89 protein-coding genes and 7 pseudogenes are annotated in these 99,556 nt (G+C 61.9%); 47 read left to right on the top strand and 49 right to left on the bottom strand.

Annotated features, from left to right (window positions below; genetic code table 11):
• Positions 1-355 precede the first annotated feature (355 nt).
• The 5 genes from FJ548_RS21000 to FJ548_RS21020 all read right to left on the bottom strand — a co-directional run bounded on the left by FJ548_RS21000 (position 356) and on the right by FJ548_RS21020 (position 5,719).
• On the bottom strand, positions 356-1,132 hold the full coding sequence (locus FJ548_RS21000) for an ATP-binding cassette domain-containing protein (protein ID WP_140610573.1): 777 nt from the start codon (positions 1,130-1,132) through the stop codon (positions 356-358).
• Positions 1,129-2,148, bottom strand: a complete 1,020-nt coding sequence (locus FJ548_RS21005; protein WP_181165640.1) for an ABC transporter ATP-binding protein — start codon at positions 2,146-2,148, stop codon at positions 1,129-1,131. Before FJ548_RS21005 ends, FJ548_RS21000 begins: the two co-directional genes overlap by 4 nt.
• The gene (locus FJ548_RS21010; RefSeq protein WP_140610574.1) at positions 2,145-2,975 is read right to left on the bottom strand and encodes an ABC transporter permease; all 831 of its coding nucleotides are present in this window, start codon (positions 2,973-2,975) and stop codon (positions 2,145-2,147) included. Before FJ548_RS21010 ends, FJ548_RS21005 begins: the two co-directional genes overlap by 4 nt.
• The gene (locus tag FJ548_RS21015; RefSeq protein WP_140610575.1) at positions 2,972-3,958 is read right to left on the bottom strand and encodes an ABC transporter permease; all 987 of its coding nucleotides are present in this window, start codon (positions 3,956-3,958) and stop codon (positions 2,972-2,974) included. The genes FJ548_RS21010 and FJ548_RS21015 overlap by 4 nt, the downstream gene beginning before the upstream one ends.
• A gap of 150 nt (positions 3,959-4,108) precedes the next feature.
• On the bottom strand, positions 4,109-5,719 hold the full coding sequence (locus FJ548_RS21020) for an ABC transporter substrate-binding protein (RefSeq protein WP_140610576.1): 1,611 nt from the start codon (positions 5,717-5,719) through the stop codon (positions 4,109-4,111).
• A 373-nt stretch (positions 5,720-6,092) separates the two neighbouring features.
• Between FJ548_RS21020 and FJ548_RS21025 the strand changes: the two genes are divergently transcribed.
• Entirely contained in the window at positions 6,093-7,283 is a 1,191-nt protein-coding gene (locus tag FJ548_RS21025) for a Xaa-Pro peptidase family protein (RefSeq protein ID WP_140610577.1), read from the top strand.
• 210 nt (positions 7,284-7,493) lie between these two features.
• Here FJ548_RS21025 and FJ548_RS21030 read toward each other — a convergent pair whose 3' ends face one another.
• From FJ548_RS21030 to FJ548_RS21040, 3 genes are read right to left on the bottom strand one after another with little or no spacing between them, the layout of a single operon-like run.
• The gene (locus tag FJ548_RS21030; RefSeq protein WP_140778855.1) at positions 7,494-7,910 is read right to left on the bottom strand and encodes a cupin domain-containing protein; all 417 of its coding nucleotides are present in this window, start codon (positions 7,908-7,910) and stop codon (positions 7,494-7,496) included.
• Between the two features lie 6 nt (positions 7,911-7,916).
• The gene (locus tag FJ548_RS21035) at positions 7,917-8,783 is read right to left on the bottom strand and encodes a phosphoenolpyruvate hydrolase family protein (protein ID WP_140778856.1); all 867 of its coding nucleotides are present in this window, start codon (positions 8,781-8,783) and stop codon (positions 7,917-7,919) included.
• A 6-nt stretch (positions 8,784-8,789) separates the two neighbouring features.
• Positions 8,790-9,986 (bottom strand): Tm-1-like ATP-binding domain-containing protein, encoded by a 1,197-nt coding sequence (locus FJ548_RS21040; RefSeq protein ID WP_140778857.1) that lies wholly within the window; start codon positions 9,984-9,986, stop codon positions 8,790-8,792.
• A gap of 123 nt (positions 9,987-10,109) precedes the next feature.
• On the opposite strand from FJ548_RS21040, the gene FJ548_RS21045 reads away from it, so the two are divergent.
• The 7 genes from FJ548_RS21045 to FJ548_RS21075 all read left to right on the top strand — a co-directional run bounded on the left by FJ548_RS21045 (position 10,110) and on the right by FJ548_RS21075 (position 16,800).
• Entirely contained in the window at positions 10,110-10,793 is a 684-nt protein-coding gene (locus tag FJ548_RS21045; RefSeq protein ID WP_140778858.1) for a TetR/AcrR family transcriptional regulator, read from the top strand.
• 357 nt (positions 10,794-11,150) lie between these two features.
• A complete protein-coding gene (locus tag FJ548_RS21050; protein ID WP_140609332.1) occupies positions 11,151-12,467 on the top strand; it encodes an extracellular solute-binding protein in 1,317 nt (438 codons plus the stop codon).
• A gap of 64 nt (positions 12,468-12,531) precedes the next feature.
• Entirely contained in the window at positions 12,532-13,437 is a 906-nt protein-coding gene (locus FJ548_RS21055) for a sugar ABC transporter permease (RefSeq protein ID WP_140764555.1), read from the top strand.
• Positions 13,438-13,440: 3 nt separating this feature from the next.
• Complete coding sequence (locus tag FJ548_RS21060; protein WP_140778859.1) at positions 13,441-14,397, top strand: carbohydrate ABC transporter permease; 957 nt, start codon at positions 13,441-13,443, stop codon at positions 14,395-14,397.
• Positions 14,394-14,612, top strand: a complete 219-nt coding sequence (locus tag FJ548_RS21065; protein ID WP_140744967.1) for a hypothetical protein — start codon at positions 14,394-14,396, stop codon at positions 14,610-14,612. Before FJ548_RS21060 ends, FJ548_RS21065 begins: the two co-directional genes overlap by 4 nt.
• A complete protein-coding gene (locus FJ548_RS21070) occupies positions 14,612-15,715 on the top strand; it encodes an ABC transporter ATP-binding protein (RefSeq protein WP_140778860.1) in 1,104 nt (367 codons plus the stop codon). Before FJ548_RS21065 ends, FJ548_RS21070 begins: the two co-directional genes overlap by 1 nt.
• A complete protein-coding gene (locus FJ548_RS21075) occupies positions 15,715-16,800 on the top strand; it encodes an ABC transporter ATP-binding protein (RefSeq protein WP_140778861.1) in 1,086 nt (361 codons plus the stop codon). The genes FJ548_RS21070 and FJ548_RS21075 overlap by 1 nt, the downstream gene beginning before the upstream one ends.
• Positions 16,801-16,836: 36 nt before the next feature.
• On the opposite strand, the gene FJ548_RS21080 is transcribed toward FJ548_RS21075, so the two are convergent.
• Positions 16,837-17,823 (bottom strand): AraC family transcriptional regulator, encoded by a 987-nt coding sequence (locus FJ548_RS21080; protein WP_140778862.1) that lies wholly within the window; start codon positions 17,821-17,823, stop codon positions 16,837-16,839.
• A 181-nt stretch (positions 17,824-18,004) separates the two neighbouring features.
• Between FJ548_RS21080 and FJ548_RS21085 the strand changes: the two genes are divergently transcribed.
• Positions 18,005-19,219 carry an MFS transporter gene (locus tag FJ548_RS21085; protein WP_140778863.1) on the top strand — a complete coding sequence of 405 codons (1,215 nt, stop codon included), beginning with the start codon at positions 18,005-18,007 and terminating at the stop codon, positions 19,217-19,219.
• A gap of 127 nt (positions 19,220-19,346) precedes the next feature.
• On the opposite strand, the gene FJ548_RS21090 is transcribed toward FJ548_RS21085, so the two are convergent.
• On the bottom strand, positions 19,347-19,694 hold the full coding sequence (locus FJ548_RS21090; protein ID WP_140778864.1) for a GFA family protein: 348 nt from the start codon (positions 19,692-19,694) through the stop codon (positions 19,347-19,349).
• Between the two features lie 119 nt (positions 19,695-19,813).
• On the opposite strand from FJ548_RS21090, the gene FJ548_RS21095 reads away from it, so the two are divergent.
• A complete protein-coding gene (locus FJ548_RS21095) occupies positions 19,814-21,109 on the top strand; it encodes an amidase (RefSeq protein ID WP_140778865.1) in 1,296 nt (431 codons plus the stop codon).
• Positions 21,110-21,133: 24 nt separating this feature from the next.
• On the opposite strand, the gene FJ548_RS21100 is transcribed toward FJ548_RS21095, so the two are convergent.
• From FJ548_RS21100 to FJ548_RS21115, 4 genes are read right to left on the bottom strand one after another with little or no spacing between them, the layout of a single operon-like run.
• The gene (locus FJ548_RS21100; protein ID WP_246678725.1) at positions 21,134-22,126 is read right to left on the bottom strand and encodes a hydroxyacid dehydrogenase; all 993 of its coding nucleotides are present in this window, start codon (positions 22,124-22,126) and stop codon (positions 21,134-21,136) included.
• A gap of 2 nt (positions 22,127-22,128) precedes the next feature.
• Entirely contained in the window at positions 22,129-22,848 is a 720-nt protein-coding gene (locus FJ548_RS21105; protein ID WP_140764570.1) for a FadR/GntR family transcriptional regulator, read from the bottom strand.
• A 2-nt stretch (positions 22,849-22,850) separates the two neighbouring features.
• Positions 22,851-24,020, bottom strand: a complete 1,170-nt coding sequence (locus tag FJ548_RS21110) for a mandelate racemase/muconate lactonizing enzyme family protein (RefSeq protein ID WP_140764573.1) — start codon at positions 24,018-24,020, stop codon at positions 22,851-22,853.
• 60 nt (positions 24,021-24,080) lie between these two features.
• Positions 24,081-24,968, bottom strand: coding sequence for a sugar phosphate isomerase/epimerase (locus FJ548_RS21115; protein ID WP_140609308.1), 888 nt, complete (start codon positions 24,966-24,968; stop codon positions 24,081-24,083).
• Between the two features lie 396 nt (positions 24,969-25,364).
• On the opposite strand from FJ548_RS21115, the gene FJ548_RS21120 reads away from it, so the two are divergent.
• The 3 genes from FJ548_RS21120 (at position 25,365) to FJ548_RS21130 (ending at position 28,737) form a co-directional block, all read left to right on the top strand.
• Entirely contained in the window at positions 25,365-26,420 is a 1,056-nt protein-coding gene (locus tag FJ548_RS21120; protein WP_140778866.1) for a sugar phosphate isomerase/epimerase, read from the top strand.
• A 114-nt stretch (positions 26,421-26,534) separates the two neighbouring features.
• The gene (locus tag FJ548_RS21125; RefSeq protein WP_140609304.1) at positions 26,535-27,722 is read left to right on the top strand and encodes a Gfo/Idh/MocA family oxidoreductase; all 1,188 of its coding nucleotides are present in this window, start codon (positions 26,535-26,537) and stop codon (positions 27,720-27,722) included.
• A gap of 163 nt (positions 27,723-27,885) precedes the next feature.
• Entirely contained in the window at positions 27,886-28,737 is an 852-nt protein-coding gene (locus tag FJ548_RS21130; protein ID WP_140778867.1) for a sugar phosphate isomerase/epimerase, read from the top strand.
• A 245-nt stretch (positions 28,738-28,982) separates the two neighbouring features.
• On the opposite strand, the gene phnE (FJ548_RS21135) is transcribed toward FJ548_RS21130, so the two are convergent.
• The 13 genes from phnE (FJ548_RS21135) to phnG form a co-directional block, all read right to left on the bottom strand.
• On the bottom strand, positions 28,983-30,350 hold the full coding sequence (gene phnE / locus FJ548_RS21135) for a phosphonate ABC transporter, permease protein PhnE (protein ID WP_140609300.1): 1,368 nt from the start codon (positions 30,348-30,350) through the stop codon (positions 28,983-28,985).
• Between the two features lie 157 nt (positions 30,351-30,507).
• On the bottom strand, positions 30,508-31,464 hold the full coding sequence (gene phnE, locus FJ548_RS21140) for a phosphonate ABC transporter, permease protein PhnE (RefSeq protein WP_140778868.1): 957 nt from the start codon (positions 31,462-31,464) through the stop codon (positions 30,508-30,510).
• Positions 31,465-31,519: 55 nt separating this feature from the next.
• Positions 31,520-32,428: a phosphonate ABC transporter substrate-binding protein gene (gene phnD, locus FJ548_RS21145; RefSeq protein ID WP_140609296.1), complete on the bottom strand. Its 909-nt coding sequence runs from the start codon at positions 32,426-32,428 to the stop codon at positions 31,520-31,522.
• A gap of 147 nt (positions 32,429-32,575) precedes the next feature.
• Positions 32,576-33,433 (bottom strand): phosphonate ABC transporter ATP-binding protein, encoded by an 858-nt coding sequence (gene phnC, locus FJ548_RS21150; protein ID WP_140695407.1) that lies wholly within the window; start codon positions 33,431-33,433, stop codon positions 32,576-32,578.
• A gap of 136 nt (positions 33,434-33,569) precedes the next feature.
• Positions 33,570-34,280, bottom strand: coding sequence for a DUF1868 domain-containing protein (locus FJ548_RS21155; protein WP_140778869.1), 711 nt, complete (start codon positions 34,278-34,280; stop codon positions 33,570-33,572).
• Between the two features lie 86 nt (positions 34,281-34,366).
• Positions 34,367-34,984, bottom strand: coding sequence for a DapH/DapD/GlmU-related protein (locus FJ548_RS21160; protein WP_140778870.1), 618 nt, complete (start codon positions 34,982-34,984; stop codon positions 34,367-34,369).
• The gene (gene phnL / locus FJ548_RS21165; RefSeq protein ID WP_140778871.1) at positions 34,981-35,688 is read right to left on the bottom strand and encodes a phosphonate C-P lyase system protein PhnL; all 708 of its coding nucleotides are present in this window, start codon (positions 35,686-35,688) and stop codon (positions 34,981-34,983) included. The genes FJ548_RS21160 and phnL overlap by 4 nt, the downstream gene beginning before the upstream one ends.
• A 223-nt stretch (positions 35,689-35,911) precedes the next feature.
• On the bottom strand, positions 35,912-36,688 hold the full coding sequence (gene phnK, locus FJ548_RS21175) for a phosphonate C-P lyase system protein PhnK (protein ID WP_015315654.1): 777 nt from the start codon (positions 36,686-36,688) through the stop codon (positions 35,912-35,914).
• Entirely contained in the window at positions 36,685-37,584 is a 900-nt protein-coding gene (locus tag FJ548_RS21180; RefSeq protein ID WP_140609286.1) for an alpha-D-ribose 1-methylphosphonate 5-phosphate C-P-lyase PhnJ, read from the bottom strand. Before FJ548_RS21180 ends, phnK begins: the two co-directional genes overlap by 4 nt.
• Positions 37,581-38,000, bottom strand: coding sequence for a FosX/FosE/FosI family fosfomycin resistance hydrolase (gene fosX / locus FJ548_RS21185; protein ID WP_140609284.1), 420 nt, complete (start codon positions 37,998-38,000; stop codon positions 37,581-37,583). The genes FJ548_RS21180 and fosX overlap by 4 nt, the downstream gene beginning before the upstream one ends.
• Positions 37,997-39,109 carry a carbon-phosphorus lyase complex subunit PhnI gene (locus FJ548_RS21190; RefSeq protein WP_140609282.1) on the bottom strand — a complete coding sequence of 371 codons (1,113 nt, stop codon included), beginning with the start codon at positions 39,107-39,109 and terminating at the stop codon, positions 37,997-37,999. The genes fosX and FJ548_RS21190 overlap by 4 nt, the downstream gene beginning before the upstream one ends.
• 1 nt (position 39,110) lies before the next feature.
• Positions 39,111-39,722 carry a phosphonate C-P lyase system protein PhnH gene (gene phnH, locus FJ548_RS21195; RefSeq protein ID WP_140609280.1) on the bottom strand — a complete coding sequence of 204 codons (612 nt, stop codon included), beginning with the start codon at positions 39,720-39,722 and terminating at the stop codon, positions 39,111-39,113.
• Positions 39,722-40,183, bottom strand: a complete 462-nt coding sequence (gene phnG, locus FJ548_RS21200) for a phosphonate C-P lyase system protein PhnG (RefSeq protein ID WP_140609278.1) — start codon at positions 40,181-40,183, stop codon at positions 39,722-39,724. Before phnG ends, phnH begins: the two co-directional genes overlap by 1 nt.
• 120 nt (positions 40,184-40,303) lie before the next feature.
• On the opposite strand from phnG, the gene phnF reads away from it, so the two are divergent.
• The gene (gene phnF / locus FJ548_RS21205) at positions 40,304-41,056 is read left to right on the top strand and encodes a phosphonate metabolism transcriptional regulator PhnF (protein WP_140609276.1); all 753 of its coding nucleotides are present in this window, start codon (positions 40,304-40,306) and stop codon (positions 41,054-41,056) included.
• Positions 41,057-41,433: 377 nt separating this feature from the next.
• Here the strand turns inward: phnF and FJ548_RS21210 are convergent, their stop codons facing one another.
• From FJ548_RS21210 to FJ548_RS21235, 6 genes are all read right to left on the bottom strand, one after another.
• On the bottom strand, positions 41,434-42,450 hold the full coding sequence (locus FJ548_RS21210; RefSeq protein ID WP_140778872.1) for a zinc-binding alcohol dehydrogenase family protein: 1,017 nt from the start codon (positions 42,448-42,450) through the stop codon (positions 41,434-41,436).
• Positions 42,451-42,524: 74 nt separating this feature from the next.
• Complete coding sequence (locus FJ548_RS21215; protein WP_140695436.1) at positions 42,525-43,493, bottom strand: ABC transporter permease; 969 nt, start codon at positions 43,491-43,493, stop codon at positions 42,525-42,527.
• On the bottom strand, positions 43,490-45,043 hold the full coding sequence (locus tag FJ548_RS21220; protein WP_140778873.1) for a sugar ABC transporter ATP-binding protein: 1,554 nt from the start codon (positions 45,041-45,043) through the stop codon (positions 43,490-43,492). Before FJ548_RS21220 ends, FJ548_RS21215 begins: the two co-directional genes overlap by 4 nt.
• Before the next feature lie 164 nt (positions 45,044-45,207).
• A complete protein-coding gene (locus tag FJ548_RS21225; RefSeq protein WP_140609268.1) occupies positions 45,208-46,203 on the bottom strand; it encodes an ABC transporter substrate-binding protein in 996 nt (331 codons plus the stop codon).
• A gap of 333 nt (positions 46,204-46,536) precedes the next feature.
• Positions 46,537-47,535, bottom strand: coding sequence for an aldo/keto reductase (locus FJ548_RS21230; RefSeq protein WP_140778874.1), 999 nt, complete (start codon positions 47,533-47,535; stop codon positions 46,537-46,539).
• A 94-nt stretch (positions 47,536-47,629) separates the two neighbouring features.
• Positions 47,630-49,135 carry an altronate dehydratase family protein gene (locus FJ548_RS21235; protein WP_140778875.1) on the bottom strand — a complete coding sequence of 502 codons (1,506 nt, stop codon included), beginning with the start codon at positions 49,133-49,135 and terminating at the stop codon, positions 47,630-47,632.
• A 252-nt stretch (positions 49,136-49,387) separates the two neighbouring features.
• Here FJ548_RS21235 and FJ548_RS21240 point away from each other — a divergent pair, with 252 nt between their 5' ends.
• The 6 genes and pseudogenes from FJ548_RS21240 (at position 49,388) to gndA (ending at position 55,308) form a co-directional block, all read left to right on the top strand.
• Positions 49,388-50,287: a GntR family transcriptional regulator gene (locus tag FJ548_RS21240; protein ID WP_140609262.1), complete on the top strand. Its 900-nt coding sequence runs from the start codon at positions 49,388-49,390 to the stop codon at positions 50,285-50,287.
• 119 nt (positions 50,288-50,406) lie between these two features.
• A complete protein-coding gene (locus FJ548_RS21245) occupies positions 50,407-50,763 on the top strand; it encodes a DUF2946 family protein (protein ID WP_140609260.1) in 357 nt (118 codons plus the stop codon).
• Positions 50,764-50,858: 95 nt separating this feature from the next.
• A complete protein-coding gene (locus FJ548_RS21250; protein ID WP_140609258.1) occupies positions 50,859-51,398 on the top strand; it encodes a copper chaperone PCu(A)C in 540 nt (179 codons plus the stop codon).
• 38 nt (positions 51,399-51,436) lie between these two features.
• Positions 51,437-51,955, top strand: a complete 519-nt coding sequence (locus tag FJ548_RS21255; RefSeq protein WP_140778876.1) for a YcnI family protein — start codon at positions 51,437-51,439, stop codon at positions 51,953-51,955.
• A gap of 139 nt (positions 51,956-52,094) precedes the next feature.
• Positions 52,095-53,647, top strand: a pseudogene (locus FJ548_RS21260) (copper resistance CopC/CopD family protein).
• A 233-nt stretch (positions 53,648-53,880) separates the two neighbouring features.
• Positions 53,881-55,308 carry an NADP-dependent phosphogluconate dehydrogenase gene (gene gndA / locus FJ548_RS21265; RefSeq protein ID WP_140778877.1) on the top strand — a complete coding sequence of 476 codons (1,428 nt, stop codon included), beginning with the start codon at positions 53,881-53,883 and terminating at the stop codon, positions 55,306-55,308.
• A 12-nt stretch (positions 55,309-55,320) separates the two neighbouring features.
• Here the strand turns inward: gndA and FJ548_RS21270 are convergent, their stop codons facing one another.
• On the bottom strand, positions 55,321-56,364 hold the full coding sequence (locus tag FJ548_RS21270) for a LacI family transcriptional regulator (protein WP_140778878.1): 1,044 nt from the start codon (positions 56,362-56,364) through the stop codon (positions 55,321-55,323).
• Positions 56,365-56,775: 411 nt separating this feature from the next.
• Here FJ548_RS21270 and FJ548_RS21275 point away from each other — a divergent pair, with 411 nt between their 5' ends.
• The 19 genes from FJ548_RS21275 to FJ548_RS21365 all read left to right on the top strand — a co-directional run bounded on the left by FJ548_RS21275 (position 56,776) and on the right by FJ548_RS21365 (position 80,875).
• Positions 56,776-58,032, top strand: coding sequence for an ABC transporter substrate-binding protein (locus FJ548_RS21275; RefSeq protein ID WP_140778879.1), 1,257 nt, complete (start codon positions 56,776-56,778; stop codon positions 58,030-58,032).
• A 96-nt stretch (positions 58,033-58,128) separates the two neighbouring features.
• Complete coding sequence (locus tag FJ548_RS21280) at positions 58,129-59,025, top strand: sugar ABC transporter permease (RefSeq protein ID WP_140778880.1); 897 nt, start codon at positions 58,129-58,131, stop codon at positions 59,023-59,025.
• Between the two features lie 29 nt (positions 59,026-59,054).
• The gene (locus tag FJ548_RS21285; RefSeq protein ID WP_246678729.1) at positions 59,055-59,951 is read left to right on the top strand and encodes a carbohydrate ABC transporter permease; all 897 of its coding nucleotides are present in this window, start codon (positions 59,055-59,057) and stop codon (positions 59,949-59,951) included.
• The gene (locus FJ548_RS21290; protein ID WP_181168864.1) at positions 59,951-61,051 is read left to right on the top strand and encodes an ABC transporter ATP-binding protein; all 1,101 of its coding nucleotides are present in this window, start codon (positions 59,951-59,953) and stop codon (positions 61,049-61,051) included. The genes FJ548_RS21285 and FJ548_RS21290 overlap by 1 nt, the downstream gene beginning before the upstream one ends.
• A gap of 52 nt (positions 61,052-61,103) precedes the next feature.
• Positions 61,104-61,850 (top strand): sugar phosphate isomerase/epimerase, encoded by a 747-nt coding sequence (locus tag FJ548_RS21295; RefSeq protein ID WP_140778882.1) that lies wholly within the window; start codon positions 61,104-61,106, stop codon positions 61,848-61,850.
• Positions 61,851-61,861: 11 nt separating this feature from the next.
• Entirely contained in the window at positions 61,862-63,007 is a 1,146-nt protein-coding gene (locus FJ548_RS21300) for a Gfo/Idh/MocA family oxidoreductase (RefSeq protein WP_140778883.1), read from the top strand.
• Positions 63,008-63,134: 127 nt separating this feature from the next.
• A complete protein-coding gene (gene mgrA / locus FJ548_RS21305) occupies positions 63,135-64,181 on the top strand; it encodes an L-glyceraldehyde 3-phosphate reductase (RefSeq protein ID WP_140609238.1) in 1,047 nt (348 codons plus the stop codon).
• A 450-nt stretch (positions 64,182-64,631) separates the two neighbouring features.
• The gene (locus tag FJ548_RS21310; protein WP_140778884.1) at positions 64,632-65,036 is read left to right on the top strand and encodes a Fur family transcriptional regulator; all 405 of its coding nucleotides are present in this window, start codon (positions 64,632-64,634) and stop codon (positions 65,034-65,036) included.
• A gap of 100 nt (positions 65,037-65,136) precedes the next feature.
• A protein-coding gene (locus FJ548_RS21315) for an IS630 family transposase (protein ID WP_140778885.1) occupies positions 65,137-66,094 on the top strand; the annotation gives its coding sequence in 2 pieces (ribosomal slippage) (positions 65,137-65,487 and positions 65,489-66,094; 957 coding nt in all).
• Positions 66,095-67,566: 1,472 nt separating this feature from the next.
• Positions 67,567-68,997, top strand: a complete 1,431-nt coding sequence (locus FJ548_RS21320) for a phosphomannomutase (RefSeq protein ID WP_140778886.1) — start codon at positions 67,567-67,569, stop codon at positions 68,995-68,997.
• Entirely contained in the window at positions 68,994-70,409 is a 1,416-nt protein-coding gene (locus FJ548_RS21325; protein WP_140778887.1) for a mannose-1-phosphate guanylyltransferase/mannose-6-phosphate isomerase, read from the top strand. Before FJ548_RS21320 ends, FJ548_RS21325 begins: the two co-directional genes overlap by 4 nt.
• Positions 70,410-70,460: 51 nt before the next feature.
• Positions 70,461-71,447: a GDP-mannose 4,6-dehydratase gene (gene gmd, locus FJ548_RS21330; protein WP_140778888.1), complete on the top strand. Its 987-nt coding sequence runs from the start codon at positions 70,461-70,463 to the stop codon at positions 71,445-71,447.
• 36 nt (positions 71,448-71,483) lie between these two features.
• Complete coding sequence (locus FJ548_RS21335) at positions 71,484-72,428, top strand: GDP-mannose 4,6-dehydratase (RefSeq protein ID WP_140778889.1); 945 nt, start codon at positions 71,484-71,486, stop codon at positions 72,426-72,428.
• 28 nt (positions 72,429-72,456) lie between these two features.
• Complete coding sequence (locus tag FJ548_RS21340) at positions 72,457-73,242, top strand: ABC transporter permease (RefSeq protein ID WP_140778890.1); 786 nt, start codon at positions 72,457-72,459, stop codon at positions 73,240-73,242.
• Between the two features lie 2 nt (positions 73,243-73,244).
• The gene (locus tag FJ548_RS21345; protein ID WP_140778891.1) at positions 73,245-74,480 is read left to right on the top strand and encodes an ABC transporter ATP-binding protein; all 1,236 of its coding nucleotides are present in this window, start codon (positions 73,245-73,247) and stop codon (positions 74,478-74,480) included.
• Positions 74,477-75,337 carry an FkbM family methyltransferase gene (locus tag FJ548_RS21350; RefSeq protein WP_140778892.1) on the top strand — a complete coding sequence of 287 codons (861 nt, stop codon included), beginning with the start codon at positions 74,477-74,479 and terminating at the stop codon, positions 75,335-75,337. Before FJ548_RS21345 ends, FJ548_RS21350 begins: the two co-directional genes overlap by 4 nt.
• Positions 75,337-76,866 (top strand): FkbM family methyltransferase, encoded by a 1,530-nt coding sequence (locus FJ548_RS21355; RefSeq protein ID WP_140778893.1) that lies wholly within the window; start codon positions 75,337-75,339, stop codon positions 76,864-76,866. The genes FJ548_RS21350 and FJ548_RS21355 overlap by 1 nt, the downstream gene beginning before the upstream one ends.
• Positions 76,863-79,730, top strand: coding sequence for a glycosyltransferase family 1 protein (locus FJ548_RS21360; RefSeq protein WP_140778894.1), 2,868 nt, complete (start codon positions 76,863-76,865; stop codon positions 79,728-79,730). The genes FJ548_RS21355 and FJ548_RS21360 overlap by 4 nt, the downstream gene beginning before the upstream one ends.
• Before the next feature lie 74 nt (positions 79,731-79,804).
• Positions 79,805-80,875: a class I SAM-dependent methyltransferase gene (locus tag FJ548_RS21365; protein ID WP_181168865.1), complete on the top strand. Its 1,071-nt coding sequence runs from the start codon at positions 79,805-79,807 to the stop codon at positions 80,873-80,875.
• A gap of 22 nt (positions 80,876-80,897) precedes the next feature.
• On the opposite strand, the gene FJ548_RS21370 is transcribed toward FJ548_RS21365, so the two are convergent.
• The 5 genes from FJ548_RS21370 to FJ548_RS21390 all read right to left on the bottom strand — a co-directional run bounded on the left by FJ548_RS21370 (position 80,898) and on the right by FJ548_RS21390 (position 86,845).
• Positions 80,898-82,949, bottom strand: a complete 2,052-nt coding sequence (locus FJ548_RS21370; RefSeq protein WP_140778896.1) for a glycosyltransferase family 39 protein — start codon at positions 82,947-82,949, stop codon at positions 80,898-80,900.
• Between the two features lie 334 nt (positions 82,950-83,283).
• On the bottom strand, positions 83,284-84,288 hold the full coding sequence (locus tag FJ548_RS21375) for an FkbM family methyltransferase (protein ID WP_140778897.1): 1,005 nt from the start codon (positions 84,286-84,288) through the stop codon (positions 83,284-83,286).
• The gene (locus FJ548_RS21380; protein ID WP_246678727.1) at positions 84,281-85,219 is read right to left on the bottom strand and encodes a hypothetical protein; all 939 of its coding nucleotides are present in this window, start codon (positions 85,217-85,219) and stop codon (positions 84,281-84,283) included. The genes FJ548_RS21375 and FJ548_RS21380 overlap by 8 nt, the downstream gene beginning before the upstream one ends.
• Positions 85,180-85,821 (bottom strand): class I SAM-dependent methyltransferase, encoded by a 642-nt coding sequence (locus FJ548_RS21385; RefSeq protein ID WP_140778898.1) that lies wholly within the window; start codon positions 85,819-85,821, stop codon positions 85,180-85,182. Before FJ548_RS21385 ends, FJ548_RS21380 begins: the two co-directional genes overlap by 40 nt.
• Positions 85,822-85,825: 4 nt before the next feature.
• Positions 85,826-86,845 carry a glycosyltransferase family 2 protein gene (locus FJ548_RS21390; protein ID WP_140778899.1) on the bottom strand — a complete coding sequence of 340 codons (1,020 nt, stop codon included), beginning with the start codon at positions 86,843-86,845 and terminating at the stop codon, positions 85,826-85,828.
• A 194-nt stretch (positions 86,846-87,039) separates the two neighbouring features.
• Between FJ548_RS21390 and FJ548_RS21395 the strand changes: the two genes are divergently transcribed.
• Both FJ548_RS21395 and FJ548_RS21400 read left to right on the top strand, forming a co-directional pair.
• Positions 87,040-88,164 carry a glycosyltransferase family 1 protein gene (locus tag FJ548_RS21395; protein ID WP_140778900.1) on the top strand — a complete coding sequence of 375 codons (1,125 nt, stop codon included), beginning with the start codon at positions 87,040-87,042 and terminating at the stop codon, positions 88,162-88,164.
• Positions 88,161-89,303, top strand: a complete 1,143-nt coding sequence (locus FJ548_RS21400) for a glycosyltransferase (RefSeq protein WP_140778901.1) — start codon at positions 88,161-88,163, stop codon at positions 89,301-89,303. The genes FJ548_RS21395 and FJ548_RS21400 overlap by 4 nt, the downstream gene beginning before the upstream one ends.
• A 95-nt stretch (positions 89,304-89,398) precedes the next feature.
• Here FJ548_RS21400 and FJ548_RS30530 read toward each other — a convergent pair.
• Positions 89,399-89,800 (bottom strand): annotated as a pseudogene (locus FJ548_RS30530) (transposase); the annotation flags it as partial.
• On the opposite strand from FJ548_RS30530, the pseudogene FJ548_RS21410 reads away from it, so the two are divergent.
• A pseudogene (locus FJ548_RS21410) lies at positions 89,799-90,086 on the top strand (transposase); the annotation flags it as partial. The pseudogenes FJ548_RS30530 and FJ548_RS21410 sit on opposite strands and share 2 nt — an antisense overlap.
• A pseudogene (locus FJ548_RS29955) lies at positions 90,086-90,247 on the top strand (hypothetical protein); the annotation flags it as partial. The pseudogenes FJ548_RS21410 and FJ548_RS29955, both read left to right, overlap by 1 nt.
• 86 nt (positions 90,248-90,333) lie before the next feature.
• Here the strand turns inward: FJ548_RS29955 and FJ548_RS21415 are convergent.
• The 3 genes and pseudogenes from FJ548_RS21415 to FJ548_RS21425 form a co-directional block, all read right to left on the bottom strand.
• Positions 90,334-90,807 carry a type II toxin-antitoxin system VapC family toxin gene (locus FJ548_RS21415; protein ID WP_140778903.1) on the bottom strand — a complete coding sequence of 158 codons (474 nt, stop codon included), beginning with the start codon at positions 90,805-90,807 and terminating at the stop codon, positions 90,334-90,336.
• A complete protein-coding gene (locus FJ548_RS21420) occupies positions 90,804-91,106 on the bottom strand; it encodes a type II toxin-antitoxin system Phd/YefM family antitoxin (RefSeq protein ID WP_140778904.1) in 303 nt (100 codons plus the stop codon). The genes FJ548_RS21415 and FJ548_RS21420 overlap by 4 nt, the downstream gene beginning before the upstream one ends.
• A gap of 272 nt (positions 91,107-91,378) precedes the next feature.
• Positions 91,379-91,738 (bottom strand): annotated as a pseudogene (locus FJ548_RS21425) (transposase); the annotation flags it as partial.
• 108 nt (positions 91,739-91,846) lie between these two features.
• On the opposite strand from FJ548_RS21425, the gene FJ548_RS21430 reads away from it, so the two are divergent.
• The 3 genes and pseudogenes from FJ548_RS21430 to FJ548_RS21440 all read left to right on the top strand — a co-directional run.
• Positions 91,847-92,098 (top strand): hypothetical protein, encoded by a 252-nt coding sequence (locus FJ548_RS21430; RefSeq protein ID WP_140778905.1) that lies wholly within the window; start codon positions 91,847-91,849, stop codon positions 92,096-92,098.
• Entirely contained in the window at positions 92,098-92,343 is a 246-nt protein-coding gene (locus tag FJ548_RS21435; RefSeq protein ID WP_140778906.1) for a hypothetical protein, read from the top strand. Before FJ548_RS21430 ends, FJ548_RS21435 begins: the two co-directional genes overlap by 1 nt.
• A 356-nt stretch (positions 92,344-92,699) precedes the next feature.
• Positions 92,700-93,194, top strand: a pseudogene (locus tag FJ548_RS21440) (DUF6101 family protein); the annotation flags it as partial.
• A gap of 455 nt (positions 93,195-93,649) precedes the next feature.
• Here FJ548_RS21440 and FJ548_RS21445 read toward each other — a convergent pair.
• From FJ548_RS21445 to FJ548_RS21470, 6 genes and pseudogenes are all read right to left on the bottom strand, one after another.
• Entirely contained in the window at positions 93,650-94,135 is a 486-nt protein-coding gene (locus FJ548_RS21445) for a helix-turn-helix transcriptional regulator (protein ID WP_140778907.1), read from the bottom strand.
• Between the two features lie 39 nt (positions 94,136-94,174).
• Positions 94,175-95,428, bottom strand: a complete 1,254-nt coding sequence (locus tag FJ548_RS21450) for a CapA family protein (RefSeq protein ID WP_140778908.1) — start codon at positions 95,426-95,428, stop codon at positions 94,175-94,177.
• Between the two features lie 79 nt (positions 95,429-95,507).
• Positions 95,508-96,307, bottom strand: a pseudogene (locus FJ548_RS21455) (transporter substrate-binding domain-containing protein).
• A gap of 93 nt (positions 96,308-96,400) precedes the next feature.
• Positions 96,401-97,150, bottom strand: a complete 750-nt coding sequence (locus FJ548_RS21460) for an ABC transporter permease subunit (protein WP_140778909.1) — start codon at positions 97,148-97,150, stop codon at positions 96,401-96,403.
• A gap of 10 nt (positions 97,151-97,160) precedes the next feature.
• Entirely contained in the window at positions 97,161-97,820 is a 660-nt protein-coding gene (locus FJ548_RS21465; RefSeq protein WP_140778910.1) for an ABC transporter permease subunit, read from the bottom strand.
• 327 nt (positions 97,821-98,147) lie between these two features.
• Positions 98,148-98,369 carry a helix-turn-helix transcriptional regulator gene (locus FJ548_RS21470; RefSeq protein WP_140778911.1) on the bottom strand — a complete coding sequence of 74 codons (222 nt, stop codon included), beginning with the start codon at positions 98,367-98,369 and terminating at the stop codon, positions 98,148-98,150.
• Positions 98,370-98,539: 170 nt separating this feature from the next.
• Here FJ548_RS21470 and FJ548_RS21475 point away from each other — a divergent pair, with 170 nt between their 5' ends.
• Positions 98,540-99,457: a LysR family transcriptional regulator gene (locus tag FJ548_RS21475; protein WP_140778912.1), complete on the top strand. Its 918-nt coding sequence runs from the start codon at positions 98,540-98,542 to the stop codon at positions 99,455-99,457.
• The last annotated feature ends 99 nt before the right edge of the window (positions 99,458-99,556 follow it).

Here is a 99,556-nt window from a genome sequence, read left to right on the forward strand (position 1 = left end):
ACAGCCCGCATGGCATGGCACCAAGCCGGCGGCCGGTTTGATCTGGGAGCCGATGATGGTCGCCAATGAGGGGAAAGCAGAACCGGAGCGCCTTGATGGGCAAGAGCCTTCCCAAATGTAAGCTTTCGCTAACAATCTCGTACGCGGCGACTTCACGCCGCTTCAATGCGGCGCGCCCCGTTTCTTCTCGGCCGCGGCCAGCAGGTTCAACGAAGGCGCGTACCTTGGCGGGCCGGAACCGGGCGGGCGGAAAGACGGCATGGATGCCGCCTGTCGAAGGTCCATTTGGCAAAGACCGGCACAGGACGCAGGCATGGGCGGCCGGGCTCTTGTCACATCCTGTTCGAAGACGGGATCATGGGTTACTTCTGTTCAATCTAGGCGCAGCGGCCACCAGCGCCCTGCCGATGGCCGATCGGGGTGCGTCAATGACGGCACGGGCATCGCCGCTCTCGGCAATCCGCCCGGCGTCGAGAAGGATGACACGGTGGGCGACCGCGCGGGCGACGCCGAGATCATGTGAAATGAAGAGATAGGCGATCTGGTCCTGGCGTTGCAGGTCGAGCAGAAGGTCGAGGATCTGGCCGCGCACCGAGACGTCGAGTGCCGACACCGCCTCGTCGAGCACGATCAGCGACGGCTTCGTAGCGATGGCCCGGGCGATGGCCACACGCTGTCGCTGGCCGCCGGAGATTTCGTGTATGGCGCGCGGCGCGAGATCGGCCGCCAGCCCGACGCGTTCGAGCAGGACGGCGATACGGCGCGGACGCTCGGCGCGCGACGCGATGCCATGGATGCGCAAGGGATCGTCGAGAACGCGCGCTACCGTGGCGCGCGGATTGAAGGCGGCCAGCGGATTCTGGAATACCATCTGCAGGCGGGCGCGGCGGGCGCGCAGGACCGCACCGCGCAAAGCCAGGAAATCGTCACCTTCGAATTCAATGCGCCCGGCGTCCGGCTCGATCAGGCGCAGCACGAGCCGTGCGATCGTCGATTTGCCGCTGCCGGAGGGGCCGGCCAGCGCCAGCGTTTCGCCCGGGCCGATGTGAAAGGAAACGTCGTCGACAGCGGCTATCGCCTTGCCGCCTCGTCGGTAGATCTTGGAGAGATTGGAGACCGCGAGCAGGCTCATGCGTGGAACTCGCTGCGATTCAACAGCGGGTCAGCATCGAGGCCGATATGAGCGTCGAGCAGGGCACGTGTGTAGGGTTCGGTCGGTGCATTCACAATCCGCGCCGTCGTGCCAAGCTCGATCAGTTTGCCGTGCCGAAACACGGCAATGCGCTCGGCGAGTTCGGCCGCCAGCGCGATGTCGTGACTGATGAACAGCAGCGTCATGCCGTCCTCCGCAACCAACCGGCGGATCAAGGCGACGATCTCGGCCTGCACGATGGTGTCGAGTGCGCTGGTCGCCTCGTCGGCGATCAGCAATCTCGGCCCGGCGGCGATCGCAGCCGCAATTGCCGCGCGTTGCTTCTGGCCGCCGGAGAGTTGATGCGGGAAGGATCGCAGGGCTGCGTCCGGATCGGGCAAGCGGACGCGTTCGAGCAGGGTTTTGGCTCTCGCATATGATGCCCGCCAGTCGAGGCCGAGATGTGTGTGCGCCACTTCGGCGATTTGTTTGCCGATGGTCATCACGGGATCGAGGCTGGCGGACGGATCCTGGAACACGAAGCCGATGTCGCGGCCGCCGAGGGGTGCCAGGCTTTGTTTGGACACAGACTTTTGCGCTCGGCGCTCTAGGAAGCCCCCCTCTGTCCTGTCGGACATCTCCCCCTCAAGGGGGGAGATCAGGCCCGCATGTCGACCTTCGCCAACTACGTCGGCAGCAAGGGGGGAACCGACAGTGGAACTGCTAATTTCCCCCCTTGAGGGGGAGATGTCCGGCAGGGCAGAGGGGGATGCCTTGGCACCAAAGGACGGCGATGATGGCAAGGACCACTCGATGAGGCCTCCAACCTTGGCGGTTGCCGGCAGCAATCCTGCAATCGCCAGCGCCAGCGTGCTTTTGCCGGAACCGCTCTCACCGAGGATCGCCAGACGTTCTCCTGCGGCGATCTCCAGGCTGATCCCCTTCAGCGCCGCCACCTCGGCACCTTCGCGTCGATAGCTAACCGCCAGGTCGCGGATCGAAGCCAGCGAGGTCAAGACAGGCCTTTCTTGACCGCTGTCGTCTCGACGATGCCTTCACCGGCGAGATAGACGCCAAGCACGGTCAGCACCAAGGCGATACCCGGAACGATCGACAGGAAGGGTGCGGTGCGCAGCACCGTGCGGCCTTCCGCGATCATGCCACCCCAGGTGACGCGGTTGGGGTCGCCAAGGCCAAGGAAGGACAAGGCCGCTTCGGTCAGGATCGCCGCGGCGACGATCACCGACGACATCGCCAATACCGGCGGCAAGGCATTGGGCAGCACCTCACGAAAGGCGATTTCCAGGGGATGCATGCCGATGACGCGAGCGCCGGCGACATAATCGCGTTCACGGATGGAGAGGACTTCCGCACGCGCGACACGCGCCGGTCCGGTCCAGGTGCCGAGCGCGATGGCAATTACGACGATGCCGAGCGACGGTCCGACGACGCTGACGAAAGCCAGTGCCAGCAGGAAGCTGGGCACGGTCTGGAAAGCATCGGTGACGCGCATCAGCACCTCGTCGAGGAGGCCGCCGGCAAAGCCGGCCAGCGTGCCGACCACGGCGCCGATCGCGAGTGCCGCCGCCGCTGCCGCCAGGCCGACAGCCAGCGAAGTGCGGGCGCCATGGAAGAGCTCGGCCAGCACGTCACGGCCGAGCCGGTCGGTGCCGAGCGGCAGCGACCAGTCCTGGAAGGGCGGCAGCAGCGCCGGGCCGGCGATGGCTTGCGGGTCGCCGGGAAACAGCAGCGAGGCGGACAGCGCCATCGCGGCCAGTGCGCCCAGAAGAATGGCGCCGGCGATTGCCTCAGGCGTGCGCAGGAAACGGCGGAGCGGGTTCATGCGCCGGCCTCTCCGGCGCCGACGCGCGGATCGAGCAAGGCGTAGGCGATGTCGACGAGGAGGTTGATGACGATGACAAGGACGGCGCTGGTGAGGATGATGCCGAGCAGCAATGGCGTGTCGCGCGCCGCGACGGCTTCCTGCGCCAGCCGGCCGAGGCCCGGAACGGAAAAGACGCTTTCGATGACGACGCTGCCGCCAAGCATCTGCGCCGACTGCAGGCCGAGCATGGTGACCAGCGGCAGCAATGCGTTGCGGGCGACGTGGGCGAGCACGATGCGGCGGCGCGAAAGGCCCCTGGCGCGGGCGGCCAGCACGAAGTCCTGCCGCCAGGCTTCCGCCATGCCGGCGCGCATCATGCGCAGATAGAGGGCGAGGTAAATGAAGCCGAGTGCTGAGACCGGCAGCACCAAATGGATGGCGATGTCGGCGACGCGGTCGAGGCCGGTCCTGTCCGAAGCCAGGGTCTCGATGCCGCCGATCGGCAGCCAGCGCAGGTCGACGGCAAAGATCACGATCAGCACCAGGCCGAGCCAGAAACCCGGCACGGCATACAGCGCCAGCGAGCCGATCGACAGGAAGCGGTCGCGGAAGCTGCCTGGCCGTGCGCCGGCATAGATGCCGAGGGTGGAACCCAGCCCGAAGGAAAGCGCGGTGGCGCTGACCATCAGCAGCAGCGTGTTGGGCAAGCGCTCGAGGATCACGTCGCGGATCGGCCTGGAGAACGTCACCGACTGGCCGAGATCGAGATGCAGCAGCGCCCAGAGATAGTTGGCGAGCCGCGTCACCTCGGATTGGTCGAGACCCCAGCGGTGGCGCAGCAGCTCGATCATGCCGGCATCGCCGCCGGTGGAGACGATGTAGGCATCGACCGCATCGCCGGGGGCGGCTTCGAGAAGCAGGAAGGTGCCGATGATGACGATCAACAGCACGAAGATGCTGCCGACGAGGCGACGGCGGAGGAGGATGAGGGCGCGGGTCATGTGCGCCCCCAAGGTGTGGCGATACGCTGGTCAGGATTGCGCCTAGGCACCCCCCTCTGTCCGGCCGGACAGAGGGGGGTGTGAAGAAACCCGGCCGTAGGCCATGTCTCAACACGGATTTCTTCGCGAACTTTCATCCGCGCAAATCTGTCACGATTCCAAATATGTGTCCGCCCAGTTCGAAACCGCCCAGCGTGGATTGTTGGCGATGTTGCCGACCTTGTCACTCGCGACGCTGATGAAGCTCCATTCGGCGACGTTGATCAACGGCAGGTCGGCGGCGACCTCCTTCTGGAACTGCTTATAGAGGTCGGTACGGGCTGATGTGTCGAGCGTCTCCGACGCTTTGGTGATCAGCGCGTCGAGGGCGTCGTTCTTGTAGCCGCCCTGGTTGGAGAATGGCACGCCGTCTGGAATGCCGCTCTGCACCAGTATGGTGGTCGAGATCGCGGGGTCGCCACGGAACACAGGCGGGCCGACGGCGAGGTCGAAGGCGTGGTCGGTGTAGACGGCCTTGATGTGCGCGGCGGAGTCGTTGTTGACCAGCTGCGCGTCAATGCCGATGGCGGCAAGCGCCTGACGCAGATAGTCGCCGAACTGTTTCGTCTCGTTGAAATAGGGCGCCGGCAGCAGCTTGAGCGAGAAGCGGTTGCTGTCGGCACCCCTTTTGTAGCCGGCCTCGTCGAGCAGCGCGTTGGCCTTGGCGACGTCGAATGGATAGGTCGGCACGTCGGCGGTGTAGAATTGCGGATCGTTCTTCGGCACCGGGCCGGTGGCGGTGGCGGCATAGCCGAGGAACACCGTCTTGACGACGAAATCCTTGTCGATGGCATGCGCGATTGCCCGGCGCACCTTGAGGTCGGCCAGTTCCTTGCGGCGATGGTTGATCTCGACCACGAGCTGATAAGTTAGACCTTCATAGCCCTTGGTGATGACCTTCAGACCCGGCACCTTCGAAATACGGTCGAGGTCTGCCAGCGGCACCGCCGAGAAGGCGGCGAGTTGGATTTCTTCGGCTTCCAGCGCGCTCGCTGCCGAGGTGCGGTCGGGCAACACCTGATAGATGATCTCGTCGAGATAGGGCTCGTCCTTGCCCCAGTAGTCGGTATTCCTGGTCAGGCGGTAGTACTGGCCGGCCTTGTATTCACCGAACTTGAACGGGCCGGTGCCGATCGGCGCGGTGTTGGCCGGGTTGTCCTCGATCTTGCCGACCTCGTAGATGTGCTTGGGCACGACGCTGCTCAGGGCCGGCAGCGCGTTGCGGATCAGCTGGAACGGCGTTGGCTTGGCGAACTTGAAGATTGCGGTCAGATCGTCGGGGGTGTCGACGGCGGCGAGGTCCTTGAACACCGTGCGGCCGAGATTCTGCAGCGGCTTCCAGATCTGCAGCGCCGAGAAGGCGACGTCGGCCGAGGTGAACGGCTTGCCGTCGTGCCATTTGACGCCTTCGCGCAGCTTGAAGGTCGCCGACAGCCCGTCGGCCGCACTTTCCCAACTCACGGCCAGGCGGGGGGCAAGCCCATCCTTGCCATCGAAGGAGGCTTCGGCCAGCGTTTCCACGATCTTGCTGGAAATGAAGAAGACGCCGTTGGAGGCGACGATCGCCGGGTTGAGGTTGCGTGGCTCGGAATCGGCGGCGAGCACCAGCCGGCCACCCTTCTTCGGCGTCTGTGCCCAGCCGAGCGACGGCATGGCCGTGGAGGCCAGCAGCATCGCCGAGCCGGCAAGCATCTTGCGTCTCGAAATCGTGAAATCCGACATGATTTAACTCCCTCCTCTGCGCGACCCGCGTGGCGCGACAAGTCCCCTCGGATGCCGGCAAGCGCATCGGTATCCTCGCGGCGGCGATTATGAGCCTTGCCGAGGGTTTCGCCAGAGACGGAATTGGCGCACCCTCGCTTGGCTTTGAAATTTTCGTCCGCTGGACCAGTTTCGTCGCGCGGGTGCATTTTTGCCTATCTGGCAGGACCAAATTGACAGGATAAAAGGCGAATGGCGACTTATCTATCCTCAATCCGGTCTGTTCGCGTATTCTGGATAGACCAGAGAAGACAAAATGGTGCAGATTTGGCCGCGCGCCATCGGATCGGGAGCGGAGCCGCGCCGATCACGGGCAATTCAGGGAGATAGAGAGATGAACGTTGCGCCGGGCAAGAATGCCGTCAGCACTGTCCCGTTCGACCAGGCGAGAGTCGACCGGCTGTTGGAGGAGGCCGGCATCGATGTGCTGCTCGCGACCTCCAAGCACAACACGCAGTATCTGCTCGGCGGCTACAAGTTCATCTTCTTCGCCGCCATGGATGCGATCGGCCACAGCCGCTATCTGCCCGTTGTCATCTACGAGAAGGGCGGACCGGAGCACGCGGCCTATATCGGCAATAAAATGGAAGGCGGCGAGCACCAGAACCATCCGTTCTGGACACCGACACTGCATGCCGCCTGCTGGGGCACGCTAGACGCCGCGAACCTTGCCGTCGAGCATTTGCAGAAGATCGGCAAGGCAGGTGCGCGCATCGGCATCGAGCCTGCCTTCCTGCCGTCCGACGCCTACACGCTGATCCGCAAGGCGCTGCCGGACGCCAGGCTTGTCGATGCGACCGACATGCTGGAGCGCATGCGCGCCATCAAGACCGATGCCGAGCTGGAGAAGCTGCGCATGGCCTCCGAACTGATCACCGATTCCATGCTGGCGACCATCGCCTGGGCACGCGAAGGCACGAGCAAGGCCGAGATCATCGAGCAACTGCGGCGCGAGGAGACCAATCGCGGCGCGCATTTCGAATATTGCCTGCTGACGCTGGGCTCCAGCCACAACCGCGCTTCATCAGGCCAGGCGTGGAAGAAGGGCGAGGTGCTGTCGATCGATTCCGGTGGCAATTATCACGGCTATATCGGCGACCTCTGCCGGATGGGCATTCTTGGCGAACCGGATGCCGAGCTCGAGGATCTCCTGGCCGAGGTCGAGATGGTGCAGCAGGCGGCGTTCTCGAAGGTCAAGGCGGGCACGCTGGGCGGCGACATGATTGCCCACGCGGAAGGCGTGCTAAAAGCCTCGAAGGTCGCGGCCTATACGGATTTCTTTGCCCACGGCATGGGCCTGATCACGCATGAGGCGCCGTTCCTGATGACCAACCATCCGGTGACCTATGAAGGCACCTACGCGGCCAAGCCGCTGGAGACGAACATGGTGCTGTCGGTTGAAACGACCATGCTCCACCCGACGCGCGGGTTCATCAAGCTGGAGGACACGCTTGCCGTAACCGCGACCGGATATGTGATGTTTGGGGATCGGGGCAGGGGGTGGAATAGAGGCGGGGTTCTGTAGGAGACGAACGCCGGCGCCGCCCCTCATCCGCCTGCCGGCACCTTCTCCCCGTATAGTGACGGGGAGAAGGAGCTGTCGCAACCTCGGCGCTCGTCTTGCAACGCTGAAAATCGGCGGGTGCGCTGATGAAAGCATCTTTCTCCCCGTCACTATACGGGGAGAAATGTCCGGCAGGACAATGAGGGGCGGCGCTACCCTTGAATAAATTCATCACCGTCCCGCCGGAATCAATCTGAAATCCGGCAGTTCCCGCAGCGCCAATTCCGGACCTGCCGGCGAGTAGACGACGAACAATTGCATCGGACCATCGCCGGTGTTCAGCGTCGAATGGAACCGGCTTTCCGGCACGTGGATGGTGCAGCCGGGGCCGACCTTCGCCACCACCGGGTTGCCTTGCTCGTCCTCGATCATCTGTTCGCCGTGGCCTGAGATGACGAAGATGATTTCCTCGGCGCCCGGGTGGTTGTGGCGCGTATGGCCCTTGCCCGATGGCAGGTCGACGACGCCGCCGGAAAAGCGGGTTGCGCCATTCACCTCCGGCGCCACCGTCAACGACAATTTTCCCCAGTCGAAGCCGAAGGCGCTGACATCCTTCGGGTAGACAAACACCTTGCTCTTGTCGGTCATCTCCCATCATCCCTTCTTTTTCTTCGCGGTCGCTTTGTCGTCGCCCAGCGTGACGGTCTTGAAATCGGCCGTCTGTCTGGCGATCGCGGCTTCCGCCGGCAGCCGCTCCATTGAGCTCGCGCCATAGAAGCCGTGCAGACCTTTGCAGCGGTCGAGGATGTAGCGGGCATCCTCCGGCATCGAGATCGGGCCGCCATGGCAAAGCAGGATGACGTCCTTGCGCACCGCGCGGGCGGCCTCGGCGATGGCGTCGATCGCGACGATGCAGTCGTCGAGCGACTTGGCCGAGGTGGCGCCGATCGAGCCGCCAGTGGTGACGCCCATATGGGCGACGACGATATCGGCGCCGGCCTTGGTCATGGCGCGCGCTTCGTCGGGATTGAAGACATAGGGTGTGGTCAGCAGATCGAGCTTGCGCGCCTCGGCGATCATGTCGACTTCCAGCCCGAAGCCCATGCCGGTCTCCTCGAAACTCTGGCGCATGGTGCCGTCGAACAGGCCGATGGTCGGAAAATTCTGTACGCCGGAAAAGCCCATTGTCTTCAGCTCGGCCAACAGCAGCGGCATGATGACGAACGGATCGGTGCCGTTGACGCCGGCCAGCACCGGCGTGCGCTTGACCACCGGCAGCACCTCGTAGGCCATTTCCTTGACGATCTCGTTGGCATTGCCATAGGCGAGCAGCCCGGCGGCCGAGCCGCGTCCAGCCATGCGGTAGCGGCCGGAATTGTAGATGATGATCAGATCGATGCCGCCGGCCTCCTCGGCCTTGGCCGACAGGCCGGTGCCGGCGCCGCCGCCGACGATCGGCACGCCCTCGGTTATCATCTTGCGGAATTTCTCCAGGATATTCTTGCGCGGGATGGCGGCCATCGGGTCTCACTTCTTGGCGATGTCGAGAAAAGCCGCGACCGCGGCTTTGGCGAATTTGGGGTCGTTGATGTGCAGCGGCAGGCGCATCACCGTGCGCGTTCCGTTCGGCATGATGGTGCGCTCGATGGCCTCGAAAAGCGCCGCATCGGCCTTCGGATCGAAGAAGGCGCCGTCTTCGATGTCGAGCGCCGAGACGCCTTTTTCCGGAATCAGGAAGCGGATCGGACCTTCGCAGCGCGCCAAGCGGCGGCCGATCCATTCACCGATCTGGCGGCATTCCTCGACGGTAGTTCGCATCAGCGTGACATTAGGATTGTGTTCGTAGACCAGCCGCGCGCGATAGCGCTCAGGAATTGTCGGCGGCGCCCGGAAATTGACCATGTCGAGCGCGCCGACCGAGCCGACATAGGGCAGCTTCGTGCGGACAATGGCGCCGAAGCGGTCCTCCGTTGCTGGCAATACGCCGCCGAACAGCAAGTCGCAGACCTCGGTCGTGGTGATGTCGATGACGCCTGCCAGCAGGCCGCTGTCGGCCAGCTTCTCCATCGAGCGGCCGCCGGTGCCTGTGGCGTGGAAGACCATGCAGTCGTAAGTGGCGCGCAGCTGCTCGGCGATGGCAGTCACGCAGGGCGTGGTGACACCGAACATGGTCAGCCCGATCGACGGCTTGCCGTCGGACGGAGGCGCTGGCCTGGCCGCCATGCCTGCGATCGCCTGAGCCGCATTGTGCAGCACGGTGCGGGACAGCCGGTTCAGCCCGGCCATGTCTGTCACCGATGGCATCATGATGATGTCGGAAACATCGACGTAAGGGGCTGTGTCGCCGGAGGCGAGCGTCGAGACCATGATCTTGGGCAGGCCGAGCGGCAGCGCGCGCATGCCCGAGGTGATGATCGAGGTGCCACCGCCACCGCCAATACCGATCACGGCTGATATGTCGCTTCGTGACTGGATGAAGCGAGCGAAGGCGACGCCCATGGCTGCCACCGCTGTGCCGCGATCATTGCCGCCGAGCACGGCTTCGGTGCCGGCGGGATGATGGCCGGCAATTTCCTTGGCGGTGATGTCTACGGATATGGTCGCGTCGCGCGTTCCGACATCGACCCGGGAAACGCCAGCGCCGCTGGCGGCGATCGTGTCGGCCAGGAAGGCGAGCTCCTCGCCCTTGGTATCAGCGGTGCCCACGACATAGATGCGTTTCATGGGCCGCCCTGTGTTGGTTGGCTCGGCAGCGGCACTGTTCAGTGGATGAAGACCTTGGTGCTTTACCGCGCCGTGACAAAGCGAGGTCGTTGCAAATTTTTGAGACGAGCGTATCATATTGACATGGATATCTCACGTCAACAAGCGACGACGAACGATGACACAGGCGAGAGGGCCGAGCGTGGACCCCGGGCGCGCACCAAACGGCTGATGCTGGAGACGGCGACGAGGCTTATGCAGGCGGGCGTCACGCCGTCGGTCAGCGAAGTTGCCGAGGCGGCTGAGGTATCCCGAGCCACCGCCTATCGCTATTTCCCGAGCCAGGCGGCACTCGTGCAGGCCGTCGTCGACGAGGGGTTGGGCCCAATCCTGACCTGGCAATCGACCTCCGACGATGCCGAGCGCCGGGTCGCCGACCTGTTCGACACCGCCATGCCACGCATTGAGGCCTTCGAGGCGACGTTCAAGGCGGCGCTGAAACTGTCACTCGATCAGTGGGCGAGGCGCCAGGCCGGCACGCTGGGCGGCGAACCGGCCTTCACGCGCGGCCATCGCGTCGACCTGCTCAAGGAAGCGATCGCTCCGCTCAAGGGCCGTTTGCCGCCGCGCGATTTCAACCGGCTGGCGCAGGCGCTGTCGCTGATCTTCGGCGTCGAGGTGCTGATCGTGCTCAAGGACATCTGGGGGCTCGACAGCCGCGGGACGCGGTCCGTTGCGCAATGGGCGGCTGGTGCGCTGGTGCGCGCGGCGGTGACGGATTCGATCGACGGTGGAGATGGTGCCAATACGGCGGCAGTGGTGAAATAGCCTATGTCTGGTTCGACCAGATTTGCATGCCAACTATTGATCTTAATTGCGGTGCCGGGCTTCACACAAGGCCACTGCGTATCATTGAGTAGGAAAATCATGTGAAAACAGTCAGGTAAACCTGCAATTCGACTGTGATGATCCGATCTGGCTCTCAAGAAAGGGCTTGACCAGGGTGCAAAATTGGTAATACCAGATCAGAAAAGAAAAGTGGATCAAAAGCGAGGGCTTCGATCCATTTTCCGGCAGGGCGAGGAGGCCCGGAACCGGAAAGGTGCGAGCAAGGGAGGAACTACCAGGGCCGGCTCCGTCGTCGGCTCGCATGACAGGTAGAATGCGCACAAGGGAGGAATCATTATGCGCAAGTTAGTGACCAGCGTGCTTGCTGGTATCGGCCTGACGCTTGCCTACGGAACGTCCGTCCACGCGCAGGACAAGGAACTCACCATTTTCTGGGCGGAATGGGACCCTGCGAACTATCTGCAGGAGCTCGTGAACGACTATACGGCCGAGACCGGTGTGAAGGTCACGGTGCAGACCACGCCATGGCCCGATTTCCAAACCAAGGCCTTCACCGAGTTCAACGCGCATGGCGACGCTTACGATCTGGTCGTCGGTGACTCGCAATGGCTGGGCGCCGGTTCGACGCAGGGCCACTATGTCGACCTGACCGACTTCTTCAACCAGCACAAGCTCACCGACGTGATGGCACCCGCGACCATCAAGTATTACGCCGAATACCCTGGCGGTTCCGGCAAATACTGGGCGATCCCGCTGGAAGGGGATGCGATCGGCTGGTCCTATCGCAAGGACTGGTTCGAGGACCCAAAGGAGAAGGAAGCCTTCAAGGCGAAGTACGGTTACGACCTCGATGTGCCGAAAACCTATGCGCAGTTGCGCGACATCGCCGAGTTCTTCCACCGTCCGGACCAGAAGCGGTACGGTGTCGCCATCTACACCGACAATTCCTATGACGCGATGGCGATGGGCGTCGAAAGCGCCATCTTCAGCTACGGCGGCGATCTCGGCGACTATGCAAGTTACAAGGTCGACGGCATCACCAATTCGAAACAGGCCGCCGCCGGCCTCGAAATGTACAAGGACCTCTACAAGTTCACGCCTCCCGGCTGGGGAAAAACCTTCTTCGTGGAGGACAACCAGGCAATCACCGGCGGTCTCGCCGCGATGAGCATGAACTTCTTCGCCTTCTTCCCGCCGCTGGTGAACAAGGCCACCAACCCCTACGCCGACGTTACGGGCTTCTTCGCCAACCCGGGCGGCCCGGACGGAAAGCGCTTTGCCGCTCTGGGCGGCCAGGGAGTTTCGGTCGTCTCGTATTCGAAGAACAAGGACGAGGCGATGAAGTTCCTGGAGTGGTTCATCAAGGACGACACCCAGAAGAAGTGGGCCGAGCTCGGCGGCTACACCTGCAGCCAGGCCGTGCTGAAGTCGGAAGCCTTTCAGAAGGCCACGCCCTACAACAAGGCGTTCTACGACACGATGTTCATGGTCAAGGACTTCTGGGCGACGCCTGAGTACGCCGAAGTGCTCGATCAGTTGAACCAGAACATCTATCCGTTCGTGGTCGGTGGGAAGGGCACCGCTCAGGAGGCGCTAGACAAGACCGCCGCCGACTGGAAGGCGACGTTCACCAAGTACAACCGCTACAAGTAAGCATCAAAGTCGGAATGCCGGAGGAGGGTTCCCCTCCGGCATTCCTGTTTCGGGGAGACGATCATTGGCTTCGGTAGCCCTCACCCATCTTGATCCTGCTTCCAGAGCCGCCGCGCGGGGCTGGTCGGATCTGACCATCCGCAATATGTTCATCATCCCGACGCTGGCTTTCCTGATCGTTTTCAACATCTTCCCGCTGATCTATTCGCTGGGCTACTCCTTCACGAACTTCGCGGCGAATCGGAGCGAGCCGTGGCAGTTCGTCGGCCTGCAGAACTACCGCGAGCTGCTCAGCGACGACCACATCTGGTCGAACTTCGTCACTACGGCGAAGTACGTCATCGTTTCCGTGACCGGCCAGATGATCGTGGGCTTCGGCCTGGCCCTGCTGCTTAATCGCAGCTTTCCGATGAAAGGCTTGATCACCACACTGCTGCTTTTGCCGATGATGATGTCGGCGGCGGTCGTCGGCCTGTTCTGGCAGTTGCTGTACAGCCCGTCCTGGGGGCCTATCAACTACGTCTTCGGCCTGGGCGACTTCGCCTGGCTTTCCAATCCCGACAGTGCTCTTTACGCCGTCGCGATCACCGACATCTGGATGTGGTCGCCCTTCGTCATGCTGCTCTCGCTTGCTGGCCTCTCGGCCGTGCCGCAGCATCTCTACGAGGCCGCCGCGATCGACCGCGCAGGCTGGTGGTACACCTTCACCCGCATCACCTTGCCGCTGGTCTCGCCGATCCTGCTGATCGCGCTGATCTTCCGCACGATGGAAGCCTTCAAGACCTTCGACATCGCCTACACGATGACAACCCAGCCGACCGCCGAGCTCATCGCAATTCGGCTCTACAAGCAAGCCTTCCAGCAGTGGGACACCGGCAAGTCCTGCGCGCTGGCCTATATCGTGCTGATCATGGTGCTGGCCATCACCAACCTCTACGTGAAGTACCTCAACAAGGTGAAGGAACGCTAGCCGATGGCCGCCGTGCGTACCACCAGCGAGATCGCGCTCAACCGCATTGCCGTCGTCTCGGTGCTGATCGCGACGCTGATCTTCCTCGCGCCGATCTACTGGATCGCCTCCACGGCCTTCAAGCCGAAGGAACTGGCGATCACGGTGCCGCCCACCGTTCTTTTCCAGCCGGAGGTCACGCCATTCATCCGTCTGTTCACCAAGCGGGTACAGATGCAGAAGGCCGTCGACCCCCAAGTCTACGAGGCCGCGCCTTGGTGGGAAAAGCGCATCTACGACGGCGGCGAGCGGGTGCTGAAGGTCGGCAAGGATGTGCAGCTTTCGCAGTACCCCGACCGGTTCATGAACAGCCTTATCGTGGCGATCATCAGCACGGTGCTTGCCGTCGGCATGGGAACCTTCACCGCCTACGGCTTCTCGCGCTTCAAGATCGCGGGCGAGGCGGATCTGCTCTTCTTCATCCTGTCGACACGCATGCTGCCGCCGGTTGTCGTGGCGATCCCGATGTTCCTGATGTACCGGGTCGTTGGCCTCAACGACTCGCATATCGGCCTGATCATCCTCTACGTCGCCTTCAACCTGTCCTTCTCGGTCTGGCTGATGAAGGGCTTCATGGACGAGATCCCGAAGGAGTATGAGGAGGCGGCGCTCGTCGACGGCTACACGCGCATGCAGGCCTTCTTCAAGATCGTGCTGCCGGAAGCCGCGACCGGTATCGCCGCCACCGCCGTGTTCTGCTTCATCACCGCGTGGAACGAGTATGCCTTCGCGCTGATCATGACCAACCGGCGCGCGCAAACGGCGCCGCCTTTCATCCCCAGCCAGATCGGTTCCGGCTTGCCGGACTGGACCACGATCGCGGCGGGAACCTTCCTGTTCCTGCTGCCGGTCGCGATCTTCACCTTCCTGCTGCGCAACCACCTGCTTCGCGGCGTGACCTTCGGAGCGATCCGCAAATGAGTTTTCGCGCCGTCAACGAGAAATACCTGCTGCCGGCCTCGCAGATACTCATGGTGCTGGGCATCGTCGCGCTCTGCCAGCCATGGAGTCTCGGCCTGCATTCCTACGGTGTGACGATCATCCTGATCGGGCTGATCGGCTTCAACATCACGTCAAAGATCGCACCGGCCCGCAGCGAGAAAACCGGCGCCACGGCGCATGAGGGAGCCCGGTAGTGACGCAGATCGAACTTCGCGGCATCGAGAAATTCTTCGGCGCCGTTCAGGTCATCCACAATTTGAACCTCGCCATCGCCGACAACGAGTTCATCGTGCTGCTCGGCCAGTCGGGCTGCGGCAAGACAACGACGCTGCGCGCCATAGCGGGGCTCGAGACGATCGACCAGGGCGACATCCTGATCGACGGCAAGGCAGTGCAGCACCTCAGGGCAGCCGACCGCGACATCGCCATGGTGTTCCAATCGTTTTCGCTCTACCCGCATATGACGGTCTTCGAAAACATCGCCTTTCCGCTACGTGCAACGCGCATGGGCAGCGGCGAGGTGGACAAGTCGGTTCGGGAGGTCGCCCGGGTTCTGCGCATCACCGACCTGCTCGGCAAGAAGCCGTCGGCGCTCTCCGGAGGCGACATGCAACGCGTGGCCATCGGCCGGGCCCTGGTGCGGCGGCCGAAGGCGATGCTGATGGATGAGCCGATCGGCGCGCTCGACGCCAAGCTGCGCGAGGAGATGCGGGCCGAGATCAAGCGGCTGCACGTCAAGCAGGGTTCGACCACGATCTATGTCACCCATGACCAGATCGAAGCAATGAGCCTGGCCGATCGCATCGTCATCATGCATGAGGGTTTCATCCAGCAGGTCGGCACTCCAGACGAGGTCTATTCACATCCCGCCAATCTGTTCGTGGCGCAATTCGTCGGCAGCCCGGTGATGAATGTCGCCGACGCGGCGGTGACCGAGAAAGCCTCCTTCGCATCGGTGATCGTCGGCGACGCGACCACCGGTTTTGAGTTTCCCAGCGCCTTGCTGTCGAAGCTCAACGGCCATGCCGGTGGGCAGTTGGCACTTGGCATCCGGCCGGAAGGCGTGCTCATCCGCCGTGACGCGGCCGACGGCTTCATGGCCGTCGACACGCAGATCGTCGAACCGCTCGGCTCCTTCGACATCGTCGATCTCAAAGTCGGTTCAAAGATGCTGCGAGCCCGCACCAAGAGCGGCTTCGTGAGCGGGCCAGGCGAGAAGGTATTCGCCCGGATCGATCCGACGCAGGCGCATTTCTTCGACAAGGCAAGCGGCAAGTCGCTTGAGGTGAGGCTCTGATGGCCCATATCCAGCTCAAGAACATCTCCAAGAGTTTCGGCAACCACACGGCGCTCACCGGGCTCGATCTCGACATCGCCGATGGCGAGTTCTTCGTCCTGCTCGGAGAGACGGGCGCCGGCAAGACGACGACGCTGCGGCTGATCGCCGGCCTGGAAAAACCCAGCGAGGGGCAGGTGTTCATCGACGGCGTCGACGTTGCGGACTGGGGCGCGGCCGAGCGCGACGTGGCGCTGGTGCTGCAGCAATATTCGCTTTATCCGCGCTACACGGTGCGGGAGAACCTCGAATTTCCGCTGAAGCCGAAGATCCGTCGGCTGCCAGGCGCCGAGATCAAGGACCGTGTCGAACGTGCGGCGCGCACGCTGCGCATTGAGCACCTGCTCGACCGCAAGACCGACCGTCTGTCCGGCGGCGAGATGCAGCGCGTCTCGATCGGCCGCGCCATCGTGCGCAAGCCGCGCGTGTTCCTGATGGATGAGCCGCTGTCGGCGCTCGACGCCAAGCTGCGCGAGGCGCTGCGCACCGAGTTGAAAAACCTGCAGATGCAGCTCGGCGCCACATTCCTGTTCGTGACCCACGACCAGATCGAAGCGATGTCGATGGGCGACAAGGTCGGCGTCCTGAACCATGGCCGGATCGTGCAGACCGGCACGCCGCACGAGATCTACAACAATCCACGCGACACCTATGTGGCGAGCTTCGTAGGCTCGCCGCCGATGAACCTCATCGACGGCAGACTGGTGAATGGCCGCGCGGTCATGGCACCGTTGAATTTCGAACTGCCCTTTTCGGGGGGAGCCAAGGCGAGTGCGGCGACAGATGGTCGCCCGCTCGTCTTCGGCATCCGTCCCGAGGACGTCTATCTGGAGGGCGGTGCGCCAGTCGAGGCGCGTGTCCACGACGTCGAGAACCACGGCGTGGAGAAGATCCTGACGCTGCGCGTCGGAGAGGCGATGCTGCGCGCCACGGTGCCGGCCAGGACCGATGTCGCGATAGAGCAGCCGGTGCGCTTTGCCTGGAACCCGGACAAGGTGGTGCTGTTCGACAAGGGCAGCGGCGTCAGCCTACGGCATGCCTCATAGGTGTTGCTTCGTTCGAGGGGCGCGGGACAGGAAAGGTCAACCGGCCTGACGGATCTCTGCCTGTTCCTCGGCACGGAAATGGCTGGGCGCCGAGCCGATGACGCGCTTGAAGGCACGGCTGAAGGCGGCGTCCGATTCATAGCCGAGACGAGCGGCAACGACTGATATTTTCATGCGGTCGCGGACCAGCCACTGCCTCGCCTGATGCATTCGGACCTGAGTGACGTATGTTGCCGGCGTCTCGCCGACGATGGTGGCGAAACGCTCGGCAAAGCCCGAGCGCGAGGCGCCCATCATCCTGGCCAGCGCCTCGACCGTCCAGTCGTGGTCCGGCTCGAGATGAATGGCGGCCAGCACGCGGCCGATATCGCGGTCCCGGACCGCCGCGATCCAGCCGGAGGAGTCGCCGCAGCCACGCTCGACCCATGAGCGGATAACTGTCGCGGCAAGCACGTCGGCCAGCCGCGCCAGGATGCCGCCGGAGCCGACGCGTTCCATCGTGACTTCGCGCGCCATCGATTCGAGGAGATGCGGAATGCCCGGCTCATAGGCTTCCAGTTCGTGCGTTCGCATCACGTCCGGCATCATGCCGAGCAGGGGATGCAGGCCATCAAGGTTGAAATACATGCTGGCACAGAACAGCAGCGTTCCCGGCTGGCAATTCTTGTCGGACATCTCCGCGTTCGACGTGCAGTAGACGTCCTTGCAGACTTCCTCGAGCTCGTAGCCATGGATCGGCCAGGTCTGCGCACCGGGTTCGCTGGCGAGCACATGAGCCTCGCCGCGCGGCAAAAGCACCGCATCGCCGGCATTGAGCTGCACCCACTCGCCTGAAGGCTGCTTCAGCCAGCAGCCCTTGCGGCCGATGAAATGAAACCGCGCCCCGGGCTGAGCCGGGAACTGGATACCCCACGGCTCCTTCATTTCGCAGCGGCCATATTCGACACCATCCAGGCGCAGGCCGCGCAATATGTCTGTCAGTGGGTCGCCGGTGACCGGAATTTTGGACGAACGGTCAAACATAATGGGGTTTCTAGCATGGAAACTCCAGCCCGTCACTCCTTATGTTGCAGTGCAGCTTAACGTTGCGCCGCAAACAAATCGACGACCGGCCCCTAGCCAACCGTGATGGCGAGTCCTGTAACGGATGGAGCTCCAGCCGGCCGTTTCCTATGTGGCGCTGCCAACAGATCGGAGACTGAGCATGGCTGAACCCGTGACAGGCGTCATCGACGCCGCACTTCTCAATCCCGCAGAATCCGATGAACGAACCGAGCCGGCATGGGGTGCCGTGGTTTCGCTCGCGCTTGGCGTCTTCGGCCTCGTCACCGCCGAATTCCTGCCCGCCAGCCTGCTGACGCCGATGGCACGCGATCTCGGTGTGAGCGAAGGTGTCGCCGGCCAGGCGGTGACCGCAACCGCCATCGTCGGGGCCATCGCCGCGCCCACCATGGCCATCGTCACCCGGCGCATGGATCGCAGGCTGGTGATGTGGATGCTGACGACGTTCTTGATCCTGTCCAACCTTCTGGCCACCTTTGCCTCGTCGCTGCCCATGCTTCTGCTCGCCCGCGTCGTGCTCGGCGTCGCGCTCGGCGGCTTCTGGGCGATGTCGGCGGCGATGGCGCTGCGGCTGGTGCCGATGCGGCTGATGCCACGCGCCATGTCGATCATCCTGACCGGCGTTTCGCTGGCCACCGTCACCGCCGCCCCCGTCGGCGCCTATGTCGGCGACGTGTGGGGATGGCGCACGGCGTTCATGATCGCGACCATCGTCGGTGCGTTGGCGTTGCTGGTGCAACTGGCCACCATTCCGAAGCTGCCGCCGGTTGGCGTCGCGAGCTTCCGCACCTTGCTCGACGTGCTGGAGCGGCCATCGATCCGGGTGGCCCTGCTGGTCGTGTTGCTGGTCGCGTCCGGGCACTTTGCCGGCTTCACCTATGTCCGTCCCTTCCTCGAAAAGGTGCCGGTGCTGGACATCGAGACGATCTCGCTGGTGCTTCTGGCCTATGGCATAGGCGGTTTCTTCGGCAACATCGTCGGCGGCATCCTGGCCGAACGCAGCCTTAAGACCGCCGTGGCGCTGGCCCCTTTGCTGATTGCCCTGGCGGCCGCTTCGATGCTGATCTTCGGCGCTTCGCCGATGATCGCCGTCGCCGCCGTCGCGGCTTGGGGTTTTGCCTTCGGCGCTGTCCCGGTCGGGCTGCAGAGCTGGCTGGTGCGGGCCGCGCCCGACCAGGCCGAAAGCGCCGGCGGCCTGATGGTGGCGACCTTCCAGGTGGCGATTGCGATGGGCGCCGTCTTCGGCGGCCTGCTGGTCGACCATGCCGGCGTCGCCAGCGCCTTCGCCTATTGCGGCAGTGCAACACTGCTGGCGGCGGTCCTCGTGTTCCTGCGCGGCCCGAAGCAGGCCGAATAGTGTCCGCCGACAGCCATTCCTGGCAACGGCCCGAGAACCGTCACGGTTTTCGGGCCGTTGCCGTCGTGGTGGCGGCAACAAAGCGGGTTGCGGCGCCGGATCGTTCCCGCCGGAACGAGCGAGAGGCTCAGGCCGACCGACCGTCGAAGTCGAAGATCGACAGAACGGAAATGTCGATACCCTCGACACAGTTGAGGTTGATGTAGGCGCTGCGCTCGCTCCCTTCGCGTACGTCCTCCGCGAAAGGGTGGATGCCGCAGGTGCGGCAGAAACGGTGCGCGATGGCATGATTGCCGAATGTATAGGTGCTGAGGTCATCAGCCCAGGCGAGGACTGTCAGGCTTTCATGCGGGACGGCGCACAGGAGCGCGCCCTTGCGCGAGCAGATTGAACAATTGCACCGCACGACACCGGTCAGCCTCGCCTTGAATTCGAAGGCGACCTTGCCGCAGTGACAGCTGCCTCTGTAGAGCATCTTTCTTCCTCGCATCTGGCAGGGGTGCAAAACCGCCTTCGCCGGGTTAAGTCTCGGCAAGCCATGCAACTGGCTTCTCATCTTAAGACGTTCAGGCAGTCCGGAGTCCGACACCGACAATGCAATCCGTCCGCGATCATCTCGAAATTATTCTTGCGCGCCTTGCCGCCCGCGCCGGCGACGAACGCGTTTTCACGAGGATTTACGCGGAGCCGGCGCGCGCGGCGGCCGACGCCAGCGATGCCCGCAAGCGAGCCGGCGTGACGCTCGGGCCGCTCGATGGCACCATTGTCTCGATCAAGGATCTGTTCGATGTCGCCGGTGAGCCGACCACGGCCGGCTCGCTGATGCGCAAGACCGCCACGCCCGCTGCGCGCGATGCCGCTATCGTCGGCCGGCTGCGGCAGGCCGGCGCGGTCGTCATCGGCAAGACCAATATGACTGAATTCGCCTTCACCGCGATCGGCGACGACATGCACTACGGCACGCCAGGCAATGCCGCCGACGCCAGCCGCATTCCGGGCGGTTCGTCGTCAGGCGCTGGCGTTTCCGTCGGCGAAGGAACGAGCGACATTTCGATCGGCTCCGACACTGGCGGCTCGATCCGCATACCGGCGGCGCTCAACGGCGTCGTCGGCTTCAAGCCGACGGCATGGCGCGTGCCGCTTGCCGGTGCCTTTCCGCTGTCGAGCACTCTGGACTCGATCGGGCCGCTTGCCCGAACCGTCGCACAATGTGCCGCTGCCGATGCGGTGATGGCCGGCGAGATGCCGAGCGAACTGGCGGGCATTGCACTCGCCGGGCTTCGCGTCGGCATCCCGCGCGGCATTCTTTTCGAAGATGCGGAACGCGAAATTGCCGCGGCCTTCGAGCATTGCCTTGGCAAGATCGAACAGGCTGGCGCGCGCATCGCGAATCTGTCGATCGACGACATGATCGCGGATCTGCGTGCGGCCACCAAGCGCGGCTCGATCGCCGCGATGGAAGGGGCTGAAGTGCATGCCGACTGGCTGGCGACGGGCGCATCGGTGCCGGTCGACCCTCATGTCAGCGGGCCATTGTCGCGGGCCGCAATGCTGCCGACGCCGGTCTACATCAGGGCGCTACGCCGCCGCAGTGCGCTCGCCGCCGCCATGGACGAGCGCCTGACGCCGGTCGATGTACTGGCCCTGCCAACCACGCCGGTGACGGCGCCGACCATCGTTTCCATGGCCGAGGATGCCGAACTGCGTGATCGCATCGAGGGTCTGCTGCTGCGCAACACACAGATCGCCAACCAGTTCGACCTCTGCGCGATCTCGCTGCCGATGACTGACATGGCGCTGCCGGCCGGGCTGATGCTGGTGGCACGGAATGGCCATGATCGGCATCTGCTGCGGATTGCCGCTGAAGTGGAGAGGCTGCTGGGCGGCTGATCGGCAGGGCGAAACCGCAATGCGCTATATGTCGAGCGGAAACCGTCGCCGGTAGTGATCGACCACTTCCGGATTGCGCAGATTGACCGGCAGTTTGCCCGCCAGCACCAGCAAGGCCTCGCCCGCCGCGCCAATCCCCATGCGCATCATCGATTCCTCGGTGATCCCTGCCATGTGCGGGGTGATGATGACGTTGTCGAAGCCGAAATAGGGATGATCTGGCGGCAGCGTCTGCGTCGAAAACACGTCGAGCGCGGCGCCGCCGATGCGGCGTCCCCGCAAGGCTTCGATCAGCGCATCGTCGTCGACGACCGGCCCGCGCGACACGTTGATCAAGAGCACGTTGGGTTTCATGCGCGCGATGCGCTCGCGGCTGATCAGGCCGCGCGTCTCCGGCGTCAGCGGACAGCAGAGCACGATGATGTCGCTCTGCTCGACCAGCGCGTCGATCGACAGGAAGCCGACCTTCTCCGGCGCCGGCTGCATGCTGCGTGTCGTTGCCACCACCTTCAGGTCGAAGCCTTGCGCGGCGATATGGCCGACGGCCTGCCCGACCGCGCCAAGGCCGACGATGCCGATGGTCTTGCCGGCAAGCTCGATATTGGCGTTGGCATGCTCGCGTCCAGCAAGCCAGCCTTTGGCGCGCAGGTCGCGGTCGACCCTGCGGAATTGCCGCAGCAGCGCAAGGGCCGCGAACATGACGTGTTCGGCCACCGAGCGCGCATTGACCGCCGGCACATTGGCCACCAGCACGCCGGCGCCGGTCGCCGCCTCCATCGGGATCATGTCGAGCCCGGCGCCATGGCGGATCGCCGCTCGCAGCTTCCAGGCACCCTCGAACAACGCCGGCGGCAGCGGTGCGCGGACGATGACGATGTCGGCGTCCCTGGCCTCCTTGGTGAGGGTGCCGGCATCGAGCGCCGAAGCGATGACGATCTGACCGGCGCCGGCGAGCCTGGCTGAAGCGCGCGGATGCAGCGGATGGGTCGACAGGATCTTCGGCACGGTCTCGGCCACGGTCAGGCCTTTTCGAACGCCGGGCTCGCTGGCGCAACCGCCTTGCCGCCCTCGATCAGGCCTTTCCAGTAGCTTTCCGCGCCCTGCAGATGGGCACTCATCAGCGCCTGGGCGAGATTGCCGTCGCGGCGCAGCAGCGCCTCGTAGATCTGCACGTGTTCGGCATGCGAACGCACGCTGCGTTCGGGATCGTTGAAGTAGATCGGCAGGCGCTGCTCGCCCATCAGATAGTAGACGCTGCAGATGTTGTGGAAGACGCCGTTCTTGGTGGCACGCACGATCTCGAGGTGAAACTCGCGGTCCTCCTTGGCGAGGCCTTCGCCGGCGACGATGCGCTCCTCGGAGGCCTTGAGGATTTCGCGCAGCCGTTCGAAATTCTCTTCGGTGGCGCGCGAGCAGGCAAGCTCGGCGGCCTTGATCTCATGGATCTTGCGCAATTCGACGGTCTCATAGATCTGCAACGGATCAAGCGGCAGGCCGGCGCGCGCGAACAGCGCCAGCGCCTCGACGCTTGCCTGCTTGGTGTCGATATAGATGCCTGATTTGGCCCGGCGCTCGACGATGCGCATGGCTTCGAGGATAGCCAGCGCCTCGCGGATCTGGCCGCGGCTGACGGCGAAATGCTCCGCCAGTTCGCGTTCCGACGGCGTACGGCCCGTCTCCTTGTCGGAGTGGGAGAACAGATAGGCGGCGAGTTCCGCGAGAAGGTTCTTTTCTTTCATCGTCAATTGCGTTGCGCGTGCGCCTCCAGGAACCGCTCCGAAATGGTGAACCCCAATCCGGGCTTTTCGGGGATCGCTATCATACCGTCCCTTGCTTCGACAGTCTCTTCGATCAGGTCGTGGATCATCGGGTTGGCACCGAGCGAATATTCGACGGTGAAACTTGATGGCGATGCGGCGCAGACATGCAGCCCGGCGAAGAAGCAGGGCGCGCCGGCCCATAGATGCGGTGCAAAGCGCAGGTTGAAGGCGCTGGCGATGGTGCCGATCTTCATCGCCTCGCTGATGCCGCCGCAGAAGGCGGGATCAGGCTGGAAGATGTCGGCGGCCTTGAGCATTGCGAGATCGCGGAAGGCATAGCGCGTCGCCTCGCTCTCGCCGGTGGCGATCGGAACGGCGCCGGAGGCACGCACTTCCGCCATGCCCGGCTTGTCGTCGGCGATGACAGGCTCCTCGAACCAGGCGAGATCAAGGTCGTTGACGAGATGGATGAAGCGCTTGGCCTCCGCCACCGTATAGGTGCCATGGGCATCGACCATCAACTCGACATCGGGGCCGATCGCCTGGCGGGCGGCGCGCACGCGGGCCGCGGAAATGTGTGCGGCGCGATCCATGGCGCCGACGCGCATCTTCAGCGCCTTGAAGCCGCCCTGGGCGATGTAGGATTTCAGCTGTTCGCCGATGGCATCGGCGGACGCCCAGCCGCCGGAGGCATAGGCCTGCATGCGATCGACCTTGCGTCCGCCGAGCAACCGCCAGACCGGTTGGCCGAGCGATTTGCCCAGTATGTCCCAGAGCGCGATGTCGACGGCGCTGATGGCGGCAATGCTCATGCCGCGCCGCGCCAACTGCGGCATGGCGTGGCCGGCGCGGGCCGCACCGTCGTGGCGCACGCCGTTGTAGAGCATCTCCCAGATGACGCCGATATCGGCTGGATCTCGGCCGATCAATTGCGGCCCGACCTCATGGTTCAGCATATGGACGAGGGCGCTGTAGCTGCCGGCGCTGCCGGCGGCGTTCTTGCCTTCGCCCCAGCCGACCAGCCCGTCATCGGTCCCGATGCGTAAGATGGCGGCATCAAAGGTCGTCACCTGGCCGAAGTCGCTGCGGTGCTGCCGCGCGGCTTCGATCGGGATGCGGACCCACCAGGCCTGGACAGTCTTGATGCGCATGTTTTTCCCCAGCCCTGCCGCCGGTCGAGGCGGAAGGGCAAATTTCCCAGAGACAGTCGACTACTTGATCAGCGGCAGCAGCGTTTCGGCGGTAATGCGCATCTGGTCGGTGTAGAATTTCTCGGTGAGCACGCTGGAGCCATGGTCCTGGATGAACTTCAACTGCTCGGGCGAGATATCGACCGGGTGGCGCTCGACCATGTCGGGATAGGGTGCCGCCGGCGTGCGGTCGACCGGAGCGACGAACTCATTGGTCAGCGCGCCGTCGTAGCCGACTTCCTTCAAAGTGGCGACGATCCTTGGCCAGTCGATCTGGCCGAGGCCTGCGGCGAAGCGGTTGTTGTCGGCGACATGGAAGTCGAACAGCCGCTTTCCGACCTGCCGGATGGCGTCATGGACGTTAAATTCCTCCATGTGGATATGGTAGGCGTCGAGGCAGACGCCGCATTCCGGACTGACCGCGTCGGCCAGTGCCAGCGCCTGGGCGCCGCGATTGAACAGATAAGTCTCGAAGCGGTTGAGCGGCTCGACGGCGATCTTGACGCCGACCTTCTTGGCGTGGCTGAAGCATTCGCGGGTTGCGTCGACCACCCACTTCCATTCCTCTTCCTCGGTGCCGTCAGGAACCACCTTGCCGACCGTGGCCGGAACCAGGGTGATGATCTCGCCATCGAGTTCGCTGACCATGGTCAGCACGTCCTTGACGTACTGTACGGAGCGCTCGCGCTGGCCCTGGTCCCTGGCGGCAAGGTTGCGCTCGCCCAGCATCAAGGTCACCGCACCCCAGCAGCGGATGCCATGCTCTCTCAAGAGCGCCCGCGTCTCCTTGGTTTTGTATTGCTCGGGCTCGCCGGAAATCTCGATCGACTCATAGCCGAATTTCTTGATGCGCTTGAGCGTGGTCTCCAGGGGTTCCGCGCGCATCCAGTTGTGCGTCGAAAGATGCATGGTCTGTCCTTCCAAATTGGTCCGTATGGTTTGCCTGCGACATGCATCGCCGAAAGACGACGCAAGGGCTCCTCCCCAAGGCATCACCAGCCCTTCCTGCAAACTGGTTCGACCAATTGAGCCTGAGTGGAGGTCTACAGCAAATTCTCCTGAACGGCAAGAAGCGTGGCGGCGTAACGCGGCATGCGAATTATTCCCTTGATTATATTGCAATATGTGCCGATATCCCGGATGTGCGGAGGGCTTGGCCGAACCATTGTGAGGCTTGACCAAATTCCCCTATTTGGTAATACCAGAATGGCAATGCCTGCAAAGCGCACGATGCGAAAGACCAAAGTGGCTGGCCCTGTTTTCAATCAGCGCTATGCTTGGTCGACAAAGAAGGGGAGGATGCCTATGCCGACGACAATGAAGGGTCCCGGGCTGTTTCTGGCGCAGTTCGCGGGCGATGCCGCGCCATTCAATTCGCTGGCCTCGATCACCAAATGGGCTGCCGGTCTCGGCTACAAGGGCGTGCAGATCCCGACCTGGGACCGACGCCTGTTCGACCTTGAGAAGGCGGCGTCCTCCAAGGCGTATTGCGACGAGGTGAAGGGCATCTGTGCCGATGCCGGCGTGGAGATCACCGAATTGTCGACGCATCTGCAGGGTCAATTGGTGGCGGTGCATCCGGCCTACGACACGCAGTTCGACGGCTTTGCGCCGGCTTCGGTGCACAGCAATCCCCAAGCGCGACAGAAATGGGCGGTCGAGCAGATGACCTTCGGCGCCAAGGCGTCGCGCAACCTCGGCCTCGATGCCTCTGTGACCTTCTCCGGCGCATTGGCCTTCCCTTACCTCTACCCTTGGCCGCAGCGGCCGGCCGGCCTGATCGAGGAGGCCTTCGCCGAACTCGGCAAGCGTTGGAAGCCGATCCTCGATGTCTATGAGGACAATGGCGTCGATGTCGGCTACGAAATCCATCCCGGCGAGGACGTGTTCGACGGCGCCACCTTCGAAATGTTCCTCGATGCGGTCGGCGGCCATAAGCGTTGCAACATCAACTACGATCCGTCGCACTTCCTGTTGCAGCAGCTCGACTATCTCGAATTCATCGACATCTATCACGAGCGCATCAAGGCCTTCCACGTCAAGGACGCCGAGTTCAATCCGACCGGCCGGCAAGGCGTCTATTCCGGCTATCAGGGTTGGGTAAATCGGGCCGGCCGCTTCCGCTCGCTGGGCGATGGGCAGGTGGATTTCGACGGCATCTTCTCCAAGCTGACGCAGTACGATTATGATTCCTGGGCAGTGCTGGAATGGGAGTGCTGCCTGAAACATCCGGAGGATGGCGCGGCAGAGGGCGCGCCCTTCATCCAGCATCACATCATCCGGGTGACGGAGAGGGCGTTCGACGATTTCGCCGGCGGCACCACCGACAAGAAGCTGCTGCGCGCAATGATGGGCATTTAGCGCCGGGAGGGATAGGTTCAGGCCGAGATCTTCGGCCTACGACCCCACCCGATCCGCTGCGCGGATCGACCTCCCCTCAAGGGGAGGTAAGCACAACGAGGGAGACAACAAAAAATGGTCGGCGCATCGAAGTCGGAAACGGGAGGCGGCCCGATCCGCTATGGCATGGTCGGTGGCGGCCAGGGCGCCTTTATCGGCGCGGTGCACCGCATCGCGGCGCGCATGGACAATGAGTTCGTGCTGGTTGCCGGTGCACTCTCTTCCGACCCCGCCCGCGCCAAGTCTTCGGCGGCCGAACTCGGGCTCGATCCGGACCGCAGCTATGCGTCCTACGCCGAGATGGCCAAGGCCGAGGCGAAGCGTACCGACGGTATCGAGGCGGTGGCCATCGTCACCCCCAACAATGTCCACGTGCCGGCAGCCAAGGCCTTCCTCGAGGCCGGCATCCACGTCATCTGCGACAAGCCGCTGGCGACGACGCTGGCCGAAGCAAAAAAACTGGCGGCGATCGTCGAGAAGACCGGCAAGGTGTTCGTGCTGACGCACAATTACACCGCCTATCCGATGGTGCGGCAGGCGCGCGAGATGGTGGCCAAGGGCATGCTCGGCGACATCCGTATCGTGCAGTCCGAATATCCGCAGGACTGGCTGACCGAGGATCTCGCCGCCACCGGCCAGAAGCAGGCATCCTGGCGCGGCGATCCGAAACAGGCGGGCGCCGGCGGGGCTCTGGGCGACATCGGCACGCATGCCTACAATCTTGCTCGCTTCGTTTCCGGACTGGAGCTGGACTCCCTGTCGGCCGATCTCGATGCCTTCGTGCCGGGACGGCAACTCGACGACAACGTCAACGTCATGCTGCGCTTCAAGCCGAACGGAAAAACGCATCCGGCCAAGGGCATGATCTGGGCAAGCCAGGTGGCGCCGGGCCATGAAAACGGCCTGAAGCTGCGCATCTATGGCTCGAAGGGCGGGCTGGAATGGGTGCAGGCCGACCCGAACTATCTCTGGTACACGCCCTTCGGCCAGCCAAAGCAATTGATCACCCGCAACGGCGCCGGCGCATTGCCGGTGGCGGGCCGCGTCAGCCGCGTGCCGTCAGGCCATCCCGAGGGCTATCTCGAAGGTTTCGCCAACATCTATCAGGAAGCGGCGCGGGCCATCCGCGCGGCGCGCCGCAAGGGCGGCAAGCCGGCAAAGGATGTCGTCTTCCCGACCATCGAGGACGGCGTCGAAGGTATGGCCTTCATCGAGGCCTGCGTGAAGTCGTCCAAGAAAAACGGAGCGTGGACGAAGCTTTGACCGGCGTGCCGATCTTCAGGTGATGCCGGCCTGCAAGCGGCTGTTCCTGCGCTTCCGGTGTTCACGTGCGAAAAGTACGCTCCGGTTCCCGGAAACGACCATTTTGGCTCGGCCTGATCTGAAGCTTGGAAACCCGGCGGGCTTAAAGTGGGGAGGAGCGTCGATGAAAATCGGCATGTGCATGTTCTTGTGGACGACGGCGGTATCGAAGAAGCACGAGCCATTGCTTCGCGACATCAAGGCGACAGGCTTCGACGGCGTCGAGATACCGGTCTTCGCCGGCACGCCCGACGACTACAGGAAACTGGGCGAGTTGCTCGATCGCATCGGGCTGGAGCGGACCGCGGTTTCGGCGATGGGCGATCCGGCGATGAACCTGATCTCGGCCGACGCGGCAACGCGCAAGGCGGGAATCGACTATATGAAATGGGCTGTCGATTGCGCCGATGCACTTGGCGCGAGCACATTGAGCGGACCGCTGCATTCGACGCTCGGCGCCTTTTCCGGCAGCGGGCCGACGGCAGCGGAGAAGAAGCGCTCGATTGCTTCGCAACGCGCCATCGGCGACCATGCCGGCAAGCGGAACGTCACAATCGGGCTCGAGGCGCTCAACCGTTTCGAATGCTACCTCGTCAACACGATGGCGGACCTGTCGGAGCATATCGACGCCATCGACCGCCCGCACATCAAGGCGATGTACGACACTTTCCACGCCAACATCGAGGAGGCCGACCCGATCGGAGCTTACACGAAGCATCGCGGCAACATCGTGCATATCCACATATCGGAGAACGATCGCGGCGTGCCGGGGCGCGGCAACATTCCGTGGAAGGAGACTTTCGCGGCCATCCGCAAGAGTGGCTACGACGACTGGCTGACGATCGAGGCCTTTGGCCGCTCGTTGAAAGACCTGGCGGCGGCGACCAAGGTGTGGCGCGATTTTTCCGAAACGCCGGAGGCGGTTTATCGGGATGGGTATAGGCATATCAGGAATGGGTGGAAGAAGGCGGCTTAGGCTCCTCCCTTCGTCATCCACGGGCGAAGCGGACGCGGAGACCCGAGGATCCATGCCGCGACCTCGATGCTCCGCAACGATTCAGAATTCTGCATCGCTATATTCAACGATTCAGAATTCTGCATCGCTATATTCTACGGCTTAGGTCACGGCATGGATCCTCGGGTCTGCGCCGCGTCGCTTCGCTCCTTGCTCCGCCCGTGGATGACGAAGGCGGCGCGGGCCGCTACCAAGCAGGGCGTTGATCACCCCTGCCGGGCTTGCATCCTGTTGTAGTCGTGGATGGTCCGGCTCAGCCTACGGCGCAGGAAGTTCGAGATGTTGTCGAAGATGAAGACGACCAGCAGGATCAGCAGCACCATGTAGAAGACGTTGGCCCAGTTGGAGTTGGTGCGCATGGCTTCCCACAATTTCAGGCCGATGCCGCCGGCACCGACGGCGCCGATAATGGTCGCGCCCCTTGTGTTGGATTCCCATTGGTAGAGTGTCTGGCTGATGAAGATGGGTATGACTTCCGGCATTACGCCATAACGCTGCACCAGCAGGCCGTTGGCACCGGTCGACTTGATGCCTTCGCGCGGTTTGTCGTCGATGTTCTCAAGACCTTCCGAATAGACTTTGCCGAGCGTGCCGATCTCGGTGAAGAAGATCGCCGCGCTGCCGGCCAGCGGCCCGGGGCCGAAGGCGCGGGTGAAGAACAGCGCCCAGATCAGCATGTCGACGGAGCGCATGAAATCGAAGAAGCGCTTGAGCACCTGGCTGAGCGCGCCGCTCGGCGTGATGTTGCGGGCGGCGAAGAAGGCCAGCGGGAAGGCGACGATGCCGCCGAGAAGCGTGCCGAGAAACGCCATGACGATGGTCTGCAGCAGCTTCGTCCAGACATCGCCGTGCTGCCATTGGGCGTTGTTCCAGATGTTATCGCCGGCGAGCGCGAGGTTCGAGGTGCCCGGCTTCAGTTCGGGACCCGACACGATCAGCGAGATCACTTCGCCGGCTGGCTTGCCGAAGAAGGGCGAGCGTGTGTCGAAGACGAAATTCGCCCAGCCGAGGAAGCGCTTGCGCACCTTGACGCGATCAACGGTGACGCGGACCTCGCCGACGAAACCCATACTGGCCACCACCTCGTCATCATGCGCGGTGATCCAGTCCGGCACCTGGCCCTCGACCACCGGCTTGCCACTGGTCAGCGAGACGGGAACCGTCTGGCCGTGGGCGGTAATCGTCGCCTGCGTCTTGTCGAAGGTGACGGATTTTGCCGGCCCATCTATTTGCACGGTGAAAGTGCCGTCCGGGTTCCTGATCACCCAGTCGGGGTTCGGATTATCGCCAAGGGCTGAGAAGCGCGGATATTTTGGCGTGATCTCGGGTTGATCAAGACGGAATTCCGGCTGCAGGTCGTAGCTGATCCACTGTGTAAGGAAGAGCGGCAGGCGCTCCCAGTGCGATTCCCTCAGCACCTGAGGCAGGCTGAAGAACCACATCGCATAGACGAGGTACAGCATTGTGCCCGTGACCAGGAACAGCGGGCCGTAGCGCTTGTAGGCCGGGCGACGGAACACCTGCGGGTAACGCTCCTCGATCGACAGGATTTCGTCGGCGGTCATCGCGGCCATGTCTTGTCTTTCTGGTTGACCATGATCTCTTCCGAAAAACGGTCTAGAGCATGATGCCGAAAAGTGTGAAGCGGTTTTCGGACGACATCATGCTCTAGCTTTTTGATTTAGAGACGGATTCAGATTTCAGGTCGACTCGACCTGAAATCATCCGGCTCTAGGCGTTCATCATAAAAGCCTGTTCGCCGACCAGCTTACGGCGCAGCCAGGCGGAGAACTGGTCGACGAGGAAAATGGTGGTGAACAGGAGCAGGACCAGCGCCAGCGTCTTGGCGCCGAAGCCACGCGAGATGGAGAGCTTCAGTTCCTCGCCGATACCGCCGCCGCCGACCGCGCCGATGATGGTCGAAGCGCGCACGTTAATCTCGATTCTGAGCAGCGTGTAGGACATGAAATTGGGCAGCACTTGCGGCAGGTCGGCGAAGCGCACCCGCTCGAACCAGTTGGCGCCGACGGCGCGCAGGCCCTCCTCGGGACGCATGTCGATGTTCTCGTTGATTTCGTAGAACAGCTTGCCCAATGCGCCGATGGAGTGCAGGCCGATGGCGATGATGGCGGCGATCGGACCGATCGAGACGATGGCCGCGAACAGGCCGGCGATGACGATCTCGGGGAAGGCGCGCAGCAGTTCCATGAACCGCTTGACGATCAGCCGCAGCACCGGATGGGGCGTCAGATTGCGCGCCGCGATGAAGGAGAACGGCACGGCAAAGACGAAGCCGACGAAGGTCGAGACCAGCGCCACATTCACGGTGGTCAGCATCAGCTCGAAATATTCGGGGACGTAGAACCCGCCCCAGACATAGACGCGGCCGAGCGGGAAGTTGAATTCCTGGGTGCCGGTATCATGTGGCGAGGCGATGTCGAACAGGGCCCGCCAGACGTCGTTCCAATCCTTGGGAACAAGCCAGCTCAGGAAATCCAGAAGGTGGGGCAGCCGGTCGAAGAAATGCCCGGCATTGGCTTCGTCGGCGAACCACATGCTGGCGAACATCGCCACGAGCAGCAGGGCGACGCCCAACGCCGTATAGAAGCGGCGAAGCGACGTCTGGCGTCGCCAGGCATCAGCCATCTGGTGGGGGGCGCCGGAAGGGGCGGGAACGGAAAGGGTCATGATCGGGGATGCAAAAAGGGCGGCGCTTTCAGCACCGCCCTTTCCGATTTCATCATCAGCCGCCGATGGCTGCCTTACGGGCTTCGACGATGACGCTGTAGAAGTCCGGCTTCACCGGAACGTAACCGGTGAAATCGCCGCCTTCGACGCCTTCGAAGCAAGCCTTGTCCTTCTTGGGCAGGTCGGTGAAGAAGGCCGTGAGCTTTGCAGTCATCTCGTCGCCGAGCGCGGTGCGCACGACCAGCGGGCCGTTCGGGATCAGGCCCGAGCGCCAGACTTCGACGAAGTCGTTAGGGTCGACGGCGCCCTTGGCGACTTCCTTGTGGAAGGTGCCGGAGCTGTAGCCGTTCTTGAAGTCGCCGATGCCCGAGGAATCGTCGACCGCGACATCGACCTTGCCGTCGCGCACGGCCAGAACGTTGTTCTCATGGCCGCCGTTGAACTGGGTCGAAGCGAAGAAGCTATCGTTCGGCATGCCGGTGGTCTTCGGAATCTGGGTCAGCGGGATCAGATAGCCCGAGGTCGAGTCCGGGTCGGCGTAGCCGAGTTTCTTGCCCTTGGCCGACATGATGTCCTTTATGCCCGAGGACTTCAGCGCCATGCCGATCGAGTAGTAGCCGGTGGAACCGTCGGTCTGTTTGGTGGTGAGGATCGGGGTGACGGCTTTCGGGTCCTTGATGTAGACGCTGGCATAGCCGGAAGCGCCGAGCTCGGCGAAGTCGAGCGTGCCGCCGAGCAGGCCCTGGATGACGCCGTCATAGTCGGCGGCGGGAAACAGCGAGACCTTCTCGAAGCCGAACTCGGTCTTCAGGTGGTCAGCCAGGCACTGGTAGTTGCGCAGGCGGTCGGTCTCGTTTTCACCGCCGAGAATGCCGACGCGGAATTCTTTCATGTCGGCGGCATGGGCCATGCTGGTGGCCATCGCGAGCACCGAAACGGCGCCAAAAATCATTTTCCTGAACATATGACGTCTCTCCTGTAGGTTCCGGCCCCGCGCCGGCAGCGTTCTTGATTTTGACGGTGCCCTTGACGCGGGCGGACGATCCAGTACGGCTTTTCTTGGCCCATGATCTTTCCCGAAAAACGAATTCCACTTTTCGGGATTATGGGCTCAGTATCCCGGGAAAGCGGGTTCGAGCGGTCCGGCGGATGCGGTAATCTTTTGTTTGTAGGCAACGCTGGTCGAGGTGATGGCCTCCGAGATTTCGCTGCCATTGGCATCGGCGCCGTAGACAAGACGCACGGCGTCGCGGTCGAGTTCTTCGGGCGGACCGTCGAAGACGACCTTGCCGGCGGCCATGCCGATGATTCGGTTGCAATAGGCGCGGGCGGTGTCCAGCGTGTGCAGGTTGGTGACGACGGTGATGCCTTCGCGAAGGTTGATGTCCTGCAGCGAATCCATAACCACCTTGGCATTGAGCGGGTCGAGCGAGGCGATCGGCTCGTCGGCGAGGATCACCTTGGGCTGCTGCATCATGGCGCGGGCTATCGCGACGCGCTGCTGCTGTCCGCCCGACAACGTGCCGGCGGGCTGGAGCGCCGTGGGCGCGATGTCGAGCCGTTCCAGCGCCGCGACCGCCTCGGCGCATTCGGCGCGCGAGAACATGCCCAGAAGATTGGACAGGGTCGAACGATGGTTTAGTTTGCCGAGCAGCACGTTGGTCAGCACGTCGAGACGCGGCACCAAGTTGAACTGCTGGAAGATCATGGCGCAGTCGCGCTGCCAGCGCCGCAGTGGCGAACCACGCAGCCTGGAGACCTCGGCGCCGTCAAAAAAAATCGACCCCTGGCTGGGATCGACAAGACGGTTGATCATGCGAAGAAGGGTCGACTTGCCAGCGCCGGAACGGCCAATGATACCAACCATCTGACCCTGCGGGATCGAGATGTTGACGTCGCTGACGGCGGTGTTCTTGCCAAATCGTCGGCTGACACCGCGGATTTCGAGCGTGGCAGAGGTAGCTGACATGGGGCCGGGCTCCAGTCCAGTCGCGATTGAAGGTCTGTTGGGTCTTCGCTAGCGCAGCGCCATGAACCTGCGGTGTCGGATTGATGTCAGTTTTGTTACTACCCACAGGCCTGCGCCAGGCGTTTGGAGGGGACGATCAGCCGAGCACCAGCAGTTCCTCGAAATGCTTCATGTCATGGAACGCACAGAATGCGGGATGCTTGATCTCGATCACCGGGGCCTGCCGTACGAAAAGCGCAAGGCAATCGTCGAACAGCGCCTGCCATGCCGACGCCCTGTCATCCGCAAACCGTTGGATCTGATAAGCGAAGGTGATGTGAAAGACGTAGGTTTCGTGATCAGGGTGCCGGTATCCGAACGCCACCGCGAGTGCGTCGCGCCATTCGCGCATGATGCGCACGTCCTCGTCCGTCGCGCCGGCAACGGTAAGGCCGGTCGGCACGACCTCGATAACCTTGATGTTGAAGGGAGGCAAGCCTTCGAAACCCTTCAGGCGTTCCAGATAGAGGCGGGTCATGGCGTCGATGCTGGTGTCGAGCGGCACGTCCTGTGGCCAGTAAGGCAAGCGGCGGCGATATTCGATGATGCCCTGGAACAGCGTCATGTGCAGGCTGGAGACCGGCGTGAAGGCAAGGCGGTCGGCGTCCGGCATTGCCATCATCCGATCGCGCACGGCCAGCACCACCGCTTCGGAGGGCGAGCCGCTGACCAGATGGCTGACGACGGTGTTGCCGGGCTCGAGGAGAAAGTTGCCCGATGCATCGTAGCGCGTGCCAAGGTGCGCCGGCGGCGTCGGATTGGAGCCGGCAAAGAATCCGGCGAGCGAGGATCTGACGGTGTCGGGCATTTCGATCTCCTTGGGGAGATGGCCTCCTGTCCGAGTCCTGTGTCAAGGGTATGAAACGGACCCCTCCTCAACAACGATGCACTGAGTTATCCGCCGTACTTCTCCAGAAACGCCTCGGCCTCGAGTTCGCGAAAATCGTCGAGCGAAGCACGCAGCCTCGCATGGTCCCAGTCCCACCAGGCCAGCGCCTGATAGCGCTCAGCGGTGCGGCGGTCGAAGCGCTCGCGGATCGGTTTGGCCGGCACGCCGGCGACGATGGTGTAAGGCGCGACATCCCTGGAGACCACCGCACCGGCGCCGACCGCGGCGCCGTCGCCGACGGTGACGCCGGGCAGCACGGTCGAGCCGTGACCGAGCCAGGTGTCGTGACCGATGGTGACGCGTTTGGCACGGCGCTGCGCAAAAAACTCGCTCTCGTGCTCGGCATCGTCCCAATAGTCCGAGGCGCGGTAGGTGAAGTGATGCAGCGTCGGCCGCCAGGTCGGGTGGTTGGTGGCGTTGAGGCGCACGCTTGCCGCAATGTTGGCAAACTTGCCGATCGTCGCGCACCAGACGGCGCAGTCCTGCATTATGTAGGAATAGTCGCCGAGCTCGCTCTCCGAAACCCGGCTGCGGTCGGCGATCTCGGTCCAGCGGCCGAGTGTCGAATTGTGTACCTCCGCCGTCGGGTGGACCAACGGTGTCTCGGATAACTTCCTGGTCATGCGGCGAGTTTTCCCGGAGCGAAAGCTGTCACGTCGATGACGCGGTCGGCGACCGCCTCTCGGACATCATGGTCGTGGAAGATGCCGAGCAGCGCGACGCCCGCTGCCTTCTTGGCGGCGATGAGTTCGATCACCACGTCGCGGTTCCTGGCGTCGAGCGAGGCGGTCGGCTCGTCGAGCAGCAGGATCGGATGCTCGGTGATGAAGCCGCGCGCTATGTTGACGCGCTGCTGTTCGCCGCCCGAGAAGGTGGCCGGTGGAAGCGCCCACAGTTTTTCCGGCAAATTGAGCTGCGCCAGCAAGTCGCGTGCCTTGCCACGCGCCTCCTCGCGTTCCTCACCCCGCTCGACCAGCGGTTCGGCGACGACATCGAGCGCCGAGACGCGCGGCACGGTGCGCAGGAACTGGCTTACATAGCCGATGGTTTGCCGGCGCACGGCCAGCACGGTGCGCGGGCTGGCACTGGCGAGATCGATCAGGCCGCCTTCATGGCTGACGATGATCTGGCCTTCGTCGACGGCATAGTTGCCGTAAAGCATTTTCAGGATCGAGCTCTTGCCGGCCCCGGAGGGACCGCCTAGCACCGTGCATTCGCCAGCCTTGATCGAGAACGAAACAGCTGCGACGACCGGCAATTTGATGCCGTCGCGCAGATGCATGGTGAAGCTTTTGGCGACATCGGAGACAACGAGCGGGGTTGGCATCAGAAAGTCCTCCGGTCGCCATTCGATAGTGATCCTGCGTGGAGCCAAGCGCCCCCCTCTGGCCTGCCGGCCATCTCCCCCTCAAGGGGGGAGATCGGATGTCGCGTCGGCTTTCGCCAATCTTCAACGTTGCAGAATGAGCGAGGCAAAAGAGCCGCTGATCTCCCCCCTTGAGGGGGAGATGGCCGGCAGGCCAGAGGGAGGTACGCCGGAGCGAGCATGATCAAACCTGCAGAATCGAGGAAACGAGAAGCTGGGTGTAGGGCGCGCGCGGGTCGTCGAGCACGCGGTCGGTGAGGCCGCTTTCGACGACGCGGCCGTCCTTCATCACCATCATCCGCTGCGACAGCAGCCGAGCCACGGCGAGGTCGTGGGTGACGACGATGGCGGCCAGGCCAAGATCGGTGACGAGCCCGCGCAAGAGATCAAGCAGGCGCGCCTGCACGGAAACATCGAGGCCGCCGGTCGGCTCATCCATGAACACCAGGCGTGGGCCGGTGACGAGGTTGCGGGCGATTTGCAGGCGCTGGCGCATGCCGCCGGAAAAGGCGCGCGGTTCGTCGTCGATGCGGTCTTCCTCGATCTCGACTCGCGACAGCCAGTCGACGGCGGTGGCGCGGATCTTGCCGTAGTGCCGGTCGCCCACGGCCATCAGCCGTTCGCCGACATTGGCGCCGGCCGACACCGTCATGCGCAGGCCGTCGGCCGGGTTCTGATGGACAAAGCCCCAGTCGGTGCGCATCAGGAATCGGCGCTCGGCCTCGCTCATGCGGTAGAGCTCGCGGAACTGGCCGTCGCGCATACGATAGCTGGCGGTGCCGGAGGAAGGCAAAAGCCGCGTCGACAGGCAGTTGAGCAGCGTCGTCTTGCCGGAACCGGACTCGCCGACGACAGCCAGAACCTCGCCCGGCCACAGGTCGAACGAAACGTTGTCGCAGCCGACGCGCGAGCCATAGAATTTGGAAAGCGCCGAGACGCGGAGCAGCGGTTCGTCGGTCATTGTGCCGCCTCCATTTTTTCCGAGGCAAGAAGGCTTTCGGGGGCAAGATGACCGCGATGGCCGTCTTCGCGCCGCTTCTCGCAATGGTCGGTGTCGGAGCAAACGAACATGTGGCCGCCATGGTCGTCGAGGATGACCTCGTCGAGATAGACATTCTCGGCCCCGCACAGCGCGCAGGGCTGGTCGAAGGTCTGTATCTCGAACGGATGGTCCTCGAAGTCGAGGCTGACCACGTCGGTGAAGGGCGGCACCGCGTAGATGCGCTTTTCGCGGCCGGCGCCGAACAGCTGCAGGGCCGGCGAGCGATGCATTTTCGGGTTGTCGAATTTCGGCGTCGGCGAGGGATCCATCACATAGCGGCCCTCGACCTTGACCGGATAGGCATAGGTGGTGGCGATGCGGCCGTGTTTGGCGATGTCCTCATAGAGCTTCACATGCATGAGGCCGTATTCCTCCAGCGCATGCATTTTCCGCGTCTCGGTTTCGCGCGGTTCGAGGAACCGCAGGGGTTCAGGAATCGGCACCTGGTAGACCAGAACCTGGCCTGCACTCAGCGGATGTTCGGGGATGCGGTGGCGGGTCTGGATGATGGTGGCGCTGGCCGTATCGGTGGTCACCGCGACATTGGCGACCTTCTTGAAGAAGGCGCGGATCGAGACGGCATTGGTGGTGTCGTCGGCGCCCTGGTCGATGACCTTCAGCACATCGTCCGGTCCGATGATCGAAGCGGTGACCTGGACGCCGCCGGTGCCCCAGCCGTAAGGCATCGGCATTTCTCGCGAGGCGAACGGCACCTGGTAGCCGGGGATGGCGATGCCCTTCAGGATCGCGCGGCGGATCATCCGCTTGGTCTGTTCGTCGAGATAGGCGAAGTTGTAGCTGGCGATGTCGGTCATGCTGAGACTTCCAGTCCTTTGGCATAGCGCGCCAGCCGCTGGTTCAGCGTCCCGGTGTGCAGTTCGAACATGTGGTTGTCGTCGTCGTAGAAATAGATCGAGCGGCCCTCACCCTCGACGCGTGGGCGCGGCGGGCGCATCTCAAGCCCGAGCTTGCCGACGCGCTCGGCATAGCGGTCGAAATCGGCGTCATCGATCTTGAAGGCGACGTGATTGTAGCTGCGCTCCGGCAGCGGCTCGCCTTCCATGATGGCGATCCAGATGTCGCCGATCAGGAAGAATTTTTCGCGCGACAGCGAGAACTGTTCGGCATCGCTGGCATAGACCTCGCGCGCATCGAACACGCCCTCGAGAATCCTGGTCATCCGGCCGAGATTGCGCACGATGAAGGTCATGTGTGACAGGCCGTCGATCATTCCGCGGCCTCCCTTTTCTCTTCCGCCTTCGTGGGGGTTTCGCGGGCCTCATACTCGGCGCGCATGCGGCGTACGAGGTCGAGCTCGGCCTGGAAGTCGACATAGTGCGGCAGCTTCAGATGCTCGACGAAGCCGGTCGCCTGGACATTGTCGGAATGCGAGATGACGAACTCCTCGTCCTGCGCGGCGGCAACGATATCCTCGCCGAGTTCGGAGGCACGCAGTGCCCGGTCGCAGAGCGCCATGGCCATCGCCTTACGCTCGCTCTGGCCGAAGACGAGACCGTAGCCGCGGGTGAATTGCGGTGGCGCCTTGGCCGAGCCCTTGAACTGGTTGACCATCTGGCATTCGGTGACCCGCACCGTGCCAAGCGGCACGGCAAAGGGCAGTTCGGGAACGTCAAGCTCCAGCTCGACCTCGCCGATGCGGATCTCGCCGACGAAGGGATGGTTGCGGGCATAGCCGCGCTGGGTGGAATAGCCGAGCGCCAGCAGAAAGCCCTCATCGCCGCGCGACAGCGCCTGCAGGCGGATATCGCGCGCCATCGGAAATTCCAGCGGCTCGCGGGTGATGTCGCCGGGGACATGGTCCTGCGGCATCTCGCCATCCGGTTCGATCAGGCCTTCGCGGGCGAGGATGGCCGAGACGCGCGGCATGGGCTGCACTTCCGTGTCGCGCCGCAAGGGTTCGGCGACATCGGCGCCTGCGGCCAGCCCGGGATCGAGCAGGCGGTGCGTGTAGTCGAAAGTCGGGCCGAGCAACTGTCCGCCGGGAAGGTCCTTGTAGGTCGCCGAGACGCGCCGCTCGACCAGCATTGTGCCGGTGTCGATCGGCTTGCTGTAGCCGAAGCGCGGCAGCGTGGTGCGATAGGCGCGCACCAGGAAGATCGCCTCGATCATGTCGCCGCGTGCCTGTGCGATGGCGAGCGCGGCGAGTTCACGGTCATAGAGCGAGCCTTCGCTCATCACCCGGTCGACTCCCAGCGCCAGCTGCTCGACGATCTGGTCGAGGCGCAGCGCCGGCACCGAACGGTCGCCGCGCCGGCGATCGGCAAGCAGGCTGTGGGCATTGGCGATTGCGGCTTCGCCGCCCTTTACCGCGACATACATCTTACGCCTCCATCGTCTTGATGCGCGTCGTGCGCGGCAGGCAAGCTATGCCGTCGGCGGCGGCGAGGATGATGTCGACGCCACGCGGAAAGCGCTTGGTATTCTGCTTCCACTGCTCGATGAAATGACGCGGCATCTGCGCCGGCGCGATCGTGGCGCTGGTCTCGATGCCGGGGCCTTCGAGCCGCAGCGGGACGCCCGAACCGAGGTCGCTGACCTGCAGGATCAGGGTCGTCGAGCGGTCGGGATAATCCTGCGTGCCCTGCGAAAAACCGTCGAGCGCCATCATCTCGGCGGGCGTGGCGACAAAGGCGAAATGCGCGTCGGCGGGCGTGTTGGCCAGCGGCGCGCCAGTGTGGAAGCCAAGCCAGGAGATGACCGCCGCGGAGGCGTGCAGGGCAGGGTCGAGCCAGAGCGGCGTATCGCTGTCGCAGAGCGCCAGCGCGATGGCACCGGCGGTTGCCGAAAGCGGCGCCGGCGGCCGGGCAAGGACCGGCAAGGGTTGCACGCTGCCCGGCCGCGCCATCGCGTCCATGATCGCTCGGAAAACGGTCTGCGCGTTGAAGACCGGATCGGCGAATCCGCCCTCGATCGATTGGGCTGCGATGTCCATCAGTCTTCTCCGCGAACCATGGTGAAGAAATCCACCTTCGTTGCCGCCGTCTCGGCGCGGCGCTTTTCATGGGCAGTGGCGAGCGCAGTCCGCAAAGGCGCGATCAGCCTGGTCTCGACCACGGTGCGGTGGGCGGGGTCCTGCCACAGCGCATCGGCGATGGCCGCCAGCTTCGCCTTCTGCTTGTCGCGGCCAAGCGCGTAGCAATGGCCGACCTGTCCGGACGGCAGCCGGACAGTGGCTCGGGTGACGGTCGCTTCACCGACATTGAATGGCGCACCGCCGCCGCCGATGCGGCCGCGCAGCGTCACCAGGCCGGTTTCGGGACCGCGCAGCAGCTCGGCTTGCGAAGGCAGGCCGGCCTCGTTCCAGAGCCGGACGATGTCGTCGCCGCTCGATTGCGCCAGCGTCGCCATGGCGGCCTTCCGCTCGGCCTGGTCGCGGGCTTCCTGTCCTCGCATCGCCTGTTTTCCTTGCTGTTAAATTTGTCTATTGATATAGACGACTATACAAATTATACCCTTTATCTAGCGTGAGTCCATGACGGGTGGATGACAAGATTGAGAGGGTGGGGCCAGGGGATGATCGGGCAGCAAATGGCCGACAGCATAGAGCGACGCAGCGGCGTTTCGTTATGGCGCCAGATCGCCGACAAGATTCTGCAATCGATCGCCATCGGCGATTTCGCCGAGAATGCCGCGCTGCCGCCCGAGGTGGCGCTGGCCGAACGCTACGGTGTCAACCGCCATACCGTTCGCAGCGCCATATCGGCCCTTGTCCAGGAAGGGATTTTGCGGGCCGAGCAGGGACGCGGCACTTTCGTGCTGTCGCGCAAGCGGCTCTCCTATCCGATCGGCGCGCGCACGCGCTTTTCCACCGGCCTGCAAGGGCAGACGTCTGAACGGCACATCGTGTTGCTCTCCTCATCGGTCGAGTCCGCCAGCCAGCGTGTCGCCGAGGGTCTTGGGTTGGCCAAAGGGGCGGAGGTGGTAAGGCTGGAGACGCGCGGTGAAGCCGACGGCCGGCCGGTGTCACGCGCCGCCGGCTGGTTCGATGCCAGGCGCTTTGCCGGTATCGACAAGGCCATGGCTGAGACAGGATCGGTCACGGCGTCGCTGGCGCGTTTCGGAATAGATGATTATCTCCGGCAATCGACCGTGCTGTCGGCGCGCCATGCCGATGCGGCCGACCTTGCCGACCTCGACCTGCAGCCCGGCGCCATCGTGCTGGTCACGGTCGCCGTCAACGTCACGCCCGACGGCCAACCGATCCAGTTTTCGGAGTCGCGCTTTCCGGCAGAGCGGGTCGAGTTGAAGTTGTCGGTGATCAACTAGAGCAGTTCACCGTTTCACAGAAACGGTGAACTGCTCTAACTTATTGTTTTTACGTAACTCCGGACGGAAAACCGTTTCACACTTTTCCTGGAATTTGCTCTAGCCCCAACGTCGTCATCCTTGGGCGAAGCAGGAGCGCAGCTCCGTCGCGGAGACCCAAGGATCCATGCCGCGATCTCGGTCGAGGGGCGCAGCGTTCCGGACTGAGGCAACGCTTCGAGGTCGCGGCATGGATCCCATGGTCTGCGCCGCGTCGCTCCGCTCCTTGCTCCGCCATAGGATGACGAAGCGATAGGTGTTTCGGCCAGTTGCCAAGGCAGCGATCTGCCAAGGTCCCTACTCAACGATCGGCCGAATCTCGTGTTGGAACGGATATCTTATCCGACCTCGATCACGGCCTTGATCAGGCCGGATTTTTCATGTGCCCAGCGGGCGAGATCGGGCGGCGTATCGGCCAATGTCGTCCGGTTGGTAATCAGCTTGGCCAACGGCACGGCGCCGCTGCGGATCGAAGCGGCGACATGCTCGAAGTCGGCGCGCAACGCGTTGCGGCTGCCGATCAGCGTCATCTCCCGCTTGTGGAACTCCGGGTCGGAAAAGCTGATGTCATCCTTGACGACGCTGACCAGCACCAGCGTGCCGCCATGCGCGACATGGGCGAAGGCCGATTGCACCGACTGGGTGTTGCCGGTGGCGTCGAAGACCACGTCGAACCCTTCGCCTGACGTCGCCTCCCTGACCAGATCGGATGCCGCGCCGCGTGATCCATCGAGGATCGGGAAGCCGAGTTCGTTCGCGGCAAAATTCAATCTTTCGCTGGCCATGTCGAGCAGCGTCACATCGAGCCCGGCGATCCGGGCGAAGATGGCGGTACCAAGCCCGATCGGGCCGGCGCCGATGACCAGCGTGCGGGCGCCGGGATCGGCGCGCGAGCGACGCACGGCATGCGCGCCGATGGCCAGGAACTCCACGGCGGCGGCGTCGGCGAGCGACAGGCCGTTGGCCGGGTAGAGGTTTTGCGCCGGCACCAGGATCTGGTCGCACATGGCGCCGTCACGATGGACGCCGAGCACTTCGATCCGCACACAGCAGTTCGGCTTGCCATGCCGGCAGGCGATGCACTTGCCGCAGGACAGATAGGGGTTGATGACCACCGGTTCGCCAATGGCCAGATCGACGCCCTCACCGGTCTCGACGATCGTCCCCGACACCTCGTGGCCCATGATGCGGGGGTAGGCGAGGAAGGGGTGCTTACCCTCGAAGATATGGTAGTCGGTGCCGCAGATGCCGACATGGCTGACCGCCACCAGCGCCCAGCCGGGAGGTGGCGAGCCGGGCGCGGGGTGGTCTTCCAGGACAAGGTCGCCGGGTGAGCGGCAGACGACGGCTCTCATGTTTCAGTCCAGTCGGTTTACGAAAACGCCGGCCCGTCTCGATACCGGACCGGCGATCGATTTTCGGTTCGTGACTACTTGCCACCGCGGCGGCGCAGACCGTCGAAATAGACGATGACGATGATCAGCACGCCGGTGATGACACGTTGCCAGAAGGCGTTGACGTTGAGCAGGTTGGCGCCGTTGTTGATGGTGGCCAAGATGAAGGCGCCGAGCAGTGGGCCGTGCACCGAGCCGACGGCGCCGAACAGCGAGGTGCCGCCGATCACCGACGAGGCGATCGCCTGCAGTTCCCAGCCCTCGGCCTGGGTCGGATTGCCGATGCCGATGCGCGACGCGAGCAGCACGCCGACGAACGCCGCGCAGAGACCCGACAGCGTGTAGGCCATGAAGATGGTGCGCTGGACATTGACGCCGGACAGGCGCGAGGCCTCGGCATTCGAGCCGACCGAAAAGAGATAACGGCCCCAGCGGCTGTGATGCAGGAAGACATAGGCGGGAATGCCGACCAGGAGAACCATCCAGAACAGATTGGGGATGCCGAGGAAGGAATTGCGCGAGAATTCCTGGAAGGCATCATTGTTGATCGAGATCGAATTGCCATTGGTCATCAGAAGGCCGATGCCCCGCAGCGACGTTAGCGTCGCCAGCGTGATGATGAAGGGCGGGAGGCCCATCTTGACGATGCCAAAGCCATGGAAGAGGCCGATGGCGACGCCGACCAGCAGGGTGAGCAGGATGGCGAGAAAAACCGGGACGCCGGCATTGATCAGCATTGCCGCAATGACGGTGGCGAAGCCGACCACGGCGCCGACGGACAGATCGATGCCGCCGGTGATGATGACGAAGGTCTGGCCGACAGCCAGGATGGCGATCATCGAGCCCTGACGCAAAAGATTCGAGATGTTGTTGGCCGAGGCGAAGCTCGATGTCGCCAGCGACAGGATGACCCAGAGTAGCACCAGCAGCGCCAGCAGCGTCAACCCGAACAGGGCGTTATAGTTGCGCTTCGGTTTTTCGGCAGGAATCGCCTCGGTGCTCATATCTTTCCTCCCAGCTTTTCTTGTTTCTCGGCGAGCGCCTGTGTGAGAATGTCCTCGTGATCGGCGGTTCGAAACCCATGCGTCGCCACCAGCTTGCCGCGGCGGAACACGTGCAGTGTGTCGGCCAGTTCATAGACCTCCGGCAAATAGGACGAGATCAGGATGATGCCGGCGCCTTTCGACAGGAGCGCGCTGAACAGGCGGTAGATCTCGGCCTTGGTGCCGACGTCGACGCCGACCGTCGGCTCGTCGAAGATGAACAACTTGGCGCCATGGGCCAGCCACTTGCCGATGACGATCTTCTGCTGGTTACCGCCCGACAGGCTGGAGGCCAATGCATTGCGTGTCGGCGTCTTGATCCTGAGATCGGCGATCTGGCGGTCGGCCTGGGTCTTTTCCTGGGCGCCGGAGATCAAGAGATTGTTGGAGATGCGCTTGTAGATCGGCAGGTTGAGGTTGAGGCCGACCGGCAGGTTGAGGCAGAGGCCCTGGTCGCGGCGGCTTTCCGGCGCCAGCGCCATGCCGAGCTTGATGGCATCATGCTCGGAATTGATCTGGACGTCCTTGCCCCCCCACAGGATCTGGCCGGCCGATTTGCGGTGGCGGCCGTAGAGCGTGGTGACGAATTCACTGCGTCCGGCGCCGATCAGGCCGTAGAGCCCGACGATCTCGCCGGCGCGGACTGTCATCGAGACGTTCTCGAAGCCCTTGCCCGAGAGGTTCCTGGCCTCGATGATCGCGGCGCCCGGCGTGAAATGCTCCTTGTGGTAGATCTGTTCGATCGAGCGGTTGATCATCAGCTTGACCAGTTCGGCGTCGTTGGTCTCACTGATGTTCCTGGTGCCGACCAGCGTGCCGTCGCGCAGCACGGAGACGCGATCGGCCAGTTCGAAGACTTCCTCCATGCGGTGGCTGATATAGATGATGGTCACGCCCTCGGATTTCAGCCGGCGGATCAGGGTGAAGAGCTGGTCGGCCTCCTTGCGGGTCAGATAAGCGGTCGGCTCGTCGAAGATCAGGAATTTGGTGCCGCGCACGGTGGCGCGGGCGGCGGCGATCAGCTGTTGCTGCCCGATAGTGAGGTCGCCAAGAGTGACATGCGCGGGCAGGTCGAAGCCGAGACCGTCGATGATCTTCTGCGCTTCCTTGACCATGGCGCGCTGCTGCAGGATGCCGAAGCGCGAATTCTCCTCGCCGAGGAACATATTGGCGGCGACGGTCAGGTGACGGCAGAGCACGACCTCCTGGTGGACGGCGTTGATGCCCAGCCCCATCGCCTCGTGCGGGGTCGCGAGCGCCGCCGGCTTGCCTTCCCAGATCACCTCGCCGGAGGTGCGCGGCATGACGCCGGTCAGCAGCTTGATCAGGGTGGATTTGCCGGCACCATTCTCGCCGACGATGGCGTGGATCTCGCCCGACTTGAAGGCGAGGTTGACCGGCTTCAGCGCGTGGGTGCCCGGATATTTCTTCTCGAGGCCGCGCAGTTCCAGGATCGTCCTGCCGGGCTCCAGCACGGGGGCAGGGTGCAGGTCTTGCGCGGTCGATGTCATGACAATCCTCCCAGACTGGCCTCCCAGATTGGCCTCACGATTTGGCGCGCTGCGAGGCTTTGGAACTCTCGCCGGAGCAGCCTAGCTCAAGGCGGCGGATTTCCAAGCGATATACGTTGGTTTCCGGGGCCGGGGCCCCGGAAACCATGTTTCCGTGCTGATGCTCAGTTGAGCTTCGGATTGAGCAGCGCGTCGATCTTGGGTTCCTTCATGTTGGCCTTGGTGACCAGATTGGCGCCGGTGTCGACATTGGCCTCGACCTTCTCTCCCTTGGACGCGGCAAGCGCGGTCTTGATGCCGTCATAGCCCATCCGGTAGGGATCCTGGACGACGAGGCCGGAAATGACGCCGTCATTCAGGAACTTGATCAGCTTCTCGTCGCTGTCGAAACCGATCAGCGCGACCTTGCCGGCAAGCTTGTTCTCGGCGACCGCCTGGCCGACGCCCTGCGCCATGATCAGGTTGGACGCGAAGATGCCCTTCAGGTCCGGATTGGCGGTGATCAGGTCGGTCGCGATGTTGAGGCCGGTGGTGGCTTGGCCGTCGGCATATTTGTCAGCAATGAGTTCAAGGCCGGGGTACTTGGCTTTGAGCTCTTCCTTGAAGCCCTGGGCGCGCTGCTCGAGCGAGCCGGCCCCGGGGAGCGCGGTGATCAGGGCAACCTTGCCCTCGACCTTGCCGCCATTGGCGGCGCCGATGGCCGCTGCAAGACCGTCGGCCGCGACGCGGCCGCCCTGCACGTTGTCAGTGGTGAGGAACGAGGTGAAGGCCTTGGAGTCGGCGCTGGAGTCGATGCCGATGATCTTGACCTTGGCGGCGGCTTCGTCGATCGGCTTGCCGAGCGCCTTGGCTTCCGTCGGCGCGATGACGACGGCGGCCGGGTTGCCGGCGACGGCATTCTCAAGGATGGAGATCTGGCCGTTGACGTCGGTTTCGGCCTGGGCGCCGAGTTCCGGCACGTTGACGCCGAGATCCTTGCCGGCCTTGCGGGCACCGGCCAGAACGATCTGCCAGTAGAAGGACGTGGTGTCCTTGACGATGATCGGAATGGTCACGTCAGCCGCCGAAGCCGGAGCCGAGTGCATCATGCCGGCGAGCATGGAGGCGGCTGCGAGCGCCACCACCGCGCGGCGATTGAGAATGCTGGTCACGAAGTTCATAGGTATTTCCTCCCTAGTCGCCCGGTGAAACGTCACGGAAGTTCAGTTCGGATAGGCGCGGCCCAAACGGAACTTTATCAATAAAAAACAATTGCCCTGTTTTGATAATGCATCGATCCGGCCGACGCAAGCGGTGTTTCACGCCTCGTTCCCATGGCGGGCACTGACATATTCACACGCCACGCTCCTTGGCGCCATCAAAACGCTCCCGTTCCGCTCCGTCGATGTATGGAACGGTAATTCCATATCTTAGTCAATATGGAATGTTCATTCTTATTTGTGGCTGACGGATTTGTGCAGTGAAACCTCCCTTCGGTCTGTCGGGGTGGCCGCTCACGCCAGTTTCTGTACCACCGTGTAGGGACGATATTTGGCGTATTCCGTCTCCGGCACGTCGATATCGAGCAGTTCGAGGTTGCGTGTCAGGTTCGCCAGCTTGGCGGTGCCGGTCAGCACGGTGGCGACTGCTGGCTCGTGGAGGGGAAACTGGAACGCGGCAGCAGCCAGCGGATAACCGCCTTCGTCGGCGATTTCCTCCATGGCGTCGACCCGGTCGAGCACGTCGCGGCTGGCGGGCTGGTAGTCGAAATGCGCGCCTTGCACCGGTCCGGTCGCCAATATGCCGGAATTGAAGACACCGCCTATGACCAGCGACGTCTGCTGCGCCCGGCACAGCGGCAGCAGTTCGGCTTCCGCGCTGCGGTCGAGCAAGGAGTAACGGCTGGCGAGCAGGATGCAGTCGAGCGGCGCCCGGCGCATCACGTCAAGGCAGATCTGGACCTCGTTGACGCCGAGTCCATAGGCGGAAATGGTGCCGGCCCGTTTCAACTCCTCGAGTGCCTTGAGCCCACTATCCATCAACTGGCGAAAGTGCAGCTTGGTCTTCTCGCCGCCATGCGTGTAGACGCCAATGTCATGTACGTAGAGGATATCTATTCTGTTCAGGCCGAGCCGCGCGTAGCTGAAGTCGACCGACCGCATGATGCCGTCATAGGAATAGTCATAGTCCAGCGCGAAGGGCAAGGGATCGACATAGGAGTGGTCGGGAACCTGGTCTTCAGGGACCGGGCGGAACAGGCGGCCGACCTTGGTGGACAAGACATAGGAATCGCGCGGCTTGTAGCGCAGGAAATCGCCGAAGCGCCGTTCCGACAGGCCGAAACCGTAGAAGGGCGCGGTGTCGAAATAGCGCAGGCCCGCATCCCAGGCGCCTTGCAGCGTCTCCATCGCCGCCTCGCGCGAACAGGCGCGGTAGAGGCCGCCGATAGCGGCGCCGCCGAAGCTGACCTCGGTGACCTCGAGCGGCGTCCGGCCGATGCGGCGTTTTTCCATGCACAACCTCCTCCATTGCGCGGAACCAAGATATCATCCAGAGCAATTCCGGGAAAAGTTCGTCGCCGTTCCGGAATTGCGCCAATGCAAAGAGCTAGAGCGTCGCGCCGAGGTGCCAGGGCACGAACTCGTTATCGCCGTAGCCAAAATCCTCGCTCTTGGTCTTGCGGCCGGAAGCCGTCTCGACGATCAGTTCGAAGATCTCGCGGCCCATGCCGGCGATGGTCTTTTCGCCCGAGGCGATGACGCCGCAATTGACGTCCATGTCCTCTTCCATTTGGTGATACATGGTCGAGTTGGTGGCGACCTTGATCGACGGTGTCGGCCGGCAGCCGAAGCAGGAACCGCGGCCGGTGGTGAAGACGATGACATTGGCGCCGCCCGCGACCTGGCCGGTGGCCGAGACCGGGTCGTAGCCGGGCGTGTCCATGAACACCAATCCGTTGCCGGTGACCTTCTCGGCATAGCCGAACACGCCGTTGAGTGGCGTCTGGCCGCCCTTGGCGACCGCGCCCAGCGATTTTTCCAGGATCGTGGTGAGGCCGCCGCGCTTGTTGCCGGGCGAGGGATTGTTGTCGATCGAGGCGCCATGCTTGGCGACATGGTCTTCCCACCATTTCACGTAGCCATCGAGCTTGCTGGCGATCTCGGGCGTCGCCGCGCGATAGGCGAGCAGATGTTCGGCGCCATAGATTTCCGTCGTCTCGGAGAGGATGCCGATGCCGCCGACGCCGGCCAGGATGTCGACGGCCGCACCCAGCGCCGGGTTGGCCGTGATGCCTGACATGCCGTCGGAGCCGCCGCACTGCAGGCCGACGACGATCTCGCTGACCGGGATCGGCTCGCGCTTCAGTTGGCCCACTTCCTCGGCGATCTCGGCCAATACGCCCATCGCCTTTTCCACCGATTTGCGCGACCCGCCGGCATCCTGGATGTTGAAGTGGCGCTTGCCGGCGGCGGCGCCCTTCTGGCCGTAGAGGGTCAACTGGTTGACCTCGCAGCCGAGACCGACCATCAGCACGCCACCGAAATTCGGGTGGCGGGCATAGCCCGCGAGCGTGCGGTGCAGCACCATCATGCCGTCGCCTGTGCCGCTCATGCCGCAGCCCTGGCCGTGGACGATGGGCACGAAGCCGTCGATGCCGGGATATTTCGGCAGCAAGGTCCGGTTGGCAGTGTCGGCGATGGAATGACAGACGGTGGCCGAGCAATTAACGCTGGCGATGATGCCGATGAAGTTGCGTGTGCCGGCGCGCCCGTCGGCGCGGCGGTAACCCATGAAGGTGCGGGCGCGGTCGGCCTCGGTCGCGTGCTCGGCCTCGCTCGGCGGCACCACCGGCAGACGGCCGGCCTCGAAAACCAGATTGTGCGAGTGGACATGTTCGCCGGGCGCGATGTCTATCGTGGCGCGGCCGATCGCCTGGGCGTATTTGACCACCGCCGAGCCGGCCGGAATGGCCTTGATCGCCACCTTATGGCCGGGTTCGATGACGGCGGTGGCAAGCGCGCCGCCCGGCAGCGCTGTGCCGATCTCGATGCGGCCATTGGCAACGGCGACATTGTCGGCGGGAGACAGAAGAATGGTGTTCGAGACGTTCACGGGCGGCTTCCTGGGTGATCCTGGGATGCGCGCATTGACACGCGCCTGTTAAGAGTTAATGTCTTTTATCGTGAAAAAACAGTTTTGCGTCAATTGTTTTTTCGCGAGCAGTTCCGCGTGCCCCGCGCAAGTGGTGGCGCTGCAAACAATGAACCGACTCCAGCAAAAGCGATTCCGCTTTTCAGGGTCATGGGAACGTCATATTGCGCTTCAAGCCGGCCGCCGCAAGCGCCAGCATCGATGGGTCAGGGGATGTCGAAGAGCAACAACGTCTACAAGGACGCCTACAACCGCTGCCTCAGGCTACTTGACGAGACACGCAGCCTGCCGTCGGAACCGGAACTCGGCGCGCTGCTCGGCGTCAGCCGCACGACGGTGCGCAGCATCCTTTCACGCATGGAGGAAACCGGGCTGATCGCCTGGAACAAGCGCGCCAAGACGGTGCTGCGCGACCCGCGTCCCGATGATTTCTTCCCGGAGGAAGAGACCGACACGCTGGCCGAGATCATCGAGCGGTCCTTCATGCGGCGGCTGCTCGCCGACGGCGCCGAGGCCGGCATGCAGATCAACGAGCTCGAACTGGCGCGCGAGATCGGCGTCGGCACCACCAGCGTGCGCGAGTTCCTGATCCGCTTCTCCCGCTTCGGCCTGATCGAGAAGCGCCGCAACAGCCATTGGGTGCTGAAGGGTTTTACCCGCGCCTTCGCGCTCGAACTGACCGAAATCCGCGAAATGTTCGAGCTGCGCTCGGCGGCCGCTTTCGCCGCCCTGCCGCAGGACAGCCCTGTCTGGGCCGATCTCGACCGCCTGGAGGACGAACATCGCCAACTGGCAGACGAGATCGCCACGCGCTTCAACGCGTTTTCGGAGCTGGACGAACGCTTCCATCGGCTCATCCATCGTGCCTCGCACAACCGCTTCATCGTCGATTTCTACGATGTCATCGCCATGATCTTCCATTATCACTATCAGTGGAACAAGGCGCAGGAACGCGAGCGCAACGAAGTCGCGGTCGGCGAGCATCTTGCCTATATCGAGGCGCTCAAATCGCGCGATCTCGGCAAGGTCGACGCCGCCTGCCGCAAGCACCTGAAGTCGGCACGTCAGACATTGCTGACGTCGATCCCGGAAAGCCGGTCGCAAAAATCCTGATCGCGCCGCGTTGCCGCAGCATCGAATTTTGCGTTTTTCCACTCGGCGGCCCCGTGATAGGTATCGTCCAGTCGCTTGAAGAGGCAAATCTTTTGAACAGCCGGGGGAGACGGTGGAGCATGCCGGTCGCGCTTGTCGCGGCCTATCTGCTGCTGCTCCAGTCGACGCTCGGTGCGTTTGCCTTCGTCGCCGGCCCGAATGCCACGCAGTTCGACGCTTTCGGCAATGTCATCTGCACCCACGATGGCGCCACCCAGCTTCCTGATGGTGACGAGCACCCGTCCCATCTGCCGGCCTGCTGTACGCTCGGCTGCAGCATGCTTTCGTCGGCTTTCGCGCCGCCGCCCGATGCCGGGCTGGCACTGGCCAGCCTTTCCTTTGAAACGGTCGCCTTCGTCTTCCCGGCGAGCATTCATCTCGACTTCGCGCGCGAGCGCTCGCCGTCGAATCCGCGCGCGCCGCCGCTGGCGGCCTGAGCCTGCTTGCCCGGCGAAACCTTTCGCGGGCGCCCGTCCAAAGATCAAAACGCTCGCGACCGGCAACGGCGCGATCATCACTTCATGGAGCAACCATGTCCCATCATTCCCCTATGGCGCGCCCTATGTTCGGCCGCATATTGTCTTACCTTCAGGAGCGTCTCGGCATTGCCGCGCTGGCTCTTGTCCTGTCGTTCGTCGGCGCCCAGACTGTCCTGGCGCATGAGTTCAAGATCGGCGATCTCGAGATCGAGCATCCCTGGTCGCGCGCAACGCCGGCCGGCGCCAAGGTGGCCGGAGGCTACTTCACCATCACCAACAAAGGCAGCGCGCCGGACCGGCTGCTGTCGATTTCCTCCGATGTCTCGGAAAAGGCCGAACTGCATGAGATGGGCGTCAAGGACGGCGTCATGACCATGCGGCCGGTTTCCGGTAGCCTGGAGATCCCCGCCGGCGGCAAGGTCGCACTAGCGCCCGGCGGCTATCACCTGATGTTCATCGGTCTGAAGCGGCAACCCAAGCAGGGCGAAAAATTTGCCGCCACGCTGACCTTCGAGAAGGCCGGCACGGTCAATGTCGAGTTCGCTGTCGAAGGCATGGGCGAGATGGGCGGCATGGACGATCACGCCCATTGATCAGCCTATTCCAGAATTTTGAAATCAGAGGGACCATCATGAACAAATATCTTTTGGCGGCCGGCACGCTTCTCGTGCTGGGGACAAATGCCGCTTCCGCGCACATAACGCTCGAAACCCAGGAAGCGGCGGTCGGCTCGACCTACAAAGCCGTGCTGCGGGTGCCGCATGGTTGCGACGGCAACGCCACGACCGCCGTACGCGTGCAGATCCCGGAAGGGGTGATCGCGGTGAAGCCAATGCCGAAGCCGAGTTGGACGCTACAGACCAAGAAGGGCAAATATGAAAAATCCTACCAGCTCTATGGTCAGGCGGTGACCGACGGGGTCAAGGAAGTCGACTGGAGCGGCGGCAGCCTGCCGGATGAATTCTATGACGAGTTCGTCTTCCGCGCGACGCTGACGGCTGATCTGCCCGTCAACCAGAAACTCTACTTCCCGGTGGTGCAGGAATGCGACGGCGCCGCCGAGCGCTGGATCGAGATTCCGGCGGCAGGGCAGGATGAAGACGCGCTGGAGAATCCGGCGCCCGGCATCAAGCTCACGCCGAAGAAATGATCTCCTGGCGGCGCGCTCGGTCCGCAGGGCGCGCCGCCAGTTCGGTGGCGACGACATGAACGCGATATTCCCACTTCAGAGGGCCGCTGTGATCAGCAAGGGCGCCGGCTGGGCAGCCGGCGGTCTGCTCTGCGTGGTCATGGCGTTTATCGTCATGGTTTCGACGAGCCAGGCCTTTGCCCATGCCGCGTTGATCAAGACTGAACCGGCCGACGGTGCCGTGCTGGCGCAGGCTCCGGCGCGGTTCTTACTGACTTTCAGCGAGCCGGTTTCGCCGCTGGTGCTGACGCTGGTGAAACCTGACGGCACGCCGATGCCGCTGACATCCTTCCGCCTCAGCGACCAGACGGTCGAGATCGACAATCCGCGGGCGCTGAAGTCCGGCACACATGTGCTGAGCTGGCGTGTCATATCCGCCGACGGGCATCCGGTCGGCGGCTCGCTCTTGTTTTCCATCGGCGCGCCGAGCGAACCACCCGTCGTGTCCGAGGCGGTCGACTGGCCGCAACGATCGGCGATCTGGATCGGTAAGGTGTTTCTCTACATCGGCCTTTTCCTTGGCGTCGGCGGCGGCTTCGCCCTTGCCTGGCTGGCCGGCGATGATCGCGCCGGTCAGCGCTTTGTCACAGCCGCGATCCTGTGCGGGCTGGTGGCGGCACCCCTGTCACTTGGTTTTCAGGGGCTCGATGCGCTGGAGGCGCCGCTCTCTCAGCTGGCACAACCGATAATCTGGCGGACTGGGCTCGGCACCAGCTTCGGCTGGACGGTGCTGATCGCCCTGATCGCGCTGGGGCTGGGCCTGCTGTCGCTGGCTGGACCGCGTGTGTTGGCCAAGCCATTTGCCCTTGCCGGTCTGGCTGGCGTTGGTCTCGCGCTCGCGGCCAGCGGCCATGCCAGTGCGGCCGAGCCGCAATGGCTGACACGGCCGTCGGTGTTCGTCCATGGCGCCGGCATTGCTTTCTGGGCCGGCGCACTGGTGCCGCTCGGTCTCGCGCTGAGGCGCCAAACGGCCGGCGCAGTCGCTTCCTGCGCCGCTTCTCATGGTCGATCCTGCCTGTCGTGGCCGTGCTTGCCGCGGCCGGCGTCGTCCTCGCCATTATTCAGGTGCAGACGCCCCCGGCGCTGATCGGCACCGCCTATGGCCGGCTGCTGCTGGTCAAGCTCGCGCTGCTGGTCTTCCTGTTCACGCTCGCCGCGGTCAATCGCTGGAAACTCACCGCCTCGGCCGAGGCGGGCTCAACGGAGGTGCAACGCAGGCTCACCCGCTCGATCGGCGTCGAATTGCTGATCGTGCTGGCGATCTTCGGCGTTGCCGCGGGCTGGCGCTTCACGTCGCCGCCACGGGCCCTGGCGATCGCGGCGGCACAGCCGGTCTCAATCCACATCCATGCGCTGCAGGCGATGGCCGATCTCTCCATCACGCCGGGTCATGCGGGGCCGGTCGCCGCCTCGATGATCATCATGACCGGCGATTTCGGGCCACTCGATGCCAGGGATGTGACGCTGGTGCTGTCGAAACTCGATTCCGGTATCGAACCGCTGAAGCGCGCGGCGACCAAACCAGGCGACGGCAGCTGGCGTGTCGACAAGTTCGTCATTCCGGTGCCCGGTCGCTGGACGGTGCGCCTCGACATCCGGGTCTCGGATTTCGAGATGGTGAAGATCGAAGCGCCGGCGGACATCAAGCCATGATAATCTCCGTGTTTCGAGCAATCGTGGACGAATGGCCCCAAACACTTTCCTGGAATTCCTCCATTTGGCCGCTCGCGAGGCGGCCCTACTATCCTGTGGCAACGCGTCCTGCTGGGAACACAAATCGGCGAGGCGGTTGACGGCGGCCTGAAGGCCCGTCAATCATTCTGGGGAGAACGGTCGTCGCCCGCAAATCGCGGCTCGACAGACGATCCGAAAGCAGGGAAGAAACGATGGAAAAAGCCGAAATCGGCCTGATCGGCCTTGGCACGATGGGTTCCAACCTGGCGCTCAATATTGCCGAGCATGGGCACCGCATCGCCGTCTTCAACCGCACCAAGGCACGCACGGACGCCTTCGTCGAGAATGCCGGTGCGCTCAGGGATATGATCGTTCCCTGCTACAGCCTGGAGGAACTCGCCGCGGCGATCCGGCCGCCGCGCCCGATCATTATCATGGTGCTGGCCGGCAAGCCGGTCGACGAACAGATCGAGGCCCTGCGCGGTGTGCTGTCCAACAACGACATCGTCATCGACGCCGGCAATGCCAATTTCCGCGACACGATGCGGCGCTTCTCGGACCTGTCCGGCTCTGGCCTCACCTTCATCGGCATGGGCGTGTCCGGCGGTGAGGAGGGCGCGCGCCACGGACCGTCGATCATGGTCGGCGGCACGGAGGACTCCTGGAAGCGTGTCGAGAAAGTGCTGACCGCCATCTCCGCCAAGTTCAGGGATGAGCCCTGCGCCGCCTGGCTCGGCACCGACGGCGCCGGGCATTTCGTCAAGACCATCCATAACGGCATCGAATATGCCGACATGCAGATGATCGCCGAAATCTACGGCGTCCTGCGAGACGGCCTCAGCATGGGGCCGAAGGAGATCGGCACGGTGTTCGCCAACTGGAACAAGGGCCGGCTCAACTCCTATCTGATCGAGATCACCGCAAAGGTGCTGGCCGCCGACGACCCAAAGACCGGCAAGCCGGTGGTCGACATCATTCTCGACCGCGCTGGCCAGAAGGGCACCGGCAAATGGTCTGTCATCGAGGCGCAGCAACTCGGCATTCCAGCGACCGCGATCGAGGCGGCGGTGGCGGCGCGCGTTCTGTCGTCGCTCAAGGACGAGCGGTTGGCGGCCGAAAAGGCCTATGGCGATATCGGCGTGACGAAGATTTCCGGCGACAAGGACGCGCTGCTGAAAGACCTCGAACTAGCGCTGTTCGCCGGCAAGATCGCCGCCTATGCGCAAGGCTTCGCGGTGATGAGCGGCGCCTCGAAGGAATTCAACTGGAACTTGCCGATGCCGACCATCGCCAAGATCTGGCGTGCCGGCTGCATCATCCGCTCGCAGATGCTGGACACGATGGCCGAGGCTTTCGGCAGCGGCGGCGCTTCGACCAACCTTTTGATGGCGCCGGCCTTCATCGCCATGATGAAGGAAGCGCATCCGTCGCTGCGCCGCGTGGTGGCGCGGGCCTCGGAGGCCGGTTCGCCAGTGCCGGCGCTGTCTTCCGCACTTACCTATTTCGACAGCTACCGCCAGGGCCGCGGCACTTCCAACCTGATCCAGGCGCAGCGCGACTTCTTCGGCGCGCATGGCTTCGAGCGCATCGGCGAGCAGGGCGCCTTCCATGGACCGTGGGGCAGCGGCGCTGCCGGCTAGACCAGCGCCTGGCTAACCGCCATAGGCCACAACCCCCTTCGGTCCGCTCAGGCTCTGCAGCGAGCCGGGTGCGGCGCCGCCGATCCAGCCGAGCACCGCGCGGGCAAGCTCGGAGCCGGCGAGCCGGAAGTCTTCGTTGACGACCAGCAATTCATGCCGGAACAGGTGCAGCAGCTCGGACGACTGCTTCGATACCACGTCGACGTCGCGGCCGAGCTTCAGCCCGGCGTCCTCTATGCCGGCCACGATAGCGAGCGTCGCGGCGGCGGCACTGCTGACGATGCCGTCCGGTCTGATATCGCGCCGCATCAACTGTGCGGTCCTGGTCCTGATCTGCTCGATCGAGTGGTCGATGGAAACCGTGCTGAACGGCACTTCCAAGGCGCCGACCTCGCTCAGCGCGTCGGCAAAACCGTTCACCGTGTGGCGGTGATAGGTCAGACCGACCGGAGGCGCCACCAGAGCGAGCCGACGTCGGCCCATGCCGGCGAGATGGCGCACCGCCTCGGTCGCGAAGGCGTAATTGTCGAAATCATGAAAGGGGTGCACCAGCCCCATGTCGGTGCGGCCGTGCGTTGCGAAGGGGATGCCGTGCTCCAGCAAGTAGCGGGCCCTTGGATCGTTCGGCTGTGTGCGTGAAATGATGACGCCATCGGCGGAGCCCGTCTCCACGAGATAGCGGACCGGATCAAGCGGATCCTGCAAGCGCGAGTAGGGCGTGACGATCAGATGGTAAGGCGTACCGGCGATGACTTCCGTGACGCCATAGATGATGTCAGAGACGAAGCTCATCAGCTCATGCTCGGTGTTGAGCACAAGGCTGATGACGTTGGTCTTGCCGGTGCGCAGGCGCACTCCGGCGCGGTTTGGGCGATAGCCGATCTGCTTGGCCACGAGCTGCACGCGACGCCTCGTCTCGGCGCCAATCTCGGGAGCGTCCTTCAACGCCCGCGAGACGGTGGTGACGCCAAGCCCGGTCATGAAGGCAAGCGTCTTCAGCGTCGGACGCCCCTGCGCCGACGTATCATCGTTCTTGTTCGTGCGCCGTCTGTTCATTCATCCCGCCCGTGAGCCGCATAGCAGCCGCACACCGGGTCCGCAATCGCCGCGATTAGCGGCGCGGCGTGACTTCAGGCCCGGTCAGGGGTGCCAATATACTGAAACGTTACAGATTGCCAATCTCGTTCGCCGACAGGCGTATTTGAAGGTGAACGCTCGAACCTGAATTCCCTTGGGAATCCAAGGGCAAAGCGTCACCCCTTGTAAGCCTGTTGCAGACCCTCGTGGGCAATTTGGCTGTTTTGCGCTGCGATAGCTCATATTGCGACGCACAGCAGCTCGATGGCTGGCCCCATTTTATTCGTGGCCCGAAAAAATGTCCGGCGGGCTTCGTGCCTGGGGTTGCGTCATCAGCGCAATTGCCCTATCGAAAATCTGTAACGTTTCAGATTCTGGGAGGAAACCGAAATGCGATACAAAGTCCTGACCGCTGCGTTCGCGGCGACGGTGGCGTTCGATTTTGCCGGGGCCGCGGCCGCGGCCAACCTGGAAGTAATTCACTGGTGGACGTCGAAGGGCGAGTCGGCGGCGGTCTCGCAGTTCGCAAAGGCCTTCGACAACGACGGCCACGGCGACAAGTGGGTGGACAGCGCCATTGCTCTGGGCGAGACGGCCCGCTCGACCGTCATGCAGCGCGTGCTCGGCGGCGACCCGCCCGGTGCGGCTCAGTTCAATCCCGGCCGGCAGTACGAGGAATTGATTTCAGGCGGCAAGCTGCTCGACCTCACCGATGTCGCGACCGCCGGCAAATGGGACGAGGTCATTCGCCCGAAAGCGATCGGCAGCGCCTGTCTCGTTAACGGCCACTGGTGGTGCGTCCCGGTCAACATCCACTCGAATTACTGGGCCTGGTACTCCAAGCCGGTATTCGCGAAAGCGGGCGTGCCGGAGCCGAAGAACATGGCTGATTTCATCGCGGCCGCGCCGAAGATCAAGGAGGCAGGCTTCATTCCCTTCGCTATCGGCGGCGACGGCAATGGCTGGCAGATCCAGTTGCTTTTCCAAGACATGGTTACCGAGGCTCTCGGTGTCGCCAAGCGCGACGAGATGTATACCAAGAAGAGTGCCGAAATTGCCGGCGGTCCCGAGATGAAAAGCGTGTTCACGCAGCTGAGGGCGCTGAAGCAGTTCACCGACAACGGCTACGCCAACCGCAACTGGAACGACACCACCAACTTGCTGATCACCGGCAAGGCCGGGCTTCAAGTGATGGGCGACTGGGCGCGCGGCGAATTCGCGGCCGCCGGCATGACCGGTGTCAAGGATTTCGGCTGCATGATTGGCCTCAACGAGGACAAGCCGGTTGTCAGCACCGACGGCGACATCATCGTGTTCTTCAAGCAGGGCAATGCTGATGTCGAGGCGGCGCAGAAGCGACTTGCGGCCCTGCTCATCAGCCCGGAGGTCCAGGTCGCGTTCAACAATGCCAAGGGTTCCATGCCCGTGCGCGGCGACGTCGACATGTCGACGGCCGATCCGTGCATGCAGAAGGCGCTGAAAGCAGTGGAAGATCCGGCCAAGATCGTCACCGCGACCAATAGGTTCATCACCGAGAACACCAACCAGCAGCTCAATGAGCTCGTCGCGCAGTTCTTCGCCGACGACACCATGACAGCCGACGACGCCACGGCGAAGTTCGCCACCATCATCGGCAATTCCGACTAGGAACCGACCGGCACCTGGAGGCGCCGCCCCCGTGGTGACGCCTCTATTCTTGCCCTGGCCTGCCCAGGGTCTTGGTGAGGTGGAGAAGAACGGACGATGCAGAGGAGCTGGAAGCAGAGATTTCACCTGCCCGCGGTGATCGGGACGATACCGATGATTCTCGTCGCCGTCGGCGTGTTCGTGATCGGCATCGGCTTCTCGGTGCTGTGGTCCTTCACCAGTTCCAAGCTCTTCCCCACCTATGATTTTGTCGGCCTGGCGCAGTACAGGCGGCTTTGGGCCGATAACCGCTGGCTCGTCTCGGTCAACAACATCTGGTTCTTCGGCCTGATGTCGATCACCTGCAACATGGTGTTCGGCTATTTGCTCGCCGTTTTCATGGACCAGCGCATCCGCCAGGAAGACCTGTTCCGCTCGATCTTCCTGTATCCCTTTGCCATGTCGCTGATCGTCACCGGACTTGTGTGGCAATGGGTGCTCGATCCCAATCTCGGCCTGCAGGAGGCGATGCGCAATCTGGGCTGGTCGAGCTTCAGCTTCGCCCCCCTGGTCGATGCCAATACCGCGATCAATGCGCTGGTCGTGGCGGGCATCTGGCAGGGCTCCGGCGTGACGATGGCGATCCTGCTCGCAGGCCTGCGCGGCGTCGACGAGGAGATCTGGAAGGCGGCGAGAGTGGACGGTATTCCGACGTGGCGCACGCATGTGTCCATCGTGGCACCAATGATGAAGGGTGCGTTCGCTACCGCCTTCGTTCTCCAGTGCGTCGGCGTGGTGCGCGTCTACGATCTGGTCATCGCGATGACCGGTGGTGGTCCCGGCATCGCGACATCCATGCCGGCCGTCTATGTCATCCAGCTCATCACCGTGCGCCAGAATGTCGGCCAGGGCATGGCCGCTGCAACGATGATGCTGCTGCCGGTTCTGATCGTGCTGGCTTTCGCCGGACTTGTGCTGTGGCGGCGAAATCGAGTGCAGGGAGCAGGCGTGTGAGCGCCGTGCAAACCACCGCAAGCCGGCCGATGCAGGAAGCACCGGATCAGGCTGCGCCCTTCGGGCCGAGGCCGCGACGGATATCGGCCGGCCGCATCGGCATCTACGCTTTCCTGATCGTCGCGGCGCTCTTCTTCCTCATCCCGGTCTATATCATGGTCGTCACTTCGCTGAAGGGGATGCCCGAGATCAGGCTGGGACATCTTTTCAGCCTTCCGGGCGCCCCGACCTTTCAGCCCTGGGCCGACGCCTGGCTTCACGCCTGCACCGGCCGTGACTGCAACGGCCTCAGTCCAGGTTTCTACAATTCGCTGAAGATCACCGTCCCGAGCGTCGTCATCTCGATCATCTGCGCCTCGATCAACGGCTACGCGCTGACCTTCTGGCCATACAAGGGCGCCAACCTGCTGTTCGGCTTGCTCGTGTTCGGCGCCTTCGTGCCGTATCAGGTCGTGATCTATCCGCTGATCATCGGACTGAGTTCGGTCGGGCTGTTCGCGACCCTGCCCGGCATCATCATCGTGCACACGATCTTCGGAATGCCCATCCTGACGCTGCTGTTCCGCAATTTCTATGCGGCAATGCCGGTCGAGCTGTTCAAGGCGGCGCGCGTCGACGGCGCCGGTTTCTGGCGCATCTTCATCTACATCATGCTGCCGATGTCGGTGCCGATCACGGTCGTCGCCGTCATCCTGCAGGTGACCGGCATCTGGAACGACTTCCTGTTCGGCATCGTGTTTGCCGGGCGCTCCAACTGGCCGATGACGGTGCAGCTCAACAACATCGTCAACACCACGACCGGCGTGCGGGAGTACAATGTCAATATGGCGGCCACCATTCTGACAGCGGCGGTGCCGCTCGTCATCTATTTCGTCTCCGGCAGATGGTTCGTGCGCGGCATTGCCGCCGGCGCGGTGAAAGGGTGATGGCGATGGCGGCAAACGGCACCAGCGTTGCGATCCAGGACCTGTCGCTGAACTTCGGCGCGGTTTCCGTGCTGAAGACGCTCAACCTCGATGTCGCCGAAGGCGAGTTCATCGTGCTGCTCGGCCCCTCCGGCTGCGGCAAGTCGACCCTGCTCAACTGCATCGCCGGCCTGCTTGACATCTCGGAGGGCAGCATATTCATCAAGGGCAAGAACGTCACCTGGGAAGAACCCAAGGACCGCGGCATCGGCATGGTGTTCCAGTCCTATGCGCTCTATCCGCAGATGACGGTGGAGAAGAACCTGTCCTTCGGCCTGCGCGTCGCCGGCGTACCCAGGGACGAGATCGCCAAGCGCATCGCGCGCGCGGCCGAGATCCTGCAGATCGAGCCGTTGCTGCAGCGCAAGCCGGCGGCGCTCTCCGGCGGGCAGCGCCAGCGCGTGGCGATCGGGCGGGCGCTGGTGCGTGATGTCGATGTCTTCCTGTTCGATGAGCCGTTGTCCAATCTCGACGCCAAGCTGCGCTCGGAACTGCGCGTAGAAATCAAGCTGCTGCACCGCAAGCTGCAGAACACCATGATTTACGTCACCCACGACCAGATCGAGGCGATGACGCTGGCCGACCGCATCGCTGTCATGAAGGGTGGCGTCATCCAGCAGCTCGATGCGCCACAGACCATTTACAACCGCCCGGTCAACCGTTTCGTCGCCGGGTTTCTCGGCTCGCCGGCGATGAATTTTATCGAGGGCAGGCTGGAGAAGGACAATAGCGGCTGGCTGTTTGCCGCCGAGGGTGTTCGTATCCCGCTTTCCACCTATGCCTTCGAGACGGAACCGGTGCCAGGTCCGACGGTATTCGGCATCCGACCGGAGCATGTCGCCTTGAACGGCGGCTCCAGCTGGCCATTCAGCGCCACAGCGACTGTCGAGGTGGTCGAGCCTATGGGCTCCGACACACTGGTTTGGCTGAAGCTCGGCAAGCAGAATTTCACGGTACGGGTCACGGCCGAGCGCACGCCGCACAATGGCGAGGCTGTCAGCATTGGCTTTGATCCGATGCGCGCTTCGCTTTTCGACGCCGCTGCTGGCAGCCGCATCTAGCTCCCGAGAGTCACCACCTGAAACGATCCCCCAAGCAGAACGGACAGAGACGATGAACTGGTCATTCCAACTTTACAGCGCCCGCAATTTCCAGCCCTGGGAAGGCGTGCTCGCCACACTCGGCAAGCTCGGCTACACCGAGGTCGAAGGTTTCGGCGGGGTGTATGATGACCCGAAGGCTTTCCGTGCCGAACTCGACAAGAACGGCCTTTCGATGCCGACCGGGCATTTTTCCATCGACGCGCTGGAGAAGGATTTCGACGGCGTGCGCAGGATCGCCGAAGTGCTCGGCATCAAGCTTTTGATCTGCCCCTATCTGATGGCTGAGGACAGGCCGTCCGACGCCGCCGGCTGGCGTGGTTTCGGCCAGCGCCTGGCAAAGATCGGCGAGGTGGCTTCGAAGGCCGGTTACGGCTTTGCCTGGCACAACCATGATTTCGAATTCAAGGCGCTCGCCGACGGTTCGCTGCCGCAGGACCATATCCTGTCCTCCGCGCCCGACATCGGTTGGGAGATGGACGTCGCCTGGATTATACGCGGCGGAGCCGACCCGCTGCCCTGGATCGAAAAGCATGGCAAGCGCATCGTCGCCGTCCATGTCAAGGACATGGCCAAACCAGGCGAAGGACTGGATGAGGATGGCTGGTCGGATGTCGGCCACGGCACGATCGATTGGGCCGACCTGATAAAGGTGCTGCGGGCCAAGAGCGCGGCAAGATATTTTATCATGGAACAGGACAACCCCAACGACATCGAGCGCTTCGCCCGCCGCTCGATCGCAGCCGTCAAGACCCATTAGGAACAATCACCATGGCAAAAAAACTGGGTATCGGTGTCATCGGCTGCGGCAACATCTCGAAGGCCTATTTTTCGCTGGCGCCGCTGTTTCGCGGCATCGAGATGCGCGCCTGCGCCGACATCAACATGGACGCGGCCAAGGCGCGGGCGAAGGAGTTCAAGCTGCGCGCCGAGACCGTCGAGGACCTGCTCAAGGCCGATGACATAGACATCATCGTCAACCTGACGATCCCGGCGGTGCACTACGAGGTGTCGAAGCAGGTGCTCGATGCCGGCAAGCACGTCTATTCCGAAAAGCCGTTCGTGCTGTCGCTCAAGGAGGGCCAGGACCTCAAGGCACGGGCCGGTAAAAAGGGGCTGCGCATCGGCTCGGCGCCGGACACGTTCCTCGGCGGCGCGCATCAGCTGGTGCGCGAATTGATCGACGAGGGCAAGCTCGGCAACATCACCAGCGGCACCTGCCATGTCATGGGCCACGGCATGGAGCACTGGCACCCGAATCCCGACTTCTTCTTCCAGCCAGGCGCGGGGCCGGTGCTCGATATCGGGCCGTACTACATCACCAATCTGATCCAGCTGATCGGCCCGGTGAAGCAGGTGGCGGCCTTTGCGATGACCCCGGCCAAGGAGCGGACGATTTCATCGAAACCGCGAGCGGGTGAAAAAATCCCGGTCAACACGCCGACCACCATCCACGGCCTGCTGGAATTCGAGAATGGTGCCGTGGTGACGCTGAACACCAGCTGGGACGTCTGGGCTCACGGCCACGCGCCGATGGAACTCTATGGCGAGGTGGGCACGGTATTCGTGCCGGATCCGAACTTCTTCGGCGGCGACGTGCGCTTCACCGAAGAGGGCAAGCCGGTCAAGAAATTGCCGAAGTGGAAGCATCCGCTTGGCGTGCCGAATGAAATGCACGGCCACGGGATGATGGCCAACTACCGCACCGTGGGTCTCGCCGACATGGCGCTGGCGATCGTCGAAGGGCGGCCGCACCGCTGTTCGATGGAACTGGCGCTGCATGCCGTCGATGTCATGACCGGAATATTGCGCTCGGGCGAAAGCGGGAAATTCGTCGCCATGCAGACGAGTTGCGAACGCCCGGCCGCACTCGGCGTCAAGGAAGCGAAGGGGCTGCTGGCCAAGAAGAAAAAATAGGCTGCAGAGATTATCGATAATTTTGACTGCCCCTCTCCCCGTTTCCGCGGGGAGAGGTTAAAGGGTGGGCGTTGGGCTGGCCGTTGCGTTCGCAATTGCCGCGCCCGTTTCAGATCGAGGATTCCCCATGCCTTACGTACCCGCCGAAAACCGCTATGAGAAAATGATCTACAACCGTTGCGGACGGTCCGGCCTCAAGCTGCCTGCGATCTCGCTCGGGCTGTGGCACAATTTCGGCGACGACACGCCGCACCGGACCAAGCAGGCGATCGCCCGCAAGGCCTTCGATCTCGGCATTACCCATTTCGACCTTGCCAACAATTACGGGCCGCCGCCCGGATCGGCCGAGACAGCCTTCGGCGAGATACTGCGCACCGATTTCGCCTCCCATCGCGACGAACTGATCATCTCGACCAAGGCCGGCTATGAAATGTGGGCCGGTCCCTATGGCGAATGGGGCGGGCGCAAATACATGCTGGCCAGCCTCGACCAGAGCCTCAAGCGGATGGGGCTGGATTATGTCGACATCTTCTATTCGCATCGCTTCGATCCCGATACGCCGCTGGAAGAAACCATGGGCGCGCTCGACCATGCGGTGCGTTCGGGCAAGGCGCTCTATGCCGGCATCTCATCCTACAATTCGCAGCGCACCCGCGAAGCCGCCGATATATTGAGGCAGCTCGGCACACCGTGCGTCATCCACCAGCCGAGCTATTCGATGCTGAACCGCTGGGTCGAGGACGACGGCCTGCTCGATACGCTCGAGGGGCTCGGCGTCGGCTCCATCGTGTTTTCGCCGCTGGCCCAGGGCATGCTGACCGACAAATATCTCGGCGGCATCCCTGAAGGCAGCCGTGCCTCCCAGGGCAAGTCGCTGAAGACAGCCTTCATCAACGACCGCACTATTGCCAACATCAAGGCACTCAACGCCATCGCCGGCAGGCGCGGCCAGACGCTGGCGCAGATGGCGCTGGCCTGGGTGCTGCGCAGAGGCAAGGTGACGTCGGCATTGATCGGCGCCAGCCGGCCGGAACAGGTCGAGGATTGCGTCGGGGCGCTGAGGGTGCTCGATTTCAGCGATGCCGAGCTGGCGGAGATCGATGGCTACGCACGCGAATCCGACATTAATCTGTGGGCGGCTTCCGCGGAACGCAACGGCCCGCCAAGGAAATAGCCGGAGCCGGCTAACAAAGGCCGGCGGGATTGCTCCCGCCGGCCTTGTTCATGACAGAGGCCGGGTCAGGGCGTCTTCGGCCTGATCATGTTGCTGGTCAACGGTCAGTCATGGTGCGCGATGCCGCCAGCGCCCGGAACGAAACCGTGCCCGCAGTCATCGGCGCGGATGTGCCGACAAGCAGCGTCCGGCGTGTCAATTTGAACATAGCGCTTCCCGAAGCCCGATCGAATTTCCCAAGCGAGGCAAACCCCTTCGAGAACTTTGTCAGTATTTTGAATGTCGCTTCGCCATCAATTCTGCCATCACCTCTGTGCCGGCACCTCATCGATCGACCGGGCCAACAACAGAAGAGTAGCAAAGACGACGGTTCGTCGCTATCTGAATGAGATCAGGCCGTTTGCACGGGCAAACAGCCCGTAGTTGGCGCGGGAAAATTGGAACGGGACCATGGCGGCAAGGGATGTGCTGACGAAGAACCAGTTGTGCGTGCTCGAAAAGCTCGAGACCGCCAGCGGGCCGCTCAGCGCCTACACCTTGCTCGACCAGCTGCGTGAACGCGGCTTCCGTGCGCCGCTTCAAGTCTATCGCGCGCTCGACACGCTGGTGAAATCAGGCTTCGTGCACAGGCTGGAAAGCATCAACTCCTTCGTCGCCTGTGCCGAACCGCACGACCACAGCCATTCGATGACCGCCTTCGCCATCTGCGACAGCTGCGGGCAGGTAAGCGAAATGTCCGATCACGACGTCGGACACCGGCTGGACGAATGGGTGCGTTCCACCGGCTTCGCCGCCAAGAAGGCGGTGATCGAATTCCGCGGGACGTGCGCCAAGTGTCGGGCCGAGGCGGCTTAAGGTCTTTCCACAAGGACGCTAGAGCGTCGGGCGAATAGGGTGAATCGTTGGGATTCCCTTTTCGACTGAAGTCTGATTCCTATGGATGCGGAGGTGCACCATGGGCAAAGCGGTTTCGCAGGATTTGAGGCTTCGACTTGTTCGCGGCATTGCCGAGGGCAAGTCGCGGCGGGCAGTTGCGGCGCAGTTTGAGGTGGCGCCTTCGACGGCGGTACGCGTTCAGGCACGCTATGCGGCGACTGGTTCCGTCGAACCGGCCCGTCAGGGGCGTCCTGCCGGGTCTGGCAAACTCGGCCCGTATCGTCAGGCCATTGTCGACAAAGTGATGGCCAGGCCGGACATCACGATGCCTGAGCTTGGCGCGTGGCTTGAAGACGAGCACGGCGTCAGGGCGGACCCGTCGAACCTGTCGAAGTTGCTGTGCCGGGAGGGGTTTACGTATAAAAAAAGCCCTGCTGGCGTCGGAGCAAGAACGGCCCGACGTGAGAGCGGCGCGGCGTGAGTGGCGCGACCATCATCAGCCTCTGATGCGCGCCGTGCCGGCGCGGATCGTCTTCATCGACGAAACGAGCGTGAAGACCAACATGACCCTGTTGCGCGGGCGCAGCCTGCGCGGCAAGAGGCTCCTCGCCGATGCGCCCTTCGGCAAATGGCATACCCAGACCTTCATCGCCGGCCTGCGTTGCCATGAACTGGTGGCCCCCTGGATCATCGACGGAGCCATCGACGGGGCGGCGTTCGATGCCTATGTCGAAACCCAGCTCGCACCGGCTCTCGGGCGCGGCGACATCGTTATTCTGGACAATCTCAATGTCCACAAAAGTCCGCGCGCCGCAGAGGCCCTCAAACAGCGCGGCGCCAGGTTCCTCTTCCTGCCCAAATATTCGCCGGACCTCAACCCGATCGAGATGGCCTTCGCAAAGCTCAAAACCCTGTTGCGAAAGGCCAAAGCGCGCACCTACGACGATCTTGTCCGCGCCGTCGGAAACATCTGCGCCATGTTCGATCCAACCGAATGCTGGAACTATCTCAAACAGGCAGGCTACGTTGCATGTTAATCGCCCGATGCTCTAGAGCAAGCGGAGGTGCCAAGGAAAGCGGCGGTCAACCCAAGGGGTCCCGTTCAGTCAGAGCAACGGCTACGTGAAGCGTGGCCGCAAGCCCGGAAGCGGACATCGAACTAGCCGTTTACCTTTGGTTTTTCTGATCCAAGGCGATTCTACGATGGCATCTGCTACAGCCAGGTCAGCGCTTTCGTAAAGCCCAGACCAATGAATTGGGAACCAACTGCCTTCAGTCTCAAAAGGCGGCTCTGGATCATGCCAGTGGTCATAGGTGGTCATCGACACGATCCTAGCAGCCCTGGCAGATGTCCGCGAGGTGTCCGACCGTTCCCTTAATATCATGTCGATGGTGGGCTCTCAAAGCTAAAGCCGAGGATCCAAGCTCGAGCCGCACCCGATCGGGCTGCGCAACCCCGACCAGCTGACGCCCGATCGGGCGCTCTCGTCGCGGCCGGCAGCACCGTGATGCGACATTTCTACTTTGCCGGAAGCGCGACATTCGAACCTGGTTGCAACATCGGCCTGAATGCGTTGAGGATAGAGGCCCGCTAGCTCTGGTCATCGCGCGGCGGGCCACGCATGGCGAGCGAGGCTCCCCAAAGGGCACAGCTTGATGATTTCAGCCTGCATGGTCCGGCAAGTCTACTGGTGCGAGCTTTCGGATACCGGTTCCCTTGCAATAGCTGCACGTTACCGTCCGGCCAGGGCAGGCGTGCCGATGCGTGCCGGCAGGGCAACATGTGCCCCCCGAGGCCGTCCACTGGTCGCATGCAAACACCTTCCCGTCGCCCTCGCAGGCAGGGCATGTAAGTTTACTGAGATCGACCATAACTCTCCCGTCCCAGCATTAAGTTTAGCTGGTGCTAGTTAGACGATCAAGGGCTCAGAACCGGCCCAGCTCGGCGGCCCGTACAGGTAGGCCGCAAGCACAAGGGCGACGGTCGCCGCGACTGTGAAGATGAGGGCGAGTTTCAACGTTCTATCCATCACGCACCGAGTCCATCATCTCGAAACTCTCGTCCATTTCGTAGGGACTGATGAACGGAATGACCTGAACGGCGATATGGCCGTGACGGGCATGGAAGATCGCCCGCTAGGGATCGACCGGGGAGTTCCTGCGCCAAGTCGACCGCAGGGCGCTCGACAGGTCTCGGCGGGAGCGGATCGACGACGGCGCCGCGGAAACTATCTTCACGTCGGCCAGTTGCGAGGAGATGGACGAAATCACCGGCGACGGCCACGCCGAACTGCTTGACGACGCGCCATCGAGATCACATTAGGATATCACAAACGGTGATGAGGCCATCCTCAAAGCCAGTCGGGAGACTTTTTCAATAGCCTAGAGGAAGCACCGTCGCAATGAGTGTTAGTATCGAATTTGAGATTTGCAGAGGCCACAGTAATTAGGTATTGACAGCAATCTGACCTCCAATAATACCAATCCCTCTCACATAAGCAAAAAGCGAATGAAATTTGGGTCAAGTGGCCTCCGGGGTTTGGCTTCGGAATTGATTGGAAAACCTAGTGGACTTTATAGTGAGGCTTTCGCTTGGTGGCTGGCTTCCAGTGGAGTTCAGCCGAGTAGTCTGGTCTTTGTAGGCCGCGACTTGCGCGACAGCAGCCCGACCATAGCCAGCGGCTGCATGGCAGCGCTGGCTGCAAGCGGATTTCAGCCGATCGATTGCGGCGCCGTTCCCACGCCCGCCCTCGCCCTGTACGCCCGGAACAACGCCGCCGCCGCCCTCATGGTGACCGGATCGCATATTCCCGCCGACCGCAATGGCATCAAGTTTTATGGCCCGAACGGTGAAATCAACAAGGCCGACGAGGCCGCAATAACTCGATATGTCGCTGAACGACAAAATGTGCTCGGCTCGCCGCCGCTCTCTCTGGGAACGGCTTGGCCTATGCGCCATAACGAAGTCGTCGCCGCCTATCGAAAGCGCGTCGATGGTTTGCTCAAGGCGGATTCTTTTTCCGGCATGAGACTTGGCGTCTACCAGCACAGTTCGGTTGCGGCGGAACTTCTGGTGGACGTTCTTCAATCGTTCGGTGCCAATATAGTTGCAGTTGGTAAAACCGAAAATTTTGTACCGGTCGATACCGAAGCGGTGGATCCCGGCACGATTGCAAAATTGAAGGGCTGGGTCCGCGAATTCGGTCTCGACGCAATCGTATCGGCCGATGCGGATGCCGACCGGCCTCTGGTCGCGGACGAGAATGGCGATGTGTTCCGTGGCGATCTGATTGGCCTCGCTACGGCGCTGTTCTTGAAGGCGGATACCCTCGTGACGCCAGTGACCTCCAATTCGGGTATTTCGAACGCCTTTGATTTCGAGGTTCGAAGAACCAAGGTGGGGTCTCCATTTGTCATTGAAGCCATGGAAGCATCGAAGGGCGCCGGCGGTATCGTCGTGGGTTTCGAGGCTAATGGCGGTGTTCTGCTAGGTTCGGACTGCATAGTGAATGGAAAGAGATTGGCCGCACTACCGACCCGGGACTTCCTTCTCCCAATCCTGGCGGTCCTCAGCACGATGGCATCGACAAGAAAAAGGCTGTCCGAACTGCGCGAGGTTTGGAAGCTCCCAGCGTGCGCGAGTGACCGGCTTCAGAACTTCCCTGCGGAAAGCTCTTGCAGATTGATGGATCATCTCGCAAGCCGGGATGTGCTCCAGCAATTTCTCGCCGGGACGGTCACGGAAGTCGACGAAACTGACGGCCTCAGGGCGCGGATGATTGCGGGTGAGATCATACATCTGCGACCTTCCGGCAACGCCCCGGAACTGCGCTGCTATTCCGAGGCGTCAACCGAAAGCCGGGCCATTGCGATCGTCACCTCGACCCTAAAAAAAGCCCAGGCGTTCGCGCTGCAGGGCAAAATAGAAGGCATCTCATGAAAGTGCTTCCGGTCATCATCAGCGGCGGGGCTGGCTCGCGGCTATGGCCTGCCTCAAGGCAGTTGCATCCCAAGCCGTTCCTAAAGATGTCAGATGGACATTCGCTCATCCAGCACACCGTGTTACGCGCTGCCTCGATAGAAGGTGTCACGGAGCTTGTTGCGGTGACCTCCAAGGGGCATCTCTTCCTCACGAAAGACGAATTTGACGAGCTGGATGCCGTTACGCTACCGCGCACCTTCCTGCTGGAGCCAGACGGTCGTGATACGGCCGCTGCGGTTGCTGCGGCGGCCATCCACGCCAAGGCGACGCAGGGTCCTGATGCGATCCTGTGCATTTTTCCTGCCGACCATATGATAGGTGACCTTCCGGCATTTCTATGTGCCATGAACCGTGCAATCGAACTTGCGCGGCACGGGCGCATCTCAACCCTAGGCATCAGCCCGGACAGACCGGATACGGCATTTGGCTATATCGAAGCCGATGGTGAAAAAGTTGTTCGTTTCGTTGAGAAACCGGACGCCGAGACAGCCAAGTCCTATGTCGCCTCCAAACGTTTTTTCTGGAATGCCGGCATCTTTTGCTTCAAGGTGCAGGTCATGCTCGATGAAATGGCCTCACATTGTCCAGCGGTGATTGAGGCGGTTCTCGAAAGCTACGAGAATGGCACGGTCACTCGCTGCGAGCGCTTTGCCAGCATCGAACTCTCGGCCGAGCATTTCGCCTTAGCTCCGCGCATCTCGCTCGACCGGGCGGTGATGGAAAAGACGGGCAATCTCGCCGTCATTCCGTGCGAGATGGGGTGGAACGACATCGGTTCCTGGAACGCAATGGCCGATCTTATCGCCCCTGACGAGAGCGGGAACAGGATTCGCGGTGATGTCCATATGGTGGATACCGTCGACAGTTATATCAGCTCGGACAAACGGGTCATCGGAACAGTTGGCGTGAGCGGCTTGGTAATTGTCGATTCTCCAGATGCGTTGCTCGTCGCGTCCCGCGATCGCGTCCAGGACGTCAAGAAACTCTTCGAAGGGCTCAAGGCGTCAGGACACGAAGTGCATTTACTTCACAACACGGTGCACCGGCCCTGGGGTACCTATACGGTGCTTGAGGAAGGCGAGCGCTTCAAGATCAAGCGCATCGAAGTTAAGCCCGGCGGGCGCTTGAGCCTGCAGATGCATTATCATCGCTCCGAGCACTGGGTCGTGGTCAGCGGCACGGCCAAAATAGTCAATGGCGACCAGGAGCTACTCCTGGCCACCAATCAATCCACATATATCCCTTGCGGCTACAAGCATCGGCTCGAGAATCCGGGCAACATTGGCCTGGTGATCATTGAGGTCCAAAGTGGCGAATATCTCGGCGAAGACGATATCGTGCGCTTCGACGACATATACGGCCGCAGTTGACAGCCAGACGACCCAGCGGACCACGCCAATCACGTACAAACGAGAGTATTGATGACGAAAACAGCTTTGATAACCGGGGTCACCGGGCAAGACGGCGCCTACCTGGCAAAGCTTCTGCTCGCCAAAGGCTACGAAGTCCACGGACTCGCGAGGCGATCAAGCACCGCCGACGTGAACACCACGCGCCTAAAGTGGCTCGGCATCGAAAACGATGTCCGGATCGTCGACGGAAACCTGACGGATTTGTCTGGCCTCGCCCGAACGATCCGCGCCGTGAGGCCGCACGAGGTTTACAATCTTGCTGCCCAGTCCTTTGTCAAATCATCTTGGCAGCAGCCGATCCTGACGGGGAATGTCACCGGCATAGGTGTCACCAATGTCCTTGAGGCGCTCCGCCTGGAATCGCCAGAGGCCCGTTTTTACCAGGCTTCCTCGTCGGAAATGTACGGCCTCATCCAGGAGCCCATGCAATCGGAGACTACGCCTTTCCATCCCCGCTCCCCCTACGCGGTGGCAAAGCTCTACGGCCACTGGATAACGATTAACTATCGGGAGAGCTTCGGGCTGCATGCATCGAGCGGCATCTTGTTCAATCACGAATCGCCACTTCGCGGCATTGAGTTCGTTACCCGCAAGGTCACCGATGCGGTCGCGCGCATCAAGAAAGGCATGGCCAAGGAATTGCGGCTCGGCAATATCGATGCCAAGCGCGACTGGGGTCATTCGAAGGACTATGTCCGCGCCATGTGGCTGATGATGCAGCAGGATCAGCCGGACGACTATGTTGTCGCCACAGGCAGAACGACGACCGTGCGCGACATGTGCCGAATCGCATTCGAACATGTTGGGCTCAACATCGATGATCATCTTGTCATAGATCCGCAATTGTTCAGGCCGGCCGAAGTCGAGATCCTGCTCGGAAACCCTGCCAAGGCAAAAAAGAAGCTCGGGTGGGAGGCAACGATCTCGCTGGAAGATATGATCCGGGAAATGGTTGACGCCGATCTCGAACGTCACAGCAAACCCATTGGGAGGTGATTTGACCCAGAAAGCCCCCGTCGCGGTATTGTTGATATGACTCATCGCATCCTGATAACCGGGGCAAGCGGGTTCGTCGGCTCGGCACTGGTGCAGTTGCTGGAGCGGGATCACACTGAATGCAAAGTGTTTGCATTCGGACAGGGCCAAGGACAGAAGCATGTCGTGGACCTGCAGGATATGGAAGCCGTGGACAAGGCCGTCCGTGAGGTACAGCCCAGCGCGGTCGTCCACCTGGCGGCGGTCGCCATGCCTGCCGAGGCAAACAACGCTCCGCGGCATGCCTGGAACGTCAATGTCATGGGGACGATGAATCTCGCCGAATCCGTGATGCGACACACGCCGCAGGCGCGGTTCGTCTATGTTGGCAGTTCGGAAGCCTATGGCGCCTCGTTTAAGAGCATTGACGGCCCGGTAACCGAGACAGCCCCCCTTCTGCCGACGACGGTTTACGGCGCCACCAAGGCAGCTGCGGATCTGATGATCGGCCAGTTGGCCTATGACGGGCTGCGCGCAGTTCGCTTTCGCCCGTTCAACCATACCGGCCCAGGTCAATCCGATGCCTATGTGGTGTCCGCCTTCGCACGCCAGGTTGCTGAGATCGTGTCGGGCAAAAAGGAGCCGGTCATCTATGCCGGAAATCTCGAAGCAAAGCGCGACTTCCTGGATGTGCGTGACGTCGTGCGGGCCTATGCGATCTCGGCGACGCTGGACCTGGATGTCGATCCGGACCACGTCTATAATCTCGCATCCGGCCAGCCTCGGAAGATCCGAACCATCCTCGACATGCTTATCGCGAAGTCGGGGATCGACATCGAAGTGCGTGTCGATCCGGACAAGCTTCGCCCGAATGACATTCCACTGGTGTGGGGTGATGCGTCAAAGGCACGCGGCAGGTTGAATTGGAGCCCACTGGTGCCAATCGAACAGACAATAACCGACATTTTCGGATATTGGCACCAGAGATGCAACGCCGGCTGAACGACCAGCGTGCAAAGGACCCAAGCATATGTTTCAAAGCCTGTGGCAGTATCGCCATTTCATCGTTTCCTCCATCAGAGGTGATCTGAAGGGGCGATTCGTGCGCTCGCGCTTGGGAGGGCTATGGTTCATCCTTCACCCGCTGGCACAGGCGCTGATTTTCTCGATCGTGCTCTCGGAAGTTCTCAAGGCGCGGCTTCCGGATACGGAAAGCCCGGCAGCCTATCCGATCTACCTTCTGTCCGGCCTAGCCGCGTGGACGCTGTTCAGCGAGATACTCATGCGCAGCATGACAGTCTTCATTGAACAGGCCCCAGTGATGAAGAAAATCGCGTTTCCCCGTCTCTGCCTGCCTATTATCGTGGGCGGCACAGCACTCATCAATCACCTGCTGCTGCTTTTCGCCATTTTCGTGATCTTTGTTTTCCTCGGACATATGCCGGGCCGCACATTGGTCCTGCTGCCTGTCGGAATCGTGCTCATCGCGGCAATAGGTTTCGGTCTCGGCGTCATCCTGGGCGTGATGAACGTGTTCATGCGCGACGTCGCGCAGGTCATGGCAATCGTATTGCAACTCTGGTACTGGCTGACGCCGATCGTCTACCCGGCCAACGTATTGCCGGAAAACTACGCCTTTGTGCTCAAGCTGAACCCGATCGCGCCGGTGGCGACGCTGTACCAGGACGCATTATTATTCAATCGCTGGCCGAGTGCGGAAAGCCTGATCATGCCGGCGGCTTTGGGACTGCTGAGCATGGCCTTCGCGATCGTATTCTTTCGGCGCGCAAGCCCTGAGCTTATCGACGTGCTATAGTTATGACCGTGCTTTCCGTCAGTCATCTGTCGAAATGCTATGCAAACTACGCGAGCAACCTCGAAAGGTTCGCCGGCTGGTTTGGCGCGCCGGTCACACCCACGGAGGAATTCTGGCCGGTCAGAGACATCTCCTTTTCCCTTTCATCGGGAGAGGCGCTCGGTCTCGTCGGGCAGAACGGCGCCGGCAAGAGCACGCTTCTGAAGCTGATCACTGGAACGGTTCGGCCGACCAGCGGGGCGGCGCATGTCAGCGGCCGCATCAGCGCCATCCTGGAACTCGGGCTTGGCTTTAATCCCGAGTTCACCGGACGGCAGAACGCCTTCCATGCCGGCGGCCTGATGGGACTTTCACAGGCGCGCCTGAGAGAACTCATGCCGCATATCGAGGATTTTGCCGAAATCGGCGAATTCTTCGACCAGCCACTGCGAACCTATTCGAGCGGCATGCAGGCGCGCCTGGCCTTTGCCCTTGCCACCGCCGAGAGGCCAGACGTCCTGATCGTTGACGAGGTGCTTTCGGTTGGCGACAGCTATTTCCAGCACAAGAGTTTCGACCGGATTCGGGGCTTCAAGGCGGCAGGCACGTCGATTATTCTCGTCACCCATAGCATGGGTGACGTAAGAACACTTTGCGACAGGGTGATCCTGCTCGACAAGGGGCATGTGCTTAAGGACGGGCAGCCCGACGAAGTGATCGATTATTACAACGCTCTGATCGCGGCCAAGGAGAACGAGAAGCTGACTGTGGAACAACGACGCGAAAAGGACGGCTGGGTGTTCACAAGGTCAGGGACGCTTCAGGTGAAGACGTCGGCGCTGGAACTTGTCGACGCCGATAGTCGCGAGCCCGTGAAGCTCGCACGCGTGGGGCAGTCCCTGGTGCTGAGTCTGGTGGCGAAAGCGGAAGTGGATGTCCCCCGGCTCGTGCTTGGCCTCATGCTGCGCGACCGCACCGGCCATGTCGTCTGGGGCACTAACACCTGGCACACAAAGCAGGTACTCCAGAACGTCAGGGCCGGTGAGGAGATTGAATTCCTGCTGCCTTTCACCTGTAACCTGGGTCAAGGCTCCTATTCCTTCACACCCTCGCTGACCAATTCAGACACGCATCTGGGTGAAAACTACGAATGGCAGGACAACGCACTGGTCTTCGACGTGATAAACGTGGCCAACCCATTCTTCATCGGAACGACTCCGCTCGACGCCCGCTTCGTCATACGCGAGATTGCTGAATGAACGAACTCGAACGGGCGATAATGACGAGCAGTTGCCTCGATTGTGCCGGCATCCCGAAGGTGCCGGACGCGGGGCGCATTCTAGAAACGCCGGACGGCCCGGCCCAGATCATGCACAATGGCTTGCGGGTAAAAGCGGGCGGATATCACGGCGACTGGATGGCGCAGATCATCCGCGCCTTGCGCGGCCATCACGAGCCGCAGGAAGAGTTGGTCTTCCACCATATCCTGCGCTATGCGCGCCAGCGTTCGCTGATTGTGGAACTGGGCGCCTTCTGGAGCTACTATAGCCTTTGGTATTTGCATGAAATCGCCGGCGCATCGGCCATCTGCATCGAGCCGGACCCGAACAATCTGCAACTGGGCCGAGACAACACCCGTTTGAACCGGTTCGAAAATCGCATCGGCTTTCACAATGGCTGTGTCGGCGGCAAGAGTCTCGAAAGCGTTGAACTGCGTTGTGAATCAGACGGCAAGGTTCGCACAGTGCCCTGTTTCGATATGGCCGCCGTAGCCAATCTGGCGAACGGCCGGACCATCGAACTCCTGCATATGGACACACAGGGCGCGGAATTGCCCTTTATCGGCTCAATGGCGGCAGCGGCGGAACGCAAGCAGGTGAGGTTTGTGGTCGTGTCGACGCACCATGCAAGCATGTCCGGCTCGCGAACCACGCATTCTGATTGCAGGGAAGCGCTGCTGGATCTCGGCGCGTTCGTCTTGGCTGAGCATGACGTACAGCAATCCTATAGCGGCGACGGACTGATCGCGGCAAGCTTCTTTCCCGAAGACCGTCGCATCGAGCTTCCGCCCGTGTCGCTGAACAAGGCCTCCCTTTCACTGTTTCCCGACCGCTGATGATCATCTCATACGCGCAGAATTTCGAAGACGTGATCTTGTGGCGCGCCCTCAAGTCAGTCGAGCACGGCTTCTACATCGACATCGGCGCCCAGGACCCGGTCGTGGATTCGGTCAGTCTTACCTTTTACGAGCACGGATGGCGCGGCGTGCATGTGGAGCCTTCCGCCGCCTATGCCGCGAAAATCCGCGACGCACGACCCGACGAGGAAGTGATTGAGGCCGCGGTCGGAACAGGGACGGGTCCCCTGACCCTCCACGAATTTTCGGGGACGGGCCTCAGCACCGGAGATCGCGCCGTTGCCACGATGCATGCCGAAGCCGGATTCGAAATGAACGAGGTTCTGACGCCGGTCGTCAGCCTCCAGAAGCTCCTGGATCTCTACGCCGAAAGAGAAATTCACTGGCTCAAGATCGACGTCGAGGGCATGGAGGCGGCTGTCATCGAAAGCTGGGGCCCTTCCCCTGTGCGCCCCTGGATCGTCGTGGTGGAGAGCACCGTGCCGCTTTCGACAGAACAGAGCCACGAAGGATGGGATCCCCGCCTGAAGAGACTCGGATATGTTTTCGTCTATTTCGACGGCTTAAATCGCTTCTATGTTAGCAAAGACCATCCGGAGTTGAAGGCCTCGTTCGGTCCGGGGCCGAATTATTTCGATGATTTTGTTTTGCCTGCTTCCACCGCATCCAGAATGGTTGAGCCGATGAGGCAGGAGTTAGCCACCCGCGACATCGAGATCGCACGCCTCAACCAACACATCGTCAACACCGCCGAGCAGACGGACGCTGCCCAGGCGGCCATCCACGAGCGCGACATCGAGATCGCACGCCTCAACCAGCACATCGTCAACACCGCCGAGCAGACGGACGCTGCCCAGGCGGCCATCCACGAGCGCGACATCGAGATCGCACGCCTCAACCAGCACATCGTCAACACCGCCGAGCAGGCAGACGCTGCCCAGGCGGCCATCCACGAGCGCGACGCCGAGATCGCCCGCCTCAACCAGCACATCGTCGACACCGATGGCATCCATACGGAGCATCTGACGACCGGACAGGCCGACACTCAGGCACGTGATGCCGAAATCGCCCGCCTTCACCGCCATATCGCGAACGCGGACGCTACAAACACGACACAACTGGCTGAGCGTGACGCCGAAATTGCCCGCCTTGGCGCCCTGGCCAATACGCTTCGGAGTTCGACGTCGTGGCGGCTCACGGCACCTGTCAGAGGAACAAGGCACATGATCCGGGCGACGATACGGTGGCCCAACGACATGGCGCACGCTTCGAGGGCAAATGTCAGACTTATGATGCAGCACGGGCTGCTGTGGCTGCGCCGAAGGCCCGGTGCGGCCACTTTTGTCCAGCGCGCGGTACGATTTGCACCGCCGCTCGAACGCCATCTCCTGGCTTTCGCGCGGGCAAACGGCGGCTTTATCACCACCGACACGACCTGGGCGCTCGAACCGGACCCTGTTGTCCTCAACAAGTGGCGCAAACGTCTCACGAGCGGAAAGCCGGCATGACCAGAGCACCGCCATTGAGACTCTGGGTCGACGGCCAATGTCTGCAGACGGCCAGCCGGCATCGCGGAATCGGACGCTACGTCCTCGATTTACTGCGCGCCCTTTCGACCCATGAAAGCGGTATCGAACTGCTGGTTTCGCTTAACGCCGCCATGCCTGAAGCAGCGATCGCCGCGCGATCGCTGCTTTCGGGCATCGTTCCACCGGACCACATTCATACCTGGCACGGGAGAGTCGAAGGGGGCGAAGCCAGCTTCGGTTACACGACATGGCGTAACCGAAGCGAAACGGCCCTCATCCATCACGTCAATCAACTCAGTCCGGACATTGCCCTATCCGCCAGCCCGTTCGAGGGCTCCTTAGACCCCGCGGTTCCGTACCCGGGCGGCACATTGGCGGCGATCGGAACGGCAGCCATATTCTATGACGCGATCCCTTTCAGGTTTCCCGACAAATACATTCGCGATCCCCGCCAGAAAGAGTATTTTGATCGCCGCCTTTCCAGCTACAGGAATTTCGATCTGGTGTTCACCATTTCCGAATTTTCCTCCCAGGAATTTCGGCACTTTGTCGAAACGCCGAAAGATATATGCATAGGGGCCGGGATATCTGAAAACTTTGTCAAGCTTATCAATGCCGTTGACGGAATATCAATTTACGGAAAATATATTCTTTATGTTGGTGGACTGGATTGGCGAAAGAATATTGATATAATACCGAACGCCTTCAGAAGCCTTTCCAGTGATCTACAGGAATGTTTGAAATTTGTCGTTGCGGGCGATATTACGCCTCAGGGAATCGCTGAGTACAGCAACCTCTGGCAATCCCATGGCCTGCCGGCCGACCGGATCGTATTTGCAGGCTCTGTCGATGACAAAACGCTGGTTCGTCTCTACAAAGGCGCACTGGCGCTGGTCCAGCCTTCATTCATGGAGGGCTTCGGACTGACCGCGCTGGAAGCAATTGCCTGCGGAACGCCCGCGATCACGGCCAAAGCGGGCGCGCTACCCGAAGTTGTCGGAGCCGGTGCCCTGCTGTTCGATCCGGCGTCGCCGCTGGACCTTGCCGAGAAAATCGAGGCGGTAGCGGCAGGCGAACTCAACGCGAGGAAACTGAAGAAACTGGCGCGCGACAGAATCGACACGTTTAGCTGGCGAAAGGTCGCAGATCGCCTCGTTCAGGGCCTGCAAGGGCTCGACTGGCAGCCGGCTTCGCCGGCCCCCCGACTAGTCGAGGCGCTTGGCGTCAAGAGACGAGAAGAACAGGACGTGTCGACCTTGATGGCTCTCGCCGAGCCCGAGACCAGAAGGCCGCGGCTGCTGGTGGACGCGAGCGCGACGCTGCTTGAGGATCACCGGACCGGCATTCAACGCGTGGTTCGGCGGATCTGTGAAAGTATGTTCCCGCACGGAGCGAGGGACGAAAGCAAATATATCTCATTCTGCGACGACGAATCCGGCTGGTACTTCGCAAGGGAGTGGACGGGACGCCCGCCTTTGAAACAGCGGTCGAACCGGCTCCGGCCACAGGCCGGCGACACTGTCCTGATGCTCGACAGTTCCTGGCTTTTTCATACCATCCATCCGGCGTTCCTTCGTCCGATCCTGATCAAGGGCGGCGACGTTGTCTCCTGCCTCTACGACACGATCCCCCTGCGCTCGGCCGCCTTCTGCCACGAGGGCATGCCGCCGGCGTTCAGTGCGTGGTTTCAGACCGCGCTTACGTATTCCACCGGCTTTGTTTGCATCTCACGCGCGGTCGCCGATGAATTGCTGGATTTGCTGGCCGGCATCGGGTTTCCGCGGCGAATGAAGGTCGGCTACTGGCAGCTTGGCGCGGATTTCGCCAGCGGCGTAGCGAAACCGGTTCGGCAAACCGAGAGGAGTTTGATGCGTCCTCGCTTTCTGATGGTGGGGACACTAGAGCCACGCAAAGGTCATCGCGTTGCCCTGGATGCTTTCGAAGCCTTGTGGGCCGACGGTTTCGACATCGAGCTCGATATCGTTGGAAGGACCGGCTGGGGCATCTCGCATCTTGTCAAGCGCATCACGCACCACGCCGAGTTCGGCAAGCGCCTGCACCTGCACGCGCAGGTCGAGGATGGCGATCTCGGCCGCCTCTACGGCAATTGCGACGCCTTGATCGCGGCCTCCTTTGCCGAAGGTTTCGGCCTGCCCCTCGTCGAGGCGGGCCATTTCGGCAAGCCGGTGCTGGCCAGCGACATTCCTGTGTTTCGCGAGGCGGGCAAGGGAGCAGCGGAGGCGCATTTCTTCGAGGTCGGCTCACCGGCAGCGCTGGCGTCGGAGGTCAGAGCGTTCCTGAAGCGCGTGCCTGCCGCGAAGGCCCCTGACGGATCGTGGCCGACATGGTCGGAAAGTGCTGCCCAACTGCTAGATGTCGTCGTTGGGCAGAATTGGTACAAAATCTACGAGCCAGGATCGCCCAGGCCGTTCGCGCCGCTGACTGACCTTGGCGAGACACGGATGACATTCGCCTTGCAGGAAGGTCAGCGCGCCCACTATCTGGAACTCGTGGAAGGGCCGCACGGGACCGATGACGGCGCGGCATTGAAGATCGTCGCCAAGGTGACCAACCTGTCGGGAACAGTCTGGTCGAGCCAAGGGGCGGATGACGGCAGCCTCCGCATGGTTCTCAGCTACCATATTGTCGACAAGGATGGATTCGTCCTGGAATTCGGCGGACCGCGAAGCGCGATACCTTTCGTCCTTATACCAGGCGACACACACTACATGGCCGTCAACGTTCCCGTGTCATGGAAGGAGCGCGGCGCCGCATTCGTCGATATCGAGCTCGTCCAGGAAGGCGTCAGCTGGTTCGGCCCTCCCCTGCGCGTGCCTCTGTAACGGGCGCGCATGGCTTCCACCAGAAATGTGCGTGCATCGGCAAAAATGATGATCCAGACCCGAAGGCAGGACGTATGATCACCCGCAGCGATGTCATCGCCGGCTACAAGGAACTCCTCGACCGGCTGCCGGAATCGGACGACGTGATTTCGATGCAGCAGGCGGCCCACGAGACGGTGGATGCCTTTCGAGCCAACATCCGGCAATCTTGCGAATACCAGGCGAAGAACGGCGGCCGGCCGAACGATCCGGCTCCATCCACCCAGCCATCTGCCTGGAAAGGCGGCAAGACGATCACTCCCGACAACCTCGACGCCTTCATCGCCTATTCCGACAGTCTCGGGCCGCCAAGTTCCCCGCAGGTCGAGCACTTCTGGCGCGGCATGAAATACGTTCCCAGCGCCAGGGTGAGCGAGAGGCTGGACCCGTTCGGGGAGGAATATGTTGCCGGTCAGGTAGCCGTCTACCGGGAGATCGCGCGGCGCGACGTCGACCAGCAGGTAAACGAGCTGACCGACTTCGTGATGGCGGACCACATAGCCGGCGCAAATCCCTATACCCATCAGCCGCCAGTTTCGGTGGCGCTGCATGTCGGACGCGTGTCGCGAGCCATCGAGCGCTCGGGGCTGCAGATCGGCGATCACGTTCTGGACATGGGCTGCGGCTGGGGCACCAGTTGCGAGCTCATGGCATTCTGTGGACTTGAAGTGACCGGCCTCGATATCAATCCGCGGTTCATCGAACTGGTCAACACAAGGGCAAAGCGGATCGGCCACAAGGTGGGGGCGGTACAAGGCAGCTTCGAGAGCATTCCCGGCGACAGGCTATACGACGCCGCGCTCTACTATGAAAGCCTCCACCATGCGGTAAAACCGTGGGAGACGCTCTCGCTGGTCCATAATAGGCTGAAACCCGGCGGCAAGCTCATGCTGGCGGGCGAGCCGGTCAACGATATCTGGAAGTACTGGGGCATTCGCACTGACCCGCTGTCCGTCTATTGCATCCGCAAGTTCGGCTGGTTCGAGAGCGGCTGGAGCGCCGACTTCATCTCGAAATGCGTGAAGCGGTGCGGGTTCGAGATTGAGCATTTCGAAGTCGAACCAGGCTCAATCGGCTGGATCATGATTGCCAGCAAACGGGGTTGAATGCCTCTAAGCTTCATTGTAATTAATTTGAATCAATCGCGATTTCGTTTAGGCCGAAACCAAGAATTCTGTCGTCTGTAGAAAGGCCTAGTTGCACAGGCGATCTCGACTTTTCAATAGTTAATTTGATTATTACTTCGCTACCAGGCAACAGATTTTCTTGAACCTCGAAGCTAGCTTCAATTCTCGGTTGTTGAGCCGTAAAATTCAGAGACCCTATAGGTTGGCCGGCAACTGAGATTGTCACTGTTTGCGTTGGATCCTGAGGCGGAAGGAAGGCTATGCCGGCGATCCGAAGCTTGGCCGGTCTTCCCGGCTTGGAGACTCGTAGTGAAAGCGTTGCCGTGGGCTTTTCGGTCCAGACGCCCCACGCTTCCGGAGTGTGCCAGCCGGTCAACAGACGGTAAGGCTGGTTCGAAACCTGCGCCACTTCAGCCGGCGGATCGCAGGCGTCGGCCGAACCGCGCACGAGCAAGCGCGCGCCGCCAGGCAGAAGACCGATGCAGCCATACCCCGGCTTTGCGGCATCGTGCGGTGCAATGACCGCATCACCATTGTCGGTGTCCTGTTGCGACAGGTCGATGGATGGTGGCATCCGCTCGTGCAGCACGAAATTGTCGAACAGCGTGTCGGCATAGGTCGTGGCAGCGACATCCCAATAGATCTCGCCGGACACCCTGGAAAACAGCGCTCTTGAATACTCGATCTCGGCCAGTCTTGCGCGGTGGTTAGCCCATGCGTCACGCTTTTCTGCGAAACCGAAGACGGCGGATGCTCCTAACACTGTTGCGACCGCAACCCTTGGTCCGGCTTGGTAAAGCATCCCGCTGACCGTGAGCGCCACCAACGACAACAGCAGCAGAATCTGGACAAGCGTCAGTTCACCCCAAACCGCCGTCGAGCCAGGTATATTGACGCTTATCACGCCGGCGGTTTCGTAACCTAAGGAAAGCAGGTAGGTTCCGACCGCCAAGGCAAGAACCGTCGCCCCGACAACCACCCGGGCATTGCGATAGCCGACGCCGCCGATCGCCGCGCATAACCCAAGCCAAACGAAGAAGGTCGAGACACTATCATTGTAGCGGCCATAGATGACGTGATCGATCCGGCTGAATTCAACCATCTGCGCCACGGAAGCGGCAAACACCGCCGCGCAGGAGAGCAGAGCAAAGAGCAGAGTGGCGGTGACGCCGGGCCTTTCCCTGATCAGAGACCAACAGGAAATCAGTCCGATCAAATAGAGACCGAAGCTGATCGTGACCTGCATCCATGCCTGTCCCAAAGCGACGGCCAACGAGCGGCGCACGCCGTCCTCCGACAGCACCGATTCGAACAACTGGCCGAGCGCCTGCGCGTCGCTTCTGCCGTCGCCGAAGGTCAGCACCTGCATCCGCGTGTCGATCGCGGATATCAGCATGACAGCGGCGACGAGAGCAACCACAAGCAGCAACGCGGCATAGGTCGATGCGATCTTTTTATGCGACTTGGCGATATAGAGCATGAAGGCGGTGACCGCGACGACACCCGTGGCGCGCGGGTGAAGCGCATATAGCCAGCCGATCGACGCCACCAAGGCAATCCAGTCGATCGTCCGTGCCGTGCGCCAGGCGCGCGCGAACAGATAAATCGACACAAGAAAGAACAGCCGGAACGATGTTTCCGGCCAGGCCAGCGCGTTCTGGTAAAAATAAGCAGGCATCACGGCGACGATGAACGCTGCGGCCACGGTTTTCCAATTACGCTCGAAGCCGATTTCCTTGGCGATTGCCATGAGCGCGATCGGCACCAGCGCCGACATCAGGCAGCTGGTGGCGACCGCCAGCCTGTAGGTCGTTTGGATGGTCTCGCCGATGACGAAGGCCGGCGTCAGCAGCAGCCCCTGGCCGAAGCGGTAGCCACCGATACCGCCGAAAGGCGAGAGGCTTTCGCCGGCAAGCAGCTTGGCGAAGGTGAGGTACGCGATTTCGTCGGTGATGATGGGAGTGGTGAGGTCGCGAAATACAAATGCCAGTGCTGCGAACAGGGCAATCGAGCCGATGGCGGTCCAAGGCCACAGAACGCGATGCGAGGACATCTCTAGAAGTCGGGGCAAGTAGATGATGGGATCATGCCGGGCGGCTCGTGATTTAGCGCGTCTTCCATGCGATGGCTAACAAGATTTGGTTTCGAAACACGCCGCGTTTTTAAGTAAGCTGAAATTGTCGTCAAGCCTCCCGCCAAGACTACCGTCAACATTTTTTTCGCGAGAAAGCCCATCGACCATCCTTGCCACTGCCAGCGGCGGCTTTCAAGTCCCATGCCCAACCCACAGCGGCAGCTGACACGAGCGCGATTTTTCAAAGAGAACACGACCCGTCAGGACGCTGCCGACCACCGTCTCAATCCTCGCTCCGCGGGCGCTGCGGCTTTTACACAGCGCCCGCGTTGCGCCAGCCTTGGACGCCATCCACCTGAATTTGCGGTCGCCCATCCGGCAATCCGATAATGGCCGGCCGTTCCATCTCAAGCTTCCAGCCCCGGCTTAGAAGTGTGCTCATGATCCGCCCCTCGATCTGGCGCGAATGGGTGCCGATGACGATGTAGCGGACGAATTTGTTGAGATCGCCGATAGCGGCTTCGACAAAGTCCGCCTCGCCGCCCTGGATATCGATGTGCAGGAGATCGACCGGCTCGCCCTTGACTATCTCGGCCAGGGAGAAGGCAGGAAGTTGCTGATAATGCCCGGACGCTGAAGCCTCCTTGATCTGCTCCGCCGTTGCACTCAGGATCGGCTCCGAGCCCCAGGACGCGCCGGCATTTTCAACCACGGGAAAAAGCGCCACTCCCCTTTCGGGAGCGGCGACGCCGTGGATGATGCGGAACTCGTCGCCGGAAAAGCCATTGGCCGCCATCGCTTCATGGGCGTAGGCGACGTGCTCGCTGTCGCCTTCGATGCCGATCAGTTCGACGGCAAGTCCTTTGTGGCGCGCGGCGGCGCCGGTATTGATCAACCAACACCCCCAGCCGCAGCCAAGCTCCACCACGCGGAAGCACCCCGAAGCGAGGTCGACCGCCCTGAGCGCGGCCGCCCACTCCGCAATATCGGCGTGCCAGTTGGCGGGAATCGGTATTGGCTCAAGAGTGCCCGCTCTGCCGTCGAGAATGCCCGGAAAAAATCGAGGCGACACTTTGACACCGAGAAAGTTCGTGACGTAGGACGGATTTGCCGTCAGATCATTCCTGGCATGTCTGTTGATCGTATCGATCGCATCGAAGCTGCAGTTGTAGTGAAAGAATACACTGCCAGGTTCCGCTCCCTCCGATCGCAACTGGTCGTTTTGCTGCCGTAGCAGATTACGCTCCGCCAAAAGATTGGCGCGATCCTGCCAAAGCCTCCTGATCTGCGGTATTTTGAGCGCAGCGGTCTTAAGCATTGTTGCTGTCCCTTGGAGGCGCTGGAACGCCCGCCCGATAGAATCGACCGGCGATCAGCCCGCCGGCGAAAAAGAGAAGATCGCCCAGGACGGTGATCGTTCGCCCGATCACCACCGCCAGGAGAATGACCGGACTGAGGCTGAGCCCGCCGAGCAAAAAGAGCAGAACAGCCTCCCGGACGCCGAGGCCGGCGGGCGCACCGGGGGTCACAAGCCCCACGAGCCATGCCAACACATAAGCACCGGCTACCACCGGATAGAGCGCGAAATCGTGGAACCCGCCCGCAAGGCCGAAAGCTGCCGCAAACACCAGACCTGACAGCGTGAGAAAGCCGAGATAGAAGACAGCGGCAACGCGGAATACAGCGCCGCCGAGGCGGCCAACCAGCCATAGCGCGATCGTCACCGTCGCGGCGAAAGAAATCCACCCGAGATAGTCCGGAGTACCGACCAGCGGCAGCAGAAGCGGTGCAAAGAGTGCTCCACCGACAACGAGGACGGCCAGTTCGTACGCGGTCGACTTGGCGAGCGGCCCGTTGCCGATGCCTACGGCCACGCCAATGGCCTGCCGCCCCGCGAACTGGAAAATATTGCCCGGGACATATTTAGCGAGTTGCGAGATCGCATAGGCGTGAATTGCCCAAGCCCGAGAAACGGGAACACCGAGATGGTCGAGAAGCCGCTGCCAGCCAAGAGCCAGAAGCAGGTTCGATGCTCCATACAAGCTGGCCAATGCTGCCAATGCGGCATAATCTCCAGCCTCCAGCTTGCGAAAATCGATCTGTCCGGCGTAGTGGCGGAGCCTGATCCCCACGAAAATGACGCCTGCCAGCCCGAGGAATGCTCCGGTGCGATTGAGCCAAATCCTGGCGCTCGGGCTGAGCACCACCGTCAATGCCTTTTCTTGGACTTGCAGTGTATCATCGTCCATGGAAGCGGCGACAGGATTTCAACCACATCAAAGAACTGCCCCGCCAACGAGACGAAACCGCGCTGCGACCAGTGCTGCAGATGGCCGGGCGTGTTTCCCAGAGCCGATACATATTTCCCACGCGCCAAATTCAGTACGCGCCAAAGCGGCTCCCGAGGTACGCTGAGGATAAGGTCCGAGCTAACGATGCGCTGCAGTGCCCGCAGCGCTTCTTCCGGCTCCTCGAGATGTTCCATCACCTCGCAGCATACAATCAAATCAGCGCTGTCGCGCTCCGGCGTCACCTCGTAGATGCTGCGGACGGCGAAGCGCCCAGAATCCAGATCGCGCCCGCGCGCGTTCTCCTTTGCCATTCCTATAATTTGCATGGAGAAGTCGCTGCCGCGCGCATCGATGCCCTTGCTGATCCAGCGCATGACCCAGTAGCCTTCCCCGCATCCGACTTCATGAACGGTGCGTGGATTGGTCTTGGACACAAGGCCGGACAACGCGTTCTCGAAACCCTCCACCATCCAGCGGGCGATCGGGTTTCGCGTGCCGTATTTGTCATAGGTATTGCCAATGACGATACCGTTCTCTGCCTGTCCACCTGCTATCTTCATCCGCTCAGGCCGCTTTCTTGCTACCCCGATTGGGAGTCCTGACGCCCTCTCCCTGGGTCGAACGCTGCGTATAGCGAATATCTTCAAGGAGCTTGCGATTGGCAGCTATCACATCGGCCAGGAAGGCGACGAGAAGGGACTGGAAACCCATTGTCATGAGCACACCCGCCAAGACAACCGACTGTACGTGGCCACTAATCCCTTCAGTCAGATAGAAATAAAGAAAGCGCAAGCCGATTAGAAACCCGAGACCGAAAAGAAGCGCCGCGATCCAGCCGAAGAACCGTGCCGGCTGATAGATGACGAAGATGCGAACGATGGTGAAGATCGAACGCTTCAGATAGGAAGGAATGCTCTTCACCAGCCTTGAAGGTCGCAAATCGCCATTGACGCGGATTGGCACTGACACCACACGCATGTTCTTGCGCCCGGCCTGGATAATGGTTTCCAGCGTATAGGTATAGTTGTTGAACACGATCAGGCGCTGGGCAGCGTTTCGCGAGATGGCACGAAAGCCGCTCGGCGCATCGCGCACATCTGTGCCGCTGGTGACCCGAACCACCCAGCTGCCGATTTTCTGTAGGAGCTTTTTGATCGGGGAGAAATGTTCTATTTCCGATATTGGCCGAGCGCCGATGACCATGTCCGCCCGCCCCTCTAGCACCGGGTTGACGAGAGCCGGAACGTCGGCCGCACGGTACTGATTGTCGGCATCGGTGTTGACGATGACATCCGCGCCACGTGCTAGACAGGCTTCAATACCGGTCATGAACGCGTAGGCAAGACCCCGATTGCTGGTATGTCTTACGATGTGGTCGACGCCGTTTTCCTCGGCGACCCTGACCGTTGCGTCGGTGCTTCCGTCATCGATGATCAACCATTCGACGCTGTCGAAACCTGTGACGCTCCGCGGCAGATCACTCAACGCTATCGCGAGTGTTTCGGCTTCGTTGTAGCAAGGAATCTGTATAATCAGCTTCGACAGAAGTTCGCTCTCAAATTGGGAGGTGGGACTACCGTCCATCTATCATCATCAGGCCAATGCGCAAGCGGTTTTCATCATATGAGACTGTCTTTCCGCCTTCGCGTTGCCGAATTGGCGAGATGTATGTTAGGGGCTAGACTGCAAGACGCTTTGGCGGATTGTGCTTCCAAACGCCCACCCTTACCCAAGGCGCAAATGTCCCGACTTCGCTCAGTTCATTTCCGGAAAATAGATTGAGAATCGGGATCGATGGCAGGAACCTGGGATCGACAACCGACGGGATCGCCAGGCTCGTCCACAACTCGATTAAGGCCCTGTCAGCGCTGGGTACCGATGTTTTCGTCTATGTTCCAAGCAATATCACTGCGAGCTACGATGTCCCGGAAGGCGTTTGTATCCGGACCGCTAACTTCAATGGCCCGGTTGCGCGCGTGGTCTGGGGCCAGACAGTGCTGCCCTTCCAGGCGAGTCGCGACGGGCTGGATGTACTTTGGGGGCCTTCCCATCGCCTGCCGATCCGGCTCGACCGCGGGATTGGACGGGTTGTCACCATTCATGATCTGGTCTGGCGACACGCTGCGCAGACCATGCGAACCCGCACTTGGATGGGCGACCGCCTGATGATGAGGCCCGCCTTGAGGGGCGCTGATTTCGTCGTCACGGATTCGACCGCTATGGCGACGGTTCTGGCGGCCGAGTTCCCTTGGCTGGAGACGCCGATCAGGACGGTCGCGCCGGGCACGACAGCCCTGCCGACTCCCCAGGGTTTTTCAAGCCTGGAGGCCCTCGGCGTAACCCGGCCTTACGCGCTTTTTGTCGGCACGATCGAGCCCAGAAAGAATCTTCGTACTCTGATAAAGGCCTATGGCCTTCTACCTGCAGGCACGCGGTCGTGCTGCGACCTTGTCATCGTCGGCGGCAAGGGCTGGAAGCAATCGGGCCTGGCCGACGAGGTGCGCGACAGTGGGCTCGAAACCAATGTCAGGTTCACCGGCTTCGTCAACGACTGGACGCTCGCAACGCTCTACGCGAATTGCCTGTTTCTCGCGATGCCGTCCCTTTACGAAGGTTTCGGTTTTCCAATCGTCGAGGCACAGTCGTTTGGCAAGCCGGTGCTGACGTCGACGACGTCGTCGATGCCGGAAGTCGCTGGAGACGGTGCCGTCCTTGTCGACCCGAAGGATCCCGCAGCGATTGCGAATGCATTCAATCGGCTCTGCATCGATGCCGAATTTCGTGAAAGGCTTGCTGCCGCGGCACGCGCGAATGCGGAGCGGTTTACCTGGGAAAACCACGCCAAGGGTATGCTGCAAATCTTTGAACAGGCGATCCGGCAGAGACGAAAGACGCCCGTTTGAAAGTCCTTCATTTCTTCAAGACATACTGGCCGGATACTTTCGGCGGGGTGGAACGAACGATCCACGCCATCGCCCGGAGCACGGCAAGCCACGGCGTCGAAACCCAGGTGCTCTCGTTGAGCCGCGCGCCGGAGAAAAACACCCAACCCCTGGACGGCCACATGGCTCCGAAAGCCAAACTTGATTTCGAACTGGCGTCAACCGGATTTTCGCGCGACGTCTTTCGCAAGTTCGGCGCGCTCGCCAAACAAGCCGATCTGGTCCACTACCACTTTCCGTGGCCGGTCATGGATATCGTGCATCTTCGGTCCGGCCACGGCAAGCCCGCCCTCGTCACCTATCATTCCGATATTGTCAAACAGCGGCTCATCTTGCCTTTCTACCGGCCTTTGATGATGCGCTTCCTGGGGGATGTCGACGCGATCGTGGCGACATCCCCGAACTATTTGGAGTCGAGTCCTGTTCTTAAGGCATTCAGGGCCAAATCGACAGTCATTCCCATCGGCATCGACGAGGGTGCCTATCCCGCGCCGGGCGAGGCGGACAACCTCTGGTGCCGATCAACAGTTCCGGGGCCATTCGTGCTGTTCATCGGCGTGCTGCGTTACTACAAAGGGCTGGATGTTCTGATCCGGGCCGCCGACCGGGCTCGGTGCAGGATCGTCATTGCCGGCTCGGGACCTGTCGAACGCGAACTCAGGCAACAGGCCAAGACGCTACGCCGCGACAATGTGCTTTTTCTTGGCTATGTGGCCGAGCCGCACAAGATGGCACTGCTGCACAATTGTCTCGGCTTTGTTTTTCCGTCAAACCAAAGGTCGGAGGCCTACGGGATTTCGCTGGTCGAAGCCGCGATGTGCTCAAAGCCGATGATTTCATGCGAGCTCGGAACAGGAACAAGTTATGTGAATAAGGCCGATAAGACCGGGCTTGTGGTTCCACCTTCGGACCCGACACGTCTGGCCGAAGCCATCAACCGGCTTGTCGATTCGCCGGCCGAGGCAATGAAATGGGGCCGAGCTGCGCGTGATCGGTACGCCCGTCTTTTGACTGCCGATAGAATGGGGAAAGCCTACGCCGACCTCTATTATCGATTGGGTGGCGTCCCGGCCGGCGACACGAAACCCAAAGATACATGATGAATCACAGCCGATTTCTTCATCTTAAGTGCCGTGGCAACAAAGATTGCCACCCAATCGATTCTAGCGATGTGAAACGCTAGAGCAGAATCTGATCACTCAGGCTCGTATCCTGCGGCGCAGAAGTAGTTTGTGCATTGTTCGGCGGTGAAGCGGGGCAGCGCGTCGCGGATTGCGTCCCAAAGCTCGGGGATGTTGCGTGCGGCGGCTTTCCTGAGGATCGACTTCAGCTTCGAGAAGGCATTCTCGATCGGGTTAAGGTCGGGGCTATAAGGTGGCAGGAAGAGCATTCGCGCGCCGGCCGCTTCGATCACTTGGCGGGCGGCGGTGACTTTGTGGGCGGGCAGGTTGTCGAGGGTGACGATGTCACCAGTTCGAAGCGTAGGCGCCAGTACCTGCTCGGCATAAGCGGTGAACCATTCACTCGTCATCGGTCCGTCGAGGACCATCGGCGCAGTCATGCCCGTCAGGCGCAATGCGCCTGTAAAAGCGGTCGTTGACGAGACCTGGACCAAGACCAACATGTCGCCATTCAGGGGCTGGGCGCCGGTCGGACAGCGGATCACGGCCAAGGTGCCGCATGGCCACTGGAAGACCATGACCTTCCTGGCCGCGTTGCGCCAGGACCGTGTCGATGCGCCTTGGCTGATCGACGGCCCGATCAATGGCGAGAGGTTCCTCCTCTATGTCGAGAAGGTGCTCGTCCCAACCCTGCGGCCTGGCGACATCGTCGTCATGGACAATCTCGGTTCACACAAAGGCAGGGCGGTGCGCCGCGCCATATGTGCCTTCAGTCCCATGCGCTGCGCATGGCAGCCGAGGGCGCCGCCGCCTACGAGCAGGTCGTCGGCGAAAAGTGGAAGCCGTTCGAGCGTGTCATCGAAACCCCCGGCCAGAGCGTCGACCGCAAGGCGGTCGAACTCCAGATGTCGGCCTTCGGATGAGCCACCAAGGGGGGCTTCGGCCTCGGCCGCTTCTCCCCATCGCAGAAGGGCCGATCTCCAGTGAGATCGGCCCCTTTGTCATGTCGCTATGGTGTGCCGCGCCCGCGCGGACTCAGCGGAAATTTCTTCGCATCGTCATTCCACGGATCGAAGATTGTCGCGCCGGACGGTCGCGTGTCCCGCACATTGCGCGTGACCAAATAGAGATCGAGATTGATTGCCGTTGCAGCAAGCATCGTGTCGATGACCGGCGGGGCGTGACCGCTTTCCCGCTTCACCTCTCCCGAGATCCTGCCCCAGTGTCGCACGATGTCGTCATCGAGCGACAGCACGCGCCGGCCAAACCGCTCGGCGAGCGCGTCACGCGCTGCGATGTAGCGCGGCCGGTCCTCGTGCTCGACGGGAAGGTTGTGGATGCCCTTGTCGTATTCGGCCAGGGTCAGCACGCTGATGTGGAATGTTTCCTCATCCTGACCGGCGGCCCACGTCTTTACCGAAGGCGCACCCCGTGGATTGATCAGGGCGGCCACGACGTTCGTGTCGAGCAGCCAGCCCTTCAAAGCTCGACGTCCCGGCCGCGATCCACTTCGCGTTCCAGGTCGAGCCCATCGAGATGCAGGCTTTCCATGAATGCGACAAACGGCGCGCGCGGCTTTGCCGGTGCAAGCCGGTCGAATTCCTCGACGCTCATGACAACGACAGCATCATGGCCACGCACGGTTACGCGTTGAGGCCCTTCCTCGCGAGCGTGTCTGACCACTTCGCTGAATCGTGCCTTGGCATCCTCGAGTTTCCAGCGCCCGGCCGCCGCGCGGCTGGCCGCTCGCTTTGGCTTTGTCAGTTCCGCCTGCTTGCCCATCGTTCCTACACCTAGTCAGATAGTCAGATACATAGCGCATCCTGCAACGAGTTTCCAGATCGGATGAAGGCAACGGCAGGAGAAATCCCGCTCGCGGCCCCGTTCCGGGCTTTGGTCCTGCCGGGACAGTCGGTCAGCGCAACGGCTTTGCCGTCCTCCACTTCGTTCCGGCCCATGACCACCCCGCCGCGCAGGCGCGACGGGGACCTCGGTCGGGTGCGCCCGCCTCGACCTTCCCCGGCTGACGGACCCCGCAACGGGACCGCGATCGGCTCGGCCTCCGAGGTTCCGATCTCCATGCCCAGCACCTCGCGCCGGCCGTCCGCGTTAACGCCCACCGCAATGATGACGGCGACCGAGACGATGCGTCCGCCGCGGCGCACCTTCAGATAGGTGGCGTCGATCCACAGATAGGGCCAATCACCCTCGATCGGGCGATCGAGGAAGGCTTTCACCTTGCCATCGATCTCCTCGCAGAGGCGGCTGACCTGGCTCTTCGAAATGCCGCTCATGCCCATCGCCTTGACCAGGTCGTCGACCGAGCGCGTCGAGATGCCTTGGATGTAGGCCTCCTGGATGACGGCCGTCAGCGCCTTCTCAGCCATCCGGCGCGGCTCCAGGAAGCCAGGGAAAATGCGATAGATCGCAAAGAAGCTGGTCCTAAGGCTCCTCACGGTGCCATCCCATACAAGGGCGTTGTCATCGACAGTCGGTGGGATGTTTTGTCGGAATGCCGCCAAATGCGGGAGATTGTTGACAACCTCCCTGACCTGATACGCGTCCGCATTCAATCTATCTGGTGCGATTCAAAATGCACCGTCAACTACATCGTTGCCGTGAAGCCCGGGAGGTTCATCCACGACCTTCCTTTCAACGTTGAAGATGCGGTTATCGCCGCCGCAGGCGGCCACAACGGCATCATGATTCAAAGCAATGCCGCCGAGAGCGATATCACTGTTGAGTGCCATTGGGGCGAAGGTGCCGAGGAATAATGGCGAACCTGAAATACCTAGGAGCCGATGATATCGCTCCCGCTGAGCATCATGTCACAGTGGTCACTCACGTCGATCATATGGGCATGGAAAAGGGTTACTTCTTCGACAGCGAGCGCGGCTATTACGGCGGCTCCGGACCATTTGACTGGCGCATGGAGGAAGCCTTTGCACGGGCCGAACGATATGCCCAGGATAACCGGATCTCGCTCATAGTTGTGCGCTCCAAACGGATTAACCCTTAAATGCCGTCCCGCGTTGTTCAGCGCATTCATTTTGAAAATTTCAGCGGCAACGAATTTGAACGGCTTGTCTTTGCCTATCATGTCCGCGCGGGTTGTCAGACGTTGCTTGGAATGGACAGATCGGAAGCGACCAGGGACGCGAATCATCGGTGCGGAACCGCTGATTGAGGGCAACCGCCGTACGCTGCAACTCGATAAACGCGGCTGGACCCAGCGCACTTATTTCGCGTGAACAGAGGCAGCCTGCCCCGGGCCAAAGCCCGGAATTACCTCGCGGCAGCAGTGTCAGCTACTCGGAATCGGAACGCACTGGTTGGATGCTGTGCTTCAGGACCCTTCACTCTCAGGTGCCTGTGATGGACGATGGCGAACGGTCTCATTCTGAACCGGAGACGGGTTCTTGGACAGGGCCCAACAGGCGTCTCGACCCGTCGCGCCTGCCGGAGACGGTGAGCTATTATACGCGCGACAACTATGGCGACGTGACCTGCACGCTCAACCGGCGTGGTGTGGTGGTCCGACGCACGCAGGATCTAAGCAGCGTACCGGCAATCATTGCCCTTCCCGCCAAGGTTTTCCGCGGCGTGGCCGCCTGCGCGATGGAGGATCCGGATGGAAAATTCACATCCGAGCTCAAGCTTCTGCACATCGATCCGATGCTGACGGTGCCGCTGCTGGTATCCGACGATCTCGAACTTGTTGCCGCCGACTGGCGTGTCTGGGCAGAGGCCTACCGTCTGCCTATGCTTCTGCTTGGTGCCGACGGCGTTGCCCGCACGCTTGAGGAAACGCTTGGCGCCAACATCAACGGCCTCTCACCCCAGCGACCGCAACGCGTGTCGACCATGCGCCTAGGCTTTCTAATGCTGGCCTGATGAACGAACTGACGCCGTTAGAGCATATCAGTCGACTGGTGGATCGGAAGTGATGTGACACGTGTCTCGTGTTCATTTGCTCTGCAGGGTCGATCCTCCCCACTACGTCGGTTGCTGGGAATCCCTGCTTGACTAGGATGAGGATAACGTAGACTGGGTGTCCTCTCAAAACTCCCAAGCGTCACATCACGGAACCCCGCCGAAGAATCGAACGTCCGCCATCTGGATCTGCGCCGAGAACCTGCCAATCCGCTTCCCACCCCGTCATTCCGGCCGGTAAGCGGACTGGCTGCTTCCAGGATTTGTCTCAGGTCGCGCCAATGACTGAAATTGGGCGCAGAGCAGCCGACGCTCCACGTATCAAGCTCGCTCTGCCCCAACTATGGCTATCAAGCAGTCGTGGGTCCGGCCGGCGCAAATTCGGCGGCCGTCTAGCTGCCCTTGTCCGTGTCGAGCACTGGCAATTCCTCCCCCAGGACGGTGATCAGGGCGGACACTCGGTCGCGCACCCGGGGATGCAGTTGCATCAGTCCCTCAATCAGACGCCGGCCTTCGGCGCTGACAATGAAATCGATGCGCTCATCGACTGGAACTGGCGGAGCGTCAGGGCTGGTCTGATTGCCCGGGAGACCTTCGAAGAATCGACTGACGGGAACTCCTAGCGATCTGGCGATCTCGTAGAGCATGGACGCACTCACGCGGTTCTTTGCGTTCTCGTATTTCTGGAGCTGTTGAAAGCTGATGCCTATCGATCGGGCAAGCTGTGTCTGCGATATATCCGACTGCACACGAACCAGTGCGACCTGTCGGCCGACATGAAGATCGGCGGGATGAGGACTGGTTTCGGTTTTTGGCTTCGGCGAAACTCGCAGCACGCCGGGTCGTTTCGATTCCGGCGGGGCATTTCGATGGTGCATTTACGGTCCCAGGGAGCGAGAGTTGTCGCGGAACACGTGTCAGCCGTATTTTCGCGCCGCAGGCACAGCGATGCGGCCGGTGGACCCGGAGACCGCGATATCCGTACCGAAGACCCGCGACCTGACTACAAACCCCTCAAGGATATCTCGAGCGACGTTCCCGATTGCCGCCGTGGGAACCAGCCTACCAGTTGCCGATCCGATAGACTGCGCATCGGCGCCGATGACGACGGGCAGAAGGTCTAACCCTTCAAGGCCTCCGCCCGCACCATAACGGCAAGCTGCGACGATGCTTTGCCAGACCTCCGGGGGGTCCCATTCGTTTTCGTTGGGGTGTACGTGGAAAAGGAAGTTTCCAAGGCCATAGAAGATCGGCGAGCCATTGTAGATCTCCAGCGCTTGAAGCACGGGAGCGCCGTGGCTGACGAAGAGGTCGGCGCCGGAGTCGATGCAGGACCGGGCAAAGGTCCGCACCCAAAGCGGCACGTCCTGCCAACCTGGTTCCCAATGGTGATGATGCAGATAGGCGACGACGAAATCGCCTTGCGCCGCAGACTGGCGGATAGCGGATAAATGCACTTTCTCGCTCTGAGGGTCGACCTCGATCATCCGCCCAAAACTTGCAGCTTGCGCAAACACAGTGCCGTAGAAATTGATCTCCTTGCCACTCGCGACCTCCGGCGGATCCTCCGGTTGCGCATGATTGGCCAGCTCGAACGGCGAGATCTGCAAATGTTCTCCAAGCCTCGCCAGCCTGCGGAAATGGCCGTCCGGCAACCCGAACTTTCGAACGGTCTTTAACTGGTTGACGCCAGCACGCGCTGGGCGAAAAGCCGTAGCATTCTCCGCATACATGTTGGCCGGGCCTGGCCCCGCATCGATGGCAAGAAGCGCGACCTCACGCGCTCCCAGCCGGCGGCGGCCCGGTCTAGCCGCGCCCGCCTCGTCAGCCCCAATCCCGGCGTGGAGAAATCCACGCGCTTCCACCTCCTCCAGGGTATTCAACACGCCGTTCGGGCCGAGGTCGAAAGCGTGGTTGTTCGCCAGCGCGAGCGCGTTGAAGCCGATTGCCTGCAACGCGTCCAACACTTCGGCCTTGGAATAGCCGAAGTACTTGCCCTTGGTCGGCCAACCGCCGTGCTTGCCTAGGATCGTCGACTCAAAGTTGGTGAAGACGAGGTCGCCCTGCCCCAGGAAGCGGACAATTTCGGCGAACCGTTCATGCTGGATGTTGCGGATGTCGTGCGTGATCAGGGACTGGCCGGTTACAACCGCGCAAAAATGGTCTTTCATGGGGCTCGCCTTTTGGGATTTGGGATGTCGAGCGCCGGCACGCGGCCAGCGCCACACGATGTCGAAGCCTTTGTCGCCGCTATTTGGCAACGGCCGGTGCGATGTCGGTCTTGAACCATTTGATACTCAGCGCCGTGAGCGTCCCATCCTTGGTGGCCGCGTCGATGGCCGCGTTGAACTTGGCGAGCAACTCGGTATCGTCCTTGCGCATGCCCGCGCCGACGCCAGGACCCCAGAGGCCGCCCTTGAGTTCTGGGCCGAAAAACACAGCGATCGACCCAGCCGGCGTCCCGAGAAAATCCCGCCATGTGAAAAAGTCGGCAAGGCCGCCGTCGACGCGGCCGGCGGCAAGGTCGAGCTTCAGATTGTCCAGGCTGTCATAGCTGCGAATGGTCACGACATCGCCGAAGAGATCTTTTAGCACCGCCTCCGAGTTCGAGGACCGCAGAACACCGATGGCCTTTCCGGTGAGTGCCGATCTGACGTGCTCGATGGCCGCTTTTTCCCGACTGTAGAGAGGTTGACCCTCTGCTTGGTGTCGCCGGCGTCGAGCCCCCGTTCCTTGCGCACGACGAACTGGTTGAAGCCGCCGGCGTAGGGAACTGAAAATGCGATCGACTGCTTTCGTTTCTCTGTGATCGCCATGCCGGACATGATGACGTCGAACTTGCCGACGACCAGGGCCGGAATAATGCCGTCCCAGTCCTGCGCGACAAAACTACATTTGATGTTGATGCGGCGACACAGCTCGCGTCCGACATCGACGTCATAACCATAGAGCTCGCCATTCGCATCGGTGCCGTCCCATGGCGGCGAGGCGCCTTCGGTGGCGATCGACAGCGAGCGCTCGCCCTCTGCCCGGACAGGGAAGACTGACATGAATGATGCGAGCAAAACAGCCACGGCAAAGGGTATGCGCATAGGGCACCTCGTTCGTTTTGGTTGGTGGGAATGCAGCCTGAAGCTGCACGGTCACGGCGTGGGTGTCGTGATCTTGGGTTCGCACAGCGCTGGCTTTGGTCGCAGCCTGCGTCGTGCGCCAGGAGGACCGTCGGTCGAAAGCCGCCGTTCCAGAAATTGAGTTGCTTTCACCGCGACCGAGGTAAGCGACAGATAGATCGCGCCGGCGACGATGAAGATTTCGAAGGGGGCGAAGGTAGCCGACACCATCTGCCTCGCCATGCCGGTGATCTCGAGAAGCGTCACGGTGCTTGCCAGAGACGAACCCTTGATCATGCCCACGATTTCGTTGCCGTAAGCGGGAAGCGAAATCCTGAATGCAATCGGAAAGGTGACAAGGCGGGCGGTTTGCAGACGTTTCAAGCCGAGAGCCGCGGCCGCCTCGGTGAGACCCTTCGGCACGGACTGCAGACCTCGACACAGGATCTCGGTGGTATGCGCCGCGCTGTTCAGCGAGAATGTCAGCAGGGCACACCAGAAAGGGTCGCGAAGTATCACCCAAAAGACGCTCGCCCGTACCGCTTCGATCTGGCTGAGGCCGTAATAGAGCAGGAAGAGCTGAACGAGCATCGGAGTGCCGCGAAAGACATAAGTGTAGCCCAACACCGCGAGCGACAGGCTGGGACGCGCGAAGGCGCGGATGAACGCCAGCGGCACCGACAGTAGAAATCCCGCCATCAACGACAGCGCGGTCAGCGTCAAGGTGAGCCCCACCCCTGAGGAGAGCACCACCACCGCATCAAGCATCAACTGGAGGTTCACTGCATTTCCCCTAGCGACCGAAAGCGGGGTAACGTCGCTCCGCGAACTGGATCGAGACCAGCGTCATTGTTGTGAGGGTGAGATAAAGCGCTGAGGCCGCGAGATAGAAGGTCAGCGGTGCGCGCAGGGACCCGGCGCCGACAAAGGCAACGCGCATTATGTCGGTCAGGCCGACGATGGACACCAAAGCGGTATCCTTGAATAGCGAGATCCACAGATTGCCATATGCCGGCAGCGCCAACCGCAGCATCTGCGGACCGATGATTAAGGCCCAACACTGCCAGGCATTCAGCCCAAGCGACTTCGCGGCCTCCGTCTGCCCCGCGGGCACGGCGGCAATCGCACCCCGGAACACTTCGGTCGCATAACCGCTGAACACGACCGAGAGCGCGATCACCCCTGCGGTGAACGCATTCACCTCAACATAGTGGCCGACGACCATGCTGGCGAACGTGGTGCCTCCAAAGTAGATGAGCAGGATAATGACAAGTTCTGGGACGCCACGAACCACCGTCGTGTAAGCCGTCACAGCCCCTCTCAGCCGGGGCGAGGCCGCGCCTTTGGAAATGGCGAGCAACAGCCCGAATACTGTACCAACAAACCCGCTGACAAGCGCAAGGCTCAGCGTGACCGTGAATGCGACAAGAAACTGAGAAGCAAAACCGTTCATAGCGCACCTCTTCAGGCCACAATTCTAGGAGCGCATCGCTTACCCAGCGTCGATAATTTGAATTTTTACCCAGCGTTGCGCTTTTGTTCGGACGGGAATTCGAAAGTCATTTGCGCTTTGGACCCACGATAGACTTCCAAAATCGCCGATCAATCTATAATTTCTACATTTTTCGCTATAAGTCATAGTTATATAATGGAGTAGGGTCCAACCCGATAGCTAGCAGGTGGAGGGGCAAGCATCGCCCCAGCGCAAGCGGTTCGAACATGAGCTCGCACGTGACAGAGGGGCGCAGTGCCGGTTCGGCCAGCTAGAGCTAAGGGCAGTCTAGCTGACTGACGAAGTCGAGCTGAACAAGGTCACCGGATCAATGTCCAATGCCTTTGCGATCCTCTCGGCCACGTTGAGGCTAGGGTTTCTTTGCCCCCGCTCTATGCCGCCCATATAGCTGTAAGCTAGCCCAGCTTCGGTAGCCAAAGATTCCAGGGTCATACCGCGTTTCAGGCGGACCCTGCGAACGTTCGCTCCAAAAATCTCGGCCAGTCGCATCGCCGCATAGCGATAAGCAAACGCCCGGCTTTACCAGTCACTATAATGACTATATTATAGTGGATTCAATGCCTGCGTGAGAATCCGGGCTATTGGGACACGCATCATCGCAGCCCGGACAACCATTCAGCGGTTGGCTCATCACGCAGCAGGAAAGGAATGCAGAAGAAATGGAGTTGCTGCAAAGCGGCCTGAAGCTCCGACAACTGCAGGTTTTTCGTGAGGTGCTGCGGACCGGCTCCACGAGGAAGGCCGCGAGGTCTCTGGGGATCAGCCAACCAGCAGTCAGTCAACATGTGAAGCAACTTGAGGCGACGGTTGGCATCACACTCTTCAAAAGATCGGCCAACCGCATTGTTCCGATGCAAGAAGCATGGGAACTGCTGCGGAACATCGAGCTCGCATTAACGTCACTGGACCGTCTGGAAGCGTCCATCTTCGCCATGAAAAATGAAGAACGGCCGCGAATCGCGATCGCCGCGCCTTCGGTCTTCGGTTTCGTGACTTTGCCCAGGGTTGTGGCAATCATCCATTCAAGGACAGCTTCGAATGTCCGATCGATCTCGGGAAGCTACGACCAGATAGGAGAGCACATCCTGGCCGGGCGGGCGGATCTCGGAATCTCGAGGCTGCCTCTGGATCCCCAGCTGTTTGAATGGGCGCCCCTGGGCTCGGCGCGCAACGTATGCATCTTTCATCCTGATCATCGGTTCTCAAAACAGTCGCGCATCGAGGCTCATGACCTCGCCGGAGAAACCATTGTCGACATCGATCCTCAATTTGCAGCCCATCAAATGAACTTCAACGCTATGCGCTTCGCAGGTGTTGAGCCAAACATTCTGGTTGAGTTTGACTGCAACGGTCACGAAGCGGGCTACGTTTCGGCTGGGCTTGGCATCTCGATCACCAATGAGATCATTGCGCGTGAGTATGCGGCGTTTCACCTGTGTGCAAGACCGGTCGAACCCTCAGCGCTGTATCACTACGTGGCGATCTGGCAGAAAGGCAGGACCTTCTCCAACGCCTTGAATGTTTCCCTTGAGGCTATTGTCGCTGCCTTCGCTCCAACGATGTCCGCAGCTGCGTAGCGGTCAAAAGAAGTCTCCTGCCCCTAGAGCATCGGGCGATTAACATGCAACGTAGCCTGCCTGTTTGAGATAGTTCCAGCATTCGGTTGGATCGAACAT

The organism is Mesorhizobium sp. B2-4-17 (assembly GCF_006441275.1).
GTDB lineage: Bacteria > Pseudomonadota > Alphaproteobacteria > Rhizobiales > Rhizobiaceae > Mesorhizobium.

Excerpts from the sequence above, each read along its gene's own strand:
- FJ548_RS21445 (WP_140778907.1), bottom strand. The coding sequence starts at position 94,135 with ATGCACCATCGAAATGCCCCGCCGGAATCGAAACGACCCGGCGTGCTG.
- FJ548_RS21370 (WP_140778896.1), bottom strand. The coding sequence starts at position 82,949 with ATGTCCTCGCATCGCGTTCTGTGGCCTTGGACCGCCATCGGCTCGATT.
- FJ548_RS21435 (WP_140778906.1), top strand. The coding sequence starts at position 92,098 with ATGGCGAACCTGAAATACCTAGGAGCCGATGATATCGCTCCCGCTGAG.
- FJ548_RS21240 (WP_140609262.1), top strand. The coding sequence starts at position 49,388 with ATGTCGAAGAGCAACAACGTCTACAAGGACGCCTACAACCGCTGCCTC.
- FJ548_RS21115 (WP_140609308.1), bottom strand. The coding sequence starts at position 24,968 with ATGCATCTTTCGACGCACAACTGGATGCGCGCGGAACCCCTGGAGACC.
- FJ548_RS21350 (WP_140778892.1), top strand. The coding sequence starts at position 74,477 with ATGAACGAACTCGAACGGGCGATAATGACGAGCAGTTGCCTCGATTGT.
- FJ548_RS21335 (WP_140778889.1), top strand. The coding sequence starts at position 71,484 with ATGACTCATCGCATCCTGATAACCGGGGCAAGCGGGTTCGTCGGCTCG.
- FJ548_RS21360 (WP_140778894.1), top strand. The coding sequence starts at position 76,863 with ATGACCAGAGCACCGCCATTGAGACTCTGGGTCGACGGCCAATGTCTG.
- mgrA (WP_140609238.1), top strand. The coding sequence starts at position 63,135 with ATGCCTTACGTACCCGCCGAAAACCGCTATGAGAAAATGATCTACAAC.
- FJ548_RS21230 (WP_140778874.1), bottom strand. The coding sequence starts at position 47,535 with ATGGAAAAACGCCGCATCGGCCGGACGCCGCTCGAGGTCACCGAGGTC.
- FJ548_RS21225 (WP_140609268.1), bottom strand. The coding sequence starts at position 46,203 with ATGAACTTCGTGACCAGCATTCTCAATCGCCGCGCGGTGGTGGCGCTC.
- FJ548_RS21095 (WP_140778865.1), top strand. The coding sequence starts at position 19,814 with ATGCAATCCGTCCGCGATCATCTCGAAATTATTCTTGCGCGCCTTGCC.
- FJ548_RS21155 (WP_140778869.1), bottom strand. The coding sequence starts at position 34,280 with ATGCCCGACACCGTCAGATCCTCGCTCGCCGGATTCTTTGCCGGCTCC.
- FJ548_RS21355 (WP_140778893.1), top strand. The coding sequence starts at position 75,337 with ATGATCATCTCATACGCGCAGAATTTCGAAGACGTGATCTTGTGGCGC.
- FJ548_RS21180 (WP_140609286.1), bottom strand. The coding sequence starts at position 37,584 with ATGACCGACATCGCCAGCTACAACTTCGCCTATCTCGACGAACAGACC.
- FJ548_RS21000 (WP_140610573.1), bottom strand. The coding sequence starts at position 1,132 with ATGAGCCTGCTCGCGGTCTCCAATCTCTCCAAGATCTACCGACGAGGC.
- FJ548_RS21040 (WP_140778857.1), bottom strand. The coding sequence starts at position 9,986 with ATGAAACGCATCTATGTCGTGGGCACCGCTGATACCAAGGGCGAGGAG.
- FJ548_RS21465 (WP_140778910.1), bottom strand. The coding sequence starts at position 97,820 with ATGAACGGTTTTGCTTCTCAGTTTCTTGTCGCATTCACGGTCACGCTG.
- FJ548_RS21450 (WP_140778908.1), bottom strand. The coding sequence starts at position 95,428 with ATGAAAGACCATTTTTGCGCGGTTGTAACCGGCCAGTCCCTGATCACG.
- FJ548_RS21010 (WP_140610574.1), bottom strand. The coding sequence starts at position 2,975 with ATGAACCCGCTCCGCCGTTTCCTGCGCACGCCTGAGGCAATCGCCGGC.
- FJ548_RS21310 (WP_140778884.1), top strand. The coding sequence starts at position 64,632 with ATGGCGGCAAGGGATGTGCTGACGAAGAACCAGTTGTGCGTGCTCGAA.
- phnG (WP_140609278.1), bottom strand. The coding sequence starts at position 40,183 with ATGCGAGGACAGGAAGCCCGCGACCAGGCCGAGCGGAAGGCCGCCATG.
- FJ548_RS21280 (WP_140778880.1), top strand. The coding sequence starts at position 58,129 with ATGCAGAGGAGCTGGAAGCAGAGATTTCACCTGCCCGCGGTGATCGGG.
- FJ548_RS21300 (WP_140778883.1), top strand. The coding sequence starts at position 61,862 with ATGGCAAAAAAACTGGGTATCGGTGTCATCGGCTGCGGCAACATCTCG.
- FJ548_RS21035 (WP_140778856.1), bottom strand. The coding sequence starts at position 8,783 with ATGGCCGCCATCCCGCGCAAGAATATCCTGGAGAAATTCCGCAAGATG.
- FJ548_RS21285 (WP_246678729.1), top strand. The coding sequence starts at position 59,055 with ATGCAGGAAGCACCGGATCAGGCTGCGCCCTTCGGGCCGAGGCCGCGA.
- phnL (WP_140778871.1), bottom strand. The coding sequence starts at position 35,688 with ATGCCAACCCCGCTCGTTGTCTCCGATGTCGCCAAAAGCTTCACCATG.
- gmd (WP_140778888.1), top strand. The coding sequence starts at position 70,461 with ATGACGAAAACAGCTTTGATAACCGGGGTCACCGGGCAAGACGGCGCC.
- FJ548_RS21020 (WP_140610576.1), bottom strand. The coding sequence starts at position 5,719 with ATGTCGGATTTCACGATTTCGAGACGCAAGATGCTTGCCGGCTCGGCG.
- FJ548_RS21160 (WP_140778870.1), bottom strand. The coding sequence starts at position 34,984 with ATGACCAGGAAGTTATCCGAGACACCGTTGGTCCACCCGACGGCGGAG.
- FJ548_RS21380 (WP_246678727.1), bottom strand. The coding sequence starts at position 85,219 with ATGGACGATGATACACTGCAAGTCCAAGAAAAGGCATTGACGGTGGTG.
- FJ548_RS21475 (WP_140778912.1), top strand. The coding sequence starts at position 98,540 with ATGGAGTTGCTGCAAAGCGGCCTGAAGCTCCGACAACTGCAGGTTTTT.
- FJ548_RS21045 (WP_140778858.1), top strand. The coding sequence starts at position 10,110 with ATGGATATCTCACGTCAACAAGCGACGACGAACGATGACACAGGCGAG.
- FJ548_RS21390 (WP_140778899.1), bottom strand. The coding sequence starts at position 86,845 with ATGGACGGTAGTCCCACCTCCCAATTTGAGAGCGAACTTCTGTCGAAG.
- FJ548_RS21080 (WP_140778862.1), bottom strand. The coding sequence starts at position 17,823 with ATGTTTGACCGTTCGTCCAAAATTCCGGTCACCGGCGACCCACTGACA.
- FJ548_RS21065 (WP_140744967.1), top strand. The coding sequence starts at position 14,394 with ATGAGTTTTCGCGCCGTCAACGAGAAATACCTGCTGCCGGCCTCGCAG.
- phnD (WP_140609296.1), bottom strand. The coding sequence starts at position 32,428 with ATGTTCAGGAAAATGATTTTTGGCGCCGTTTCGGTGCTCGCGATGGCC.
- FJ548_RS21320 (WP_140778886.1), top strand. The coding sequence starts at position 67,567 with ATGAAATTTGGGTCAAGTGGCCTCCGGGGTTTGGCTTCGGAATTGATT.
- FJ548_RS21340 (WP_140778890.1), top strand. The coding sequence starts at position 72,457 with ATGTTTCAAAGCCTGTGGCAGTATCGCCATTTCATCGTTTCCTCCATC.
- FJ548_RS21075 (WP_140778861.1), top strand. The coding sequence starts at position 15,715 with ATGGCCCATATCCAGCTCAAGAACATCTCCAAGAGTTTCGGCAACCAC.
- FJ548_RS21125 (WP_140609304.1), top strand. The coding sequence starts at position 26,535 with ATGGTCGGCGCATCGAAGTCGGAAACGGGAGGCGGCCCGATCCGCTAT.
- FJ548_RS21105 (WP_140764570.1), bottom strand. The coding sequence starts at position 22,848 with ATGAAAGAAAAGAACCTTCTCGCGGAACTCGCCGCCTATCTGTTCTCC.
- FJ548_RS21250 (WP_140609258.1), top strand. The coding sequence starts at position 50,859 with ATGTCCCATCATTCCCCTATGGCGCGCCCTATGTTCGGCCGCATATTG.
- FJ548_RS21215 (WP_140695436.1), bottom strand. The coding sequence starts at position 43,493 with ATGAGCACCGAGGCGATTCCTGCCGAAAAACCGAAGCGCAACTATAAC.
- phnK (WP_015315654.1), bottom strand. The coding sequence starts at position 36,688 with ATGACCGACGAACCGCTGCTCCGCGTCTCGGCGCTTTCCAAATTCTAT.
- FJ548_RS21470 (WP_140778911.1), bottom strand. The coding sequence starts at position 98,369 with ATGCGACTGGCCGAGATTTTTGGAGCGAACGTTCGCAGGGTCCGCCTG.
- FJ548_RS21110 (WP_140764573.1), bottom strand. The coding sequence starts at position 24,020 with ATGCGCATCAAGACTGTCCAGGCCTGGTGGGTCCGCATCCCGATCGAA.
- FJ548_RS21050 (WP_140609332.1), top strand. The coding sequence starts at position 11,151 with ATGCGCAAGTTAGTGACCAGCGTGCTTGCTGGTATCGGCCTGACGCTT.
- phnE (WP_140778868.1), bottom strand. The coding sequence starts at position 31,464 with ATGACCCTTTCCGTTCCCGCCCCTTCCGGCGCCCCCCACCAGATGGCT.
- FJ548_RS21220 (WP_140778873.1), bottom strand. The coding sequence starts at position 45,043 with ATGACATCGACCGCGCAAGACCTGCACCCTGCCCCCGTGCTGGAGCCC.
- FJ548_RS21060 (WP_140778859.1), top strand. The coding sequence starts at position 13,441 with ATGGCCGCCGTGCGTACCACCAGCGAGATCGCGCTCAACCGCATTGCC.
- FJ548_RS21030 (WP_140778855.1), bottom strand. The coding sequence starts at position 7,910 with ATGACCGACAAGAGCAAGGTGTTTGTCTACCCGAAGGATGTCAGCGCC.
- FJ548_RS21090 (WP_140778864.1), bottom strand. The coding sequence starts at position 19,694 with ATGCTCTACAGAGGCAGCTGTCACTGCGGCAAGGTCGCCTTCGAATTC.
- FJ548_RS21015 (WP_140610575.1), bottom strand. The coding sequence starts at position 3,958 with ATGACCCGCGCCCTCATCCTCCTCCGCCGTCGCCTCGTCGGCAGCATC.
- FJ548_RS21430 (WP_140778905.1), top strand. The coding sequence starts at position 91,847 with ATGCGGGAGATTGTTGACAACCTCCCTGACCTGATACGCGTCCGCATT.
- FJ548_RS21295 (WP_140778882.1), top strand. The coding sequence starts at position 61,104 with ATGAACTGGTCATTCCAACTTTACAGCGCCCGCAATTTCCAGCCCTGG.
- FJ548_RS21130 (WP_140778867.1), top strand. The coding sequence starts at position 27,886 with ATGAAAATCGGCATGTGCATGTTCTTGTGGACGACGGCGGTATCGAAG.
- phnC (WP_140695407.1), bottom strand. The coding sequence starts at position 33,433 with ATGTCAGCTACCTCTGCCACGCTCGAAATCCGCGGTGTCAGCCGACGA.
- FJ548_RS21365 (WP_181168865.1), top strand. The coding sequence starts at position 79,805 with ATGATCACCCGCAGCGATGTCATCGCCGGCTACAAGGAACTCCTCGAC.
- FJ548_RS21290 (WP_181168864.1), top strand. The coding sequence starts at position 59,951 with ATGGCGATGGCGGCAAACGGCACCAGCGTTGCGATCCAGGACCTGTCG.
- FJ548_RS21210 (WP_140778872.1), bottom strand. The coding sequence starts at position 42,450 with ATGAGAGCCGTCGTCTGCCGCTCACCCGGCGACCTTGTCCTGGAAGAC.
- FJ548_RS21025 (WP_140610577.1), top strand. The coding sequence starts at position 6,093 with ATGAACGTTGCGCCGGGCAAGAATGCCGTCAGCACTGTCCCGTTCGAC.
- phnF (WP_140609276.1), top strand. The coding sequence starts at position 40,304 with ATGATCGGGCAGCAAATGGCCGACAGCATAGAGCGACGCAGCGGCGTT.
- FJ548_RS21270 (WP_140778878.1), bottom strand. The coding sequence starts at position 56,364 with ATGAACAGACGGCGCACGAACAAGAACGATGATACGTCGGCGCAGGGG.
- FJ548_RS21245 (WP_140609260.1), top strand. The coding sequence starts at position 50,407 with ATGCCGGTCGCGCTTGTCGCGGCCTATCTGCTGCTGCTCCAGTCGACG.
- FJ548_RS21190 (WP_140609282.1), bottom strand. The coding sequence starts at position 39,109 with ATGTATGTCGCGGTAAAGGGCGGCGAAGCCGCAATCGCCAATGCCCAC.
- FJ548_RS21325 (WP_140778887.1), top strand. The coding sequence starts at position 68,994 with ATGAAAGTGCTTCCGGTCATCATCAGCGGCGGGGCTGGCTCGCGGCTA.
- FJ548_RS21385 (WP_140778898.1), bottom strand. The coding sequence starts at position 85,821 with ATGAAGATAGCAGGTGGACAGGCAGAGAACGGTATCGTCATTGGCAAT.
- phnE (WP_140609300.1), bottom strand. The coding sequence starts at position 30,350 with ATGGCCGCGATGACCGCCGACGAAATCCTGTCGATCGAGGAGCGTTAC.
- FJ548_RS21275 (WP_140778879.1), top strand. The coding sequence starts at position 56,776 with ATGCGATACAAAGTCCTGACCGCTGCGTTCGCGGCGACGGTGGCGTTC.
- FJ548_RS21120 (WP_140778866.1), top strand. The coding sequence starts at position 25,365 with ATGCCGACGACAATGAAGGGTCCCGGGCTGTTTCTGGCGCAGTTCGCG.
- FJ548_RS21255 (WP_140778876.1), top strand. The coding sequence starts at position 51,437 with ATGAACAAATATCTTTTGGCGGCCGGCACGCTTCTCGTGCTGGGGACA.
- gndA (WP_140778877.1), top strand. The coding sequence starts at position 53,881 with ATGGAAAAAGCCGAAATCGGCCTGATCGGCCTTGGCACGATGGGTTCC.
- FJ548_RS21375 (WP_140778897.1), bottom strand. The coding sequence starts at position 84,288 with ATGCTTAAGACCGCTGCGCTCAAAATACCGCAGATCAGGAGGCTTTGG.
- phnH (WP_140609280.1), bottom strand. The coding sequence starts at position 39,722 with ATGGACATCGCAGCCCAATCGATCGAGGGCGGATTCGCCGATCCGGTC.
- FJ548_RS21345 (WP_140778891.1), top strand. The coding sequence starts at position 73,245 with ATGACCGTGCTTTCCGTCAGTCATCTGTCGAAATGCTATGCAAACTAC.
- FJ548_RS21420 (WP_140778904.1), bottom strand. The coding sequence starts at position 91,106 with ATGGGCAAGCAGGCGGAACTGACAAAGCCAAAGCGAGCGGCCAGCCGC.
- FJ548_RS21085 (WP_140778863.1), top strand. The coding sequence starts at position 18,005 with ATGGCTGAACCCGTGACAGGCGTCATCGACGCCGCACTTCTCAATCCC.
- fosX (WP_140609284.1), bottom strand. The coding sequence starts at position 38,000 with ATGATCGACGGCCTGTCACACATGACCTTCATCGTGCGCAATCTCGGC.